Source organism: Jidongwangia harbinensis, from assembly GCF_020216025.1.
GTDB classification, from domain to species: domain Bacteria; phylum Actinomycetota; class Actinomycetes; order Mycobacteriales; family Micromonosporaceae; genus Actinoplanes; species Actinoplanes harbinensis.
This window is the reverse complement of record NZ_JAIWNC010000022.1, coordinates 113,697-195,771: the sequence shown is the minus strand read 5'-3', so window position 1 is coordinate 195,771 and position 82,075 is coordinate 113,697. Positions and strand designations below refer to the sequence as shown.

71 protein-coding genes, 2 tRNA genes and 2 pseudogenes (1 of these 75 running past the window's edge) are annotated in these 82,075 nt (G+C 72.5%); 21 read left to right on the top strand and 54 right to left on the bottom strand.

Annotated elements, in window-relative coordinates:
* The 8 genes and pseudogenes from LDL48_RS25775 to LDL48_RS25740 form a co-directional block, all read right to left on the bottom strand.
* The coding region (locus tag LDL48_RS25775; protein WP_372472198.1) for a helix-turn-helix domain-containing protein at nucleotides 1–197 on the bottom strand (197 nt) is incomplete at its 3' end.
* Nucleotides 198–413: 216 nt separating this feature from the next.
* The gene (locus LDL48_RS25770; protein ID WP_225257788.1) at nucleotides 414–1,664 is read right to left on the bottom strand and encodes an L-lactate MFS transporter; all 1,251 of its coding nucleotides are present in this window, start codon (nucleotides 1,662–1,664) and stop codon (nucleotides 414–416) included.
* A 16-nt stretch (nucleotides 1,665–1,680) separates the two neighbouring features.
* A complete protein-coding gene (gene nrfD, locus LDL48_RS25765; RefSeq protein WP_225257806.1) occupies nucleotides 1,681–2,670 on the bottom strand; it encodes an NrfD/PsrC family molybdoenzyme membrane anchor subunit in 990 nt (329 codons plus the stop codon).
* A 23-nt stretch (nucleotides 2,671–2,693) separates the two neighbouring features.
* Nucleotides 2,694–3,641, bottom strand: a complete 948-nt coding sequence (locus LDL48_RS25760) for a 4Fe-4S dicluster domain-containing protein (protein WP_225257787.1) — start codon at nucleotides 3,639–3,641, stop codon at nucleotides 2,694–2,696.
* Nucleotides 3,637–6,903 (bottom strand): annotated as a pseudogene (fdh, locus tag LDL48_RS25755) (formate dehydrogenase); the annotation flags it as partial. The gene LDL48_RS25760 and the pseudogene fdh, both read right to left, overlap by 5 nt.
* Nucleotides 6,904–7,000: 97 nt before the next feature.
* The gene (locus LDL48_RS25750) at nucleotides 7,001–9,262 is read right to left on the bottom strand and encodes a glycoside hydrolase family 9 protein (RefSeq protein WP_225257786.1); all 2,262 of its coding nucleotides are present in this window, start codon (nucleotides 9,260–9,262) and stop codon (nucleotides 7,001–7,003) included.
* Nucleotides 9,263–9,419: 157 nt separating this feature from the next.
* Complete coding sequence (locus LDL48_RS25745; RefSeq protein ID WP_225257785.1) at nucleotides 9,420–9,653, bottom strand: zinc-ribbon domain-containing protein; 234 nt, start codon at nucleotides 9,651–9,653, stop codon at nucleotides 9,420–9,422.
* A 42-nt stretch (nucleotides 9,654–9,695) separates the two neighbouring features.
* A complete protein-coding gene (locus LDL48_RS25740) occupies nucleotides 9,696–10,853 on the bottom strand; it encodes an alkaline phosphatase PhoX (RefSeq protein ID WP_225257784.1) in 1,158 nt (385 codons plus the stop codon).
* Nucleotides 10,854–11,004: 151 nt separating this feature from the next.
* Here LDL48_RS25740 and LDL48_RS25735 point away from each other — a divergent pair, with 151 nt between their 5' ends.
* Nucleotides 11,005–11,925 carry a DUF6910 family protein gene (locus LDL48_RS25735; RefSeq protein WP_225257783.1) on the top strand — a complete coding sequence of 307 codons (921 nt, stop codon included), beginning with the start codon at nucleotides 11,005–11,007 and terminating at the stop codon, nucleotides 11,923–11,925.
* Nucleotides 11,926–11,967: 42 nt separating this feature from the next.
* On the opposite strand, the gene LDL48_RS45130 is transcribed toward LDL48_RS25735, so the two are convergent.
* The 11 genes from LDL48_RS45130 to LDL48_RS25680 all read right to left on the bottom strand — a co-directional run bounded on the left by LDL48_RS45130 (nucleotide 11,968) and on the right by LDL48_RS25680 (nucleotide 26,616).
* Nucleotides 11,968–13,377, bottom strand: a complete 1,410-nt coding sequence (locus tag LDL48_RS45130; protein ID WP_372472197.1) for a hypothetical protein — start codon at nucleotides 13,375–13,377, stop codon at nucleotides 11,968–11,970.
* A gap of 1,126 nt (nucleotides 13,378–14,503) precedes the next feature.
* A complete protein-coding gene (locus LDL48_RS25725) occupies nucleotides 14,504–15,460 on the bottom strand; it encodes a TIGR03885 family FMN-dependent LLM class oxidoreductase (protein ID WP_225257782.1) in 957 nt (318 codons plus the stop codon).
* A 33-nt stretch (nucleotides 15,461–15,493) separates the two neighbouring features.
* On the bottom strand, nucleotides 15,494–17,176 hold the full coding sequence (locus LDL48_RS25720; RefSeq protein ID WP_225257781.1) for a DEAD/DEAH box helicase: 1,683 nt from the start codon (nucleotides 17,174–17,176) through the stop codon (nucleotides 15,494–15,496).
* Nucleotides 17,177–17,243: 67 nt separating this feature from the next.
* Nucleotides 17,244–18,254, bottom strand: coding sequence for a galactofuranose ABC transporter, permease protein YjfF (gene yjfF, locus LDL48_RS25715; protein WP_225257780.1), 1,011 nt, complete (start codon nucleotides 18,252–18,254; stop codon nucleotides 17,244–17,246).
* A complete protein-coding gene (locus LDL48_RS25710) occupies nucleotides 18,251–19,282 on the bottom strand; it encodes an ABC transporter permease (RefSeq protein ID WP_225257805.1) in 1,032 nt (343 codons plus the stop codon). Before LDL48_RS25710 ends, yjfF begins: the two co-directional genes overlap by 4 nt.
* A gap of 62 nt (nucleotides 19,283–19,344) precedes the next feature.
* Nucleotides 19,345–20,874 (bottom strand): sugar ABC transporter ATP-binding protein, encoded by a 1,530-nt coding sequence (locus LDL48_RS25705; protein ID WP_225257779.1) that lies wholly within the window; start codon nucleotides 20,872–20,874, stop codon nucleotides 19,345–19,347.
* A gap of 137 nt (nucleotides 20,875–21,011) precedes the next feature.
* Complete coding sequence (locus tag LDL48_RS25700) at nucleotides 21,012–21,998, bottom strand: ABC transporter substrate-binding protein (RefSeq protein ID WP_225257778.1); 987 nt, start codon at nucleotides 21,996–21,998, stop codon at nucleotides 21,012–21,014.
* 527 nt (nucleotides 21,999–22,525) lie between these two features.
* Nucleotides 22,526–23,614: a CaiB/BaiF CoA transferase family protein gene (locus LDL48_RS25695; protein ID WP_225257777.1), complete on the bottom strand. Its 1,089-nt coding sequence runs from the start codon at nucleotides 23,612–23,614 to the stop codon at nucleotides 22,526–22,528.
* Between the two features lie 10 nt (nucleotides 23,615–23,624).
* Nucleotides 23,625–24,125 (bottom strand): hypothetical protein, encoded by a 501-nt coding sequence (locus LDL48_RS25690; RefSeq protein WP_225257776.1) that lies wholly within the window; start codon nucleotides 24,123–24,125, stop codon nucleotides 23,625–23,627.
* Nucleotides 24,126–24,225: 100 nt separating this feature from the next.
* Entirely contained in the window at nucleotides 24,226–25,626 is a 1,401-nt protein-coding gene (locus LDL48_RS25685; RefSeq protein WP_225257775.1) for a glucose-6-phosphate dehydrogenase, read from the bottom strand.
* Nucleotides 25,627–25,662: 36 nt separating this feature from the next.
* Nucleotides 25,663–26,616, bottom strand: a complete 954-nt coding sequence (locus LDL48_RS25680; protein WP_225257774.1) for a GlxA family transcriptional regulator — start codon at nucleotides 26,614–26,616, stop codon at nucleotides 25,663–25,665.
* A 146-nt stretch (nucleotides 26,617–26,762) separates the two neighbouring features.
* Between LDL48_RS25680 and LDL48_RS43680 the strand changes: the two genes are divergently transcribed.
* Nucleotides 26,763–26,894 (top strand): hypothetical protein, encoded by a 132-nt coding sequence (locus LDL48_RS43680; protein WP_255628955.1) that lies wholly within the window; start codon nucleotides 26,763–26,765, stop codon nucleotides 26,892–26,894.
* A 19-nt stretch (nucleotides 26,895–26,913) separates the two neighbouring features.
* Here the strand turns inward: LDL48_RS43680 and LDL48_RS25675 are convergent, their stop codons facing one another.
* From LDL48_RS25675 to LDL48_RS25660, 4 genes are read right to left on the bottom strand one after another with little or no spacing between them, the layout of a single operon-like run.
* Nucleotides 26,914–28,824, bottom strand: a complete 1,911-nt coding sequence (locus LDL48_RS25675; RefSeq protein WP_225257773.1) for a hybrid sensor histidine kinase/response regulator — start codon at nucleotides 28,822–28,824, stop codon at nucleotides 26,914–26,916.
* Nucleotides 28,825–28,829: 5 nt separating this feature from the next.
* On the bottom strand, nucleotides 28,830–29,273 hold the full coding sequence (locus tag LDL48_RS25670; RefSeq protein WP_225257772.1) for a response regulator: 444 nt from the start codon (nucleotides 29,271–29,273) through the stop codon (nucleotides 28,830–28,832).
* Nucleotides 29,270–30,421, bottom strand: a complete 1,152-nt coding sequence (locus LDL48_RS25665) for a sensor histidine kinase (protein ID WP_225257771.1) — start codon at nucleotides 30,419–30,421, stop codon at nucleotides 29,270–29,272. The genes LDL48_RS25670 and LDL48_RS25665 overlap by 4 nt, the downstream gene beginning before the upstream one ends.
* Nucleotides 30,418–31,791 (bottom strand): hypothetical protein, encoded by a 1,374-nt coding sequence (locus LDL48_RS25660; RefSeq protein WP_225257770.1) that lies wholly within the window; start codon nucleotides 31,789–31,791, stop codon nucleotides 30,418–30,420. Before LDL48_RS25660 ends, LDL48_RS25665 begins: the two co-directional genes overlap by 4 nt.
* Before the next feature lie 155 nt (nucleotides 31,792–31,946).
* Here LDL48_RS25660 and LDL48_RS25655 point away from each other — a divergent pair, with 155 nt between their 5' ends.
* The 3 genes from LDL48_RS25655 to LDL48_RS25645 all read left to right on the top strand — a co-directional run bounded on the left by LDL48_RS25655 (nucleotide 31,947) and on the right by LDL48_RS25645 (nucleotide 34,473).
* Nucleotides 31,947–32,573, top strand: a complete 627-nt coding sequence (locus LDL48_RS25655) for an ATP-dependent Clp protease proteolytic subunit (protein ID WP_225257769.1) — start codon at nucleotides 31,947–31,949, stop codon at nucleotides 32,571–32,573.
* A gap of 62 nt (nucleotides 32,574–32,635) precedes the next feature.
* The gene (locus LDL48_RS25650; protein ID WP_225257768.1) at nucleotides 32,636–33,337 is read left to right on the top strand and encodes a carbonic anhydrase; all 702 of its coding nucleotides are present in this window, start codon (nucleotides 32,636–32,638) and stop codon (nucleotides 33,335–33,337) included.
* An 827-nt stretch (nucleotides 33,338–34,164) separates the two neighbouring features.
* A complete protein-coding gene (locus tag LDL48_RS25645) occupies nucleotides 34,165–34,473 on the top strand; it encodes a hypothetical protein (RefSeq protein ID WP_225257767.1) in 309 nt (102 codons plus the stop codon).
* 47 nt (nucleotides 34,474–34,520) lie between these two features.
* Here the strand turns inward: LDL48_RS25645 and LDL48_RS25640 are convergent, their stop codons facing one another.
* The 8 genes from LDL48_RS25640 to LDL48_RS25605 are packed head-to-tail and all read right to left on the bottom strand — an operon-like array spanning nucleotide 34,521 to nucleotide 42,759.
* Nucleotides 34,521–35,651: an ABC transporter substrate-binding protein gene (locus tag LDL48_RS25640; RefSeq protein ID WP_225257766.1), complete on the bottom strand. Its 1,131-nt coding sequence runs from the start codon at nucleotides 35,649–35,651 to the stop codon at nucleotides 34,521–34,523.
* A gap of 9 nt (nucleotides 35,652–35,660) precedes the next feature.
* The gene (locus LDL48_RS25635) at nucleotides 35,661–36,407 is read right to left on the bottom strand and encodes an ABC transporter permease (RefSeq protein WP_225257765.1); all 747 of its coding nucleotides are present in this window, start codon (nucleotides 36,405–36,407) and stop codon (nucleotides 35,661–35,663) included.
* Nucleotides 36,408–36,421: 14 nt separating this feature from the next.
* Nucleotides 36,422–37,201 (bottom strand): ABC transporter ATP-binding protein, encoded by a 780-nt coding sequence (locus tag LDL48_RS25630; protein ID WP_225257764.1) that lies wholly within the window; start codon nucleotides 37,199–37,201, stop codon nucleotides 36,422–36,424.
* Nucleotides 37,198–38,040, bottom strand: a complete 843-nt coding sequence (locus tag LDL48_RS25625) for an ABC transporter permease (protein ID WP_225257763.1) — start codon at nucleotides 38,038–38,040, stop codon at nucleotides 37,198–37,200. Before LDL48_RS25625 ends, LDL48_RS25630 begins: the two co-directional genes overlap by 4 nt.
* Nucleotides 38,037–39,032 carry a TIGR03842 family LLM class F420-dependent oxidoreductase gene (locus tag LDL48_RS25620; RefSeq protein WP_225257762.1) on the bottom strand — a complete coding sequence of 332 codons (996 nt, stop codon included), beginning with the start codon at nucleotides 39,030–39,032 and terminating at the stop codon, nucleotides 38,037–38,039. The genes LDL48_RS25625 and LDL48_RS25620 overlap by 4 nt, the downstream gene beginning before the upstream one ends.
* Nucleotides 39,033–39,034: 2 nt before the next feature.
* Nucleotides 39,035–40,513, bottom strand: a complete 1,479-nt coding sequence (locus LDL48_RS25615) for a CoA-acylating methylmalonate-semialdehyde dehydrogenase (protein ID WP_225257761.1) — start codon at nucleotides 40,511–40,513, stop codon at nucleotides 39,035–39,037.
* A 12-nt stretch (nucleotides 40,514–40,525) separates the two neighbouring features.
* Nucleotides 40,526–41,923 carry a dihydropyrimidinase gene (hydA, locus tag LDL48_RS25610; RefSeq protein WP_225257760.1) on the bottom strand — a complete coding sequence of 466 codons (1,398 nt, stop codon included), beginning with the start codon at nucleotides 41,921–41,923 and terminating at the stop codon, nucleotides 40,526–40,528.
* On the bottom strand, nucleotides 41,920–42,759 hold the full coding sequence (locus LDL48_RS25605; RefSeq protein WP_225257759.1) for a nitrilase-related carbon-nitrogen hydrolase: 840 nt from the start codon (nucleotides 42,757–42,759) through the stop codon (nucleotides 41,920–41,922). The genes hydA and LDL48_RS25605 overlap by 4 nt, the downstream gene beginning before the upstream one ends.
* A 187-nt stretch (nucleotides 42,760–42,946) precedes the next feature.
* Here LDL48_RS25605 and LDL48_RS25600 point away from each other — a divergent pair, with 187 nt between their 5' ends.
* The 3 genes from LDL48_RS25600 to LDL48_RS25590 are packed head-to-tail and all read left to right on the top strand — an operon-like array spanning nucleotide 42,947 to nucleotide 46,779.
* Nucleotides 42,947–44,287, top strand: coding sequence for an aminotransferase-like domain-containing protein (locus LDL48_RS25600; RefSeq protein WP_225257758.1), 1,341 nt, complete (start codon nucleotides 42,947–42,949; stop codon nucleotides 44,285–44,287).
* Nucleotides 44,284–45,591 (top strand): aspartate aminotransferase family protein, encoded by a 1,308-nt coding sequence (locus tag LDL48_RS25595; protein ID WP_225257757.1) that lies wholly within the window; start codon nucleotides 44,284–44,286, stop codon nucleotides 45,589–45,591. Before LDL48_RS25600 ends, LDL48_RS25595 begins: the two co-directional genes overlap by 4 nt.
* A gap of 9 nt (nucleotides 45,592–45,600) precedes the next feature.
* A complete protein-coding gene (locus LDL48_RS25590) occupies nucleotides 45,601–46,779 on the top strand; it encodes an FAD-dependent oxidoreductase (protein ID WP_225257756.1) in 1,179 nt (392 codons plus the stop codon).
* On the opposite strand, the gene LDL48_RS25585 is transcribed toward LDL48_RS25590, so the two are convergent.
* A complete protein-coding gene (locus LDL48_RS25585) occupies nucleotides 46,769–47,248 on the bottom strand; it encodes a YbaK/EbsC family protein (protein ID WP_225257755.1) in 480 nt (159 codons plus the stop codon). The genes LDL48_RS25590 and LDL48_RS25585 overlap by 11 nt on opposite strands.
* On the bottom strand, nucleotides 47,245–48,141 hold the full coding sequence (locus LDL48_RS25580; RefSeq protein ID WP_225257754.1) for a DMT family transporter: 897 nt from the start codon (nucleotides 48,139–48,141) through the stop codon (nucleotides 47,245–47,247). The genes LDL48_RS25585 and LDL48_RS25580 overlap by 4 nt, the downstream gene beginning before the upstream one ends.
* A gap of 72 nt (nucleotides 48,142–48,213) precedes the next feature.
* On the opposite strand from LDL48_RS25580, the gene LDL48_RS25575 reads away from it, so the two are divergent.
* The gene (locus tag LDL48_RS25575) at nucleotides 48,214–49,107 is read left to right on the top strand and encodes a LysR family transcriptional regulator (RefSeq protein ID WP_225257753.1); all 894 of its coding nucleotides are present in this window, start codon (nucleotides 48,214–48,216) and stop codon (nucleotides 49,105–49,107) included.
* Between the two features lie 5 nt (nucleotides 49,108–49,112).
* On the opposite strand, the gene LDL48_RS25570 is transcribed toward LDL48_RS25575, so the two are convergent.
* The 4 genes from LDL48_RS25570 to LDL48_RS25555 form a co-directional block, all read right to left on the bottom strand.
* Nucleotides 49,113–49,874 carry a dihydrodipicolinate synthase family protein gene (locus tag LDL48_RS25570; protein ID WP_225257752.1) on the bottom strand — a complete coding sequence of 254 codons (762 nt, stop codon included), beginning with the start codon at nucleotides 49,872–49,874 and terminating at the stop codon, nucleotides 49,113–49,115.
* Between the two features lie 42 nt (nucleotides 49,875–49,916).
* The gene (locus tag LDL48_RS25565) at nucleotides 49,917–50,303 is read right to left on the bottom strand and encodes a hypothetical protein (RefSeq protein WP_225257751.1); all 387 of its coding nucleotides are present in this window, start codon (nucleotides 50,301–50,303) and stop codon (nucleotides 49,917–49,919) included.
* Nucleotides 50,300–51,304 (bottom strand): hypothetical protein, encoded by a 1,005-nt coding sequence (locus LDL48_RS25560; RefSeq protein WP_225257750.1) that lies wholly within the window; start codon nucleotides 51,302–51,304, stop codon nucleotides 50,300–50,302. The genes LDL48_RS25565 and LDL48_RS25560 overlap by 4 nt, the downstream gene beginning before the upstream one ends.
* Before the next feature lie 90 nt (nucleotides 51,305–51,394).
* Nucleotides 51,395–52,651, bottom strand: a complete 1,257-nt coding sequence (locus LDL48_RS25555; RefSeq protein ID WP_225257749.1) for a SemiSWEET transporter — start codon at nucleotides 52,649–52,651, stop codon at nucleotides 51,395–51,397.
* A 976-nt stretch (nucleotides 52,652–53,627) separates the two neighbouring features.
* Here LDL48_RS25555 and LDL48_RS25550 point away from each other — a divergent pair.
* Nucleotides 53,628–54,575, top strand: a complete 948-nt coding sequence (locus LDL48_RS25550; protein ID WP_225257748.1) for a helix-turn-helix domain-containing protein — start codon at nucleotides 53,628–53,630, stop codon at nucleotides 54,573–54,575.
* Here the strand turns inward: LDL48_RS25550 and LDL48_RS25545 are convergent.
* The 3 genes from LDL48_RS25545 to ligD all read right to left on the bottom strand — a co-directional run bounded on the left by LDL48_RS25545 (nucleotide 54,572) and on the right by ligD (nucleotide 59,730).
* Nucleotides 54,572–55,021, bottom strand: coding sequence for a YdeI/OmpD-associated family protein (locus tag LDL48_RS25545; RefSeq protein ID WP_225257747.1), 450 nt, complete (start codon nucleotides 55,019–55,021; stop codon nucleotides 54,572–54,574). The two genes, LDL48_RS25550 and LDL48_RS25545, sit on opposite strands and share 4 nt — an antisense overlap.
* A 60-nt stretch (nucleotides 55,022–55,081) precedes the next feature.
* Entirely contained in the window at nucleotides 55,082–58,648 is a 3,567-nt protein-coding gene (locus LDL48_RS25540) for a S8 family serine peptidase (protein WP_225257746.1), read from the bottom strand.
* Nucleotides 58,649–58,770: 122 nt separating this feature from the next.
* The gene (gene ligD / locus LDL48_RS25535; RefSeq protein WP_225257745.1) at nucleotides 58,771–59,730 is read right to left on the bottom strand and encodes a non-homologous end-joining DNA ligase; all 960 of its coding nucleotides are present in this window, start codon (nucleotides 59,728–59,730) and stop codon (nucleotides 58,771–58,773) included.
* 38 nt (nucleotides 59,731–59,768) lie between these two features.
* Here ligD and LDL48_RS25530 point away from each other — a divergent pair, with 38 nt between their 5' ends.
* Nucleotides 59,769–60,617, top strand: a complete 849-nt coding sequence (locus tag LDL48_RS25530; RefSeq protein ID WP_225257744.1) for an NAD-dependent epimerase/dehydratase family protein — start codon at nucleotides 59,769–59,771, stop codon at nucleotides 60,615–60,617.
* 14 nt (nucleotides 60,618–60,631) lie between these two features.
* Here the strand turns inward: LDL48_RS25530 and LDL48_RS25525 are convergent, their stop codons facing one another.
* From LDL48_RS25525 to LDL48_RS25510, 4 genes are all read right to left on the bottom strand, one after another.
* Entirely contained in the window at nucleotides 60,632–61,807 is a 1,176-nt protein-coding gene (locus LDL48_RS25525) for a S8 family peptidase (protein ID WP_225257743.1), read from the bottom strand.
* 195 nt (nucleotides 61,808–62,002) lie between these two features.
* Nucleotides 62,003–62,485 carry an SRPBCC family protein gene (locus LDL48_RS25520; protein WP_225257742.1) on the bottom strand — a complete coding sequence of 161 codons (483 nt, stop codon included), beginning with the start codon at nucleotides 62,483–62,485 and terminating at the stop codon, nucleotides 62,003–62,005.
* Nucleotides 62,482–62,823 (bottom strand): ArsR/SmtB family transcription factor, encoded by a 342-nt coding sequence (locus LDL48_RS25515; protein WP_225257741.1) that lies wholly within the window; start codon nucleotides 62,821–62,823, stop codon nucleotides 62,482–62,484. Before LDL48_RS25515 ends, LDL48_RS25520 begins: the two co-directional genes overlap by 4 nt.
* 47 nt (nucleotides 62,824–62,870) lie before the next feature.
* Nucleotides 62,871–63,317 (bottom strand): GGDEF domain-containing protein, encoded by a 447-nt coding sequence (locus LDL48_RS25510; RefSeq protein WP_255628953.1) that lies wholly within the window; start codon nucleotides 63,315–63,317, stop codon nucleotides 62,871–62,873.
* Here LDL48_RS25510 and LDL48_RS25505 point away from each other — a divergent pair.
* From LDL48_RS25505 to LDL48_RS25495, 3 genes are all read left to right on the top strand, one after another.
* The gene (locus tag LDL48_RS25505; RefSeq protein ID WP_225257808.1) at nucleotides 63,312–63,647 is read left to right on the top strand and encodes a hypothetical protein; all 336 of its coding nucleotides are present in this window, start codon (nucleotides 63,312–63,314) and stop codon (nucleotides 63,645–63,647) included. The genes LDL48_RS25510 and LDL48_RS25505 overlap by 6 nt on opposite strands.
* 422 nt (nucleotides 63,648–64,069) lie before the next feature.
* The gene (locus LDL48_RS25500; RefSeq protein WP_225257740.1) at nucleotides 64,070–64,507 is read left to right on the top strand and encodes a GNAT family N-acetyltransferase; all 438 of its coding nucleotides are present in this window, start codon (nucleotides 64,070–64,072) and stop codon (nucleotides 64,505–64,507) included.
* 11 nt (nucleotides 64,508–64,518) lie between these two features.
* The gene (locus LDL48_RS25495; protein ID WP_225257739.1) at nucleotides 64,519–65,613 is read left to right on the top strand and encodes a WD40/YVTN/BNR-like repeat-containing protein; all 1,095 of its coding nucleotides are present in this window, start codon (nucleotides 64,519–64,521) and stop codon (nucleotides 65,611–65,613) included.
* Here the strand turns inward: LDL48_RS25495 and LDL48_RS25490 are convergent.
* Both LDL48_RS25490 and LDL48_RS25485 read right to left on the bottom strand, forming a co-directional pair.
* Entirely contained in the window at nucleotides 65,594–66,229 is a 636-nt protein-coding gene (locus tag LDL48_RS25490; RefSeq protein ID WP_225257738.1) for a response regulator transcription factor, read from the bottom strand. The genes LDL48_RS25495 and LDL48_RS25490 overlap by 20 nt on opposite strands.
* Nucleotides 66,181–67,479: a sensor histidine kinase gene (locus LDL48_RS25485; RefSeq protein WP_225257803.1), complete on the bottom strand. Its 1,299-nt coding sequence runs from the start codon at nucleotides 67,477–67,479 to the stop codon at nucleotides 66,181–66,183. The genes LDL48_RS25490 and LDL48_RS25485 overlap by 49 nt, the downstream gene beginning before the upstream one ends.
* Before the next feature lie 114 nt (nucleotides 67,480–67,593).
* Between LDL48_RS25485 and LDL48_RS25480 the strand changes: the two genes are divergently transcribed.
* Both LDL48_RS25480 and LDL48_RS25475 read left to right on the top strand, forming a co-directional pair.
* Complete coding sequence (locus LDL48_RS25480) at nucleotides 67,594–68,625, top strand: fatty acid desaturase family protein (protein ID WP_225257737.1); 1,032 nt, start codon at nucleotides 67,594–67,596, stop codon at nucleotides 68,623–68,625.
* A 53-nt stretch (nucleotides 68,626–68,678) separates the two neighbouring features.
* A complete protein-coding gene (locus tag LDL48_RS25475; RefSeq protein ID WP_225257736.1) occupies nucleotides 68,679–69,473 on the top strand; it encodes an SDR family NAD(P)-dependent oxidoreductase in 795 nt (264 codons plus the stop codon).
* A 187-nt stretch (nucleotides 69,474–69,660) separates the two neighbouring features.
* Here LDL48_RS25475 and LDL48_RS25470 read toward each other — a convergent pair.
* From LDL48_RS25470 to LDL48_RS25450, 5 genes are all read right to left on the bottom strand, one after another.
* A tRNA-Leu gene (locus tag LDL48_RS25470) sits at nucleotides 69,661–69,735 on the bottom strand.
* Between the two features lie 14 nt (nucleotides 69,736–69,749).
* Nucleotides 69,750–69,823 (bottom strand) — tRNA-Leu (locus tag LDL48_RS25465).
* Between the two features lie 816 nt (nucleotides 69,824–70,639).
* Entirely contained in the window at nucleotides 70,640–71,644 is a 1,005-nt protein-coding gene (locus tag LDL48_RS25460) for a TAXI family TRAP transporter solute-binding subunit (RefSeq protein ID WP_225257735.1), read from the bottom strand.
* Nucleotides 71,641–73,707, bottom strand: coding sequence for a TRAP transporter permease (locus LDL48_RS25455; RefSeq protein WP_225257734.1), 2,067 nt, complete (start codon nucleotides 73,705–73,707; stop codon nucleotides 71,641–71,643). The genes LDL48_RS25460 and LDL48_RS25455 overlap by 4 nt, the downstream gene beginning before the upstream one ends.
* 49 nt (nucleotides 73,708–73,756) lie before the next feature.
* A complete protein-coding gene (locus tag LDL48_RS25450) occupies nucleotides 73,757–74,716 on the bottom strand; it encodes an ArsR/SmtB family transcription factor (protein WP_225257733.1) in 960 nt (319 codons plus the stop codon).
* A 66-nt stretch (nucleotides 74,717–74,782) separates the two neighbouring features.
* Between LDL48_RS25450 and LDL48_RS25445 the strand changes: the two genes are divergently transcribed.
* Nucleotides 74,783–75,523: an isocitrate lyase/PEP mutase family protein gene (locus LDL48_RS25445; RefSeq protein WP_225257732.1), complete on the top strand. Its 741-nt coding sequence runs from the start codon at nucleotides 74,783–74,785 to the stop codon at nucleotides 75,521–75,523.
* On the opposite strand, the gene LDL48_RS25440 is transcribed toward LDL48_RS25445, so the two are convergent.
* Both LDL48_RS25440 and LDL48_RS25435 read right to left on the bottom strand, forming a co-directional pair.
* Nucleotides 75,504–76,145, bottom strand: a complete 642-nt coding sequence (locus LDL48_RS25440; RefSeq protein ID WP_225257731.1) for a response regulator — start codon at nucleotides 76,143–76,145, stop codon at nucleotides 75,504–75,506. The genes LDL48_RS25445 and LDL48_RS25440 overlap by 20 nt on opposite strands.
* Nucleotides 76,136–77,248: a sensor histidine kinase gene (locus LDL48_RS25435; RefSeq protein WP_225257730.1), complete on the bottom strand. Its 1,113-nt coding sequence runs from the start codon at nucleotides 77,246–77,248 to the stop codon at nucleotides 76,136–76,138. Before LDL48_RS25435 ends, LDL48_RS25440 begins: the two co-directional genes overlap by 10 nt.
* A gap of 151 nt (nucleotides 77,249–77,399) precedes the next feature.
* Here LDL48_RS25435 and LDL48_RS25430 point away from each other — a divergent pair.
* From LDL48_RS25430 to LDL48_RS25415, 4 genes and pseudogenes are all read left to right on the top strand, one after another.
* A pseudogene (locus LDL48_RS25430) lies at nucleotides 77,400–78,044 on the top strand (ABC transporter ATP-binding protein); the annotation flags it as partial.
* A gap of 80 nt (nucleotides 78,045–78,124) precedes the next feature.
* Nucleotides 78,125–78,877 carry an ABC-2 transporter permease gene (locus tag LDL48_RS25425; protein WP_225257728.1) on the top strand — a complete coding sequence of 251 codons (753 nt, stop codon included), beginning with the start codon at nucleotides 78,125–78,127 and terminating at the stop codon, nucleotides 78,875–78,877.
* Between the two features lie 13 nt (nucleotides 78,878–78,890).
* The gene (locus LDL48_RS25420; protein ID WP_225257727.1) at nucleotides 78,891–80,372 is read left to right on the top strand and encodes an alpha/beta hydrolase; all 1,482 of its coding nucleotides are present in this window, start codon (nucleotides 78,891–78,893) and stop codon (nucleotides 80,370–80,372) included.
* A 231-nt stretch (nucleotides 80,373–80,603) separates the two neighbouring features.
* Nucleotides 80,604–81,629 (top strand): LacI family DNA-binding transcriptional regulator, encoded by a 1,026-nt coding sequence (locus tag LDL48_RS25415; protein ID WP_225257726.1) that lies wholly within the window; start codon nucleotides 80,604–80,606, stop codon nucleotides 81,627–81,629.
* A gap of 44 nt (nucleotides 81,630–81,673) precedes the next feature.
* Here the strand turns inward: LDL48_RS25415 and LDL48_RS25410 are convergent, their stop codons facing one another.
* Nucleotides 81,674–82,075, bottom strand: the end of a protein-coding gene (locus LDL48_RS25410) for a LacI family DNA-binding transcriptional regulator (RefSeq protein ID WP_225257802.1). Its footprint extends 585 nt past the window's final position; the window shows 402 of its 987 coding nt (coding positions 586–987); its start codon lies off the right edge, out of view; the stop codon is at nucleotides 81,674–81,676.

The following is an 82,075-nucleotide window of genomic DNA, read 5'->3' as shown; positions in this document are numbered from 1 at the left end:
CGGCGATGCCGTAACCAGGACGCCCAGTCCGCCGCCGACGGCAGGTACTGCTGGCCGTACCTCTCGAACCGGCCAACCTCCCGCGACACCGTCGACGGCGCCCGCCCTAAACACCGCGCGATCTGCCGGACCGACTCACCCGCCGCCCGCCCTAACCCGATCCGTTCCCGCTCCAACGCCGACAATCTCCCTGCCACAACCCACTCCTACCTGCAGAAACGTGGGTGTTGCATCCAAACCTTGAAATCGCCATGGGGGCCATGGCGCTCCAAGATTCGTCTCCGCCTCCAAGATCTGCTTCAGCCTCCAAGATCTACCGTTCGGAAAGCCGCAAACCGGACCACGGCGGATCCCGGCCGGCCACCAAAGTCATCGACACCGATCAGAGTGACCCGACAAGTCCGCCCCAAGTCTCATCGCCGCCGCCCCACCCCGGCAGCCGACGGCATCCGGGTCACCAACGGCAGAACCAGCGACACCAGCGCCACCACCGCGATCACCGTGAACGGCACCGTGTAGCTCTGCCCGTTGGCCTCGTAGAGCGCCGCCGTCACCAACGGCCCCACCACTCCCCCGATGCTCCACGCCACGATCATCGCCCCGTAGATGGCGCCGGCGTTCGGCGTGCCGAAGTAGTCGGCCGCGGTCGCCGGCATGGTGCCGAAGCCGCCGCCGTACGCCAGGTAGATGAACGCGGACAGCACCGCGAACACGGCGAACGCGGCGGCGTACGGCAGGATCGCGAAGCAGACCGCCTGCAGTGCCAGCATGCCGAGGAACGCCCGCATCCGGCCGATCCGGTCGGACAGCCACGCCCACGCGACCCGGCCGGCGCCGTTGAAGAGGCCGAGCACGCCGACCAGTCCGGCGGCGGTCGCGGCGGTCACCCCGGCGACGTCCTGGGCCGCGTCGGAGGCCTGTGAGATGAACGCTATGCCGCAGGCCGTGTTCAGCGCCAGGATCGCGGTGAGCAGGTACCACTGTGGGGTGCGCAGCGCCTCGGACAGGGTGTAGACGCGGGTGCCGGCGACCGCGGGACCGGCCTGTCTCGGCTCGAAGCCGGGCACCCGGTAGCCGGCCGGCGGGTTGCGGAAGAACGCGGCACCGGCCAGCCCGGCCACCAGGTATGCGAGGCCCAGCGGCAGGAACACGCCGGGTTTGTCGTCGGTGCCGTTGAGCAGTGCCTTGGCCACCGGCGCGGTGAGCACCGCGCCGAAGCCGAACCCGGCGACCGCGATGCCGGTGATCAGGCCGCGGCGGTCCGGGAACCACTTCGCGAGCATGGCGATGGGCGTGATGTACGCGGCGCCGAGGCCGATGCCGCCGAGCACGCCGTACGTGAGGACGAGCAGCCACAGCTGGTCGCCGGACGACACCAGCGAGGCGAGCATGATGCCGGTCGAGTACAGCAGCACGCCGCCGAGCGCGACCGGGCGGGGGCCGCGCCGGTCCTGGATCCGTCCGCCGATCAGGCTGCCGATGAAGATGGTGCCGATGGCCACCTCGAACGGCAGCACCGCCTCGGCCTTGCTCCAGCCGAACTGGTCCTGCAGCGGGCCGTTGAACACGCTCCAGGCGTACACCGCGCCGAGGGCCAGCTGCACCAGGACCGCCGCCACGACGATCCACCATCGACCTCGGGTCGGATCTCGGTCAGCTGCCATGTCGGCCTCCTGCGGGTCACTGTCCGGCGATGGCCGGGCCCTCCTCCGTCTTTTCCCCGCTGACGTCCGTCGATGCCTGGGATCGGGCGGCCAGGCGGGCCCGCTGCGGCACCACCGTGTACCGGGGGTCCTTCGCGGAGGCCACACCGCCGTCGAAGATGCCGAACCGGGTGCAGAGCGACGCGGTCAGCAGCGACAGCCCGGACAGCCCGGAGATCACCCGGCTGCGCCGCCCGAGGTAGGCGCCGGCCACCCCGGCGGCGGTGAGTGCCCGCCCGGCGCGCAGGAGCCGCCCGGCCCGGCCCTGCGTGTACGGCTCGCTGAGCAGGCCCTTGGTCGTCTCCACCCGGTGCGCGCCGTACAGCTCCAGGGCCGCGCCGAGGGTGGCCAGCCGGCGGGCCGGTCCGGCCTGGGCGCACGGCGCGGCCAGCAGGCCGACCCCGGCGCCGCTGGCCAGCGCGCTTCCGGCGAACACCCACGGCAGTTCCGGGTACGCCGCGTGCCAGCTGGGCGTGGCGGTGTCGGCGAGCAGCACCGCGGTGTACGTGGCCAGCGCCGGCGCCAGGACCGCGGCGCCGTACTGACCGGCCGTGCCGAGCGGCGGCAGCACCGTGCGGGCCAGGCCGAGCGGGCCCCGGCCGGGGAGCAGCGGCGCCGCCTCGGCCACCGCGGACACTCCGGCCGCCGCGCCGAACGCGCTGAGGATCCACGTACCCATGGACATCGGCGACGTCGGCTTGGCCACCCGCAGCATGTGGTGGAAGCGGGCCGGCCGGCCCAGGTCGTGGATCAGGAAGTAGGTGCTGGCGGCCAGCGCGCCGAGCGCGGTGACCCGCCCGGCCCGGCGCAGTGCCGGACGGCCGGTGGCGTCGCCGCCCGCGGCCAGCAGCGCGGAGCCGGCCGCGAGCCCGCCGGTGAACAGGTACGCGGCGATGTCGTGGTGCCACACCGGCGCCTTGACGACGGGCCGCCCGTAGTAGGACCGGAAGTCGGCCGGCGGCACCATGGACCGTTCGCCGCCGCGCCGCTTCACGAGCGCCCGCCCAGGAACGAGACGACGACCGCGGCGGCCATGGCGAGCCCGGCCACGCCGGCCCGTTTCCACATGGCCGGCAGGTCGCGGGTGGTGACCACCGGGTCCGGCGGCAGGCCGTACACCTCCGGCTCGTCGAGCAGCAGGAAGAAGGCGCCGTCGCCGCCGACGCCGTCGTCCGGGTCGTGGCCGTACAGCCGGGCCTCGGTGACGCCCTGTTCCTGCAGCGCCTCGACCCGGTGCCGGGCCCGGGAACGCAGTTCGTCGAGCTCGCCGTACTGGATGGACTGGGTGGGGCAGGCGGTGGCGCAGGCCGGCATCAGGCCGTCGCCGATCCGGTCGTAGCAGAGCGTGCACTTCCACGCCCGGCCGTCGTCCTTGCGCTGGTCGATGACGCCGTACGGGCAGGCCGGAATGCAGTAGCCGCAGCCGTTGCAGATGTCCTCCTGCACCACCACGGTGCCGAACTCGGTGCGGAACAGCGAGCCGGTCGGGCACACGTCCAGGCAGGCGGCGTGCGTGCAGTGCTTGCACACGTTGGACATCATCAGCCAGCGGAAGTCGCTGCGCGGAGCGTCGATGGTGCGGCCGGGCAGGTCCGACATCGGCATGCCGAGGAACTCCGGTTGCCGCCCGGGCGGCGCGATGGTCGCGGCCGCGGCGAGGGCGTCCACGGTGCCGCCGCCGCGGTTCGCGGCCGGCTGCTCGATGAACGCCACGTGCCGCCACGAGTTGGCGGTCAGCCCGCCGGTGTTGTCGTACGACGTGCCGAGCAGGTTGAACCCGTCGTCCGGGATCAGGTTCCACTCCTTGCAGGCCACCTCGCACGCCTTGCAGCCGATGCACACGCTGGTGTCGGTGAAGAACCCCATCCGCGGCGGTGCGTCGGTGTAGCCCGCGTCCGGTGCCGGGTCGAGCGGGCCGTACAGGCTGTTACTACCCATCGTCGGAGTCCTTGGTCAGCATCGGCGTGTGGTGCTGCGGCAGCAGACCGGCACGGTTGCGGTAGTCCTGCACGTAGGAGATCAGCTCGGGACCGGTCGGGCGGCGGCCCGGCCGGATGTCGCAGGTGCCGACCTTGCTCTCCTGGATCAGCACGTTCGGGTCCAGGGTGATGCCGATCAGGTCGTTGGCCGAGTCGCCGGTGACCAGCCCTTCGCCGCCCCAGTGGTACGGCATCCAGAGCTGGTGCACGATCCGCCCGTCGATGCGCAGCGGGGTAAGCCGGTCGGTGACCATCACCCTCGCCTCGATCGCGGAGCGGGCGGTCACCACGTGCGCCCAGCCCAGGTGTTCCAGGTCGCGTTCCGCGGCCAGTTCCGGCGACACCTCGACGAACATCTCCGGCTGCAGCTCCGACAGGTACGCGAGCTGCCGGCTCATGCCGCCGGCGGTGTGGTGCTCGGTGAGCCGGCTGGTGCTGAAGACGTACGGGTAGACCTCGGTGTGCCGCTCCGGCGGGCTCGGGTTGGTCAGGTTGTCCGAGCGGTCGTACACCTTGCGGGTCGGGTTGGCCTGCTGGGTGTAGAGCGGGTTGCGCACGGTGGACTCGACCGGCTCGTAGTGCGTGGGCATCGGGCCGTCGATCAGCCCGCTGGGCGCGTACAGCCAGCCCTTGCCGTCGCCCTGCATGATGAACGGGTCGTCGCCGGAGATCGCGGCCACGCCGGTGGCACCGTCCGGCGGCCGGTACTCCGGCGCCTTGGTCTTCTCGAAGTCCGGCACGTCGTACCCGGTCCACTCGCCGGCGTCCGGGTCCCACCAGACGTACTTCTTCCGCTCCGACCAGGGCTTGCCGTCCGGGTCGGCGGAGGCGCGGTTGTACAGCAACCGGCGGTCCGCCGGCCACGCCCAGCCCCACTCCCGGGCCACGTAGTCCTGGTCGCGGCCGGGCTTGCGGCGGGCCGCCTGGTTCACCCCGTCCTTGAACACGCCGCTGTAGATCCAGCAGCCGCACGCGGTGGAGCCGTCCGCCTTCAGCGCCGCGAACCCGGGCAGCGGGGCGCCGGTCGCGACGTCGTACCCGTTGATCTCCTTGAGCACGTCCTCACCGCTGGGCTCGTCGCCGCGCTCGCCGTGCAGCGGATAGTCCCAGGTGAGGTTGAGCAGCGGCCGGTCCCGCGGTGCGGTGGAATCGGCCAGCCGCTCCCGCAGCATCCGGCCGAGGTGGTAGAAGAACCACAGCTCGGAGCGGCAGTCGCCGGGCGGTTCCACGGCCTTCTCCCGCCACTGCAGCATGCGCTGCGTCTGGGTGAACGTGCCCTCCTTCTCGGCGTGGGAGGCGGCGGGCAGGAAGAAGACCTCGGTCTTGCACTCGGCCGGCACGATCTCGCCGGTGGCGACCTCCGGGCCGTCCCTCCAGAACGTGGCGCTCTCGATCAGGTACAGATCGCGCACCACCAGCCAGTCCAGGTTGGCCATGCCGAGGCGCTGGGCCTTGCCGTGTGCCGAGCCGACCGCCGGGTTCTGGCCGAGCAGGAAGTAGCCCTTGACCTTTCCGTCGATCATGTTCAGCACCTGCTGGTAGGTGCCGTGATCGCCGGTCAGCCGGGGCAGCCAGTCGTACCCCCAGTTGTTCTCCGCGGTGGCCGCGTCGCCGAAGTACGCCTTGAGCAGGCTGACCGCGTACGCCTCGGCGTTGGCCCAGAAACCCTGCTGCTCGGGGTGCCGGATGGCGTCGATCCACTGCCGGAACGTCTCGTGGGTCTGGACGTGCGGCATCGGCAGGTAGCCGGGCAGCAGGTTGAACAGCGTCGGGATGTCCGTCGACCCCTGGATGCTGGCGTGCCCGCGCAGCGCCATCACGCCGCCGCCGGGCCGGCCCATGTTGCCCAGCAGCAGCTGGATGATCGCCCCGGTGCGGATGTACTGCACGCCCACGCTGTGCTGGGTCCAGCCCACCGAGTAGACCAGCGCGGTGGTCCGCTCCCGCCCGGAGTTGGCCGTCCAGGCCTCACAGACCTCGAGGAACTTCTCCCGGGGTACGCCGCACACCTGCTCGACGACCTCGGGGGTGTAGCGGGCGTAGTGCCGCTTGAGCACCTGGTAGACGCACCGCGGGTGCTGCAGGGTGGGGTCCCGCGGCACGTCGGCGGGCACCGGCGGACCGTGCGACTCCTGCTCCAGCCCCGACGCGGTCTCCCGGTCGATGGCCGCCTCGTCCTGGTCCTGCGTCTCCCGGTCGCCCTGCTGACCCTCGTACGCCCAGGACGTCTGGTCGTACGTGTTGGTCTCGGGGTCGTAGCCGGAGAACAGCCCGCTGAGATCCTCGGTGTCCCGGAAGTCCTCGCTGACGATCATCGAGGCGTTGGTGTACGCGACCACGTACTCCCGGAAGTCCTTTTCGTTGCTGAGGATGTAGTTGACGATCCCGCCGAGGAACGCGATGTCGGCACCCGCCCGCACCGGCACGTAGGTGTGCGCGAGCGCGCTGGTCCGGGTGAAGCGCGGGTCGATGTGGATGACCTTGGCGCCGCGGTTCTTGGCGTCCACCACGTACTGGAAACCCACCGGGTGGGCCTCCGCCATGTTGGAGCCCTGAATGATGATGCAATCGGCGTTAGCCAGATCCTGGAGGAATCCGGTGGCCCCGCCACGGCCGAAGCTGGTTCCCAGACCGGGAACGGTGGCGGAGTGTCAAATCCGCGCCTGGTTCTCGATCTGGATCGCGCCGATCGCGGTGAAGAGCTTCTTGATCAGATAGTTCTCTTCGTTGTCCAGCGTGGCGCCGCCGAGGCTGGAGATGCCGAGCGTGCGGTTCAGCGGGCGGCCGTGCGGATCGGTGTCCTCCCAGGTGTCGGCGCGCGCCGCGAGCACCCGGTCGGCGATCATCTCCATCGCGGTGTCCAGGTCCAGCTCTTCCCAGGCGGTGCCGTACGGCCGCCGGTACAGCACCGTCCGCTGCCGCCGGTCGCTGGTGACCAGGCTCTTGCTGGCCGAGCCCTTGGGACAGAGCCGGCCCTTGGAGATCGGGCTGTCCGGGTCGCCTTCGATCTGGACGACCTCGCCGTCCTTGACGAAGATCCGCTGGCCGCAGCCGACCGCGCAGTACGGGCAGACCGAGCGGGCCATCGAGTCGGCCGTCTCGGTGCGCGCGGTGAGGGCCTTGGAGCGGGGTGACTGCGCCGCGGCGCCCCGGCCCAGCGGGTCGGTGCCGGTCAGCTGCCGGTACACCGGCCAGTCCTGGATCCAGGTGCGGACGCCCATACCATCGACCCTAATCGAGACTCCGGCGTCCCGCACGACACTGCGCCGACGGGCGGCCGGGCAACGTTCGCCCGGCCGCCCGTCGGCGGCGTGCGGATCAGCCGGCGTTCTGGTCGGCGACGAAGGACGCCACCCAGGCCAGCGGCGCGTTCCAGTTGATGGTCAGCTCATTCGTCGACCAGGACTGGATGTCGTCGATGTAGCAGAACTGTCCGACGCAGCCGGCCAGTTTGCTCTGCGCGAACGGGTCCTGCAGCGACGAGTTCGGGCCACCGGCGAGCGTTCCGGCCGGCGGGTTCGGCAGCGCCGGGTCGAGCTGGCGGGCGTACCACCGGCTGTGCTGGTTCTGCGAGCTGACCTCGCCGTAGCCGGTGACGTACGAGATGTTCAGCGCGTTGCGGCCGAGGACGTAGTCCATGCCCTCGATCACCGCGTTCCGGTACCCCGGGCGGCGGGTCAGGTCGTACGCGGTACCGACCACCACCAGGGTGTTGAGCACCGCGCTGTTGGAGCCCCAGTCCCAGGAGTTGTTGTTCGGGGCGTACGCCACCGCGTACGGGTGTGCCCGCTGCACCGCCACGTACTTGTCGGCGCCCTCCACCACGGACTGCACGACCTGCGCGCGCCCGGGCAGCTTGCTCGGCACCAGCGCGAGGTCGAGGCGGGCCGCAGCGGCCGTGTTGCCCCAGTCGAACGCGCCCGGGCCGAACACGTCCGAGGTGTGGTACGGCGAGGCGGTGACCCGGTCCGCGAACGCCTTCTCGCGGGTGGTCAGGAACAGCTCGGCCGCGGCCCAGTAGAACTCGTCACCCACGTTGGCGTCGGCGTACGAACCGCCGCCGACGCCGTCGGCGTCCGAGGCGATCCGGGCCGGGTTGGCCACCGCGGCGTCGAACGCGGTCCGTGCCGCGGCCAGCGCCCGGGCGGCGAACGCCGGGTCGTACTTGTTGTACAGGCGGGCGGCCTGGGCGGCGGTGGCGGCCAGGTTGAGCGTCGCCGCGGTGGACACCGGGTGCAGTTCGCGCAGTTCGGCGTCCAGGTGCGGCATCAGCGGCAGGCCGGTCCAGTTCTGGTCGTGGATCTTGTGGTGCACCATGCCGGCCAGCGGCTGCCCGGACGGCACCTGCATCTTCAGCAGGAACTCCAGCTCCCAGCGCACCTCGTCGAGGATGTCCGGGATCTTGTTGCCGCTCTCCGGCAGGGCCAGCGTGCCGTCGCCGAGCTTGCGGCTCTCCGCGGCGGTGACGACGCGGCTGCGCTCGTACTGGTTCAGCAGCTGCCAGACCGAGATGCCGCCGTTGACGACGTACTTCCCGTGGTCGCCGGCGTCGTACCAGCCGCCGGTGACGTCCAGCCGGTAGTCGCAGACGCCGGGCTGGCACGGCACGTCCCCGTCGCCCCGGTTCGGCGGCACGTCGACGTGGCCGGCCGGACGGCCGTACCCGGGACGCAGCGAGTCGAGGATCTCGATGCCGGAGCGCTGGGTGTAGTAGAACTTCAGCGCGTCGGCCCGCAGCTTCTCGTACGCGGCCGGGTCGATGTCGAACGGCCGGCTGGTCTCACCGTCCGCCACCAGCGTGAAGCCGGTGCCCTTGCCGCGGTAGGCGCTGAAGTCGATGGTGTGCGTGTTCTGGCCGCTGGACGCGTCCACGCCGCGGGGGCGGGTCACGCCGTTGGCCACGGTGACGCCGCGGGCGTTCTTCAGGTCCCAGGTGGTGGCCTCGGTGGCCTCGGTGACCAGGGTGGCGTTCTTCGGGCCGGCCGGCAGGTACGCGACCTGGTTCACCCGGACCCGCGGGCCGGTGTCGGGTTCGTAGACCTCCGGTGGCACGCCGCCGATCAGGGCCACGTCGTCCAGGCAGAACCGCCACGGGTCCGGGCTGCCGCCGAGCTGGAACGTGACCTGCGCGCGGTCCGACGTGACCGCCGAGGTGAACGTGTAGGAGTAGGCGTTGCCGGAGACGCTGACCGGCGGGGACGCCTCGAAGTAGGTGTCGTACGGCGCCTGGGTGTCGCCCACGACGGCCCGGGCCACGTGGCCCTCCGGGGTGCCGGTGGCGAAGAACTCGAGACGGTACGACTCGCCCTCGACCAGATCGATGTCGTTCTGCCCGACGGCCACGTCCCAGCGGTTCACGGTGCCGCCGGGCACGTCGACGCAGGCCCGCCCGTCGACCAGGGTGATGGGCATGCTCGGGGTGGACCACCATGGTTCGATGGCACTGTCGAAGCCGCCGTTGACGACCTGGTCGACCTCGTCGGCCTGGGCCGTGCCCGCGGACACCGCCACCAACGTGGTGGCCAGCAGGGCGGTGGTACCGACAATGGTGGTCAGGCGCCTATGGGGAGTCCGGATCACTGACGCTCCTCATGCTGAAGGGCGATCCTGGGAGCGCTCCCATGGATCGATGCGAATATGCTGATCCCTCCGTCACGGGCTGTCAACAGCCACGAAACGCCGCGTTCACGCCTACCGCGCGGGAACACCCGCTTCGCACCGGCGAATTCTGGGCGAGTCAGGCCATCAGGGACGTGACCTGGTGCTCGGGGAGGGGGCGGGTGGCACCGCAGTGGGTGCACTCGCGCAAATAGGTCGGCCGCTTCACCGGAAACAGCGGGATGAAGAACAGCGTGAACTTGGTGGAGCGCTTGACCAGGCCCTGAGCCGCGGTCATCCCGCAGACGTCACACGTCATGGTGCGGACGCCCAGCCGGCGGTGCGAGGTGCGGAACCCGAAGAGGATGAACACCACCTCCACGGTAGGCGAGGCGGGCCCGGCCCGCACGGCGACTCAGGTACGGAACGGCCCGGTCACGCAGTACGTGATGCCGCCGGAGGACGAGCCGGACGTACCGCGCTGGGAGGAGAAGTAGAGCCGGTCGCCGGCGGGGGTGAACGCCGGACCGGTGATCTCCGAGCCGCTGTGCCCGGTGACCCGCAGAAACACCGAGACCTGATCGGCCGGCGTGATCAGGCAGATGTCCATGCTGCCGCCGTCCTCGGCCACGTACAGGTCGCCGGCCGGCGTACCCGTGATGTTGTCCACCCCGGTCAGCGGCGCGGTGCCGTCGACCAGCGCGTCGTCGTACCCGAGCTGATAGGTGCCGGTCAGCAGGTTGACCTGCCAGATCCGGTTGTCGCCCTTGGTGGTGAACCACACCGTGTCCGCGGCGTAGTGGCAGCCCTCGCCCCCGTCGAACGACTTCGCCCCGGACACCTGGCTGCGGGTCGCGGTGGGTGAGCCGTCCGGGTCCGGCACCGTGGCCCAGGTGAACGACCCGGAGGTGGCCGACCCGGCGCGCAGCACCTGCAGCGTGCCGCTGGACAGGTCGCCCCAGCTGGTCGGCACGAACCGGTAGAACTTGCCGTCCGGTTCGTCCTCGGTCAGGTAGATCACCTTGCGTACCGGGTCGGCCGCCGCCGCCTCGTGCTTGAACCGGCCCATCGCCGGCCGGACCACCGCGGTCCCGCCCAGCGGATACGTCTCGCTGACCCGGCCCAGCGACACCTCCTCGCAGGACAACCAGGTGTGCCACGGGGTTCGGCCGCCGGCACAGTTCTGGTTCGTCCCGGACAGGATCCGGGACGCGCCGGCGATCGCGCCGGTCGACGAGAACACGATCCGGGACGCGCCGCCGCCGGACGACGCGGACACCTCCGCATTGGAGACGTACACCCAGCCGGAGCCGTTGGCGAACACCGCGCCGCCGTCCGGGGCGGAGTGCCACCGGTAGCTGGTACCGGGCACCACCTGGCCGGAACGGGCCACCACCTGGCTGGTGAAGCCGGCCGGCAGCTGAATGCCGTTCGCGTCGGCCGGCTGCAGCGGGCCGTACGGACCGGCCGCGTTCTGCGCGGGCGCGCCGTACGCGGCCGGCCAGGCGGTGAACGGCAACGCCATCGCTCCGGCGCCCATCACCGTGGTACGCAACATCGTCCGCCGGTCCATCGAACCTCCCTGATACGTGGGGTTCAGCTGATTGAGCGGTTCGGAGCTGTCGCCCGGTGATGGACCGGGTGAATGCCGGGCGACGCTTGGCTGGACAGGTCGTGTGGTGATCGGATGGCGGCACGGGGAAGCGCGCGGAGGGACGGCACGGATGCGGGTCGAGGTGGAGCGGGTCACCGCGCTGCGGTTCGACGACGGTGCACCGGTACGGGCGGCGTCGGCGATCGCCCCGTTCGGCGACGGCTGGCTGATCGCGCAGGACGACGCCACGCACGCCGCGTGGCAACGGCCGGACGGGATCCGCCCGGTGCGCGTGGCGGCGGCCGTCGACGGGCACGAGACATTCAGTTCGGCATCGGGTACGAAGCCACTGAAGCCCGACTTCGAGGCCGCCTGCCCGGTACCGGTGGACGGGCGGGACGGGGTACTGCTGCTCGGTTCGGGCTCCACGCCGGTCCGGATGCGCGCATCGCTGGTCACGCTCGGGGCGGCCGGCCCGGCGTACCGCATGGTCGATCTGACCCCGGTGTTCCACCGCGTCGCCGCGGTCCTCGGCCTACCGCCGGACCGCCTCAACCTGGAGGGCGCGTGCCGGCTGGGCGACCGGCTGCGCTGGTTCCAGCGCGGCAATGCCGCCGCCGGGGTGCCGTCCGCCAGCGCCGACGTGGACCTGGCGGCACTGCTCGCCGTGGTGACCGGCACCGGCCACCCGGACCGGGTCGGCGTCGCCGGCCCGCGCCGTTACGACCTCGGCACGGCCGCCGGGGTGGCGCTGGCGGTCACCGACGCGGTGGCGTTGCCGGACGGTCGGGTGCTGGCCAGCGGTGCCGCCGAGGACACCCCGAACGCGGTGGACGACGGCCCGGTGGTGGGCGCGGCGCTGGCGTTGCTGGACGGCGACCGGTCGGTGTCGGTGGCCGCGCTACCGGCCACCGGCGGCGCCGTGTTCAAGGTCGAAGGTCTGGCGGTACGCCGGGCCCGGGCGGGCGAGGTGTCCCTGCTGGCGGTCGTCGACGCGGACGACCCGGAGACGCCGTCCGCGCAACTGCTGCTGCGGGTGACACACGACTGACCCCCGCCCCCCGGACGGGCCGGGGGTCAGTCGTGTGCCAGGTCAGCGCCAGCCGGACTCGGCGCGGCGCCGGCGCAGCGAACCGAACAGGACCACGCCGCCGAGGATCAGCAGCAGCCCGGCACCGGCGATGGCGATCGTGTTGACCCCGGTCAGCGCCAGCTTCGGCGAGTCGTCCGCGGGCGGCGGCGCCGGCTCGGCCAGCACGGCCGCGTCCTGCTGCGACTGCAGCTCGGCCGCCGGGGCCTGCTCGGCGTCCTCGGTCTCGTCCGTGGACTCCTTCTTGACCGCACCCTTACGGGCGGTCGCCGACGGCTTCGGCCGCACGGCCTGGGCCGTCTCGGCGTCCTCGTCGCCGCGTCCGCTCTCCGCCCGGTCGGCCTCGTCCCGGTCGGCCTCGTCCCGGTCGGCCTCGTCCCGGTCGGCTTCCTCGCGGGGCTTGTCCTGGGTTGCCGGCTTGTCGGCCGGGGGCTTGGCGGGCCGGGTGGAGGTCTTGGTCGTCGGCTTGGTGGCGACCGGGTTCGGCTGGTTTCCGCCGTCCTGGGCCGGCGGGTTCCCGTCGCCGTCACCGTCCCCGTCGCCCGGCGGGTTGCCGTCGCCGTCGCCGTTGCCGTCGCCCGGCGCGTTGCCGTCGTCGTTGCCGTCGCCCGGCGCGTTGCCGTCGCCGTTGCCCTCTCCGTCGCCCGGGGCCGGCGGGTTGTCCTCGTCGTTCTCGTCGTCCTCGTCGTCCTCGTCGTCCGCCGGCGGGCGGCCCCGCTCGACCCGGATCCGTACCGCGTCGAACGCCGGGGTCTGGTTGGCGCGCTGCATCATCGGGATGCGGTGCGAACCGTCGCCGGCCCAGGAGGCGCACTGCGCGATGCCGTCGTCCGGCAGCCCCGGCACCTGGATCGTCACGGTGTCCGGCTGCGCGCCGCCCCGGCGGTCCTCGGTGGCCACGAAGAAGGCCGGGACCGGTGCCGGGTCGACCGCCGCCCGGGTGGAGGAGAGCATCCGGCAGGCCGTGTGGAAGTGACCGCGGACCAGCCCTTCCGGGGTGAGCACCGAACTCTCCACGTAGTAGCCGCCCTGCCCGGCGGCCAGGAACCGGTCCCGCACCAGGTTGCGCGTACTGACCTTGAGCTGGAACGACTCACCGGCGCGTACCGACTTCGGCGCCTCGGTGATCAGCAGCGTCGGGTTCTTCTCCGCCGGGCCGACCTCGCCGAACTCGGTGGACACGCACCGCTCGCCCTTCTGGAAGCCGTCGTGCGGCGCCAGCCGGCTCTTGCCACAGTCGTTGGCGAGGATCTCCAGGCCGTTGACCTTCTCCGGTCCGGACTTGTCACCGGCGTTCGAGATCTGGGTGACGCCGATCAGGCCGCCGAACACCACGACGGCGGCGGCGACGCCGATCAGACGACGGTCGAAACGCGGTCGGGTGGCGGCGCGACGGGAGGTCGACCTTCGCATGGGATACCTCTTCTATCACTTCTCGCCGCCCGCGGTGCCCCCCACGAGCATCCATTCGGGCCGGCATCAAGAAAATAAGAAACATCCGGCCGCGAAGCCAATTCAGGCGAGAAATTTAGTGCGTTCTTGAGGCGCAATTAAAGAAGAAATATGCGAGGTACGCCGACCCGCCGGCATCATCCGTTCGGCCGATGTCCGGGGTTCAACGCGAGCCCGTCTTTTTCCGCGAAAACGTGCCAACTGAGCCGCGACCAGCACACCGGGCAGCCCGCCGAGTACCGAGAGTACCCGTCCCCCACCGCCACGCACGCACCGCCGGCCCTGTAGATCGTGGACTTTATGATGCCCGATTCGTCGATGCAAAATGGCTTTTGTTCCGCCGCAACTCCAAGATCGGCGGAGTGCGGAAGGCGTGCCGGATGCCAGTCAGCGGCGTTGCCGAGTGCCGGCAATCCGGGGTGTCCCATCCCGGCGTCACAGATCTGGTGAGTCGATCAGACGCGACTTTCGCACCGTGCGCACCGGCAGTCGCAGACCCGTGCCGGTCGCACATCGCCGCAGCCGCAGCACCGCCCGAGGGCGCCGCCGGGACGTGTGGAGTTCGGGCACGGCAGGCGCCACAAGTCCGCACGCTCCACCGGCGTCACCGACACGTGTGAAGTTCCGGCGCGCTGGGCACCACAAGCCCCCACGCAACGCCGACACGACCGGGACGTGTGGAAGTCGGGCGCGGTAGGCGCCTCAAGTCCACACACACCGCCGACACCACCCGCGCGTGTGCAATTCCGGCGCGGCGAGCACCACAAGCCCACACACACCGCCGACACGACCGGGACGTGTGGAAGTCGGGCGCGGTAGGCGCCTCAAGTCCACACACACCGCCGACACCACCGGGACGTGTGGAAGTCGGGCGCGGTAGGCGCCTCAAGCCCACACACACCGCCGACACCGCCCGCGCGTGTGCAATTCCGGCGCGGCGAGCACCACAAGTCGAGCGAAGCCGCGCGCCGCCTCGGCAAGCCGCCATCAGCGGTGTTCACGGCGCGGTCAGGCTGGTGCGGACGTCGTCCTGGCCGCCACGCCCGCTCGGATCATCACCGGCGTGCTCGGCGTCCGGCGGGGCCGGTCAGCGCAGGGCGGGCAGCACCTTGGCGCCGAAGGTCTCCACGAACGGCATCAGGTCCTGCCCCACGTGGTGCAGGTAGATCCGATCGAAGCCCAGCGCCGCATAACCGCGCAACCACTCGATGTGCCGCTCCAGGTCTGCGGAGACGTTCACCACCGAGCGCACCTTGTCCAGCGTGACCTCCTCGGCCACCACGTCGAAGTGCTCCACGGTCTCCAGGTCCCAGCAGACCGGCGGCGCGAAGACGTTGCTGCGCCACTGGTCGTACGCGATCTCCTCGGCCTCCCGCTCGGTCGGCGCCCAGCTCAGGTGGACCTGCAGGGCGATCGGGCCGCGTCCGCCCGCGCCGCGGTAGGCGGCGATCATCTCCCGCAGCGTCGCCTCCGGCGCGTTGACCGTGACCAGACCGTCGGCCCATTCCGCGCACCAGGCGGCGGTCGCCGGGCTGACCGCGGCGCCGATCAGCGACGGCGGCGTCTCCGGCCGGGTCCAGAGCCGGGCGCGGTCCACCCGGACCAGGCCGTCGCGGCTCACCTCCTCGCCGGCCAGCAGTTCGCGGATCACGTCCACGCACTCCCGCAGCCGGGCGTTGCGGACGTCCTTGCGCGGCCAGACGTCGCCGGTGATGTGCTCGTTGCTGTACTCGCCGCTGCCCAGCGCGGCCCAGAACCGGCCCGGGTACATGGCGCCGAGCGTGCCGATCGCCTGGGCGATGATCGCCGGGTGGTAGCGCTGTCCGGGCGCGTTGACCACGCCGAACGACAGGTTGGTGGCCTGCAGCGCGGCGCCGAGCCAGGCCCAGGCGAACCCGGACTGGCCCTGCCGCGCGCTCCACGGCGAGAAGTGGTCGGAGCACATGGCCGCGTCGAAGCCGGCGCGTTCCGCGGCGATCACGGCGGCCAGCAGCTCGGCGGGTGGGATCTGCTCGTGCGAGGCGTGGATTCCGTACTCCGTCATGGCCTCCCGGTACCCCGGTCGGCCCGCCGGCAATCAGCGGGAGTAGCGCTCCCGCCGCACGGTGGGCCGGCGCCCGCGGATGGTCGCCTGCTGCATCGCCGCGATGACCATCTCGGCGGCCGACTCCGGCACCTCGACCAGCGAGAACCGGTCGGTGATCTGGATCGCGCCGATGTCCCGGGCGCTCAGCCCGGACTCGCCGGCGATCGCGCCGACCAGGTCCTGCGGGCGCAGCCCGGCCCGCCGGCCGAGGCCGAAGAACAGCCGGGTCGCGCCGGTGTCGCCGCCCGGGCGGCCCTTTCCCTGCCCACGGTACGGCTCGGAGCGCCGCGCATCCCGGGACGGTGCTTCCCGGGGCGGGGCCACCGCGGGGATCTCCTCCTCGTCCACGTCGCCGCCGGCCGCCTCGTGGGCCAGCTTGACCGCGGCCAGCGCCACCCGTTCGAGGTCGGCCTCGTCGGTGAGCGACTCGATCACCACGCGGAAGCGTTCCAGGTCGTCGTCGCCGAGGCTGCCCTGGATCGCGGCGCGGGTGAGTTCCATCCGGCGGGCCCGCAGGTCGGTGACGGTCGGCACGCTCTCCAGCGTGATCCGCTGGCGGGTCAGCCGTTCGATGGCCTTGAGCATGCGGTTCTCCCGCGGCTCGGCCAGCGTGATCGCCGCGCCCTCGCGCCCGGCCCGGCCGACCCGGCCGATCCGGTGCACGTACGCCTCCGGGGCCGACGGGACGTTGTAGTTGACCACGTGGGTGAGCTGCTCGACGTCCAGGCCGCGGGCGGCGACGTCCGTGGCCACCAGCAGTTCCGTGGCACCGGCCCGGAGCCGGCCCATCACCCGGTCGCGCTGGTCCTGGCTCATCCCGCCGTGCAGCGCCTCGGCCCGGTAGCCGCGCCCGTTGAGGGTCTCGGTGACCTGGTCCACCTCTTCCCGGGTACGGCAGAACACGATCGCCGCGGTGGGCGCCTCCACGTCCAGCACCCGGGCCAGCGCGGCCGACTTGTGGGCCCGGGGCACCACGTACGCGCTCTGCCGCACCAGCGGGATCTCGCCCGGCGCGGACTCCTGCCGGCCCATCTGGATGCGGACCGGCTCGCGCAGGTGGCGGCGGGCGATGCTGTCGATCCGCGGCGGCATGGTGGCGGAGAACAGCACGGTCTGCCGTTCCCCGGGGGTCTCCGCGAGGATCGCCTCGATGTCCTCGGCGAAGCCCATGTCGAGCATCTCGTCCGCCTCGTCGAGCACGACGGTACGGACGTCACCCAGCTCCAGCGTGGCCCGGCCGATGTGGTCCAGCACCCGGCCCGGCGTGCCGACCACCACGTCCACGCCGCGCTGCAGCGCCTGCAACTGGCGGCCGATGGGCTGCCCGCCGTACACCGGGAGCACCCGTACGCCGAGGTCCCGCCCGTACCGGTGCACGGCCTGCGACACCTGCTCGGCGAGTTCCCGGGTGGGCACCAGGACCAGCGCCGACGGGCCGGTGCCGCCGGTCTTCCGGTCCAGGCCCTGGAGCAGCGGCAACGCGAACGCGGCGGTCTTGCCGGTGCCGGTGGCCGCCTGCCCGAGCAGGTCGTGTCCGGCCAGCAACGGCGGGATCGCCTCCCGCTGGATCGGCGTCGGTTCCTCGTACCCCAGACTGGTCAGCGCGCGCAGCAGCTCGCTGCGCAACTCCAGGCCGGCGAACCCGGCGCCGTCCCCGGATGTCTGCTCGCTCATGCTCGTCACTCCCCGCAACCGACATTCGGTGAGGAGTCAGGATACGAGGGTCGGTGCACCGGCCCGATCAGCGGGCTCGCCGGGTCACCAGCCGTTGGAGCAGGACGAACGCGAACAGCAGTCCGCCGATCACGATCCGGGTCCACCACGAACTCAGCGTGCCCTGGAACGTGATGATGGTCTGGATCAGGCCCAGGACCAGCACACCGAGTACGGTGCCGAACAGGAAACCGGAGCCGCCGGAGAGCAGCGTGCCGCCGATCACCACCGCCGCGATGGCGTCCAGTTCCAGGCCCTGGGCGTGCAGCGGGTCGCCGGAGAGCATGTAGAAGCTGAGCAGCACGCCGCCGAGCGCGGAGCAGAACCCGCTGATGGCGTACACCGAGATCCGGGTACGGCCGACCGGCAGCCCCATCAGCAGCGCGGACTGGGCGTTGCCGCCGATCGCGTACACGTTGCGGCCGATCCGGGTGTACGCCAGCACGAACGCGGCGATCAGCACCACGACCACCGCGATCACCACGCTCAGCGAGATGAAGAACCCGCCGAAACGCAGCCGTTCCTGGGCCATCGAGGTCCAGAAGCCGTCGGTGATCGGGATGGCCTCCTTGCTGATCAGGTGGCAGAGACCGCGGGCCAGGAACATGCCGGCCAGGGTGGCGATGAACGGCGGGATCTCGAAGAAGTGGATGATGCAGCCCATCGCCAGCCCAATGGTGGTGCCGATCAGCAGGACCAGCGGCAGCACCACGCCGGGCGGCCAGTCCTTGCCGAGCAGCGTCGCGGCCACCACGGTGGTCAGGGCGACCACCGCGCCGACCGACAGGTCGATGCCGCCGGTGAGGATCACGAACGTCATCCCGACCGCCACGACCAGCAGGAACGCGTTGTCCACGAAGATGTTCAGCAGGACCTGGGTGTCGGAGAAGCCCTCGTAGTTGGCGACGCCGAGGCCGTACATCAGGGCCAGCAGCGCCAGCGTCGCCAGCACCGGAATGTGTCGCTGATTGGGCCGGTACACCCGGCCCTTCGTGGCGACCGGCCGGTTCTGCACCGGCGCCGGGGTATCGGTGATCATGCCGCTCCTCCAGCTCGCGACGGGGTGGGCAACAGCCGTTTGACGCCGGACGCCCAGGCCCGGAAGGACGGCGACTGGAGCAGGCAGAGCACGACGACCACGACCGCCTTGAACAGCAGCGTCACGTTGGACGGGATGCCGACCGTGTAGACCGTGATGTTCAGCGTGTTGATGATGACCGCGCCCAGTACCGTGCCGGCGATGGAGAACCGGCCGCCGGTGAGCGCGGTGCCGCCGATCACCACGGCCAGGATCGCGTCCAGTTCGATCAGGTTGCCGGTGTTGTTGCCGTCCGCGCTGGACACGTTGGAGCTGAAGATCAGGCCGGCGATGCCGGCACAGAGCGCGGCGAAGACGTACACGGTCAGGATCAGCGTGCGGGCCTGGATGCCGGCCAGCCGGCTGGCCGCCGGGCTGCCGCCGACCGACTCCAGCAGCAGGCCGAGCGCGCTGCGGCGGACCAGCAGCGCGGCGGCGGCCACGAACAGGCCGGCGATGATGACCGAGACCGGCACGGTGAGGACGTAGCCGGCGCCGATCACCCGGTACGGGTCGGAGCGCACGTTGATGATCTGCCCGTCCGTGATCAGCTGGGCCAGCCCGCGGCCGGCCACCATCAGGATCAGCGTGGCGATGATCGGCTGGATGCCGCCGACCGCCACCAGCAGGCCGTTCCACAGGCCGAGCACCAGCGCCAGCAGCAGCGCGAACCCGACCGCCGCCAGCACGCCGCCGACGCTGTTCGGGTCGGGCAGGTCACTGATCCGCAGGCAGGCCACCGCGCCCGCGATGGCCATCACCGAGCCCACCGACAGGTCGATCCCGCCGGTCGCGATCACCAGCGTCATGCCGAGCCCGACCAGGATCAACGGGGTGCTCGCCCGCAGGATGTCGATCAGCGAGCCGTACAGGTGGCCGTCCTGCAGCCGGATCGAGAAGAAGCTCGGCGTGAAGAACACGTTGCCGACCAGGAGCAGCACCAGGACGGCGGCCGGCCAGAACAGCCGGTGCCGGAGGACCGTACGCATCATCCCGCGCTTTTCCGGGGTCTGGTCCGGCGGAGCGGACCGTTCACTCACGGTGGGTTGGGTCACGCCGGCTGCCCTCCGCTCGCGATCGCCTGCATCACCCGGTCGGCGTCCAGGTCGGCGTCGTTGTCGATCTGCTGGATCAACCGGCGGTCGCGGAGCACCGCGACGGTGTGGCTGACCCGGAGTACTTCCTCGAGTTCGGCGCTGATGAACAGCACCGCCATGCCGCCGCCGGACAGCTCGGCGAGCAGGCGCTGGATCTCCGCCTTGGCGCCGACGTCGATGCCGCGGGTCGGCTCGTCCACGATCAGCAGCCGCGGCTCGGTGATCAGCCAGCGGGCCAGCAGCACCTTCTGCTGGTTGCCGCCGCTGAGGTTGCGGACCGGCCGTTCCGGGTCGGCGGGCCGGATGTGCAGCGCCTTGATGTACTTGTCGGCCAGTTCCTCCTGGCGCCGCCGGGAGATCGGGCGCAGCCAGCCGCGGGACGCCTGCAGCGCGAGCACGATGTTCTCCCGGACGCTGAGGTCCTCCACCAGCCCTTCGGCCCGGCGGTTCTCCGAGCTGAAGGCGATCCGGTGGCGCATCGCGGTCCGCGGGCCGCGCAGGGTGACCGGCCGCCCGCCGATCTGGACGCCGCCGTGGTCGGCCCGGTCCGCGCCGAACAGCAGCCGGGCCAGTTCGGTGCGCCCGGAGCCGAGCAGACCGGCCAGCCCGACCACTTCGCCCTCGTGGATGGTCAGGTCGAACGGCTCGATGGCGCCGACCCGGCCCAGTCCCTCGGCCTGGATCACCACCGGGGCGTCCCGGGCCCGGTCGTGGGTACGCCCGGTCCGCTCCTCCAGTTGTTCCAGCGTCTCCAGTTCCTTGCCGATCATCTTGCTGACCAGGTCCATCTGGGGCAGTTCCGCGGTCCGGTACTCGCCGATCCGCCGGCCGTTGCGCAGCACGGTCATCCGGTCCGCGATCTCGTACACCTGGTCCAGGAAGTGGGAGACGAAGAGGATGGCCACGCCGTCGTCGGAGAGCCGGCGGATCACCCGGAACAGCTGGTCGACCTCGGAGGTGTCCAGGCTGGACGTCGGCTCGTCGAGCACCAGCACCTTGACCGACACGTCGACCGCCCGGGCGATAGCGACCATCTGCTGCACCGCCAGCGAGTAGGTGCTCAGCGGCGCGGACACGTCGATGTCCAGGTCGAGCCGCCGCAACAGCTCCGCGGACCGCTTCCGCATGCGGGACCACTGGATCTTGCCGAACCGCCGCGGTTCCCGGCCGATGAAGATGTTCTCCGCCACGCTGAGGTTGGGGCAGAGGTTGACCTCCTGGTACACGGTGCTGACGCCGGCCCGCTGGGCCTGCAGGGGCCCGGTGAACCGGACCGGCTCCCCGGCCAGCCGGACCTCCCCCGCATCGTTGGAGTAGACGCCGGTGAGCACCTTGATCAGCGTCGACTTGCCGGCGCCGTTCTCGCCCATCAGGGCGTGCACCTCACCCGGCAGCAGCCGGAAGTCGACGTCGTCGAGGGCGACCACACCCGGGAAGGTCTTGCCGATGCCGGTCATCTCGAGGACGGGTACCGGTTGACCCATCGTCCACTCCGTTCTGCAGTCACGCCCGGCCGACGCCGCGCGGTTCGCCGATCGCCCCGGCCGGGCGGCCGGGGCGATCGCCTCTGTTCATCGATGCGTACTTCGCGGCGCAGGTCAATACGCCGGCGCCGACTTGCTCAGTACTTGCGCTCGGGCAGCGCGGCCTTCGCCTGCTCCGGGGTGAACGTGGTCTCCTCGGTCAGCACCCGCTGCTCCACCTGCTCGCCCTTGACGACCTTCTTGGCCAGGTCCATCAGCTGTGGGCCGAGCAGCGGGCTGCACTCGACGATGAAGTTGATCTTCCCGGCGGCCAGCGCCGTCATGCCGTCCTTGACCGCGTCCACCGTGATGATCTTGATGTCGGTGCCGGGCTTCTTGCCGGCCGCCTCGATCGCCTCGATCGCGCCCAGGCCCATGTCGTCGTTGTGCGCGTACAGCACGTCGATGTCCGGGTTCGCCTTGATCAGCGCCTCCATGACCTCCTTGCCCTTGGCCCGGGTGAACTCGCCGGTCTGCGAGGCAATGATCTTGAACTTCGGGTCGGCCTTGATGACGTCGGTGAAGCCGGACTTGCGGTCGTTCGCCGGGGCCGATCCGGTGGTGCCCTCGAGCTGGACGATGTTCACCGGCTCGGTCTTGCCCTCGTACTCCTTGACCAGCCACTCGCCGGCCTTCTTGCCCTCCAGCACGAAGTCCGAGCCGATGAAGGTCTTGTACAGCGAGGTGTCCTGCGAGTCCACCGCGCGGTCGGTGAGGATGACCGGGATGTTCGCGTCCTTGGCCTCCTTGAGCACGGTGTCCCAACCGGTCTCGACCACCGGGGAGAACGCGATCACGTCCACCTTCTGCGCGATGTAGCTGCGGATCGCCTTGATCTGGTTCTCCTGCTTCTGCTGCGCGTCGGAGAACTTCAGTTCGATGCCGGCACTGGCGGCCGACTCCTGGATCGACTTGGTGTTCGCGGTACGCCACCCGCTCTCCGCGCCGACCTGCGCGAAGCCCATGGTGATCTTGTCGTCGCCGCCACCACCGGTCGAACCGCCACCCGCTTCCTCGCCACCACACGCGGCCACGCCGAATGCGAGCGCACCGGCAACCAGCGCGACGGACAGTCTCTTGAGCACTGAATCCTCCTGGAGTTGTCGGACGGGCCGTGCGCGGAACGCCCGCGGTCGCCGTACCGTGGAGAGCAAAACTTTGTTAGCGCTAACATCAACGCTTCGGGGATCACGTCGGTCGTTGATGCCGTCGGTGGTTGCCGATGGACAGCCGTGGAGCGTCACCTGCCGGTCACTCAGCCGAGCGACCATGTTTCAGGAGTGTTATCGCTCTCATCTCTCTCGTCAAGACTTGCGTTTCGAAGAGTTTCGTCCTCGTCGCAAACCCGGACGTCTCCGCCCGCACCCGGGCTCACCGAGCGGCAAATCGGGTCATTGCCCGGGACACCTACGGTCTCAGAGCGCGAAATGTGAGCGGTCACATTTCGGCCTCGATTTGGCCGCATCGGCGTGACCGTGGCCCGCTGCCGGACGCCCGAGGCTCCGCCCCGCCGCCGCGCCGAACGCACCGCGGGCGATGTACCGGTGCCGTGGCCGGGCCGGGGCCGTCACCCGGCCGCACCGGCTGCCGACCCACCTCCGGAACCAAACGGTCAGTCGGTCGGCGGCGCGACGCCCCAGTCGGCGAACACCACGCGGTGGTGTTCGCCGGGACGGGGCGGCGGTGCACCCAGCGACGCCGGCGTGCCGCTGAAGCGGGGCGCCGGTGCGGGTTGGCGTACCCCGTGGTGGATCGGGAAGGTGTTGCGGGCCGCGAGGTGCGGGTGGTCCGGGGCCTCGGCGAGCGACAGCACCGGCGCCACACACGCGTCGCTGCCGGCGAACACCGCGGACCACTCGTCCCGGGTCCGGGTGGCGAACACCGCCGCCAGCCGGGCCCGGATCGCCGGGTCGTCCTGGCGCAGCCCGTCCAGGTCCAGCCGGGCCAGCAACTCGGCGAAGAACCGCGGTTCCAGCGGCCCGACCGCGACGTGGCCGCCGTCCCGGGTGGCGTACACGTCGTAGAACGGCCGGCCGCCGTCGAGCAGGTTGACCCCGCGCTCGTCGCGCCACTGCCCGGCGGCCAGCATCCCGTGCACCATGGTGGACAGGTGGGCGACGCCGTCCACGATGCCGGCGTCGACCACCTGCCCCCGGCCGGTCGCGGTGGCCTCGCGCAGCGCTGCCAGCAGGCCGACCGCGAGATAGAGTGCGCCGCCGGCGAAGTCGCCGAGCAGGTTGAGCGGGATCTGCGGCGGGCCGCCGGCCGGGCCGATCGCGTGCAGGACGCCGGTGACCGCCAGATAGGTGATGTCGTGTCCGGCCCGGCCGGCCAGGGGACCGTCCTGGCCCCAGCCGGTCATCCGGCCGTACACCAGCCGGGGGTTGATCGCATGGCAGTCCGCCGGGCCGAGGCCGAGCCGTTCCGCGACGCCGGGCCGGAAGCCCTCGATCAGCGCGTCGGCCCGGCCGGCGAGCCCGCGCACCGCGGCGGCGCCGGCCGCGTCCTTGAGGTCGACGGCGACCGACCGCTTGCCCCGATGCAGCAGATCCTGATCCGGCGCCGGCAGCCCGGCCGGCGGCCCGCCCGGGCGGTCGACCCGGACCACGTCGGCGCCCAGGTCGGCGAGGAGCATGCCGCAGAACGGGCCGGGGCCGATCCCGCCCAGCTCCAGCACCCGCAGGCCGTGCAACGGTCCCATGCCGGAGAATCTAGGCGTTCACCCGCTCGGCGCGCGACTGCACCGCCAGCGGCGCCAGCCCGGCCCAGACCAGCAGGGACGCGAGCGGCAGCAGGTCCAGGTTCACCGCGAGGGCGACGAAGCCGCCCAGCACCAGGGCCGGGCTCCACCACGGCAGGCGGCGCAGCACCAGCAGCGTGAGCAGGCCGAACTGGAACAGCAGCGGACCGATCAGCTGCAGCGGGCCGGGCAGCGGCGCGGCGGACTGGAAGCCCTCGGACAGGTCACCGGCGATCACCCAGAGGAAGCAGGCGGCGCCGATCAGGACCGCGGCGGTGGCCGCGTTGGACAGCGCCGAGGGGGTACGCAGCCGGAGCGCCAGCACGGCGAACAGGATCATCGCGACGAAGAACGCGACGTGCCCCACGTCCCACAGCCAGCCGCCCCGCACGTCGTCGAGGCCGTCGAAGAACCGCAGGACGCCGTAGAGCAGCATGAGGGCGGGCGCGGTCACGGCACAGAAGCGAGTCATGCGGGCAGACTCGCGTGGCGGCGGCCCGAGTTCCTATCCGGACTTCCCCGGGTACTCCCCCGATCTCCGCCGTCCGGCTTCCGCCGCCGGCAACCCGGGTCTACTGGCCGAGCAGCCAGCGGTGCGGTGCGGCCAGCTTGCCGGCGCGGGCCGGGCCCCACGATCCGGGCGGGTACGGCGCCATCCGGGGCCGGTCGGCCAGCAGCGGCGCGGCCACCTTCCACACCGCCGCGAGGCCGTCCGGGCGGGTGAACAGCGACCGGTCCCCGACCAGCACGTCGTGCAGCAGGCGGACGTACGGCGGCAGCGGCTCGGCGTCGGGCAGGTCGGCCAGGGGCAGCCGCACCGAGGCCGGCCGCAGGGACAGCTCCACCCCGGGCTTCTTGGCCAGCAGGCCGAGGTCGATCTCGCCGGACCCGGAGAGCGCGAAGGACAGCACGTTGGACTGGGCCGCGAGGCCGGCGAACGGGTGGTCGGGGGTGCGCAGCACCAGGCTCACCCGCTGCTCGTCGGCGGCGAGCCGCTTGCCGGTCCGGAGCAGGAACGGCACCCCGCGCCAGCGCGGGTTGTCGATCCACAGCCGGGCCGCGACGTACGTGTCGGTCCGCGACCGCCGGCCCACCCCGGGCACGTCCCGGTAGCCGGCGAACTGGCCCAGCACCACCTCCGCCGGGTCCAGCGGCCGGAACGCCCGGATCACCTTCTCCCGGGCGGCCCGCAGGTCGTCCGCGCCGAGGCTGGCCGGGGGTTCCATGGCCACCTCCGCGGCGACCTGGAACAGGTGGGTCACGAGCATGTCCAGGACCGCACCGGTGGCGTCGTAGAACTCGGCCCGGTCGTCGACGCCGAGCGTCTCCGGCACGTCGATCTGCACGCTCTCGATGTGCCGGCGGTTCCACACGGCGCCGAACATCTCGTTGGCGAACCGCAGCACGTGCAGGTTCTGCGTCGCCTCCTTGCCCAGGAAGTGGTCGATCCGGTACACCTGCGACTCGTCCAGCACCGAGTGCACCAGCCGGTCGAGCTCGCGGAAGTTCTCCGGCGACGTGCCGAACGGCTTCTCGTACACCACCCGCGCCCGGTCGGCCAGGCCGTGCTCGCCCAGCGCCCGGGTGATCTCGCCGAACGCGACCGGCGGCACGGCCAGGTAGTGCACCAGCTGGGCGTCGGCGGGGAGTTCGTCGCGGGCCTGGCCGATCACGTCCAGCAGGCTGCCCGGGTCGTCGGTGGCGAAGCCGCCGCCGGCGAAACGCAGCCGCCGCCGGAACTCCCGCCACGGTCCCTGGTCCGGCGCCGGGCCGAACTCGGTGAGCACGTCGTGCACGTGGCCCTGGAAGTCCTCGTGCGAGACGTCGCCGCGGCCGTTGCCGACCAGCACCCAGTCGTCCGGGAGCAGTCCCTCGACGGCCAGCGTGTAGAACGCCGGCAGCACCATCCGCTTCGCCAGGTCGCCGGTGGCGCCGAAGAGCACGAACACGGTGGGGCCGGGAGTCGTCGCCATGCCTGGGGCATGCCCACGGTCCCGGCCGGGGAATCCTCAGCGGGCGTGTGACCTGAACGTCCCCCGGTACGCCTGCGGGGTGGTGCTGAGCCGGTGCGCGAAGTGGTGCCGGAGCGTGGCGGCGCTGCCGAAGCCGGACCGGTCGGCGATCGCGTCGACGCCCAGGCCGGTGTCCTCGAGCAGCCGCCGGGCCAGCAGCACCCGTTGACTGGTGAGCCAGTCGTGCGGGGTGACGCCGGTCTCGGCCCGGAACTTGCGGGCGAACGTCCGGGGCGCCATGTGCGCCAGGTCGGCCATCGACTCGACCGTGTGCGGCCGGTCCAGCGTCTCCAGCACCTGGGTGAGGACCGGCTGCAGCGTCGCGCACTCGGGCGCCGACACCGGTGTCTCGATGTACTGGGCCTGGCCGCCGTCGCGGTGCGGCGGCACCACCATGCGCCGGGCCAGCTGGGTGGCCACCGCCGAGCCGTGCTCCTGGCGGATCACGTGCAGGCCGGCGTCGACGCTGGCGGCGGTGCCGGCGCCGGTGAGCACGTTGCCGTCCGCCACGTACAGGACGCCCGGGTCGACCTTGGCGGCCGGGTACTTCTCGGCCAGCCGGTCGGTGTGCCGCCAGTGCGTGGTGCACCGCCGGCCGTCCAGCAGGCCGGCCGCGCCGAGGGCGAACGCCCCGGTGCACACGCTCATCACCCAGGCACCGCGGTCGTGGGCCCGGCGCAGGGCGGCCAGCACCTCCTCGGGCGGATCCTCCCCGGTGTCGAACGGCACGACCGCGACCAGGTCGGCGTCCTCGACCGGGGCGAGGTCGCGCTCCGGGGCGATGGAGAACCCGGCATGGGTACGGACCGGGCCGCCGTCCGGCGAGCAGACCGAGAACCGGTGACCCGGAAGCCCCTCCGCGGTCCGGTCGTATCCGAACAGCTCACACAGCACGCCGAGCTCGAAAACCGCGACGTCCGGGAGGGCGATGACCGCGACACTTCGCAACATGCGGCCAGTCTAGAGCCGCGTGGCAGCATCTTGAACATGTATGGCTTTACTGCCGCTGTTGGCGGGCCCGTGCCCGGCGCAAGCTGAGAGTCAAGCAACCCGGTGCGCACCGGCCCACAGCACAGCCGGACTAAGGGTGAACCGCCATGGAACTCCTCATCGTCGTCCTCTTCTTCGCTCTCATCGCGCTCGCCTCGGCGCTCGGCCTCACCGCGGACAGCCGCGACAGCGCCGACTGGAAGCCCTCGCATCAGGGCGCCCGGGAATCGCGCTGGTGACGCTCCCGAGGTCTCCGGTTCAGCCGCCGGAGACCTCGTGTGCCGCGTGCATGGTGCGGCGCACCGCCGCGAGCAGCGCATCCCGGTCGAACGGCTTGTGCAGCAGCATCGAATCCGGGGGCAGCTCGTGACCACCCGGGGCGGGACCGGCCGTGTAGCCGGACATGAACAGCACCGGCAGGGCCGGACGGAGTTCGCGGAGCCGGCTGGCCAGCTGGGTGCCGGACATGCCCGGCATGACGATGTCGGTGAGCAGCAGATCGCAGCACTGCGGGTCCGCCGTGAACAGCCGCAGCGCGTCCAGCGGTGACGCCGCCTCGGCCACCCGGTAACCCGCGTTGCTCAGCTGGCGGAGCACCACCTTGCGGACCGCGTCCTCGTCCTCGACCAGCAGCACGGTCTCGCCGGCGCCCTCCGGCACCGCGCCGTGCCCGTCGCCCGGCTCGGCCTCGGCCTCGGTGGTCGCCGGGAGCCGGATCCGCACCGTGGTGCCCGCGCCGGGTGCCGAGTCGATCTCGATGGTGCCGCCCGCGTCGGTGACCGCCCCGTACGCGGTGGCCAGCCCCAGCCCGGTCCCCTGCCCCTTCGGCCGGGTGGTGAAGAACGGCTCGAACGCGCGCTGCGCCACCTCCGGCGCCATCCCGTGGCCCTGGTCGGCGACGCTCAGTTGCACCGTACCGTCGGCATTGCGGGTCTCGATCCGCAGCTCGCCGCCGTCCGGCATCGCGGCCCGGGCGTTCACCACCAGGTTGAGCAGGACCTGTTCCATCTTGCTGCGGTCCGCGCGCACCGGATGCAGGTCGTCGGCCAGCTCGGTGACCACCGTGACGTCCTCGCCGAGCGTCCGCTTGAGCAGTTCGCGGGTCTCGCTCACCACGGTGTTGAGGTCCACCCGTTCCAGCCGCGACGGTTCCAGCCGGCTGAAGATCAGCAGTTGCCGGGTCAGTCCCGCGCCGCGCTCGGCGGCCTTGCGGATGCCGTCCATGTCGGTCTGGCACTCGTGGTCCGGCGGCAGCGACTCGGTCACGATGCCGCAGTAGCCGAGGATGACCGCGAGCAGGTTGTTGAAGTCGTGCGCCACCCCGCCGGCCAGGTGGCCGAGCGAGTCGAGCCGTTCGTTCTGCCGCAACTGGTGCTCCAGGCGGTGCCGCTCCTGCTCGGCCACGATCCGCTCCGAGGTGTCGCGCAGGATGCCCTCGACCGCGACCACCGTGCCGTCCGCGTCCCGGATCGGCGCGGCGCGCTGCTCCAGGTACACCAGACCACCGTCCGGCCGGCGCCAGCGCGCGGTCAGCGGCACCGGGTCGACGTGCCGCCAGGTGCCCTCGAACGCCGGCCGGTCCTCCGGTTCCACCAGCGAGAACACCAGCTCCGGATCGGCGTACAACTGTTCCGGCGGGTAGCCCAGGATGTGCTCCACCGCCGGGCTGAGGTACTCCACGGCCGGGTGGGGCCGGCGCCGGTACCGGAAGATGATGTCCTGGGCGTGCTCGGCCAGCAGCCGGAAGCGTTCCTCGCTGACCCGCAGCGCGGTCTGGGTGGCGCGCCGCTGGTGCCGGTCCGCGGCCTCGCGGAGCTCCCGCTCCACCGCCGGCACCAGCCGGGCCAGCCGGTCCTTCAGGACGAAGTCGTGCGCGCCGGCCTTCATCAGCGCGGCCGCGGTCTCCTCGCCCACCTCGCCGGACACCAGGATGAACGGTACGTCCAGGCCGCCGTCGCGGATCAGCGCGAGGGCCTCCTCGGCGCTGAACGCGGGCAGGTTGTAGTCGCAGATGACCACGTCCGGGGTGCGCTCCCGCAGCGCGGTACGCAGATCCTCGGCGGTGTCCACCCGTTCCGCGGTCACCTCGGTGCCCACCCGGCGGAACTGCCGCTGGATCAGCAACGCGTCGTCGTCGCTGTCCTCGACGATGAGCAGCTGGATCGGCATCCGGGTCAGTCCTCGCCGCGCCACGGCGGCGCCGGCTCGTTGACCAGCAGCCAGTACACGCCGAGCACCTTGGTGGCGTCCACGAACTCGCCGAAGATCACCGGCTTGCGGACGAAGCTGTTGGCGCCCAGCCGGTAGCTGGCCACGATGTCCCGTTCCTCGCTCGACGTGGTGAGCACCACGACCGGTAGCCCGGCGGTCCGCGCGTGCGACCGGATCCGGCGCAGCACCTCGAGACCGTCCACCTTGGGCAGGTTGACGTCGAGCAGGATCAGCGCCGGGCGCAACGCCTTGCTCTCGTCGTCCGGAAGCAGGTATTCCAGCGCCTCGGCGCCGTCGTGCGCCACCACGACCTCATTCGAGATCTTGTTCCGCTGGAACGCGCGGATCGTGAACATCACGTCGTCCGGGTTGTCCTCGACGAGGAGAATCTTGCCACCGTTCATCATGCGGTCACCTCGGCCGTGGCGGGTTCCGTCGTCAGCGTGAAGAAGAAGGCGGCACCGTTGCCGACCTCGCCCTCGGCCCAGATCCGGCCGCCGTGCCGGTGCACGATCCGGGACACGATGGCCAGCCCGACGCCGGTGCCCTCGAAGTCGGAGGCGGAGTGCAGACGCTGGAACGGGTCGAACAGCTTCGCGGCGTACCGCATGTCGAACCCGGCGCCGTTGTCCCGGATCGCGAACACCCCGTCGTCCGGGCCGGTGGCCTCCACCGTGATCACGGCCGGCGTGCTGCGGGCGGTGAACTTCCACGCGTTGCCCAGCAGGTTGCGCAGCACCAGCCGGATCAGATGGGCGTCGCCCTGGGCGACGAGCCGGTCCGCCACGCTGACCTCGACGTCCCGGCTCGGGTAGGTGTCGCGCAGCTCGGCCACCACGTCCCAGGCCAGCCCGCTGATGTCGACCCGCCCGCGGCGCAGCTCCACCCGGGTGGCCCGGGACAGGTCCAGCAGGTCGTCGATCATCCGGGCCATCCGGTCCGCGTTCGCCTCGATCCGCCGCAGGTAGCCGCGACCGGTGTCGTCCAGCACGTCGGCGTAGTCCTCCAGCAGCACCTCACTGAACCCGGCCAGCGAGCGCAGTGGCGCACGCAGGTCGTGCGAGACGGAGTACGCGAACGCATCCAGTTCCCGGGTCGAGGCCTCCAGCTCGGCGGTGCGGTGCCGGACCCGCTCCTCCAGTTCCTCGTTGAGCCGGCGTACCTCGTCCTCCGCGCGTTTGCGTTCGGTGATGTCGGTGGAGATGCCGCAGATCGCGTACGGCCGGCCCTCCGCGTCCTTCAGCGGGAACTTCACCGTGATGTACGTGCGCGGCCCGTCCTCGCCGGGCGCCAGCTCCTCCAGCCGCATCGGCCGTCCCTCGGCGATCGCGGCCAGGTCGTTCGCACGGAACTCGTCGGCCACCTCCTTCGGGAACAGGTCGTGGTCGGTGAGTCCGACGATCTTCTCCCGGCGCACCCCGAACAGGCGTTCGTACTGCCGGTTGACCAGCATGTAACGCCCGTCCAGTCCGCGCATGTAGATGACCGCCGAAGTGTGGTCGAGCAGCGCGATCAGTTGCTCCTGACCCACCGCCAGGCTGGCTCCGACGCTCATCCGTTGCCCACCCGCACCTCCACCAACCGGTCGGCCGCGGCCGGAACCGCCGCCGGGCCGGTGCCGTCGGCCCGGACGAACGGGCCCGGCTGGAGCGAGACCTTCGCCACCGGCAGCGGCCCGGCGGCGCGCGCCAGTTGCGCCGAGGTACGCCGCAGCGGGGCCAGCGGGTGCTCCCGGCGCATCCGGGTGAGGCGGTCCAGGATCGACTCGTCCAGGCCGGTGGTGCCGCGCCGGTTCGACACCAGCTGCCGGTCGCCGATCCCTTCCGAATCGCGCCGGCGCTGCGGGTTGAACAGGAAGCGCTTGCTGAGCATCAGATGCGCGCCGGCGGCGCGGGCATGGCTGGACAGCAGCCGGTGCCAGTCGGCGACCGCCGGGTGGGTGCCGGCCAGCGCTTCCAGTTGGTACGGCGACAGCTCCGCCAGCCCGGCCCGGTCCAGGCCGACCGCCGCGAGCAGCCGGTCCGGCATCGACGGCCGGTCCATGCAGTGCTGCAGCTCGGACCGTTCCCGGGCGAGCAGCGCCGGCATGATCCGCTGCACGTGCCGGACGTACGACTCGTGGGTCGTGCCGAGCAGGAAGTCCCGCTTGAGCGCGTCGACGTCCAGCGCGCCGCTGGGCGGGATGTCGCCGGGCACCCAGTGCGCCGCGAACTGCCGGAACACATCCATGAAGTACTGCGGCTGCATGCCGGCACCGTGCCGGGCGTCGGCGAACTCCAGGAACAGCCGGCGCAGCGCCTCCAGCAGCGTGGTCGCCTGGCGTACCCGGTGCAGCCCCTCGTCCGAAGTCAGGCCGACCTCGCCCTCGACCAGCGGCTCCAGCACCGTGTTGACGCCCAGTTCCAGCGTCTGCCCGCGCTTGACCAGCTCGAAGAACCACTGCTCGGCCGGGTCCCCGGTGTAGCTGAGGATGACGCCGTCGGTGGTCCCGGACAGCGTGGCCAGCACCGCACCGCCGAAGTGCACCGCGATGGTGGGCACATTCCAGATCACCAGCGAGGCGTACGCGTCCCGCCCGTAGTGACCGGTGCCGGTGCGCTCGGCCAGCGCGGCGAAGTAGGTACGGAAGGGCAGCATCTCCGGTCCCGCGGCCAGACCGTCGAACGCGTGTTCCGGATGTTGCTTATGGTCCGCGTCGTTCTCCTGGTAGTGCCGGGCCACCGAGGACCCGGCCAGCCCCATGCCGATGACGAGTTCCTGGGCGACCCGGGGAGTGAGCCGGGTCGGCGACGGCAGGTCCGGCAGAATGATCGACATGGCGTCGGCCACCGCGGTACGGGGTGCCGTTCCGCCCAGCACGGCACGGTTCAACTCGGGCATTTCCTCCCGAAACCACGCATCGAGGCGCACGGGCAAGGTCGCCATCGCAACTATCCCTTCGCCGTCCCGCCCCAGACTATGACGATCAGTCTGTATTTTTCGCATTTTAATGGGATCGGTCCTCGCGGGTGCGCTGTCGGCGAACACGCTCACGGCGAACAGGGCCGTCGATCTCCCGCGTGCGCGGCTAGCGTCGAGACATGGATGTGCAGAGTCGCTACGTGGTGCCGTCGTTCGTCGAGCGCACGGCGTACGGAATCAAGCAGACCGACCCGTACAACAAGATGTTCGAGGACCGGATCATCTTCCTGGGCGTCCAGGTCGACGACACTTCGGCCAACGACGTGATGGCCCAGCTGCTGACGCTGGAGAGCGCCGACCCGGACCGCGACATCACGATGTACATCAACTCGCCCGGCGGCTCCTACACCGCGATGACCGCGATCTACGACACCATGCAGTACGTCCGCCCGGACGTCGTCACGGTGTGCCTCGGCCAGGCCGCCTCCGCGGCCGCGGTCCTGCTGGCCGGTGGCACCCGGGGCAAGCGGATGGCACTGCCCAACTCCCGGATCATGATCCACCAGCCGGCGCTCGGCGGGGCGATCCAGGGACAGGGCAGCGACCTGGAGATCCAGGCAAGGGAGATCCTCCGGATGCGCAGCCAGATGGAAGGACTCCTGGCCGAGCAGACCGGCCAGCCGCTGGACAAGGTCAACCGGGACATCGACCGGGACAAAATCATGACCGCCGACGAGGCCCACGAGTACGGCATCGTCGACGTGGTGCTGCGCAGCCGGAAGAAATCTCTCCTGGCCACGGGGTGACTCGGCGGTTGTCCGGGGTTGGTACGAAGTAGGGCGATGTTGATCGTCCTAAGGAGACCACCATGGCGTTGACCTCACGCCGCTCCGTGCTGCTCGGTGCTGGCCTCGCCGCCGGTGCCGGTCTGGCCGGCACCGGCATGCTCGCCGCGTCACCGGCGGCAGCCGCCGAACCGGTGCACGGCCCCGCCGAAGCACTCGCCCGGCTGCGGGCCGGCAACCAGCGGTTCATCACCGGGCGCCCCCGGCACCCGCACCAGACCATTGCCCACCTGCACAAGCTCGCCTCCGGGCAGCATCCCTTCGCCATCACCCTGGGCTGCGCCGACTCCCGGGTACCCCCGGAGATCCTGTTCGACCAGGGCCTCGGCGACCTGTTCGACAACCGGGTCGCCGGCAACATCGTCGACGACCTGCTGCTGGGCAGCATCGAGTTCGCGGTCGAGGAATTCGAGAGCCCTCTGATCGTCCTGCTCGGTCACGAGCGCTGCGGCGCCATCACCGCCACCATCGACGCCATCCGCACCGGAGGCACCGCCCCCGGCCACATCGGCGCCATCGTCCAGGCGCTGCGCCCCATCGTCGAGCCGGTTCTGAGCCAGCCCGGCGACCCGGTGGACAACGCGGTCCGCGCCAACATCCGCGCCCAGGCGTCCCAGCTGGCCGAGCGCAGCGACCTGATCGCCGAACGCGTGCACTCCGGCCACCTCGCCATCGTGGGCGCCCGCTACGACCTCGACGACGGCCGGGTGTCCCTGGTCAGCTGACGTCCGGCGGTCCGGCCTGCCACGCCCCGCCACCGCCACGCCCGCCACCGCCACACCCGCCACCGCCACACCCGCCCGACGCGCCCTGCCGCCCCCACCCGTCCGTGGGCGGGTCGTGCCGTTTGCCCGAGTGGCGGGCCACCGGGACGGCGAGGTCGGTGGAGTGTCGTGCCACGTGGCTGCGGCGGCGGGTCGGAGGAAACCGCGATCTCATGCGGTTGTGGTCGCATGTCGACCACAACCGCACGAGCGTCGACGTGCGCACCATTCCGGACGAGGCGTGTGGCGGGATGACCCGCTCCACGCCCGAACTCCACACCCCCCGGTGGCAGCAGGCTGCGCGTGTGGAAATGCGGCGCGCTCCACACCCACAATCCACACACTCGGTCGCCCCAGGCTGCGCGCGTGGAAATACGGTGCGCTCCACACCCACAATCCACACACTCGGTCGCCCCAGGCTGCGCGCGTGGAAATACGGCGCGCTCCACACCCACAATCCACACACTCGGTCGCCCCAGGCTGCGCGCGTGGAAATACGGCGCGCTCCACACCCACAATCCACACACTCGGTCGCCCCAGGCTGCGCGCGTGGAAATACGGCGCGCTCCACACCCACAATCCACACGCGCGGCCGGCCAGAACACGGGTAGGCCGAGGATCGATCGGGGTGTGGGTGACGGTGGTTCGTCCGGCACCTCGTTTCCGGCCACGGAATCGGCGCCTGCATGCGGCCGGCGGCGGCGCTCGGACTGACGGGTTTGCGACGGCTGGTATCGGTGCGGTGGGGCGGGTGCTCCTGAGGTGTGCCGTCACACACGGGAGGAAGCATGACCGTTCAGCAAGCAGTCCGAGGCGCCATCGACGGCGCCTCCGGGGAGACCGTCGAGGTCAAGGCCGCCGCTGTCGCCGCGGCCGCCACCGCGGCCAGCCGGATTCCGGAGCCGCCGAAGGACGAGGTGGGTGTGCTCTGGCGGATTCTGGCCACCGCGTTGTCCGTGGTGCTGGTGGTCGCGCTCGCCGGGATCGTCTGGACCGTCGTCGACGGCAAGGACAACACCAGCCCGGACGTCCTGGTCACGGTGTTCTCGTCGGCGTTGACCGGGTTCCTCGGCCTGTTCGTCAAGTCACCGGCCTGAGCCTGCCGCCGCCCGGCACGGCGTCGCCGCGCCGGGCGGTGGCGGGATCAGGAGCCGCCGGCGTTCAGGGTCACCGTGGCGGGCTGGAAGGACGTGCCGTTGACGTCGATGCCGGCCGCCTTGGCCTGGTCGATGGCCTGTCGCAGGTAGTCGTTGGTGTAGGCGAGACCTTCCGGCTGCTTGGTCAGCACCGTGTCACCGGTCTGGTTCTTCGTGGTCAGCGACAGGTCCACGGTCTGCTTCCAGGCCGCCTCGTCGATCGTGCCGGCGCCCGCGGGAGCCGGCCAGACCAGCTTGTTGACCTCGTTCATCTGCCACAGCTGGTGGCTCTTGCCGAGCTTCGAGCCCTTCGCCACCACCAGGTCGCGGCAGGCTTCCGCGTTGTCCCGGCAGTATGCCCAGCCCTTCAGCGTGCCGAGCAGGAACTTCACGGTCTGCTGCTGGTACGCCGGGTCGTTGAGCTTGTCGGTGTTGGCCCACACGGCGTCCTGCAGCATCGCCGTGCCCTCGGTCTTCCAGTCGATCACGGTGAAGTCGGCCGGGGTGTACAGCTTGCCGGTGGCCGGGTTCGTCGCCTCGAGGAGTTGGGCGTACTCGTTGTAGCTCATCGCCTGGGCGACGTCGATCTCCTTCTTCAGCAGCGCCTGCATGTCGAACTGCTGCTGGACCAGGGTGACGTCCTTGCCGGGGTCGAGCCCGGCCTTGGTCATGCCGGCGAACAACTCGAACTCGTTGCCGAAGCCCCAGTTGCCCACCTTCTTGCCCTTGAAGTCGGCGGCCTTGGTGATGCCGCTGTCCTTCCAGGCCACCTGGTACGTGCCCGAGCGGGCGAAGAACTGGCCGACGTCGGTGATGTTCGCGCCCTGTTCCCTCGACGCCAGCGCCTTGGGCACCCAGGCCACCGCGTAGTCGGCCTTGCCCTGGGCCAGCACGGTCTGCGGCACGATGTCGACGCCGCCCTCGAGGAGCTGGACGTCGAGGCCCTGCTCCCGGTAGAAGCCCTGGTCCACGGCGGCGATGTAGCCGGCGAACTGGGCCTGGTAGAACCACTGGAGTTGCAGCTTGACGGCGACCGGGGCGCCGCCGGAGGCGGTCGGGGTGGTGGGGGTGTCGGCGGTACCGCAGGCGGCGAGCAGGAGGACGGAAGCGGCGGTGCTGGCGAGCAGGATACGACGCACGCAAGGCTCCTAAGTGATCAGGCGAGATTTCCAGGGCATGGCGAGCCGCTCGACGATGAGCGTGGTCAGGTAGAAGACGAGTCCGAGGAGGCAGGCGCCGACCACGAAGGCCCAGGCACGGGGGTACGCGGTGAACGCGGCCGCGGAGGTGATCCGGGAGCCGAGTCCGGTCTGCAGGCCACCGAAGTACTCGGCGACGACCGCGGCGATGACGGCCAGCGACGACGCCTGTCGCAGGCCGGTGAAGACGAAGGGCAGCGCGCCGGGCAGGCGTACCGTGCGGGCGAACGTCCAGCCGCTCGCGGCGTAGCTGGTCATCAGCTCGCGGTGCACCGGGTCGACCTCGCGCAGGCCGCGCAGCGTGTTGAGGAACACCGGGAAGAACACGATGATCGCGGTGACCAGCCGGCGCGGCACGCTGCTGGTGGATTCGAACATGTTGTTGAGGATCGGGGCGAGCGCGATGATCGGCAGGGCGTTCAGCACCGCCGCGAACGGCACCGACACCTCACTCAGCGGGCGGAACCGGCTCGCCGCGAGCGCCGCCAGGATGGCCAGGACGGTGCCGCCGATCAGGCCGATCAGGGCGTTCGCGCCGCTGGCCAGCGCGGCCTCCCAGACGTTCGTGCGCTGCGCCACCAGCTCGCGCCAGATCGCCGACGGCGCGGGCAGGATGAACGGGGCGATCCGGCCGAGTGTGACGGTGAGTTCCCACGCCGCCAACACGAACACGCCCACCAGCACCGGCGGCAACACGGAACGGATCCATCTCATGATGCTGCCGGCACGCCGCCGCCGCGCAGTTCGCGCCGGACCGCGGTGATCGCGTCGAAGTACCGGGGTGACTGGCGGGCCGCGTCGTCGCGCTCCGGCAGGTCCACGTCGACGGACGCGGTGATCCGGCCGGGACGGGCCGACATCACCACCACCCGGTTCGAGAGGAACACCGCCTCGGAGATGGAGTGCGTGACGAACACCGTGCTGGTGCCGGTCGTCGCACAGATCTGCAGCAGTTCGCCCTGCAGCCGTTCCCGGGTCATCTCGTCCAGCGCGCCGAACGGCTCGTCCATCAATAGCAGCGGCGGATGCACGGCCAGCGCGCGGGCGATCGCCACCCGCTGCTGCATGCCGCCGGAGAGCTGGGCCGGGTAGTGCCCGCCGAACTCGGCCAGGCCGACCAGCGCGAGCATCTCGGCGGCCCGGGACCGGCGCTCGGTCCGGGACACTCCGCGCAGTTCCAGCGGCAGTTCCACGTTGCGCAACACGGTCCGCCACTCGAACAGGCCGGACTGCTGGAACGCGATGCCGTACTCCTGGTCGTTGCGGGCCTGTGCGGCCGGCTTGCCGGCCACCGTGACCGATCCGCGGGTCGGCGGAATCAGGTCCGCGATCAGCCGCAGCAGCGTGCTCTTGCCGCAGCCGGACGGCCCGATCAGCGAGACGAACTCGCCGGCCCCGACCGTCAGGTCCACCTCGGACAGTGCGGTGACCTCGTCCGCGCGGCCGGCGTTGAAGACCTTGCTGACTCCCTCGATGACCACGGCACTCACATCGTCACCACTTCCACGCGTCGGCGGTGCCGCATCAGCGGCAGTTCCAGCAGGCTGACCAGACCCGCCACGACCAGACCGAGGACGGCCGCGCCGAGCATGGCGGTGTAGACCTTCGCGGGGTCCGAGGTGGCCTCGCGGGAGTACTCGATGATGAGCCGGCCGATGCCGCCGCGGGTTCCGGTGGAGATCTCGCCGACCACGGCGCCGACCACCGCGGCGGCGCCGGCCAGCCGCAGGGCCGGGAAGAGGTACGGCAGCGCGGCGGGCAGGCGCAGCTTGAGCAGCGTGCGCCACCACCCGGCGGCGTAGCTGCGCATCAGTTCCACCCCGGCGGCCTGCGGCGACTGCAGGCCGCGCAGCATGCCGACGGCCACCGGGAAGAACGCGAGGTACGCGGCGATCACCGCGACCGTCATCCGTTCCGGCCAGACCGTGCCGCCCCAGCCGGCGATCAGTGGTGCGAGGGCGACCAGCGGCACGGTCTGGGACAGGATCACGTACGGCAGCAGACCGCGCTCGGCCAGCCGGAACCGTTGCATCAGCACCGCCAGCAGCAGGCCGACCACGGCACCGGCGAGGAACCCGGCGACCGTGATGCCGAGCGTGAACAGGCACGCCTGCAGCACCACCGTCCACACCGGACGGCCGCCGGTCAGCTCGGGCCGGCCCAGCCGTTGCAGCACGTCGACCAGGTGCGGCATGGACAGGTCGTCGGCGCGGGGCAGCAGGCGCACCCCGAACAGGACCGTGCCGTCCGGGTCGCCGACCAGCTTGTAGCCCTCCCAGAGCAGGGCGAACAGGGCCAGCCCGCCGAGCGTCCAGAGCAGCCGCCTCACGAGACCGCCGGGATGATGTGCTCGCCGTACGCCGCGAGGGTCTCCTCCTTGGCGTCGTGCTGCAGGTACACGGCGAACTGGTCGACGCCGAGTTCGCGCAGTTCGGCCAGCCGCTTGAGGTGGTTCTGCACCGGCCCGAGCAGGCAGAACCGGTCCACCACCTCGTCCGGCACGAACGTGGTGTGGCTGTTGCCGGCGCGGCCGTGTTCGGCGTAGTCGTACCCCTGGCGGTCCTTGATGTAGTCGGTGAGGACCTGCGGCACGGCGCCGTCCGCGCCGTAGCGGGCCACGATGTCCGCCACGTGGTTGCCGACCATGCCGCCGAACCAGCGGGTCTGGTCGCGCTGGTGTGCCACGTCGTCACCCACGTAGGCCGGCGCGGCCACGCAGAACCTGATCGCGGCGGGGTCCCGGCCGGCCTTCGCGGCGGCGTCCCGGACCGCCTTGATCATCCACTCGGCGATGTCCGGGTCGGCCAGTTGCAGGATGTACCCGTCGCCCACCTCGCCGGTCAGGGCCAGCGCCTTCGGCCCGTACGCCGCGACCCACACCTCCAGCCGGCTGTCCGGCGCCCATTCGAACCGCAGCTGGCGGCCGCGCAACGACACCGCGTCCCCGTTGGCCAGGCCGCGGATCACGCCGATGCTCTCCCGCAGCTGGCCGAGCGTGTTCGGTTGCAGGCCCAGGACCCGCAGCGCGGAGTCGCCCCGGCCGATGCCGCAGATGGTGCGGTTGCCGTACATCTCGTTGAGCGTGGCGAACTGGGAGGCGATCACGGTCCAGTCCCGGGTGCCCGGGTTGGTGACCATCGGGCCGACCACCACCCGGGACGTCTCGGAGAGGATCTTCGAGTAGATGACGAACGGCTCCTGCCAGAGGACGTGCGAGTCGAACGTCCACACGTGGCTGAACCCGGCCGCCTCGGCCTTCTTCGCGTACTCGACGACCTGCAGCGCGGGCGGGTCGTTCTGCAGTACCACGCCGATGTCCATGGTCACCGCACCTTCGGGAAGCCGAGGTCGACCTCGCTGGTGGCCGGGTCCGGCCAGCGGGCGGTGACGACCTTGCCGCGGGTGTAGAACTGGATGCCGTCCGGGCCGTACATGTGCAGGTCGCCGAAGAGCGAGGACTTCCAGCCGCCGAAGCTGTAGTAGGCGACCGGTACCGGCACCGGCACGTTGACGCCGACCATGCCGCAGACGACGTCGTACTGGAACTGCCGGGCCGCGCCGCCGTCCCGGGTGAAGATCGCCGTGCCGTTGCCGTACGGGTTGTCGTTGACCAGCCGCAGCGCCTCGGCGTAGGTGTCCACCCGGACCACCGACAGCACCGGGCCGAACACCTCGTCGACGTACAGCGGCGAGTCGGTCGGCACCCGGTCCACCAGCGACGCGCCCAGGAAGAATCCGGGGCCCCGGCTGACCGGCGCCTCCCGTCCGTCCACCACCAGTTCGCCGGCGGTGTCCAGGTAGGACGCCACCCGGTCCCGGTGTTCCCGGCTGATCAGCGGGCCCATCTCGGCGGCAGGGTCGCTCGCCGGACCGACCGCGATCCGGCCGACCCGCTCGGCGATCGCCGCCACCAGCGGGTCCGCCGAATCGCCGACCGCCACCACGACGGAGATCGCCATGCAGCGCTCCCCCGCCGAGCCGTAGCCGGCCGACACCGCGGCGTCCGCCGCCGCGCCGATGTCCGCGTCCGGCAGCACCACCATGTGGTTCTTCGCGCCGCCGAGCGCCTGCACCCGCTTGCCGCCCCGGGTGCCGGTCTCGTAGATGTGCCGGGCGACCGGGGTCGACCCGACGAAGCTGAGCGCCTGCACGTCCGGGTGGGCGAGCAGCGTCTCCACCGCCACCCGGTCACCCTGCACCACGTTGAACACGCCGTCCGGCAGCCCGGCCTGACGCAGCAGGTCGGCCAGCAGCAGCGACACCGACGGGTCCTTCTCGCTGGGCTTGAGCACGAACGTGTTGCCGCACACCAGCGCGTTCGCGAACATCCACATCGGCACCATGGCCGGGAAGTTGAACGGCGTGATACCGGCGACCACGCCCAGCGGCTGCCGGATCGAGTAGACGTCGACGCCGCGCGAGGCCTGCTCGCTGTAGCCGCCCTTGAGCAGGTGCGGCGCACCGGTGGCGAACTCGATGTTCTCCAGGCCGCGGGCCACCTCGCCCTCGGCGTCCGCCACCGTCTTGCCGTGCTCGCTGCTGACCAGCCCGGCGATCTCCTTGCGATGGGCGTCCACCAGTTCGCGGAACCGGAACATCACCTCGGCGCGCCGGCTCAGCGGGGCGGCCCGCCATTCCGGGTACGCGGTCAGCGCCGTCGCCACCGCGTCGTCGGTCTCGGCCGCGGTTGCGGCGACCAGGTACGCCTGCTGTTCGCCGGTGGCCGGGTCCCAGACCGGCAGCCGGGTGCCGCCCGTACCGGAGATGGCCCGGCCGTTGATCCAATGCTTGATCTCACGCATCGGGGTCTCCTCTCAGACCAGGTAGTCGGAGAGGCCACGCCGGACGAATCGGCCGTGGCCGGCCCGCCCGGTGTACGCGCCGCCGGAGCTGATCACCTCGCCGCGGGACAGGACCGTGTCCACCCGTCCGTCGACCTCCCAGCCCTCCCAGGCGGAGTAGTCCATGTTCATGTGGTGGGTCTCGACGCCGATGCGGGTCCGGCCGTCCGGGTCGTACACCACGATGTCGGCGTCCGATCCGGGGGCGATGACGCCCTTCTTCGGATAGAGCCCGAACATCCGGGCCGGCGTGGTGGCGATCGTCTCGACCCACCGGGCCAGCGACAGCTTGCCGTCCACCACGCCCTGGTAGAGCAGGTCGACGCGGTGCTCGACGCCGCCGATGCCGTTCGGGATCTTGGAGAAGTCGCCGAGTCCCATCTCCTTCTGGTCCTTCATGCAGAACGGGCAGTGGTCGGTGGAGACCACCGACAGGTCGTTGGTCCGCAGACCCTGCCACAGGTCGGCGCGGTGGCTCTCGTGCTTGCTGCGCAGCGGGGTCGAGCAGACCCACTTGGCGCCGTCGAATCCGGGCGCGCCGAGCTGGTCCTCCAGGGTCAGGTAGAGGTACTGCGGGCAGGTCTCGGCGAACACGTTGCGGCCCGCGTCGCGGGCGGCCCGGACCTGTTCCAGGGCCTTGGACGCGGACAGGTGCACGATGTAGAGCGGGCAGTCCGACGCCACGCTGGCCAGCCAGATCGCCCGGCTGGTCGCCTCCGCCTCGAGCTCCTGGGGCCGGGTGATGCCGTGGAAGATCGGGTCCGTCTCGCCGCGTTCCAGCGCCTGCTTCACCAGGACGTCGATGGCCGGGCCGTTCTCCGCGTGCATCATGATCATCGAGCCGTTGGTGCGGGCCTTCTGCATGGCACGCAGGATCTGGCCGTCGTCGGAGTAGAAGACGCCGGGGTACGCCATGAAGAGCTTGAAGCTGGTGATCCCCTCGTCCGTGACGAGCTGGTCCATGGCCTTGAGCGAGTCGTCGTCCACGCCGCCGAGGATCATGTGGAACGCGTAGTCGATGTGGCAGTTGCCGGCGGCCTTCTGGTGCCAGGCGGCGAGGCTGTCCTGCACCACCTCGCCGTAGCGCTGGACCGCGAAGTCGATGATCGTGGTGGTGCCGCCGATCGCCGCCGCCCGGGTGCCGGTGTCGAACGTGTCGCTGGCCTCGGTGCCGCCGAACGGCAACTGCATGTGGGTGTGCGCGTCGATGGCGCCCGGGATGACGTACTTGCCGGTCGCGTCGATCGTCTCCACGTCGTCCGGTCCGCGGCCGGGACTGAACAGCGCGGCGATGGTCTCGCCGTCCACCAGCACGTCGGCGGCGACCGGTCCGGTGGGGCTGACGACGGTGCCGCCCTTGATCAGTTTCACGGCCGCACCAGCCCGTCGTAGCTGTCCGGGCGGCGGTCGCGGTAGAACTGCCACCGGTCGCGGACCGTGGCGAGCAGGCTCAGGTCGAGGTCGCGCACGATCAGCTCGGGCTGGTGGGTGTCGCCGACCTCGCCGACGAACTTGCCCTCCGGGTCGACGAAGTACGACTGGCCGTAGAAGTCGTTGTCGCCCAGCTCCTCGATGCCGGTGCGGTTGATCGCGCCGATGAAGTACTCGTTGGCCACCGCGCTGGCCGGCTGCTCCAGCTGCCACAGGTAGGAGGAGAGGCCGCGGCTGGTGGCGGACGGGTTGAACACCAGCTGGGCGCCGTTCAGGCCGAGCGCCCGCCAGCCCTCCGGGAAGTGCCGGTCGTAGCAGATGTAGACGCCGACCCGGCCCACCGCGGTGTCGAAGACCGGGTAGCCGAGGTTGCCCGGACGGAAGTAGAACTTCTCCCAGAAGCCGCGTACCTGCGGGATGTGGTTCTTGCGGTACTTGCCGAGGTAGCTGCCGTCCGCGTCGACCACCGCGGCGGTGTTGTAGAGGACGCCGGGCTGCTCCTGCTCGTACATCGGCAGGATCATCACCATGCCGAGTTCGGCGGCGAGCGCCTGGAAACGTTCGGTGGTGGGGCCGGGGATGGACTCGGCGTACTCGTAGTACGCGGAATCCTGCACCTGGCAGAAGTACGGACCGTAGAACAGCTCCTGGAAGCAGATCACCTTCGCACCCTGAGCGGCGGCGTCACGGGCATAGTCCTCGTGCGCCTTGATCATCGACTCTTTGTCGCCCGTCCAGTTCGTCTGGACGAGGGCGGCGCGGACGATGTCGGTCATCGCGGCCCCTTCCTGTCGTGTGGCGTGGGTCACCAGATGATTGTGATCGCCTTGGCACCTTCTGTCACCGGCCTAGCCGGTTCCGGGTGTCGTGCCTTGACATCGGGGCCGGATGTCGTAGGACACTACGACACAGACTCGGGCGGACAATTGCCTGATCGTTACGGAATGTTTCGGAAAGGTAACTTTGCTCGCGCTCATCGCGGGCGCCGTCGAGGACCGCACCGCACGGGGAATCGCCGCCGCCGTCAGCCGGCTCGTCACCGCCGGCAGCCTGCCCAGTGGGGCCCGGCTGCCCACCGTGCGCGACGTCGCCCGCGAGCTCGGCGTCAGCCCGACCACGGTGTCCGAGGCCTGGCAGAGCCTCACCCGGGCGGGCGCGATCCAGACCCGGGGCCGGTCCGGCACGTTCGTCGGCGGGCTGCCCCGGCAACGCCTGCGGTACGCGCAACTCGGCGGCCCGTCGCTGGGCACCGACCTGTCCACCGGCGTACCCGATCACGACCTGCTGCCCGACCTGACCGACGCCTTGAAGCGGGTCGGCGACGGCAGGCTCACCACCAGCTACCTGGACGCGCCGGTGCTGCCCGCGCTGGAGGACGTGCTGCGCGACCGCTGGCCGTTCCCGCCGGAGCAGGTGACCGTGGTGGACGGCGCGATGGACGCGCTGGACCGGATCACCGCCGCCGTGGTCCGCTTCGGTGACCACGTACTGGTCGAGAACCCCGCTTTCCCGCCGGTGCTGGACCTGCTCGACACGGTCGGCGCCACCGTCGTCGGGGTGCCGCTGGACGGCTCCGGTCTGCAGCCGGCCGCGCTGCTGGCCGCGCTGTCCGAGTACCGGCCCACCGCGCTCTACCTGCAGCCCCGCGCGCACAACCCGACCGGGGTCAGCATGACCGCCGAACGGGCCGCCGCGCTGGCCCGGATCCTCGCCGACTTCCCCGCCGTGACCGTCATCGAGGACGACCACGCCGGGGACATCGCCTCGGCTCCGCCGGTCAGCCTGGGCGGGTACCGGCCCGACCGGACCGTGCACGTGTCCAGCTTCTCCAAGAGCCACGGCCCGGACCTGCGGCTGGCCGCGGTCGGCGGACCGGCCGCACTGGTGTCCACGGTGGCGGACCGGCGCCTGCTCGGCCCCGGCTGGTCCTCGCGGATCCTCCAGGCCGTACTCCTCGACCTGCTCACCTCCGCGGAGACCACGGCCCGGGTGGCCGGCGCCCGCGCCGAGTACGCCCGGCGGCGCGACGCGCTGCTCGCCGCGCTGGCCGCACACCGGGTGACCGCGACCGCGCCGGACGGCATCAACATGTTCCTCCCGGTCGCCGACCAGCAGTTCGCCATGGTGACGCTGGCCGCGCACGGCATCGCGGTGGCGCCCGGCACGCCGTTCCGGGCCGCACCGCTGCCCACCGACCACGTCCGGATCACCGTAGGCCTGGTCCGCGACGGCTTCGACGACCTGGCCGCCGTCCTCGCCGGCGCCGCCCGCCCACGCACCCGAGTAGTTGGAGGTTCCCGATGACCGACGACCTGCTGGCCCGGCACCACGCCGTCATGCCCACGTGGATGCCCGTCTACTACGGCGACCAGGCGATCGAGATCGTGTCCGGCTCCGGCCGCCGGGTCACCGACTCCGCCGGACGGTCCTACCTGGACTTCTTCGGCGGCGTGCTGACCAACATGATCGGGTACGACATCGCCGAGATCCGCGACGCCGTCTCCCGGCAACTGGCCACCGGCGTGGTGCACACCTCCACGCTGTACCTGATCAAGCAGCAGGTGGACCTGGCGGAGAAGATCGCCCGCGTCTCCGGCATCCCGGACGCCCGGGTCTTCTTCACCAACTCCGGCACCGAGGCCAACGAGGCCGCGATGCTGATGGCCACGAACATCCGCCGGTCGAACCAGATCCTCGCGATCAAGAACAGCTACCACGGCCGGACGTTCGCCACCATGGCGATCACCGGGCACCGCAGCTGGTCGGCCAGCTCGCTGAGCCCGGTACAGGTGTCCTGGCTGCCGTCCGGCGACCGGGTCCGCGGCCGGCTGGCCGGGCTGGCCGACGCGGACCGCATCGAGGCGTCCGTGGAGGACCTGCGCGAGACGCTCGCCACGGTCACCGCGGGCGACGTGGCCGCGCTGATCGCCGAGCCGATCCAGGGCGTCGGCGGGTTCGTGCACGCCCCGGACGGCATGCTGGGCGCGTACCAGAAGGTGCTGAACGAGCACGGCATCCTGCTCATCGCGGACGAGGTGCAGACCGGATGGGGCCGCACCGGCGACCACTTCTGGGGCTACCAGGCGCACGACGTGGTGCCGGACCTGATCACGTTCGCCAAGGGCATCGGCAACGGCTTCGCCCTGGGCGGCGTGGTGGGCCGCGCCGACGTGGTGAACGCGGTGCCCGCGATCAGCTTCTCCACGTTCGGCGGCAACCCGGTCTCCGCCGCGGCCGGCAACGCGGTCCTGGACTACGTGCTCGACCACGATCTGCAGGCCAACGCGAAACGGGTCGGCACCATCCTGCTCGACGGCCTGCGCGCGGCCACCGCCGACTCGACGATCGTGGCCGAGGTGCGCGGGCGGGGCCTGATGATCGGCGTCGAGTTCGTCCGGCCCGGCACCACCGAACCGGACCCGGCGGTGACGCTGCGGGTGTTCGACGAGTGCCGGCGCGGCGGCCTGCTGGTCGGCAAGGGCGGGCTCTACAACAACGTGCTGCGGATGGGCCCGCCGCTGACCCTGACCGAGGCGGAGGCCCGCGAGGGCCTGGACGTCCTCACCGCCGCCATCGCCACCGCGACAGCCGAGGCGACCGTCTCGTAGGGTGCGGGCATGCGAGTGGGGATCGTCGGGGCGGGAATCGGCGGGCTGACGCTGGCGCATGCGCTGCGCCGGCACGGCATCGACAGCGTGGTGTTCGAACGCGACGCCTCGCCCGAGCACACCGCCGGCTACCGGCTGCACGTCAACGAGGCCGCCACGGCCGCCCTGCGCGACGGCGTACCGGCCGCGTTGCTCGGCGCGCTGCGGGCCTGCGGCACCGGCGCCGAGGCGTTCCGCCAGTTCTCCATCTTCGACCACCGCGGCCGGATCCGCCTGCGGCTGCCCGCCTACGACGGCGAGGACATCCTGATGATCGGGCGCCGGCCGCTGCGCGCGGTCCTCGCCCGCGATCTCGACCAGGTGCGCTGGGGTACGCCGGTGGACGGCTACACGGACACCGGCGACGGCGTCCGGGTGCACCTGCGCGACCAGCCGGACACCGAGGTCGACGTGCTGGTCGGCGCGGACGGCGTACGGTCCCGGGTGGCCCGGCGCCTGCTCGGCCGGCGCGGTGCCCGGCCGGCCGGCGTGATCGGCGTGGCCGGCAAGACCCCGCTCACCGCGCGGACCGTCCGCTGGGTGCCGCCCGGACTGGTCCGCGGCCCCGGGTTCGTGATCGGCCCGGACGGCATCGGCTCGTTCCTCAGCCTGCACCGCCCGGGGCCCAGCACCGATCCGGCCGCCGAACCGCCGTACCTGGTGTGGTCGGTCGCGGCCCGCACCGCCCAGTTCCGCACCGACCCGCTCACCCTGAGCCCGGCCGAACTCGTCGCCGAGGCCCTCCGGCTCACCCCCGGCTGGGCGCTCACCCTGCGCCTGCTGATGCGGGCGTCCGAGGTGGACAGCACGGCCGCGTTCCCGTTCTGGTTCCCGGCGGCGCTGGCACCCTGGCCGGTGGGCCGGGTCACGCTGCTCGGCGACGCCATCCACCCGATGCCGCCGACCGGGGGCGCGGGCGCCAGCACCGCCATCGTGGACGCCGTCCACCTGGCCGGCGACCTGGCCGGACGGCCGCCGCGGGCGGCGCTGACCGAATACCAGACCCGCATGCTGAGCTACGCCGGGGATGCGGTGGACGAGGCCCGGCCGCCGCTGGCCTGGCAGCGGCGGCTGGCGAACCCGGTGCTGCGGGCGTTCGCCACCGAGGTGCTGATGCCGATCGCGAACCTGGCGGTGGCTAGGCCCTGATCCGGGCGAACCGCGGGTGGGCGAGCGCCACCCAGTCCTCGGTGCGGACGGCGACGGACCGGTCCAGGCGGGCCGCGTTGAAGTACAGCTCGGGCGCGTCCCGCAGGGACGGATCGGCGACCAGGTCGAGGCCGTCGTGGTAGCCGATCGGCAGGACGGTGCCGCTGACCGTGCCGGCGAGATCCTCGGCCTTCTCCGCGGACGCGAAGGCGACGTAGCTGCCACCGAACAGGTCCTTGACCGCGGCCAGGTCCAGGCGCGCGTCGCCGGGGATCACCGCGAGGACGTACCGCGTCTGTTTCTTGCCGATCTTCACCATCACGATCAGGCACTTCGCGGCGTGCGCGACCGGGTGCTCCCGGAGGGCGCTGACCAGGTCGGTCCGGCCCTCGGCCGGGTGCTCGATCAGCCGGTACGACGCGCCGGCGGCGTCGAGGTCGGCGAGGAGCCGGTGGTACATCGTGGTCATCGGGTGCTCTCCTGCAGATCGGTCCGGATTCGGATGCGGTGCCCGGTCTCCGCGCGCTGCCCCGCGTACGTTCCGGCGAGGACCAGCGTGATGCCGGCGACGGCCACCGGGGCCAGATGCTCGCCGCCGAGGCCCACGCCGATCAGCACCGCCCACACCGGTTCGGTGCCGAGCAGCAGGCTGGCGCGGGCCGCCGAGGTACGGCGCACCGCCCACAGCTGCACCAGGAACGCGAACACGCTGCACCCCAGCGCCAGGTACAGCACGCCCAGCCACTGCCCCGGGCCGAGCCGGTGCACCGCCGCGCCCAGCACCGGCGCCGCGGCGACCGTGCAGACCAGCGCGCCGACCGCGGTCTGCACGGCGGTCAGCGTCACCGTGTCGTAGGGCCGGCCCCGGGTCAGGCGGGCCGAGCAGGTCACGTGGACCGCCCGCACCACGGCGGCCAGGAGAATCAGGGCGTCACCGGTCGACGGCGCCCGCAGCCCCGGCCCGCCGACCAGCAGCAGCACGCCGGCGACGGCCACCCCGGCGGCCACGAAGAACCGCGGCGGCAGCCAGCGCCGGCCGGCCGCGCACTCCAGCACCGGCGTCAGCAGGATGGTCAGGCTGATCAACACCCCGGCATTGGTCGCGCTGGTCTGCGACACCCCGTACGTCTCCAGCACCAGCACGGCCGTCTGGGTGCCGCCGAGCAGCGTCCCGACCGCCAGCTCCGACCGGTCCGGGCGGCGCGGCCGGCGCACCGCCACGACCACGGCCATCGCCCCCGCCGAGATCAGGAAACGCAGGGCCAGGACGGTCAGGACCCCGCCCGCCACCACCAGCGTCCGGGCCGCCAGGTAGCTGCTGCCCCAGACCACGGCCACGGCCAGAAGCAGCAACGTCGTCACCCGAGAAGCGTGCGACCGGCGGATCGGGTAGACAAGACACGTCCTGGTGAACCGATAGTTTAGTGAGCGCTAATGGATTTGCGTCACCTGCACCTTCTCCGGGAACTCGGCGACCGCGGCAGCGTCGCCGCGGTCGCCCGCGCCGTGCACGTCACGCCGTCCGCGGTGTCGCAACAACTCAACGCGCTGCAACGCTCGGCCCGGGTGCCGCTGACCGAGCGCCGCGGCCGCCGGCTGGTACTCACCGACGCCGGCCGGGCGCTCGCCGCCGCCGCCGTGGAGGTGTCCAGCGCACTCGACCGGGCGGCCCGCGCGGTCGACGGCTACCTCGACGACCCGGCCGTGCCGGTGACCGTGGCCGCGTTCCACAGCGCCGGGCTGGCCTACTTCGCCCCCCTGATCCGGCGGCTGACCGAGACCGCCGGCCCGCCCGTACGCTGCGCCGACGCCGACGTGGCGCAGGCCGACTTCCCCGGGCTGACCGCCGACTACGACCTGGTCCTGGCGCACCGGCTGGAACACAGCCCGCCCTGGCCCACCGACCGGCTCGCCGTCGTACCGCTGGTCTACGAGCCGCTGTACGTGGCGCTGCCCGCGGCCCACCCGCTCGCCGCCCGGGACCGGCTGACCGTGGCCGACGTCAGCGGCGAGGAATGGATCAGCGTGCACGACGGCTTCCCGGTGCAGGGCACCCTGGCCGCCATCGCCGCCGTGGCCGGCCGGCCGCTGACCATCACCCACCGGATCAACGATTTCACCGTCGCCGCGTCGGTGGTCGCCGCGGGCGCGGCGGTGGCGCTCCTGCCCGGCTACACCACGCCGCCGGACCCCCGGCTGGCGTTGCGGCCGCTCGCCGACCTGCCGGCCGGACGGCACATCGACGTCCTCGCCCGGCCGGAGACCCTGCACCGCGCCGCGGCCCGGCAGGTCCTCGACACGCTCCGGACCATCGCCCGGCGCGGGTAGGCCGGTCAGCCGAGGCGGCGGGTCGGTGGGGTGCCGTAGCGGTCGGCCAGCGCCGCCTTGAGACCCGGTCCGGCCTTGTACGACTGCTCGGTGCGGATCAGTTCGCGCTGGGCGCCGGCGTCGCCGTCCCAGGCGGCCAGGCTCAGCTCCGGCGCCACGTTCGCCACCGCCAGGATCGCGCCGGTGGCGCCCAGCCAGCGGGCGTACCCGGTGAGCGCCGCCGACCCGGTGTAGACCGCACCGGGCCACTCCAGGTCGATCTCCGCGGCCAGCCGCGCCGGGATGCCACTGGAGTCCTTCAGCCCGGCCAGCGGCAGCCCGGTCAGCGCGGCCACCGGCACCTCGCCGCCGGCCACCCCCGGATAGTGGTACGCGAGCACCGGAGCGGTCCCGGCCGCCTCCGCCACCCGGCCGTAGTACACGTCCAGCGCACCGCCCAGCCGCGGCGGCGCCACCAGCACCGCGTCCGCGCCGGCCTTCACCACCGCCTCGGTCCGGTCCGCCGCCTGCCGCCACCAGTCCCCGGACGAGCCCGCCACCACCGGCACGTCGGGGCACGCCTCGCGGACCGCGGCCACCACTTCGGCGCGTTCCGCGTCGGTGAGCGCGGCGGCCTCGCCGGTGCTGCCCGCCACCACGACCGCCCGCATGCCGGCGGCGACCAGCCGGGCCGCGTGCGCGGCGGTCTCCCGGGCGAGCACCGCGCCGCCGTCGTCGAACATCGTCACCAGAGCCACCGCCGGCCCGGTCCACCTCACGTCACCCATGCCCCCCATCTTGCGCCGCGGGCCGGCGGTCCGCCGGGGCGGTCAGGGCAGAGCGACCGCACAGGGTACGTCGAACGGGGCCGGCAGCCGCAGCTCCACCTGCACGGAAAGACCGTCCCGGGGGTGCGGAACGGTCCACTCGAAACCGTCCGTGTCCGGCTCGGCGTCCAGGCGCAACCGGACCGGCGTCTCGAGCTGCACGGTGCCGCCGGCCGGTACCCGCAACGTCGTCGGGTTCACCCCGATGTCCAGCGCCGGCTCGTGCACCGGCACCGCCACGCCGCCCGCCGACGCCCGCACCGCGAACGAGACGAACGGCTCGTACGACGGCACCTCGATCTCGGTGGACCCGTCGTTGGCCAGCGTGAACCGCAGCGCGTACGCCCCGTCCCCGAGCGCGACCGCGGTCACCCGGCAGGACGCGGTCATCCCTTCTTGACCTTCCACGTGGTGCCGTCCGCCTTGAGAATCCGGGTCACCGTGTAGTTCCCGAGCGCGACGCCGGGCTGGGCCTCGTACGTCTGCGGCAACTCGACCTCGACGTCCTTCGGCGCCACCAGGTTCGCCACCAGGTTGCGCAGGTCCGGATGCCCGCCGTGCCGGTCGGCGATCCGGTCGTCGGCGTTGACGGTGAACGTGCCGTTGTTGCCCGCGTACGTGCCGAGGAAGTGCCGGGACACCGCGTCCGCGGTGGTCAGCCCGTGTGCGGTGCGGTACGCCGGGGCGATGTCGGCGGGCGCCACGTTGCCCAGCCGCCAGTTGGCGAAGCGTTCCAGGATGGTCTGATGCTCGTAGAACGGCGGCATCAGCGGCACGATCGCCGGCCCGATGTCGTACGTGTAGACGCCCGGCAGGCTGATCTCGCCGGTGCCCTCCTGCTGGGTGATCGTGGTCGGCACCCGGGTCTTGAGGCCGAAGTTCCAGGTGTGCGTCGCGGACACCGAGTTGTCGGCGATCTTGCGTACCCTTAGCACCACCTGCACCGGCGGGGCGCCGAGCCAGGGCGTCGGCAGGAAGAAGTCGACGTTGCCGGAGTCGAGCCCCGGCACGGTGACCGTGGTCGGCCCGGCGACGGTGGTGAACACGCCACCGGTCGTCGAATACTCCAGCTGGTAGTCGGCGGGCGCCGGGTCGGTGAACCGGGCCCGGAAGATGATCCGCTCCCCCGGCGCGGACAACGGCGCCCGGTCGAACGGCACGATGTACGCCGCGGCCGGCGCGTCCGCGACCGACTGCTCCGACGTGGCGACCGGGGCCGGAGCCGGAGCGACCGGCGCCGCCTCCGCCACCGGCGCGTCCTCCAGCCGGGCGAAGAGCGCGGACACCGCGCGGTTGCCACCGGCGTGCAGTCCGGCGGCGGGCACCGGGCGGCGCATCGGGGGCGCCGGGGACTGCTCCTGCTCGCGTACCGTCGTCGCGCGACTCAGCACGGCGCCTCCTCGCTGTCGGCGTTCCCGTCATCGTATGACGGGAACGCCCGCGCCCACCCCGCTTGTCACGGACCCGATCGGGCGGTCCGCTCAGGCCGCGACCAGAATCAGCGTCGGCGCGTCGGCCGGGTGGGCGGCGGAACCGTGCGCGGGGTCCGCGGAAGACCCCAGCCCGGGCGAGGCCACCGCGGACTGAGCCACCGCAGGGTGAGCCACCGCCGACTGAGCCACCGCAGGGTGAGCCGCCGCAGAGCGAGCCACCACAGGGTGAGCCACCGCAGAGCGAGCCACTGCGGACGGGACGGCCGGCACGGACGAGGCCGGCACGGACGAGGCCGGCACGGACGAGGCCGGCACGGACGAGGCGTTTACCGACGGGGCGTTCACCGACGAGGCGACTGCGACCGGGACTCGGGCCACGCCACGGACCGCGCCGGTGACCGGGCGGCTCTCCGCCGACATGACCGCGGCGCGCACGACCGGCATGACCGCGGCGCGCACGACCGGCATGACCGCGGCACGCACGACCGGAGTGGCCGCAGCCACGGCGGGCACCGCCGGGACCATCGCCGCCGACGACGCCGCGGGGACTGTCGCCGCCGACGACGCCGCGGGGACTGTCGCCGCCGACGACGCCGCGGAGACCGTTGCGGCCGACGATTCCGTGCGGACCGTTGCGGCCGACGATTCCGTGCGGACCGTTGCGGCCGAGGCGACCACCGGAGCGTCCTTGCGCACGACCAGCACCACGCAGACGACGAGCGCACCCAGCAGGCCGGCCGACCCCGACGCCCAGACCGCCGCCTGCCCCATGCCGATCCCGTAGCCGAGCCAGCACGCGCACGCCGCCGCAGCCAGCTGCCAACGCAGCGGGGAGACCCCGGACAGGTCCTGACGACGATCGCGCAGCAACGACAGCGGCTGCGGCACGGCGGACACGATCGACGCGATGGCCAGCACCGCGCCCAGCATCGGCGCTACCTGGACGCCGTCGTACCCGGGCAGGGCCGCACCCAGACCACTCAGCACCACCGCGATCAGCAGCACCCCCGCGGTCGACGCGGTCGCCAGCAGCGCCCGGCCGCGGCGCAGGTCCCGCCGGCTGATCAGCAGCGCCGCCAGGACCGCGAGGCCGGCAACGCCGGTACCGACGTTCGTCACGACCTGGATGGGGTCCCGGAGCAGCAGGCCGTACGCCATCCAGCCGATCGGCATGGCGGCACCGAGCCAGCAGGAGCTGGCGGACAGGCCGGTGGTGCGGCCGCCGATCCAGCACCGCCAGACCTGCGGCCAGGGAAGAGCGATGGTCAGGGCGGCGGCGAGGACTCCGAGAACTGAGGTGAGCATGATCCATCCGGTTCGAGGCAGGCGGGACCCCTGTCTCATCGCCAGCCGCCGGAATGGTCTGACCAGATCCGCCAGTGACGGGTCTTACGGCCAGAAACCACCGTCCTGCACCCGAATCGGGCACGCGCCATGCCTCGATCTGCCCACTGTCGGAGCCGCTCCCACCTCGGTCCCCGCCGCCCGTCCACGACCAACCGCCGCGAGCTTCCTCGACATCCGGCCCGCCTTGTCAATCGTGCCCGGCGTGCAGAACTACGGCGCGCTCCGCACCCCGAAACCACACGCGCCGCCACCCCCAACACCGCGTGCAGGGATACGGCTCGCTCCGCACCCGGAATCCCCACACGCCACCACCCCGAGGGCATGCCCGACCGTGGTGTACCAGTGGAGCGCTCCACTGGTACACCGATGCTGGTATGGGCGGCCCAATAACCACCCGTGGTGTTCCACCGAGAGCCGGTCCGGCGGCAGCGCGCGCGGCAGACCGACCGCCTCGAGCCGCCCGGCGCCCGTTTGGGCTCCACGCCGAGACCGCGGTACGGCAGCGGCAGCCCCGCTGCAATCGCCTCAGTGGTACACCACTGCCGGCCAGGCGCAGAGGTAGTGCGAGGTCTGCACCACGCGCCGCTCCGAAGAGAGCACCGCGTGCGGAAACACGGCTCGCTCCCCACCCCGAAACCACACGCGCCACCACCCCCAACACCGTGTGCGGAAACACGGCTCGCTCCGCACCTCGAAACCACACGCGCCACCACCCCACACCACGCGCGGAAATGCGGCCCGCTCCGCACCCGGAAACCACACGAGCTCAACATCGGCCACAGCACACCCACCACCCTGGGCCTGCACCACCACACCGCCCGCCAGACGCTGGTAAGCCGGGGACGGTCGCCCCCCCGGACGTCCAAGACCTGGACCGCCGTCGGATCGGTGACCAAGATCGACACCTGTGCGGGCGGCTCGTACAGTGGCGCGGATGGGTGGGGGGTTCGCGGTTCTGTCGATGGGTGAGCAGCGCGTCTTCCGGCTGCTACTGGGCGTCTCCGGGGCCGACGCGGGCCGGGTCGCCGGGCTCGCCGGGGTGTCGCTTGCCGAGGCCGAGCGGCTCCTGGCGTCGTTGCGGGACCGGGGTCTGGTGACGCCGGGACCGGTCTTTCACGCGCTGCCGCCGGACGTCGCGCTCGGTGACGTGCTGCTGCGGCGCCAGCAGGAGCTGGAGGCGGCGCGCCGGGTGGTCGCCGCGCTCAGCGAGGACTACCGGACCAGCACCCGCCGGCGCAGCGCCGAGCATCTGGTGGAGATCGTGGTCGGCGCGCCGGCGTTGCGGGAGCGGCTGCGCGAGATGCAGGAGTCGGCGCGCGACGAGATTCTCTGGTTCTGCCGGGCCAATCCGATCGCCATGGCCGGCCCGGAGAACGCCGAGGAGGGTTCCGCGTTGCAGCGCGGCGTGCGGTACCGGGCGATCTACGAGCGGGAGCTGCTGGAGCGACCGGGCGAGCTGGCCGGCATCGTGGAGTCGATCAAGCTGGGCGAGCAGGCCCGTACGCTGCCCAGCCTGCCGGTGCGGCTGGCGGTCGCCGACCGGGCGCTGGCGATCTGCCCGCTGGTGCCGGACTCCTCGCGCGGCGTGGGTGAGCCGACCGCCGCGCTGATCCGGTCCAGCGAGTTGCTGGACGCGCTGGTGGCGCTGTTCGAGAGTTACTGGGAGCGGGCCACGCCGGTGCTGGCGAACGCCGCGGCGGACGAGCCCGACGTGCTGCTGCTGTCGTTGTTCGTGTCCGGGCTGCCGGACAAGTCGATCGCCACCCAGCTGGGCGTCAGCCGGCGCACGGTGCAACGCCGGCTGGACCGTCTGATGGCGGTGGCCGGCGTGGACACCCGTACCGGACTGGCGTTCCAGGCCGCGAAACGTGGCTGGCTCTAGCGCGCCCGGCCCTCGGCCAGCATCTGCACCGACTTGGCGATCCGCCGGGCCCGTGTCTCCGCGGTCCTGGCGCCCTCCGCCTGCAGCACGTGCCAGGTGCGGGCGCTCACCGACAGGCCGTCGAAGAAGGCCTTGGCGGCCGGTTCCCGCGCCAGCGCGGCGGCCAGATCCTCGGGTACGTCCACCGTCCGCTCCGCGGTGTCCAGCGCGATGTCCAGGTCCAGCACGTCCCCGGCCCGCACCCCGGCGGCGGTACGGCGTTCCGCGCTGACACCGAGCCAGTACTCCCCGCCCATCCGGGCGATCGACGAGCGGAACTCGTACCCCCGCACGGTGACGACGACCTTGGGCCGGCCGCCGCCGCCGAGCGCCGCGACGTCCTCGTCGGGAATCCGGAAACCGGTCGTGTTGCCGCCGGTGGCCTGTAGTTCCGCGGTGATGCGCATGCCTAGAGGATATTGGCGGCGGCCCGGTCATGGCGGTGCCCGGGCCGCCGCCGATATCGGTCATCGACGGCCGTAGGCGCGGACGACGGTCTGGGTCACCGCGTTGCCGTCCCGGTCGACAGCGTGGATCCGCAGCGACACCGGGGTGTCACCGGCCGGCACGGTCGCCGTGTACGCGCCGTCCCGCCCGGTGACGGCGAGCGTCCGCCAGGTGGCGCCGTCGTCGCCGGACATCTCCGCCCGCAGGGTGGTGCGTTTCGGTGTGCCGGTGCGGCCCGGAGTGCGCAACGACAGGCCGATCCGGTGCGCCCCACCGGCGGCGGCCCCGTTCTGGTCGACCGGCGCGTCGTAGCCCACCTGCAGCAGCGGCAGCACCCCGTCGGCGCCGGACCGGAAGGTCCAGGCGCTGTCGGTGCGGGTGCCGTGGACCCAGTCGTCGCCGCCGCGGACCGTGCTGAGCCGCAGTTCGTATCCGGCCGCGCCGGGCGTGGTGGTGACGTCCCGCCAGGCGTCCGGCAGCTCGGCGAGCAGCGCGCCGTCGCGCCACAGCGACGCGGACGCCTGGTCCGCCTCGTCGATCGAGAAGTGCCGGTCGGTGCTGTCCACGTGTTCCGCGACGCGCAGGCGCAGCAGGTCGCCGGTGCGGGTGGAGGAGAAGCCGTCCGGGGTGGCCGGGCGCACCACCGGCTCGGCCCACGCCTCCCGGCTCTGCCCGGGCCGGTAGCTCTGCGGGACGTGGGTCAGGCCGGACTGCAGCATGCCATCACCCCAGGGGTACGCGGGGTGCACCCGGTGCTGCCACACCGAGTCCCCGGCGGACACCCATTCCTGGCGGACGGACGGCGTCCGCACCGCCCGGACGGTGTCGTTCCAGGCGTACTCCTGCCAGGGGCGCCAGCCGAAGCGCTGCTCGCGGATCCAGTCGAAGCCGCCGTTGTGCGCATACCGGGAGGTGATCCGCATGGTGTTCTCCGGGGTCACCCGGTGCTCGATGCGCTCGGGGACCCGATTGCGGGACACCTGGATCACGTCGTAGAGGTAGGGGCTGGACGTGGTGAGGGTGAGCGCGATCGATGCGCCCGGGCGGGCGGCGCGGGCGAGCAGGCGGTTCCCGTCGGCGTACCCGACCACCACGGCCGGGACCGGCAGCCGGTCGCCGTCCGGGCGCCACACGGTCCACGGGGACCAGTCGGCCGGGCGTACCGCCAGCACCGCGGCGGCACCGGCCGCGGCGGCCTCGGCGATCCGGGTCCGCTCGTCGGTGTCCGGGTCGGGCGGCAGCAGCACCGCGGTGCCGCGCACGTCGCCGGTCCCCCACACGGTCAGCGGGAACTGGCGGGTGCCGGTGTAGGCGGGCGAGTGCCCGTGCAGGTTGATCCGGTGCGGTCCGGGCACGCCGGGCACCACGGCCCGTACCATCGGCGCCTCCAGCTGCCAGCGCGAGGAGAACTCGAAGGTGCCCTCGCGGACCCGTTTCGTCGGCGTCACGTTGACCTCGCGGACCGTGCTGAAGTGCATGACGCCGTGAGCGATCTCCCGGCCGCTGCCGGTGACCCGGTGCACGTAGTAGCTGAGGATGGCGCGCTGCTCGGCCGGCCGCGGCGTCTCGATCCGGATCGGCGTGCCGGTCCGTGCGTCCAGCAGCACCTCGATGTCCCGGTCCACCCGCAGCTCCGGGTTGGTGACCAGGGTGACCTCTTCCTGCGATCCGCCGTCGACCAGCGCGTGCAGCAGGTAGTCGCCGGCCAGCACCCGGTACGTGACGGCGCCGTCGCCGACCCAGCCGAGCACGTCGGAGCGGCGGTCGTCGCCGTGCAGCGCGAGCACCGGCACCATGGTGGGCCGGCCGTTCCGGTCCACCGCCCGCACGGTCACGGTGTACTGCGGCGGGTCGTACGTCGCGGCGACCGCGGTGGTGACCACGGTGTCGCCCGCGGTGGCGCGGAGCCAGCCGGTATGCGGTCCCGGGTCGATCCGGGTGAGGTCCAGCGTGACCGGTACGTCCGCGGTCCCGCCGGCCGGCACCGTGACGGTCCGGGACGCCACGGTGACCGCGGCCGGTACGTCCAGCGTCAGCGTCACCGGCGAGGCACCGGCGTTGGTGTAGGTGACCGTGCGGGTGTGCACGGCCGGCGTCTCGCCGACGTGGTGCACGCCGAAGTCCACGGTGCCGGAGCCGGTCACCGTCTGGGTGACCGCGCGGGCCACGTCGACCCGGCCCGCGCCCTGCGCGTACACGTCCGTTCCGGGGGCCGTCCGGACCGTGCTCACCAGCGCGTTCTTCAGCTGTGCCGCGGTCCAGTCCGGGTGTTGCTGGGCCAGGACGGCAGCCGCCCCGGCCACGTGCGGGGTGGCCATCGAGGTGCCGTTCGCCGCGGTGTAGCGGGCGTCGACCGGGTCGCCCATCGCGGTGCCGGCCGCGCGGGCCGCCACGATGCCCACGCCCGGCGCGGTGATCTCCGGCTTGAGTCCGAGGTCGCCGAGCCGCGGGCCGCGGCTGGAGAAGCCGGCGATCCGCTCGGCGCGGTCGACCGCGCCGACGGTGAGCGCGGCGTCCGCGGTGCCCGGCGAGCCCACCGTGGAGGCGGCGCCGCCGGCGTTGCCGGCCGCCACCACGAACAACGTGCCGGTGCGGGCGCTGATGTCGTTGAGGGCGGCGCTCATCGGGTCGGTGCCGTCGGTGGCGTCGCCGCCGAGGCTCAGGTTGACCACCCGGGCGCCGGCGTCCGCGGCCCACTGCATGCCCTCGACGATCGACGACTCGTAGCCGGAGCCGCTGTCGTCCAGCACCTTCCCGACGAGCAGCCCGGCGCCGGGGGCGACGCCCTTGCGGCGACCGGCGGAGGCGGCTCCGGTGCCGGCCACCGTGGACGCCACGTGGGTGCCGTGGCCGTGCCGGTCCACCGCGTCCGCGCTCTCGCTGAAGTTGCGCGCCTCGGTCACCCGCCCGACCAGGTCGGGGTGGGTCTGGTCGACGCCGGTGTCCAGCACGGCGACCGTGACGCCGCGTCCGTCGAGCCCGGCCTGCCAGGCGGTGGGCGCGCCGATCTGCGCGGTGCTGCGGTCCAGCACCGGGCGGACCCGGCCGTCCAGCCAGATCCGCCCGGCGTCGGCGGCCCGCATTCCGGCGCGGCTCTGCCAGAACCCGGCCAGCGACTCCTTGCCGGCCCGGAACGCGACCGCGTCCAGGCTGGGCAGCCGGCGTTCGCCGGTGCGCTGCACCCGCAGCCCGGCCGCGCCGCCCTGCACGATCAGCGGCAGCGTCGGCGTGGTGGCGTCGCCGTAGCCGTCGGCGAGCAGCCGTTCGACGTCGAACAGGTCGGCGTCCAGCCGGCCCGCGTGGAGCAGCGGCACCACGTCGCTGGGCAGCACCCGCAGGCCGTCGTCCGACTCCAGCGTGTGGAACGTGACGCCGTCCCGGCCCGGCGCCGGCCGTACCGTGGCAGCGGTCCGGTCCCCGGCGGCGGTGAGTTCCACGACGTCGCCGGTGATCAGTGTGACCGCCCGGGTCGGCGGCGCGGGCGGCGCCGCGGGCGCGGCGGCGGCCGGCGGGGAGCCGGCGAGGGCGAGGCCGGGTGCGGTCAGGACGGCGGCAAGCACACCGGCGGTACGGCGCAGCGGTCGCATGGGTGGGGCTCCTTCGCGTGCGCGCCCGAGGGGTGGCGGGCGTTGCAGGCATTCTGGAGGCTCCACGTGTCGGCGGAAGTGTTCCGCGGTGCCGCACAGCGGACATGGCGCGATGTGGACAGCTACTCCGCGTCGGCCGGACCTTCCAGACCGGACCGTTCGTCCCGTTCCGCCCACTGTAGGAGCGTGTCCAGCCGGTACGCGGTGTCGTCGATGCCGGCGTGCAGGTCGCCCAGCCGCGCGAAGCGTTCCGGCACCGTCCGCACGGTGAAGTCACGCGGGTCCACGTCGGCGACCTCGTCCCAGGTGACCGGTGTGGACACGGTGGCCTCGGGCACCCCGCGCACCGAGTACGCGCTCGCGATGGTGTGGTCCCGGGCGTTCTGGTTGTAGTCGATGAACAGTGCCTCCGGGTCACGGTCGCGCCGCCACCAGGTGGTGGTCACGTCCTCGGGGGCGCGCCGCTCCACCTCCCGGGCGAACGCCAGCGCGGCCCGGCGCACGTCGCCGAATCCCCACTCCGGCGCGATCCGCACGTAGACGTGCAGTCCCTTGCCGCCGGAGGTCTTCGGGTAGCCGGTGATGCCCAGGTCGTCGAGCACCTCGCGGGCGACGCCGGCCACCCGGCGTACCCGGTCGAACGGGCACTCCGGCATCGGGTCCAGGTCGATGCGCCACTCGTCCGGCTTCTCGGTGTCGGCGCGGCGCGAGTTCCACGGGTGGAACTCGACGGTCGACATCTGCACCGCCCAGATCACGTCCGCCACCTGGGTCACGCAGAGTTCGTCGGCGTGCCGGTTGTACCGGGGGAACGTCACCCGCACGGTCTGCAGCCACGGCGGGGCGCCGTGCGGCACCCGCTTCTGGTGCACCTTGTCACCGCTCAGCCCGTCCGGGAAGCGGTGCAGCATGCACGGCCGTTCGCGCAGCGCCCGGACGATGCCGTCGCCGACCGCCAGGTAGTAGTGGACCAGGTCGAGCTTGGTCAGCCCGAGCGCGGGAAAGTAGACCCGGTCCGGATTCGAGACCCGGACGGTGTGGTTCCCGGCGTCTACCTCCACCGAGGGACTCTTGGCGGCCATGCTCTCAACCTAGCGTTCTGATCACCGAGGAGGCACAGATGAGCCGGATCGCGGTCACCGGGGGCAGCGGCAAGCTGGGGCGGGCAGTGGTGGCCGACCTGCTGGCCCACGGCCACGAGGTGGTGAACCTGGACGTGGCGCCGCCGCCGCGGCCACAAGGCCGCTTCGTCCGTATCGACCTCACCGACTACGGGCAGGTGGTGGACGCGCTGACCGACATCGACGAGGGTCCGGGCGCGTTCGACGCGGTGGTGCACCTGGCCGCCATCCCGGCGCCCGGCGTCACCGCGAACGCGGCCACGTTCGCGAACAACGCCACGGCCACCTACCACGTGTTCGCGGCGGCCCGGACGGCCGGCATCACCCGGGTGGTGTGGGCGTCCAGCGAGACGGTGCTGGGTCTGCCGTTCGACACGCCGCCGCCGTACCTGCCGGTGGACGAGGAATATCCGGCCCGCCCCGAATCGACGTACTCCCTGGTCAAGCATCTGGAAGAGCAGATGGCGGCGCAGTTCTGCCGGTGGAACCCGGCGCTCACCATGATCGGGCTGCGGTTCTCCAATGTGATGGAGCCCGGCGACTACGCGGCGTTCCCGTCGTTCCAGGAGGATCCGCGCCGGCGGATCTGGAACCTGTGGGGCTACATCGACGCCCGCGACGGCGCCCAGGCGGTGCGCCGGGCGCTGGGGTACGACGGCACCGGCGTGGAGGTCTTCATCATCGCGAACGCGGACACCGTGATGGAGAAGTCCAGCGGCGCCCTGGCCGCCGAGTACTTCCCGGACGTGCCGGTGATCCGGCCGCTCGGCGAGCACGAGACGCTGCTCGGCATCGACAAGGCGAAGCGCCTGCTCGGGTACGCGCCGGAGCACTCCTGGCGCACCTGAGCAGGCGCTCGGCCCTAGAGTGCGCCGGTGTAGAGCAGCCGGTTCGGTGAGCCGGTGCCCGGGCTGGTCACCACGCCGGGCGTGGCGCTGTCCACGATCGCGCCACTCACCTGCGCGGGCGTCGCGGCCGGATTGGCCGAGAGGTACAGCGCGGCGGCGCCGGCCACGTGCGGTGCGGCCATCGACGTACCGCTGATGGTGTTGGTGGCGGTGTCGCCGGTGGCCCACGCCGAGGTGATGTCGATGCCGGGCGCGAACACGTCCACGCAGGTGCCGCGGTTCGCCCAGCTGGCCTTGCGGTCGGTGCTGTCGGTGGCGGACACGGTCAGCGCCTCGGCCACCCGGGCCGGGGACTGGGTGCAGGCGTCCAGCGGGAAGAGGCCGAGCAGCCCGTTCCCGGCCGCGATGGCGTAGCTGATCCCGGAGCCGATCGAGTTGCGTACCGCGGTGTCCAGCGCGGTGTCGGCGCCGCCGCCGAGGCTCATGTTCGCCACCGCCGGGCGCGTCGCGTTGGCGGTCACCCAGTCGATGCCGGCGACCACCTGCGCGGTGGTGCCGCGGCCCTGGCAGTCCAGCACGCGCACGGCGACCAGCTGCACGCTCTTCGCCAGCCCGTACCCGGTGCCGCCGACCGTGCCGGCCACGTGGGTGCCGTGGCCGTTGCAGTCGTCCGCCGCGCCGCCGTCCACCGCGTCGAAGCCGCTGGTCGCGCGCCCGCCGAAGTCGCCGTGGGAGACCCGGATGCCGGTGTCGATGATGTAGGCGCGCACGTCCGGGGCGGTGCGGGGATAGGTGTAGGAGCTGTCCAGCGGCCGGTTGCGCTGGTCCACCCGGTCCAGGCCGTACGACGGCGGGTTGGCCTGGGTGTCGGTGGCGTGGTGCACCACGTCGGGTTGCACGTACGCGACCGCCGGGTCGGCCGCCATCCGCCGGGCCTGCTGGGCGCCCATTGTGGCGGCGAAACCGCGCAGCGCGTGCCGGTACGTCGCCGTCAGCGTCGCCGCGTGCCGGCCGGCCAGCGCGCGGGCCTGCCCGGCGACCGCGTCCCGGGCCGGCTTCAGCACCACGATGTAGCTGTCCGGCACGACCTCCGCACCGGGCACCGCGGCCACGGCCGCCTCGGCCGGCGCGGCGTGCGCCGCCGCCGGCCCTCCGGCGATCCCCACCAGCGCGGCGGTCGTGACCGCCACACACCATCGAACCGAACGACCCATCTGCGCCTCCCACGACGTGGCCGCGGGCGCAGGCCATCGTGTCGACCTGGCGCTCCGCGACCGGCTGACTGCGTAAGGTGACGCTAACAGGCTGATCGATAAATGAGAATGTTTCAGTGTTGGGCGTGCTTCGAAATGGGGGCCGGAGCGAGGCGAGGTCCAGGTGTCGGCCTAGGCGAGCACCTCGTCGATCTGGCCCATGGCGAGCCGCATGCCCTCCTCGGCGCCCCGCTCGACCACCTGCTCCAGCTGCTCGGCGCTGTCGAACATGGAGACCGCGGTCATCCGGGCGCCGGTGCCGGTCGCCTCGATGGTGACCACGGTGTGCGAGGCCCGCATCGTGTCCAGCGGCTCGCCGTCGTCACCGGCACAGCCGTCGTCGAACGCCAGCCGGTGCGGCGCCTCGATCGCGGTGACCGTCCACCAGCCGCGCGCCTTCTCCCCGGCCGGCCCGGTCATGGAGTACCGGGACTGGCCGCCGACCACGAAGTCGTGCCGCTCGAACGTGGCCGGCCAGGTCGGCGGACCCCACCACCGCTCCAGCCGGCGCGGGTCCTGCCACACCTCCCACACCCGCTCGACGCTCGCGTCGAACTCGGCGACGAACGTCATGGTCCCCGCCTCGACGTCCTTGTGCGCACTCACCACGGTCATGATTCGTCCCCTTCTCGGTCTTCGGACAGCAGTTGCTCGATGCTCCGGGCGCGGTGCCGCCACAACTTCTCGTACGCGTCCAGCAGCCGGGCCACCTGGCGCACCGCGGTGAGGTCGGCGTGCACGACCTGCTCCCGGCCGCGCCGCACCTTGGTGACCAGCGCCGCCCGCTCCAGCACCGCGACGTGCTTCTGCACCGCCGCGAAACTCATGGCGTAGTGCCGCGCCAGCCCGGAGACGGACTGCTCCTCGCGGATCACCCGGGCGACGATGTCCCGCCGGGTGGCGTCCGCGAGGGCGTGGAAGATCCGGTCCGCCTCCGCGTCACCTACAACCATGTGGTTGTACGTTAGTCCGCCCGGCCGCCCGGCACAAGGGCGACGGGTCAGGGATCGGCGCGGTGCCGGCCGCCGGTCCGGCGATCCCCGCCCTGCCGCTTCGCCTCGTACATCGCCTCGTCGGCGGCGCGCAGGGCCTGGTCCGGGTCGCTGTCCGAGGGAGCCAGGTGTACGCCGACGCTGGCGCCGATCCGGATGCGGCGCCCGTGCACGGTGAACGGCGCGAAGAGCGCGTCCCGCACCCGGTACATCATCGACTCCGCGTCCGCCGCCGTCGCCACGCCCGGCATCAGCACCACGAACTCGTCGCCGCCGACCCGGGAGAGCACGTCCTGCTCCCGGACGCAGGCGCTGAGCCGGGCCGCGACCTGGCGCAACAACTCGTCGCCGACCTCGTGGCCGTGCGCGTCGTTCACCGGCTTGAACCCGTCCAGGTCGACGAAGAGCACCGCGACCGCGTCCCGGGCCAGCGTCGAGCCGAGCGCGTCATGCATGCGCCGGCGGTTGGGCAGGCCGGTGAGCGGGTCGAGCTGCGCCTTCTGGTCGAGCGGCTCCCCGAACCGCGGGTCGGCCCGCTGGCCGGCCGACAGATCGGCCCGCTGGCCGGGCCGCTGGTCGGGCCGCTGGTCGGGCCGCTGGTCGGGCCGCTGGTCGGGCTGCTGGTCAGGCCGCTGGTCAGGCCGCTGGTCAGGCCGCTGGTCAGGCCGCTGGTCAGGCCGCTGGTCAGGCCGCTGGCCGGGCCGCTGGTCGGGCCGGCGCCGGCGAAACCGGGTACGGCGACCGAGCAGCAGGATGCCGGCCACGCCGACGGCCAGCACGCCTAGCACCACCGCCGCGATCATCGGCACCCCACCGGCACGGCGAGCGCCGCGACCGGCACCAACACCACGCTGACGACCACAGTCATGCCGTTGCGGACCCGCATCAATCGCCTCCTCGGCCCCGGGTCATCGGCAGGATCGGGCCGTCCTGAACCAGAATTCGGTCAGGAACCGGACGCGGCCGGCCGATCGCCGGAAGACAGATCCCGGGGTACGCCGACCCGCTCCCGTCGGACCTCGCGCAGCAGTCCGGCGGCGGCCCCGGACCGTGGGTGGGTCAGCCGGCGTGGGCCACGGCGACGCCCCGGAACCGCCGCGCTCAAAACCTGCGGTGCGCGGCAGACCTTGGAGGCGCTAGATCTCGCCGGTCCAAGGCCGCATACCGGGCAAGCTGCGCGCCGGGCCGGATCGCCTACCGTGGGCGGATGCCGATCGACTATGTGTCCCGCTTCCCGGTCGACGACGAGGAACTGTCCGATCTGCACGCCCGGGCGTTCGGCGGTGACGCGCAGCGGGTGACGCCCTGGGCGGCGCGGCTGGACCGGCACGCGCTCACCTGGATCGGCGCCCGCGACGCCGGGCGGCTGATCGGCTTCGTCCAGGTCTGCTGGGACGGCGGCGAGCACGCCTTCCTGCTGGACACCGCGGTCGACCCCGGCTGGCAGCACCGGGGCGTCGGCACCGGCCTGGTGCGGGCCGCGGTCGCGGACGTGACGGCCGCCGGGTGCGCCTGGCTGCACGTCGACTTCGAGGACCATCTGAGCACGTTCTACCTGGACCGGTGCGGCTTCCGGCCGACCGCGGCCGGGGTCCTGCGGCTGACCGGCCGATCAACGGCTGCCGATGTCGGCGGGGTCCGGTAAGTTCCCGCACCATGAGGTCGCTGCGTACCGTTTCCGCCGCCGCACTGGGAATGCTGATCCTCGCCACGTCGGGCGGCTTCGCCGCCGGCAGCCGCGAGATCACCGACGGCCGCGAGCCGTCGTGGCAGGTGACCGACACCGGGGTCACCGCCCGGTTCCGTGGCCTCGCACCGGTCGACGACCGGGTGGCGTGGGTCGCCGGGTCCGCCGGCACCATCCTGCGCACTGTGGACGGTGGCCGCACCTGGCAGCGGGTCGACCCGCCGGGCACGGCGGAGCTGCAGTTCCGCGACATCGAGGCGTTCGACGCCCGGCACGCGGTGGCGCTGACCATCGGCGAGGGCGACCAGTCCCGGCTCTACGCCACCGCGGACGGCGGCCGCACCTGGACCGAGACGTTCCGCAACACCGACCCGGCCGCGTTCTACGACTGCCTCGCGTTCACCGACCGCCGGCACGGTCTGGCCCTGTCCGATCCGGTGGGCGGCAAGTTCCGCATCCTCGCCACGCCCGACGGCGGGCGGACCTGGCGGGTGCAGCCGACCGCCGGCATGCCGGACGCGCTGCCCGGCGAGTTCGCGTTCGCGGCCAGCGGCACCTGCCTGGTCACCGCGGACCGGGGCGGCGCCGGCCGGGCCTGGTTCGCCACCGGCGGCGGCGAACGGGCGCGGGTGTTCGCCACCGCGGACGGCGGGCGCACCTGGCGGGTCACCGACTCCCCGGTGCCGAGCGGCCCCAGCGCCGGGATCTACAGCCTGGCCTTCCGCGACCCGCGGCACGGGATCGCGGTGGGCGGCGACTACGCGGTTCCGGAGACCGCGCCGCAGGGCAGCGCGACCAGCCGCGACGGCGGGCGCACCTGGACCACGTCGGCCGGCGTGCCGGGCGCGTACCGGTCCGGGGCGGACTGGGTGGGCCGCGGACCGCTGGCGCTGACCGTGGGCCCCACCGGCAGCGACCTCAGCCGCGACGGCGGGCACACCTGGCAGCGGTTCGACGCCGGCAGCTTCGATGCGGTCGTCTGCGCGCCGGACCGGTCCTGCTGGGCGTCCGGCGAGCAGGGCCGGGTGGCGAAGCTGCGCTGGCTCAGGAATTCAGGTACGTGAGCACGGCCAGTACCCGCCGGTTGTCGTCCTCCGACGGCGGCAGGTCCAGCTTCGTGAAGATGTTGTTGATGTGCTTGCTGATCGCCTTCTCGGTGATGAACAGCTTCGCCGCGATCGCCGCGTTGGACCGGCCCTCCGCCATCTGACCCAGCACCTCCCGCTCCCGGCCGGTCAGCACCGCCAGCGGCTCGCTGCGGGCCAGCAACTGGGACACCACCTCGGGGTCCATCGCGGTGCCGCCGCCGGCCACCCGGCGCACCGCGTCGACGAACTGCCCCACGTTGGCCACCCGGTCCTTCAACAGGTAACCGACGCCGCCCTTGCGGTCGGTGAGCAGCTCGCGGGCGTACAACGGCTCCACGTGCTGGGACAGGACCAGGATCGGCAACCCCGGCACCTCGGTACGCGCGGCGATCGCCGCCTGCAGCCCCTCGTCGGTGAACGTGGGCGGCAGCCGCACGTCCACCACCGCCACGTCCGGGCGGTACTCGATCAGCGCCGGCAGCAGCGCGGGACCGTTGTCCACCGCCGCGACCACCTCGAAGTCGAACGCCTCCAGCAGACGGGTCAGTCCGTCCCGGAGGAGGGCGAGGTCTTCGGCGATGACAACACGCACGGCAGCTCCATGGTCACGACGGTCGGTCCACCCGGCGGGCTGGACAGCGTCATCGTGCCATCGAACGCGGCGAGGCGGCGTTCGATCCCCCGCAGGCCGGTGCCGCCCTCCGGATCGGCGTTGCCGGCGCCGTCGTCGCCGACCGTCAGCACCAGCGTCTGCTCCGCGTGCCGCAGGCTCACCCAGGCCCGGCGGGCACCGCTGTGCCGGGCCACGTTGGTCAGCGCCTCGGCGACCGCGAAGTAGGCCGCCGACTCCACCGGCGTCTCCGCCCGCCCGGACACGTCACTGTCCACCGTGGTCGGCACCGGCAGGCTCAGCGCCAGCGCCCGGACCGCGCCGTCCAGCCCGCGCTCGGCCAGCACCGGCGGGTGGATGCCGCGAACCAGGTGCCGCAGCTCGACCAGCGCCGTGGTGCTCGACTCCCGGGCCTCGGCCAGCAGTTTGCGCGCCGCGGCCGGGTCGCGTTCCACCAGTTCCTCGGCCAGCCCGATGGTCATGCCCAGCGACACCAGGCGGGCCTGCGCGCCGTCGTGCAGGTCCCGTTCGATCCGGCGCAGCTCGGCGGCCTGGGCGTCCACCGTGTCGGCCCGGGTCTCGGTCAGCCGGGTGACCCGCAGCCGCAACTCGGCCGCCCGGGTGGGTGCCAGGAACAGCCGGGCGAACTGGGCGTCCACCCAGCGCAACCACGGCGCGACGGCCAGCCCGACGGCCAGGAACACCACACCCTGCGGCGCCGACAGCCAGCCCTCCCCGACGGTCTCGATCGGCCAGAACACGCCGTAGCCGTACCAGTCGGTGCCCAGGTACAGCCAGAGCGGCAGCAGGGTCAGCCCCTGCAGCCCGTACAGCGGCAGCGCCAGCGAGAGCAGTCCCAGCACGATCCCGGTGACCGTCCCGGGCACCAGCCAGGCCACGTCCCGCCACGTCGCCGGGTCGGTGACGATCCAGCGGAACCGCGCCCAGCCGGTCAGCCCCCGCGGCGGCATCGGACGGTACGGCCGCCGGATCGGCACCCCGGCCCGCGCGGCCAGCCGGCGCTGCAGGTCGGTGCGGCGGCGGACCAGCGCGGTGACACCGTGCAGCGCCGCCGGCCCGGCCACCGGGAGCGGGCTGAGCACCAGCGCCACCACGGTGAGCACGAGCAGCGGCACGTTGACCAGGGACAGCCCGACGACGGCCAGGCCGTCCCGCAGGGCACGCAGGCCCTCCTGCGCCCAGCGGATCGCCCGTACGTCGGTCTCGGCCATGTCCACCCGCTCATTCTGGCCGACGACGGCATGCGGGTCGGTGGTGTCAGCACCACCGACCGCGGGGACGTGGCACTCCTGTGCCGCCGGCCGCCGTCCGGTTCGCTGGTAGGCATGACGCTCACCATGGAACCGGCCCGGTCCGCGGCCGGAAGTGACTTCGCCGTCCTGGCCCGCCGGGTGTCGGCCGAGGGTCTGCTGACCCGGCGCCCCGGCTACTACGCGCTGCGCCTCTCCGTCGTGGCCGCGATGCTGATCGGTGGGTGGACGGCCTTCGCGCTGCTCGGCTCGTCCTGGTGGCAGCTGGCCGTGGCGGTCTGGTTGGCGATCGCGTTCGCCCAGGTGGCGCTGGTCGCGCACGACCTGGCGCACCGGCAGGTCTTCCGGACCCGGCGACCCGGCGAGGTCCTCGGCCGGCTGGCCGGGAACCTGGCGATCGGGATGAGTTACGGCTGGTGGATGGAGAAGCACACCCGCCACCACAACAATCCGAACCACGACGACCTGGACCCGGACGTGGCGCCGGACATCCTGATCTGGACCCGGGAGGCGGGCTCCGGGCGGCGCGGCGTCAAGGGTTTCCTCACCCGGCACCAGGCGGGCCTGTTCTTTCCGCTGCTCACGCTGCTCGGCGTCAACCTCAAGGTGTCCAGCGTCCGGGCCCTGGCCGGCGGCGGCATGAAACACCGCGGGCTGGAGGCGGTGTTGCTGACGGCGCATCTGGTGGCGTACCTCGGCGCTCTGGTCCTGGTGTTGTCCCCGCTGCAGGCGGTGGCGTTCCTGGTGCTGCACCAGGCGGTGTTCGGGGTGTACCTGGGCATGACGTTCGCGCCCAACCACAAGGGCATGCCGCACCCCACCGGCGACGAGGACTTCCTCCGCAAGCAGGTGCTGACGTCCCGCAACGTGCGCGGCGGCCGGCTCACCGACGTGGCACTGGGCGGGCTGAACTACCAGATCGAGCACCACCTGTTCCCGGCCATGCCCAGCCCGAACCTGCGCCGGGCCCAGCCGATCGTGCGGGCCTACTGCGCGGAGATCGGCGTGCCCTACGCCGAGACCGGGCTGATCGAGTCGTACCGGCAGGCCCTGCAGCACCTGCACGAGGTCGGCGAGCCGGCCCGTGCGGAGTACGCCGCCCGCTGAGCCGGGCCGGCTGCGATCCTGGGTGCCTCGGCGGAACGATCTCGGAGGTACCCATGGATCTGCAGTTGCGGGGCAAGGTCGCGGTGATCACCGGAGGCAGCGTCGGGATCGGCCTGGCGATCGCCCGCGGCCTCGCCGCCGAGGGCGCCGACCTGGCGTTGTGCGCCCGCGACGCGGACCGGCTGGCCACCGTCGCGGCCGGGCTGCAAGACGAGTTCGGGGTACGGGTCACCGCCACCGCCGCCGACGTCGCCACCGAGGCGGGCACGGCCGCCCTGGTCGACGCGGTCGGCACCGAGTACGGCGGCGCCGACATCCTGATCAACAACGCCGGCACCGGGAGCGAGGAGACGATCCTCGAGGCGCCGGACGAGCGCTGGCAGGCGTACTGGGATCTGCACGTGATGGCCGCGGTCCGCCTGGCCCGCGCGCTCGCCCCCGGCATGAAGTCCCGCGGCGGCGGGGTGATCCTGCACAACGCGTCGATCTGCGCCACGCAGCCTCTGGGCTACGAGCCGATCTACAACGTCACCAAGGCCGCGCTGGTGATGTTCTCCAAGTGCCTGGCGAACGAGCTGATCGGCGACAACATCCGGGTGAACGCGGTGAACCCCGGCCTGGTCATGACGCCGGACTGGGCGAAGACCGCGAAGCTGCTCACCGCGGACACCGACGTCTCGTGGCAGGAGCACCTGCAGAAGGTGGCGGACGACAACGCCCCGATCGGCCGGTTCGCCGACCCCGAGGAGATCGCGAACCTGTTCGTGTTCCTGTGCTCGGACAGGGCGAGCTACTGCGTCGGCTCCACCTACTACATCGACGGCGGCTGGCTCAGGGTCACCACCTGAGCCGGCCGCCGCGCCGTACCCGGAGCGCGATTCGAACGCGCACTGTCGCCATCTTGAACGGCGTGCCACGTCGTACCCGGAACGCGATTCGAACGCGCACTGTCGCCATCTTGAACGGCGTGCCACGTCGTACCCGGAACGCGATTCGAACGCGCACTGTCGCCATCTTGAACGGCATGCCGCGCCGTACCCGGAGCGCGATTCGAACGCGCACTGTCGCCGTCCTGAACGGCGTGCCTCCTGCCAGTTGGGCTACCCGGGCGGGTGTCGGAGCCGTGCCCTCGGCGCGAGTCGAACGCGCACCACCGGCGTTCTCACCGCCGGGCCTCTCCCAGTTGGGCTACGAGGGCGTGCGGCGCGGGAACGAAAGGCGGCGGTCCGTCGCGTTGGCCGGGTAGCGCAAGTGTTCCCGGCCAGCGAGCCCGGCGGTCGTGGTACCCGCCGCAGCCGGCCCGCGCCGGGCCTCCGCTTTTCGTTCCCGCACCTGTTGCGGCCCGTGATCGGCCCACGTGCGTGCCGATTCCCCCCACGAGCCGCGAGGTCGAAAAAAAATGCAGTTATGTAAATGGTCGGGGCATTAAAAACCGCCCGATCCCGGTGGGATGGGGCGGCGGCGGTGCCGTTTCCGGCGCGCTATCCGCGCGGCCTGCCCGATCCGAGGAGAAGGTTGCTGAGGTGGCACACACGGCCGTTAAGCTGTGCCGTGCCCAGGAGGGATTCGCCGAGCCGGCCCCGCACGACCGGACGGCGCGGCGATAGCCAACGCGCGTCGTGAACGGTCCGGCGGAACATCTCGGTCTCCCTGCATTTGAAGTCGTGGTCGAGTTACGACAATAGAGCGGGCACCAGCCGACGGCAATCCCTTTTCCGGGGCAGTTCTTCTGCGGCCGCATTCTTCGCTCGCCGACGCGGCTTACGTGTGCGCACCGCCGTGCCGCTTCCCAGTTCTTCCGGCCGCGGCGTGGGGAGTGACGGCGCGCCCCGCACCGGAACTCGACACACGCCCTCACTTTCAGCACGGCGTGCAGAGCCGCGGCGCGCTCCGCACCACAACCCGACACACCCCTACTGGCGCCCCGCGCGGGGCACTCCGCGCTCCAAACCCATACCGCGCGGCTCCGCCGCCCCGCCGCGGGGCGGGGCGGGGCGGCAGCGGCGGGACGGGGTTACTTGGGGGCGGCCAGGTCGTCCAGGGCCTTGGTCGCGCCGCGGTGCAACGGCACCGGGTCGGTCAGCCGGGCCTTCTCCAGGCTGATCTCCTTGGCCGCCGCGGTGGCCTGCTCCAGCTGCTGCTTCCGGTCGAACAGCGCCTTCGTCAGCACGCACGCCACGTTGGCGTCCAGGTTCTCCCGGACCAGCAGCATGTTGGGCACGACGATGGTCTTCACGTCGGCCGCGGTCTTGTACGTGGCGGCGGGGATCGTGCCGGCCTCGTACACCGGGTTGATCTTCTGGAGTTCGGGGAGCAGGGGCGTGATGTCGAGGAACTCCACCTGCGCCGCCGACGTGGTCATCAGGTCGGTCACGCCGGGGGTGGGCAGGCCGCCGGACCAGAACATGGCGTCGATCGTGCCTTCCTTGATGCCGTCGACGGTCTTGGTGAGGTCGAGCTTCTGCGCGCTCACGTCCGCCGCGGGGTCGAGGCCGGCGGCGGTGAGGACGCGGTTGGCGATGACCTCGGTGCCGCTCTTCGGCGAGCCGGTGGAGACCCGCTTGCCGCGCATCCCGGCCACGTCGGAGATGCCGGCGGCCTTGCGCACGATCACCTGGGTGTAGTTGGTGTGGATCCGGGAGATCGCGGCGACCGGCTGCTTGGCGGTGAAGCTGCCGGTGCCGTTGACCGCGTCGGCGGCCGTGTCGGCGAGGGAGAAGGCGACGTCGAAGCTGCCCGCGACGAGCTGCTGGATGTTCTGCACCGAGGCGCCGGTCTCGGACGCGGTGGCCTTGACCTTGCCGCCGGTGGCGCTCAGCTGCGCGGCGTACGCGTTGCCGAGTGCGAAGTAGACGCCGGTGGCGTTGCCGGTGGCGATGCCGACCCGGGTCTCGTTGGCGACCTCGCAGGTGACGTCCCCGCCGGCGTCGGTGGTGGCGGCGTCCTGCCGGCCGCCGCAGGCCGTCGCGGCGGTCACCGCCAGGGTTGCGGCGGTGATGGTGGCAAGGGTTCTTCTCATGTCGGTTGCCTCCCCGTTCGTTTGGCGATGATGGCGAGTCCCGCGGCGACGGCGAGCGCGGCGACTCCGGCCGCGATGGTGACCGGCGCCAGGTAGAGCAGCAGCAGCCCGGCCACGCCGGCCAGGACCCGGGTCGGGATGCCGGCCGGCCCGATGCCGGGCACCCAGGCGCCGGTGGCGACCGCCAGGCCCAGGACGGCGAGGACGGCCACCGCGGTCGCCCACAGCACGCCGGTGACCGGGCCGCGGGCCAGCAGGTACTCGCCGGGGTCGGTGAGCACGAACGCGATCGGGGCGAGGAACGCGGGCAGCGCGTACTTCAGGGCCTGCCACATGGTGGGCACGGTCCGGCCGCCGGTGATCGCGCTGGCGCCGACCGCGGCGAGGGCGGTCGGCGGGGTGACCTCGCTGAGCACCGAGTAGTAGAAGACGAACATGGCGGCGGCGGGCGCGGAGACGCCGAGCGCGAGCAGCGCCGGGCCGATGATCACCCAGCCGATGATGAAGCTGGCGGTCACCGGCACGGCCAGGCCGAGGATGGCCAGCGCGACCGCGGCCAGCACGACCGTGAGGGCGAGGACCGCGGTCGGGTTGTCGGTGACCGCGCGGGCGCCGCGGACCAGCAGCGAGGCGAGCTGCGCGCCCAGTCCGGTCTTGGTGGTGGTGGCGGTGATGATGCCGGCCGCGGCGCAGACCGCGACCACCGGCAGCACACCGCGGACGCCGGCGGCCAGGGCCTCGAACAGCCGGCGCGGGGTGAGCCAGCTGCGCCGGTCCAGGAAGGACAGGGCGGCGGCCAGGACGGTGGCGTAGACCACCGCGCGGGTCGCGCTCAGACCCAGGGCCAGGAGTACGACGATGAGCACGAGCGACGAGAAGTGGTAGCCGAACCGGGCCAGCAGCCGCCACGCGGAGGCGGCCGGAACCTCGATGGACCGGACGTCGAACCGCCGCACGTCGATCTCCACGGCGAGCAGGATGCCCAGGTAGTACAGGACGGTCGGGATCATCGCCCAGCCGAGGACGGTCAGGTACGACACGTTGAGGTACTCGGCCACGATGAACGCGGCGGCGCCGAGCGTCGGAGGCGACAGGATGGCGCCCACCCCGGCCGCGGCCAGCATGCCGCCGGCCTGTTCCGGTGGGTAGCCGGCGCGGCGCAGCATCGGCCAGGTCACCGCGCCGACGCTGACCGCGGTGGCAGTGCCGGATCCGGAGACCGTGCCGAGCAGGAACCCGGCCGCGACGGCGGTACGCCCCGCCGCGCTGCGCGACTTACGGAACGCGGCGACCGAGAGGTCCACGAAGAACCGGCTGGCGCCGGAGAGGTCCAGCACGGCGCCGTAGATGGTGAACAGCACGATGTACGTGGCGGCGACGTCGAGCGGGGTGCCGTAGAAGCCGCTGCCGGAGTTGTAGAGCGCGTCGACGATCTGGGCGAAGTCCAGCCCGACGTGGGCCACGTCCCAGGTCTGCGGGAGCAGGCCGCCGTAGTAGCCGTAGGCGAGGAAGGCCAGGCAGACGATCGGCAGCGCCCAGCCGGTGGTGCGGCGGCACGCCTCGACGACCAGCACCAGCAGCACCGCGCCGACGGCCACGTCGACCGGCTCGAGCAGGCCCTGCCGGGACAGGAAGCCGTCGTACCCGCCGTTCGCCGGGTTGAGCGGGTAGAGGCAGACCAGCAGCGTGGTCGCGGCGAGCAGCCAGTCCACCACGGTGGGCGCGTCCCGGCGTTCCCGGTTGCGCCACCGGACGCCGGAGCGGTACACGAGGAAGACCAGCGGCAGCGTCCCGGCCAGAAAGATGATCAGGTAGTACTGGCTGCCCTGGGCGAGCGGCCGGAACACCTGCCACAGCACCAGCACGGCGACCAGTGCCGCCACGATCGAGACGCCCAGCGCGACCGGGCCGGTGAGGGCACGGGCGGGGCGTTCCTCGTCGTCGTAGTGCACGGCCGCCGGTCCGTCCCCGGCCGCTGGCACCGTCGCCTCCACGGTGGACACCGGGCGCGGCGACTCCGCGGCGTCCGGCGCCGGGTCGGCCGGAGGTCGACCGTTGACCATGACCGGACCCTACTATGTGGTCCGCCCTTTGTAACCGCTCCCCGGCCGCCTACCCGGGCGCGCCGGCCAGCAGCGCCTCGGCCAGCGGGGTCCGTACGGTGAGGACGGTCCGGCCGGCCCGGTGCGCCGCCACCAGCCCGGCGGCGCGCAGCACGGCCAGGTGCTGGGACACGCCGCCCGCGGTCATCCCGGTCCGCCGGGCCAGTTCGGTCGTCGACACCGGCCCGTCCGCGGCCAGCAGCAGCCGGGCCCGCCCGCGGCCGAGCACCGCGGCCAGCGCGCCCGGATCGCCGGTCGGCGGCTCCCAGAGCGTGGCCACCCCGCGCGCCGGGTACGCCAGTTGCGGCACGTCACCGGCGAAGATGCCGAGGACCGCCGGCCACACGAACGCGGACGGCACCAGCACCAGTCCGCTGCCGTCGCCGACGTCCGGCGCGGTGCAGTGGCGCTTGTCCACGGACAACGTCCCGTCCGTCCAGCTGACCCGTTCGTGCAGGTCGTTGAGCAGTCCGGCGGCGCCGTCGGCGGCGAGGCGGCGGGCCCGGGTGAACACGTCGGCGTCCAGCAGCGCGACGATCCGCGGCCAGTCCGGGGCGAGGGCCACCCGCCAGAACGCGGCGATCTCCCCGGCCAGCCGGTCCAGTCCGGCGGCCGGGTCGGCGTGCAGGTGGCGGACCCGGGGAGTGCGGACGCCGTACCGGTCCAGGTCGGCCCGGACCACGGCGGGCGGGGTGGCGCGCAGCACGGCCAGTTCGGCGTCCAGGTCGGCGGTCAGCCCGGCGGGCGGCGGGGTGAGGAAGTCCGGCAGGTACGCCGGTTCCCGTGGGATCAGGTCCCAGAGCAGTCCGACCGGGTCGAGCAGTGGGCCGGTCCGCCGGGCCCACGGCAGGTGCACGGCGTGGCTGCCGGGGTCGCGCAGCACCCGGACGGCGGCCACCACCTCCCAGAGGCCGGACACCGCGAAGCGGATCCGGGCGACCGCTCCGGCCGACAACCCGATCGCGACCATGGTCCGCTCCTTTTAGTCAGGGCTGAAACAGTACGGCCGCGGGGGCCGGTCACCAAGACTGGACCGATGACCGACTTCCGTTCCCTGCACGTGCCCGGTAAGCCGCTCGTCCTGGTCAACGCCTGGGACGTGGCCAGCGCCCGGATCGTCGAGGCGGCCGGGGCCGCGGCCGTCGCCACCACCAGCGCGGGCGTCGCGTGGAGCCTCGGCGCCCCGGACGGCGACGCGCTCGACCGGGAGTCGGCGGTGGCCGCGGTGTCCCGGATCTGCGCCGCGGTGACCGTGCCGGTGACCGCGGACATCGAGTCCGGGTACGGCGCGGTGGCCGACACGGTGGGGCGGGTGGTGGCGGCCGGCGCGGCCGGGATCAACCTGGAGGACGGCCGGTGCACCGTCGAGGAGCAGCGCGCCCGCATCGCGGAGGCGCGCAGGGCCGGCGGCGCCCTGTTCGTGAACGCCCGGATCGACACGTTCCTGTTCGGCACCGGCGGGCTGGACGAGACCGTGCACCGGGCAGAGGTCTACCTGCGGGCCGGCGCGGACGGCGTGTTCGTCCCCGGGGTCACCGATCCGGCGACGATCCGGGAGCTGGTGGCGCGGATTCCGGCGCCGGTGAACGTGATGGTCGGGCCGGGCGCGCCGCCGGTCGCCGACCTGGCCGCGCTCGGCGTGGCCCGGATCAGCTTCGGCTCGTCGGTCGCGCAGGCGGCGTACGGGCTGGTCGCCCGGGTGGCCCGGGAACTGGCGGTGCCGGCGGGCGCCGACTACGGCACGCTGAACGGGCTGGTCAGCCGTCCCGGAACTTGAGCACCGCCAGGACCCGGCGGTGGTCGGTGTCGGTGGGCGGCAGGTCCAGCTTGGCGAAGATGTTGCTGACGTACTTCTCCACCGCGCTGTGGCTGACCCGCAACGCCTCCACGATGCCCGCGTTGGAGCGGCCCTCGGCCATCAGCCGCAGCACCTCGGCCTCCCGTGGGGTGAGGCGGTCGCGCCAGTCGTCGCGGCGGCGGACCAGGAGTTGCGCGACGACCTCCGGATCCAGCGCGGTGCCGCCCGCGGCCACCCGGCGCAGCGTGTCCAGGAACTCGTCCACGTGCGCCACCCGGTCCTTGAGCAGGTAGCCGACCGCGCTGGTGGAGCTGCCGAGCAGGTCGGTGGCGTAGCGCTCCTCGACGTACTGGGACAGCACCAGGACCGCCACCTCCGGGTGCAGGCGGCGGATCACCAGCGCCGCCTGGATGCCCTCGTCGGTGTGCGTGGGCGGCATCCGGACGTCGATCACCGCCAGCTGGGGCCGGTGCGCGGCGACCGCGGCGAGCAGTGCCGGGCCGTCGCCGACCGCGGCCACCACCTCGAACCCGCCGGCGGCGAGCAGCTTCCCGAGACCGGCGCGCAGGAGGACGGAGTCCTCGGCGAGCACTACCCGCATGGCAGCTCCACGGTCACGGTGGTCGGTCCCCCGGCGGGACTGTGCACGCTCATCGTGCCGTCCACCGCCGCGGCCCGGTGCGCCAGCCCGGCCAGCCCGCCGTCGGCGTCCGCCACCGCGCCGCCCCGGCCGTCGTCGGTGACCTCGATGCGCAGCCGGTCGTCCGCCCGGCGCAGGACGACCGCGGCCCGCGTGGCGGACGCGTGCTTGGCCACGTTGGTCAGCGCCTCGGAGACGGTGAAGTAGGCGATCGCCTCGATCGGCGGCGGGCAGCGCGGCGTCACGTCGACGAGTACCCGCACGGAGAGCGGCGCCCGGGCGGCGATGCCGGAGATCGCCGCGTCCAGGCCCCGCTCGTCGAGCACGGCCGGGTGCAGCCCGCGGACGAACTCGCGCAGCTCGGTGAGCGCGGCCACCGCCTCGTCGTGCGCCGCCTCGATCGCGGACCGTTCCGGCGACGGCGGCAGCGACCGGCGCGCCAGGCCCAGGTTCATCGCCAGCGACACCAGCCGCTGCTGGGTGCCGTCGTGCAGGTCGCGTTCTATCCGGCGGCGTTCCGCGTCGGTCGCCGCGATCACCTCGGCGCGGCTGCGGGCCAGCGTCTCGACCCGCTCGGCCAGTTGCTCGGCCCGGCCCGGGCCGAGCAGCGCGCGGGCCAGGCGCACATCCAGGCGGGCCAGGCGGCGCGCTGCGGGCGGGGCCACGACCAGCAGGGTCCCGGGTACGTCCACCGCCACCGCGTACAGGTGGAACAGGAGCCGGCGCCAGGTGCCGGCGGTGCGCCACGGTTCGACCAGCCGCCACCAGCCGCGGACCCGGGGCGGCGCGGGCGCCGGGATGTCCACGCCCAGGGTGCGCCGGAACCGGGCCCGCTGCCGGACGGCGAAGGTGCCGGCCGCCCAGAGCAGCGCGAACGGGCCGACCGGCACGGTGCCGGCGTAGATCCAGACCAGGATCGGCGCGCCGGTCGGCCCCTCGATCAGGCTCAGGATCGCGGCGATCCAGGCGAGCAGGATGAGGATCAGCGTGGCACCGGTCGCGGCGGCGAGCAGGCCGCCGGAGACCAGGTGCCACGCGACGCGGGAGGTCGCCGGTGCGGTCATGACGTCAACGTTCGGGCCGGCACGCGTTCGAGGCTATCCGGCGTACCCGCCGGTGGGGGTGCGGAAAACCCCACCCCGGACGGCGCGCCCGCCCCACTGACCGGGGGCCGCCGCCACGGAAACGTAGCCCCCGACACGAAGGGGGCGAACGATGATCGAGGCGAAGGGCCTGACCAAACGGTTCGGCGGCACGGTGGCCGTCGACGATCTGACAGTCACGGTACGGCCGGGCGTGGTCACCGGTTTCCTGGGACCGAACGGGGCCGGCAAGTCGACCACGATGCGGCTGATCCTGGGACTGGACGCGCCGACCGCGGGCACGGTGACCGTCGACGGCCGCCGGTACGCGGAGCACGACCGGCCGCTGACCCGGGTCGGTGCGCTGCTCGAGGCGCGGGCCGTCCACCCGGGCCGCAGCGCGTACCACCACCTGCTCGCGCTGGCCCAGAGCAACCGGATCCCGCGGTCCCGGGTGCTGGACGTCATCGACGCGGTGGGGCTGGCGGACGTGGCGCGGCGCCGGGCCGGGACGTTCTCGCTCGGCATGGAACAGCGGCTCGGCATCGCGGTCGCGTTGCTCGGCGACCCCGGCACGCTGATCCTCGACGAACCGCTCAACGGCCTGGACACCGAGGGCATCCGCTGGGTCCGCGGGCTGCTGCGCGACCTGGCCGCGGACGGCCGCACGGTGTTCGTGTCGTCGCACCTGATGAGCGAGATGGCGCTGACCGCCGACCACGTGGTGGTCATCGGCCGGGGCCGGCTGCTCGCCGACGCGTCCCTGGACCAGCTGGTCGCCGACTCCGGCCGGTCCTCTCTGGAGGAGGCGTTCGTGCACCTGACCGCGGACGCGGTGGAGTACCGGGGAGGCCGGAGATGAGCGTGGTCCGCGCGGAGTTCACCAAGTTCCGCTCCACCGCCTCCACCGGCTGGACGCTGCTCAGCGCGCTGGTGCTGGTGGCCGGCGTCGGCATCCTCTACGCGATGGTCCGGGCGAGCCGGCCGCCGGCCGACCCGTCGGCGTTCGACGCCACCGCGGCGAGCCTGTCCGGGGTGCAGGTCGCGCAGATCGCGGTCGGCGTGCTCGGGGTGCTGGCGGTCACCGGCGAGTACGCCACCGGCCTGATCCGGACCACGTTCACCGCGGTTCCCCGGCGTACCCCCGTGCTTCTCGGCAAGGCCGTGGTGGTCGCGGCCGGCACCTTCGCGGTGAGCCTGCCGGCGGTGGTCGTCGCGTTCCTCGCCGGCCAGTCGGTGCTGGCGCCGGAGGGTCTGAACGTGTCCCTCACCGCACCCGGGGTGCTGCGCGCGGTGGTCGGGGCCGCGCTGTACCTGACCGTGGTGGCGCTGCTCGGGCTCGCCCTGGGCGCTCTTCTGCGCAGCACCGCCGGTGCGGTCGCGGCACTGTTCGGCGCACTGTTTGCGCTGCAGATGACGGTCGGGTTCCTGCCCGACGACGTCTACCGGGACGTGGCGAAGTACCTGCCGGCGCCGGCCGGGCAGGCGGTCGTCATCGTCCGGCCGGACCCCTACTACCTGTCGCCGTGGGCCGGGTTCGCGCTGTTCGCGCTCTACACCGTCGTTCTCCTCGCCCTCGCCGCGTGGCGCGTCCGCCGCCGCGACGTCTGAACGGAGATCCGCCGTGAAGAAGGTGTTCACCACCGCGCTCACCGCCGGGCTCTGCCTGGTCGCCGCACCGGCCACCGCGACTCCGGGCACCGGCGGGATCGCCTGGCACCGGTGCACACTCGGCCCCGGCGACGACACCGGCCGGGCCCTGGACGCCGCCGGCGTCGACTGCGCCGACGTCACCGTGCCGCTCGACCACACCCGGCCGCGCGGCCGGACGATCACCGTGGCGATCGCCCGCAGCAGGGCGCCGGACCCGGTACACCGGATCGGCGCCCTGGTCCTCAACCTGGGTGGTCCGGCCAGCCCGGTGCTGAGCGTCGTACCGGACGCCCGTGCCGCGATCGGCGCGGCCGGCGCGCGGTTCGACCTGATCGGCATGGATCCGCGCTTCGCCGGGCGCAGCACCCCGATCGACTGCGGCTGGCCGGCGCACTGGCTGCCACGATCGGCCGGCCGGGACCGCCGCGGCTTCGACCGGACGACCGCACTGGCCCGGGACCTGGCCGCCCGGTGCGGACGCACCGAGCGGGCGCTGATCCCGCACGCGTCGACCGCCAACCTGGCCCGCGACCTGGACCGGGTCCGCGCCGCGCTGGGCGACGAGCGGCTCTCCTACCTGGGCTATTCGCAGGGCTCCTACCTCGGGGCGGTCTACGCCCAGCTGTTCCCGCACCGGGTCGACCGGATGGTCCTGGACAGCGCGATCGACCCGGCGTCGCCCGGCACGCGGACGTTGCGCAGCACCGCGCCGGGACGCGAGGCCGCGCTGCGCGAATGGGCCGCCTGGGCGGCCACCCGGGACGCCGAACACCACCTGGGTACGACGGCCCAGGCCGTCCTGGACACGATCCACCGGGTGTACGCGGCGTCCGCCCGCCGGCCGCTCCGGGTCGGCGACTTCCGGGTGGACGACACCGTGCTGCCGGCCCTGCTGCTCGGCCCGCTGAGCGACGACGCGGACGACGACGAGTTGGCCACCGTGGTGGCGCTGCTGGCCCGGGCGGTCGCCGGACACCCCGCGGAACCCACCGAGGGCCTGGCGGAACGTCTCGCGTCGTTGCTCACCGGCGACGGGTCCGCCCGGCACAGCGCCCAGACCGCGATCCTGTGCGGCGACGCCCCGGTGTCCCGGGACCCGGAGTGGTACTGGCGGGACGTGCAGGCGCATCGGGCGGCCGGCCCGCTGTTCGAGCCGGTCGCCCGCACCGTCACGCCCTGCGCCGCGTGGCCGGACACCCCGCGGGAGGCGCCGGTCCGGGTCGGCAACGACGTGCCGGCCCTGATCGTGCAGGCCGAGAAGGACGTCAACTCGCAACTGCCGGAGGCGCGCGCGCTGCACCGGGCGCTGACGTCCTCCCGCCTGGTCGTGCTGACCGGCGCCCGCACCCACGGCGTCTACCGGTTCCGCGGCGCGCCGTGCGTGGACGACACGGTGGACGCGTACCTCGTCAGTGGTCACCTGCCCCGGACGGACCGGGACTGCGCCGAGTGAGCAACGGGTCGGTGGGCGGCGTCGTCCACCGTGTCGAGCACCTGGTTCTTCGCGAAGTACACCGAGTCGATGAACCACAGGTTCCAGTTTGATGGTCATGGTCCGGCGCGGACAGACGGTCACGATGGTCATCCTTTTCATCGAATCGTTGTGGAGATGACAATTACGACCATCGTTCGCGACAAGTCAACGAGACCACCCGACTGGCCCCGCTGCCGTAGCGTTCCGGACGTGAAACGACCGACGATCGCCGACATCGCCCGCGAGGCCGGCGTCTCCAAGGGCGCGGTCTCGTACGCACTGAACGGCCAGCCCGGCGTGTCCGCCGCCACCCGGGAACGCATCCTGGCCATCGCCGAACGCGCCGGATACCGCGCCAGCACCGCCGCCCGCGCACTGGCCGGCGCACCCGCCAAGGTGGTCGGCCTGGCGCTGCAACGACCGGCCAGCACGCTCGGCGTGGAACCGTTCTTCATGGAGCTGATCAGCGGCCTGGAGGCGGAACTGTCCCAGCACTCGTACGCCCTGCTGCTGCAGATGGTGCCGGACGACCGGGCGGACGCCGAGACCGAGATCTACCGCCAGTGGTGGAACGAACGCCGCGTCGACGGGGTGCTGCTCTGCGACGTCCGGGTGGACGATCCGCGAGTGGCCGCCGTACACCGCATGGGTCTGCCGGCCGTGGTGATCGGCCCGCCGTCGGTCGGCGGACCGCTGCCCAGCATCTGGTCCGACGACGCGGTCTCGGTCACCGAGGCGGTGGAACACCTGGCCGCGCTCGGCCACCGCCGGCTCGCCCGGGTGGCCGGCATCCGCGAACTCGCGCACACCCGTAGCCGCACCGAGGCCTTCGCCGCCGCCTGCGCCCGCCGGGGCCTGGCGCCCCCCGAGACGGTGTGGACCGACTACAGCGGCTCCGACGGAGCCCGCGCCACCCACACGCTGCTCACCGCGGCCACACCACCCACCGCGATCATCTACGACAACGACATCATGGCGGTGGCCGGCCTGTCCGCCGCGCAGAACCTGGGGCGCGCGGTACCGGCCGAGGTGTCCATCGTGGCCTGGGACGACTCGCCGGTCTGCCCGCTGCTGCATCCCCCGCTCACCGCCCTGTCCCGCGACATCGGCGCCTACGGGACGCACGCCGCCCGGATGCTGCTGTCCGCCGTCGCGGGCGAGCCGGTGGCCGACGTGCACGACGAGCCGGCGCATCTCACCGTCCGGGGCAGCACCGCCGCGATCCTGCGGCCCTGATCGGCCGGCCTTTCGCCGGCATTTCGGGCGGCCCGGTCGGCGGGCTAGCCGCCGCCGGTGGACGGCGGGCCGGAACTCCGGCGTACCACCAGTCGACCCGTCTCCGCCTGCACGCTCCCCGGCGCCACCCCGCCGATCACGTCGAACAGCAACCGCGCCGCCTGCATGCCCAGCGCCGGGATGTCCCGCCGCACCGCGGTCAGCGCCGGCGCCACCAGCTGGCACAGCGGCGAGTCGTCACCGGCCACGATGGACAGTCGCCCGGGCACGTCGTACCCGCGCTCGCGTGCCGCGCCCAGCCCGGCCACCGCCATCACGTCGTTGTCGTACACGATGGCGGTCGGTGGGTGGACGCGGTCGAGCAGTTCGCGGGTGAGCCGCGCCCCGGACGCGCCGGTGTAGTCGCCGCGGACGATGGTGACCTCGGCCGGGGCCCGGCGGAGGGC

What these genes read in the sequence shown, in the direction of transcription:
- LDL48_RS25770 (WP_225257788.1), bottom strand. Translation starts at nt 1,664, where the DNA reads ATGGCAGCTGACCGAGATCCGACCCGAGGTCGATGGTGGATCGTCGTG.
- nrfD (WP_225257806.1), bottom strand. Translation starts at nt 2,670, where the DNA reads ATGGTGCCGCCGGCCGACTTCCGGTCCTACTACGGGCGGCCCGTCGTC.
- LDL48_RS25760 (WP_225257787.1), bottom strand. Translation starts at nt 3,641, where the DNA reads ATGGGTAGTAACAGCCTGTACGGCCCGCTCGACCCGGCACCGGACGCG.
- LDL48_RS25740 (WP_225257784.1), bottom strand. Translation starts at nt 10,853, where the DNA reads ATGGACCGGCGGACGATGTTGCGTACCACGGTGATGGGCGCCGGAGCG.
- LDL48_RS25735 (WP_225257783.1), top strand. Translation starts at nt 11,005, where the DNA reads ATGCGGGTCGAGGTGGAGCGGGTCACCGCGCTGCGGTTCGACGACGGT.
- LDL48_RS45130 (WP_372472197.1), bottom strand. Translation starts at nt 13,377, where the DNA reads ATGCGAAGGTCGACCTCCCGTCGCGCCGCCACCCGACCGCGTTTCGAC.
- LDL48_RS25725 (WP_225257782.1), bottom strand. Translation starts at nt 15,460, where the DNA reads ATGACGGAGTACGGAATCCACGCCTCGCACGAGCAGATCCCACCCGCC.
- LDL48_RS25720 (WP_225257781.1), bottom strand. Translation starts at nt 17,176, where the DNA reads ATGAGCGAGCAGACATCCGGGGACGGCGCCGGGTTCGCCGGCCTGGAG.
- yjfF (WP_225257780.1), bottom strand. Translation starts at nt 18,254, where the DNA reads ATGATCACCGATACCCCGGCGCCGGTGCAGAACCGGCCGGTCGCCACG.
- LDL48_RS25710 (WP_225257805.1), bottom strand. Translation starts at nt 19,282, where the DNA reads ATGCGTACGGTCCTCCGGCACCGGCTGTTCTGGCCGGCCGCCGTCCTG.
- LDL48_RS25705 (WP_225257779.1), bottom strand. Translation starts at nt 20,874, where the DNA reads ATGGGTCAACCGGTACCCGTCCTCGAGATGACCGGCATCGGCAAGACC.
- LDL48_RS25695 (WP_225257777.1), bottom strand. Translation starts at nt 23,614, where the DNA reads ATGGGACCGTTGCACGGCCTGCGGGTGCTGGAGCTGGGCGGGATCGGC.
- LDL48_RS25690 (WP_225257776.1), bottom strand. Translation starts at nt 24,125, where the DNA reads ATGACTCGCTTCTGTGCCGTGACCGCGCCCGCCCTCATGCTGCTCTAC.
- LDL48_RS25685 (WP_225257775.1), bottom strand. Translation starts at nt 25,626, where the DNA reads ATGGCGACGACTCCCGGCCCCACCGTGTTCGTGCTCTTCGGCGCCACC.
- LDL48_RS25680 (WP_225257774.1), bottom strand. Translation starts at nt 26,616, where the DNA reads ATGTTGCGAAGTGTCGCGGTCATCGCCCTCCCGGACGTCGCGGTTTTC.
- LDL48_RS43680 (WP_255628955.1), top strand. Translation starts at nt 26,763, where the DNA reads ATGGAACTCCTCATCGTCGTCCTCTTCTTCGCTCTCATCGCGCTCGCC.
- LDL48_RS25675 (WP_225257773.1), bottom strand. Translation starts at nt 28,824, where the DNA reads ATGCCGATCCAGCTGCTCATCGTCGAGGACAGCGACGACGACGCGTTG.
- LDL48_RS25670 (WP_225257772.1), bottom strand. Translation starts at nt 29,273, where the DNA reads ATGATGAACGGTGGCAAGATTCTCCTCGTCGAGGACAACCCGGACGAC.
- LDL48_RS25665 (WP_225257771.1), bottom strand. Translation starts at nt 30,421, where the DNA reads ATGAGCGTCGGAGCCAGCCTGGCGGTGGGTCAGGAGCAACTGATCGCG.
- LDL48_RS25660 (WP_225257770.1), bottom strand. Translation starts at nt 31,791, where the DNA reads ATGGCGACCTTGCCCGTGCGCCTCGATGCGTGGTTTCGGGAGGAAATG.
- LDL48_RS25655 (WP_225257769.1), top strand. Translation starts at nt 31,947, where the DNA reads ATGGATGTGCAGAGTCGCTACGTGGTGCCGTCGTTCGTCGAGCGCACG.
- LDL48_RS25650 (WP_225257768.1), top strand. Translation starts at nt 32,636, where the DNA reads ATGGCGTTGACCTCACGCCGCTCCGTGCTGCTCGGTGCTGGCCTCGCC.
- LDL48_RS25645 (WP_225257767.1), top strand. Translation starts at nt 34,165, where the DNA reads ATGACCGTTCAGCAAGCAGTCCGAGGCGCCATCGACGGCGCCTCCGGG.
- LDL48_RS25620 (WP_225257762.1), bottom strand. Translation starts at nt 39,032, where the DNA reads ATGGACATCGGCGTGGTACTGCAGAACGACCCGCCCGCGCTGCAGGTC.
- LDL48_RS25615 (WP_225257761.1), bottom strand. Translation starts at nt 40,513, where the DNA reads ATGCGTGAGATCAAGCATTGGATCAACGGCCGGGCCATCTCCGGTACG.
- LDL48_RS25605 (WP_225257759.1), bottom strand. Translation starts at nt 42,759, where the DNA reads ATGACCGACATCGTCCGCGCCGCCCTCGTCCAGACGAACTGGACGGGC.
- LDL48_RS25595 (WP_225257757.1), top strand. Translation starts at nt 44,284, where the DNA reads ATGACCGACGACCTGCTGGCCCGGCACCACGCCGTCATGCCCACGTGG.
- LDL48_RS25590 (WP_225257756.1), top strand. Translation starts at nt 45,601, where the DNA reads ATGCGAGTGGGGATCGTCGGGGCGGGAATCGGCGGGCTGACGCTGGCG.
- LDL48_RS25585 (WP_225257755.1), bottom strand. Translation starts at nt 47,248, where the DNA reads ATGACCACGATGTACCACCGGCTCCTCGCCGACCTCGACGCCGCCGGC.
- LDL48_RS25575 (WP_225257753.1), top strand. Translation starts at nt 48,214, where the DNA reads ATGGATTTGCGTCACCTGCACCTTCTCCGGGAACTCGGCGACCGCGGC.
- LDL48_RS25570 (WP_225257752.1), bottom strand. Translation starts at nt 49,874, where the DNA reads ATGGGTGACGTGAGGTGGACCGGGCCGGCGGTGGCTCTGGTGACGATG.
- LDL48_RS25565 (WP_225257751.1), bottom strand. Translation starts at nt 50,303, where the DNA reads ATGACCGCGTCCTGCCGGGTGACCGCGGTCGCGCTCGGGGACGGGGCG.
- LDL48_RS25555 (WP_225257749.1), bottom strand. Translation starts at nt 52,651, where the DNA reads ATGCTCACCTCAGTTCTCGGAGTCCTCGCCGCCGCCCTGACCATCGCT.
- LDL48_RS25550 (WP_225257748.1), top strand. Translation starts at nt 53,628, where the DNA reads ATGGGTGGGGGGTTCGCGGTTCTGTCGATGGGTGAGCAGCGCGTCTTC.
- LDL48_RS25545 (WP_225257747.1), bottom strand. Translation starts at nt 55,021, where the DNA reads ATGCGCATCACCGCGGAACTACAGGCCACCGGCGGCAACACGACCGGT.
- LDL48_RS25540 (WP_225257746.1), bottom strand. Translation starts at nt 58,648, where the DNA reads ATGCGACCGCTGCGCCGTACCGCCGGTGTGCTTGCCGCCGTCCTGACC.
- ligD (WP_225257745.1), bottom strand. Translation starts at nt 59,730, where the DNA reads ATGGCCGCCAAGAGTCCCTCGGTGGAGGTAGACGCCGGGAACCACACC.
- LDL48_RS25530 (WP_225257744.1), top strand. Translation starts at nt 59,769, where the DNA reads ATGAGCCGGATCGCGGTCACCGGGGGCAGCGGCAAGCTGGGGCGGGCA.
- LDL48_RS25520 (WP_225257742.1), bottom strand. Translation starts at nt 62,485, where the DNA reads ATGACCGTGGTGAGTGCGCACAAGGACGTCGAGGCGGGGACCATGACG.
- LDL48_RS25515 (WP_225257741.1), bottom strand. Translation starts at nt 62,823, where the DNA reads ATGGTTGTAGGTGACGCGGAGGCGGACCGGATCTTCCACGCCCTCGCG.
- LDL48_RS25505 (WP_225257808.1), top strand. Translation starts at nt 63,312, where the DNA reads ATGCATGCGCCGGCGGTTGGGCAGGCCGGTGAGCGGGTCGAGCTGCGC.
- LDL48_RS25510 (WP_255628953.1), bottom strand. Translation starts at nt 63,317, where the DNA reads ATGCATGACGCGCTCGGCTCGACGCTGGCCCGGGACGCGGTCGCGGTG.
- LDL48_RS25500 (WP_225257740.1), top strand. Translation starts at nt 64,070, where the DNA reads ATGCCGATCGACTATGTGTCCCGCTTCCCGGTCGACGACGAGGAACTG.
- LDL48_RS25495 (WP_225257739.1), top strand. Translation starts at nt 64,519, where the DNA reads ATGAGGTCGCTGCGTACCGTTTCCGCCGCCGCACTGGGAATGCTGATC.
- LDL48_RS25485 (WP_225257803.1), bottom strand. Translation starts at nt 67,479, where the DNA reads ATGGCCGAGACCGACGTACGGGCGATCCGCTGGGCGCAGGAGGGCCTG.
- LDL48_RS25480 (WP_225257737.1), top strand. Translation starts at nt 67,594, where the DNA reads ATGACGCTCACCATGGAACCGGCCCGGTCCGCGGCCGGAAGTGACTTC.
- LDL48_RS25475 (WP_225257736.1), top strand. Translation starts at nt 68,679, where the DNA reads ATGGATCTGCAGTTGCGGGGCAAGGTCGCGGTGATCACCGGAGGCAGC.
- LDL48_RS25460 (WP_225257735.1), bottom strand. Translation starts at nt 71,644, where the DNA reads ATGAGAAGAACCCTTGCCACCATCACCGCCGCAACCCTGGCGGTGACC.
- LDL48_RS25455 (WP_225257734.1), bottom strand. Translation starts at nt 73,707, where the DNA reads ATGGTCAACGGTCGACCTCCGGCCGACCCGGCGCCGGACGCCGCGGAG.
- LDL48_RS25450 (WP_225257733.1), bottom strand. Translation starts at nt 74,716, where the DNA reads ATGGTCGCGATCGGGTTGTCGGCCGGAGCGGTCGCCCGGATCCGCTTC.
- LDL48_RS25445 (WP_225257732.1), top strand. Translation starts at nt 74,783, where the DNA reads ATGACCGACTTCCGTTCCCTGCACGTGCCCGGTAAGCCGCTCGTCCTG.
- LDL48_RS25440 (WP_225257731.1), bottom strand. Translation starts at nt 76,145, where the DNA reads ATGCGGGTAGTGCTCGCCGAGGACTCCGTCCTCCTGCGCGCCGGTCTC.
- LDL48_RS25435 (WP_225257730.1), bottom strand. Translation starts at nt 77,248, where the DNA reads ATGACCGCACCGGCGACCTCCCGCGTCGCGTGGCACCTGGTCTCCGGC.
- LDL48_RS25425 (WP_225257728.1), top strand. Translation starts at nt 78,125, where the DNA reads ATGAGCGTGGTCCGCGCGGAGTTCACCAAGTTCCGCTCCACCGCCTCC.